The organism is Leucobacter weissii, assembly GCF_017565745.1.
Classification (GTDB): Bacteria; Actinomycetota; Actinomycetes; order Actinomycetales; family Microbacteriaceae; genus Leucobacter; species Leucobacter weissii.
The window spans coordinates 1-82730 of record NZ_JAGDYM010000017.1 but is presented as its reverse complement, the minus strand read 5'-3'; the positions used below and the strand labels follow the sequence as shown (position 1 = coordinate 82730).

General features: G+C 68.6%; 82 protein-coding genes, 1 tRNA gene and 1 pseudogene. 34 read left to right on the top strand and 50 right to left on the bottom strand.

Annotation, left to right across the window (positions count from 1 at the left end; translation table 11 throughout):
* Positions 1-85 precede the first annotated feature (85 nt).
* From J4H92_RS14550 to J4H92_RS14440, 23 genes are all read right to left on the bottom strand, one after another.
* Positions 86-1597 (bottom strand): ATP-binding protein, encoded by a 1512-nt coding sequence (locus J4H92_RS14550; protein ID WP_208098904.1) that lies wholly within the window; start codon positions 1595-1597, stop codon positions 86-88.
* Positions 1594-2091 (bottom strand): hypothetical protein, encoded by a 498-nt coding sequence (locus J4H92_RS14545; protein ID WP_208098903.1) that lies wholly within the window; start codon positions 2089-2091, stop codon positions 1594-1596. Before J4H92_RS14545 ends, J4H92_RS14550 begins: the two co-directional genes overlap by 4 nt.
* A 123-nt stretch (positions 2092-2214) precedes the next feature.
* Entirely contained in the window at positions 2215-3132 is a 918-nt protein-coding gene (locus tag J4H92_RS14540; RefSeq protein WP_208098902.1) for a hypothetical protein, read from the bottom strand.
* A 75-nt stretch (positions 3133-3207) separates the two neighbouring features.
* Positions 3208-4683 (bottom strand): SCO6880 family protein, encoded by a 1476-nt coding sequence (locus J4H92_RS14535; protein WP_208098901.1) that lies wholly within the window; start codon positions 4681-4683, stop codon positions 3208-3210.
* A gap of 5 nt (positions 4684-4688) precedes the next feature.
* Positions 4689-6104 carry a TrbL/VirB6 family protein gene (locus J4H92_RS14530; protein ID WP_208098900.1) on the bottom strand — a complete coding sequence of 472 codons (1416 nt, stop codon included), beginning with the start codon at positions 6102-6104 and terminating at the stop codon, positions 4689-4691.
* 37 nt (positions 6105-6141) lie between these two features.
* On the bottom strand, positions 6142-6411 hold the full coding sequence (locus tag J4H92_RS14525) for a DUF6112 family protein (protein WP_127363258.1): 270 nt from the start codon (positions 6409-6411) through the stop codon (positions 6142-6144).
* Between the two features lie 129 nt (positions 6412-6540).
* Complete coding sequence (locus tag J4H92_RS14520; RefSeq protein ID WP_127363259.1) at positions 6541-6807, bottom strand: DUF6112 family protein; 267 nt, start codon at positions 6805-6807, stop codon at positions 6541-6543.
* Entirely contained in the window at positions 6807-8480 is a 1674-nt protein-coding gene (locus tag J4H92_RS14515; protein ID WP_208098914.1) for a VldE C-terminal domain-containing protein, read from the bottom strand. Before J4H92_RS14515 ends, J4H92_RS14520 begins: the two co-directional genes overlap by 1 nt.
* Before the next feature lie 33 nt (positions 8481-8513).
* Entirely contained in the window at positions 8514-9191 is a 678-nt protein-coding gene (locus tag J4H92_RS14510) for a flagellar basal body-associated FliL family protein (RefSeq protein WP_208098899.1), read from the bottom strand.
* Between the two features lie 63 nt (positions 9192-9254).
* A complete protein-coding gene (locus tag J4H92_RS14505; protein WP_208098898.1) occupies positions 9255-10307 on the bottom strand; it encodes a ParB/RepB/Spo0J family partition protein in 1053 nt (350 codons plus the stop codon).
* Positions 10308-10355: 48 nt separating this feature from the next.
* A complete protein-coding gene (locus tag J4H92_RS14500) occupies positions 10356-11237 on the bottom strand; it encodes a hypothetical protein (protein ID WP_208098897.1) in 882 nt (293 codons plus the stop codon).
* A gap of 98 nt (positions 11238-11335) precedes the next feature.
* Positions 11336-11737: a hypothetical protein gene (locus J4H92_RS14495; RefSeq protein WP_208098896.1), complete on the bottom strand. Its 402-nt coding sequence runs from the start codon at positions 11735-11737 to the stop codon at positions 11336-11338.
* Positions 11718-12602 (bottom strand): DUF2637 domain-containing protein, encoded by an 885-nt coding sequence (locus tag J4H92_RS14490; protein WP_208098895.1) that lies wholly within the window; start codon positions 12600-12602, stop codon positions 11718-11720. Before J4H92_RS14490 ends, J4H92_RS14495 begins: the two co-directional genes overlap by 20 nt.
* A complete protein-coding gene (locus tag J4H92_RS14485) occupies positions 12599-13537 on the bottom strand; it encodes a bifunctional DNA primase/polymerase (protein WP_208098894.1) in 939 nt (312 codons plus the stop codon). Before J4H92_RS14485 ends, J4H92_RS14490 begins: the two co-directional genes overlap by 4 nt.
* Positions 13537-14652 carry an ArdC-like ssDNA-binding domain-containing protein gene (locus J4H92_RS14480; RefSeq protein WP_208098893.1) on the bottom strand — a complete coding sequence of 372 codons (1116 nt, stop codon included), beginning with the start codon at positions 14650-14652 and terminating at the stop codon, positions 13537-13539. Before J4H92_RS14480 ends, J4H92_RS14485 begins: the two co-directional genes overlap by 1 nt.
* A 217-nt stretch (positions 14653-14869) precedes the next feature.
* Positions 14870-15724 (bottom strand): helix-turn-helix domain-containing protein, encoded by an 855-nt coding sequence (locus J4H92_RS14475; RefSeq protein WP_341783124.1) that lies wholly within the window; start codon positions 15722-15724, stop codon positions 14870-14872.
* 279 nt (positions 15725-16003) lie between these two features.
* Positions 16004-16318: a metal-sensitive transcriptional regulator gene (locus J4H92_RS14470; RefSeq protein ID WP_208098891.1), complete on the bottom strand. Its 315-nt coding sequence runs from the start codon at positions 16316-16318 to the stop codon at positions 16004-16006.
* Between the two features lie 42 nt (positions 16319-16360).
* Positions 16361-18556: a heavy metal translocating P-type ATPase gene (locus J4H92_RS14465; protein ID WP_243752419.1), complete on the bottom strand. Its 2196-nt coding sequence runs from the start codon at positions 18554-18556 to the stop codon at positions 16361-16363.
* 105 nt (positions 18557-18661) lie between these two features.
* A complete protein-coding gene (locus tag J4H92_RS14460) occupies positions 18662-18931 on the bottom strand; it encodes a YHS domain-containing protein (protein ID WP_208098890.1) in 270 nt (89 codons plus the stop codon).
* Positions 18932-18967: 36 nt separating this feature from the next.
* Positions 18968-21292 (bottom strand): heavy metal translocating P-type ATPase, encoded by a 2325-nt coding sequence (locus tag J4H92_RS14455; RefSeq protein WP_208098889.1) that lies wholly within the window; start codon positions 21290-21292, stop codon positions 18968-18970.
* Complete coding sequence (locus J4H92_RS14450) at positions 21282-22292, bottom strand: heavy-metal-associated domain-containing protein (RefSeq protein ID WP_208098888.1); 1011 nt, start codon at positions 22290-22292, stop codon at positions 21282-21284. Before J4H92_RS14450 ends, J4H92_RS14455 begins: the two co-directional genes overlap by 11 nt.
* A 1-nt stretch (position 22293) precedes the next feature.
* Positions 22294-22506: a heavy-metal-associated domain-containing protein gene (locus J4H92_RS14445; protein WP_208098887.1), complete on the bottom strand. Its 213-nt coding sequence runs from the start codon at positions 22504-22506 to the stop codon at positions 22294-22296.
* Positions 22507-22565: 59 nt separating this feature from the next.
* A complete protein-coding gene (locus tag J4H92_RS14440) occupies positions 22566-24125 on the bottom strand; it encodes an MFS transporter (RefSeq protein WP_208098886.1) in 1560 nt (519 codons plus the stop codon).
* 160 nt (positions 24126-24285) lie between these two features.
* On the opposite strand from J4H92_RS14440, the gene J4H92_RS14435 reads away from it, so the two are divergent.
* Positions 24286-24933: a TetR/AcrR family transcriptional regulator gene (locus J4H92_RS14435; RefSeq protein WP_208098885.1), complete on the top strand. Its 648-nt coding sequence runs from the start codon at positions 24286-24288 to the stop codon at positions 24931-24933.
* The gene (locus J4H92_RS14430; RefSeq protein WP_208098884.1) at positions 24930-26099 is read left to right on the top strand and encodes an FAD-dependent oxidoreductase; all 1170 of its coding nucleotides are present in this window, start codon (positions 24930-24932) and stop codon (positions 26097-26099) included. The genes J4H92_RS14435 and J4H92_RS14430 overlap by 4 nt, the downstream gene beginning before the upstream one ends.
* Positions 26100-26181: 82 nt before the next feature.
* On the opposite strand, the gene J4H92_RS14425 is transcribed toward J4H92_RS14430, so the two are convergent.
* A complete protein-coding gene (locus J4H92_RS14425; protein WP_208098883.1) occupies positions 26182-27501 on the bottom strand; it encodes an MFS transporter in 1320 nt (439 codons plus the stop codon).
* A gap of 184 nt (positions 27502-27685) precedes the next feature.
* Between J4H92_RS14425 and J4H92_RS14420 the strand changes: the two genes are divergently transcribed.
* The 3 genes from J4H92_RS14420 to J4H92_RS14410 all read left to right on the top strand — a co-directional run bounded on the left by J4H92_RS14420 (position 27686) and on the right by J4H92_RS14410 (position 29534).
* Positions 27686-28141, top strand: coding sequence for a DUF6153 family protein (locus J4H92_RS14420; RefSeq protein ID WP_208098882.1), 456 nt, complete (start codon positions 27686-27688; stop codon positions 28139-28141).
* A gap of 104 nt (positions 28142-28245) precedes the next feature.
* Complete coding sequence (locus J4H92_RS14415; protein ID WP_208098881.1) at positions 28246-28836, top strand: DUF305 domain-containing protein; 591 nt, start codon at positions 28246-28248, stop codon at positions 28834-28836.
* Positions 28837-28910: 74 nt separating this feature from the next.
* Entirely contained in the window at positions 28911-29534 is a 624-nt protein-coding gene (locus tag J4H92_RS14410) for a CueP family metal-binding protein (RefSeq protein WP_208098880.1), read from the top strand.
* Here J4H92_RS14410 and J4H92_RS14405 read toward each other — a convergent pair.
* Positions 29512-30777 (bottom strand): DNA cytosine methyltransferase, encoded by a 1266-nt coding sequence (locus J4H92_RS14405; RefSeq protein WP_243752418.1) that lies wholly within the window; start codon positions 30775-30777, stop codon positions 29512-29514. The genes J4H92_RS14410 and J4H92_RS14405 overlap by 23 nt on opposite strands.
* A gap of 275 nt (positions 30778-31052) precedes the next feature.
* Here J4H92_RS14405 and J4H92_RS14400 point away from each other — a divergent pair, with 275 nt between their 5' ends.
* On the top strand, positions 31053-31502 hold the full coding sequence (locus J4H92_RS14400) for a MerR family transcriptional regulator (protein WP_208098879.1): 450 nt from the start codon (positions 31053-31055) through the stop codon (positions 31500-31502).
* A gap of 242 nt (positions 31503-31744) precedes the next feature.
* Complete coding sequence (gene mobF, locus J4H92_RS14395; RefSeq protein ID WP_208098878.1) at positions 31745-35305, top strand: MobF family relaxase; 3561 nt, start codon at positions 31745-31747, stop codon at positions 35303-35305.
* On the opposite strand, the gene J4H92_RS14390 is transcribed toward mobF, so the two are convergent.
* Positions 35302-36546 (bottom strand): AlbA family DNA-binding domain-containing protein, encoded by a 1245-nt coding sequence (locus J4H92_RS14390; protein WP_243752417.1) that lies wholly within the window; start codon positions 36544-36546, stop codon positions 35302-35304. The two genes, mobF and J4H92_RS14390, sit on opposite strands and share 4 nt — an antisense overlap.
* A 93-nt stretch (positions 36547-36639) precedes the next feature.
* On the bottom strand, positions 36640-37647 hold the full coding sequence (locus J4H92_RS14385; protein WP_208098877.1) for a DNA-processing protein DprA: 1008 nt from the start codon (positions 37645-37647) through the stop codon (positions 36640-36642).
* A gap of 205 nt (positions 37648-37852) precedes the next feature.
* Here J4H92_RS14385 and J4H92_RS14380 point away from each other — a divergent pair, with 205 nt between their 5' ends.
* Complete coding sequence (locus tag J4H92_RS14380) at positions 37853-38242, top strand: sulfate permease (RefSeq protein WP_208098876.1); 390 nt, start codon at positions 37853-37855, stop codon at positions 38240-38242.
* On the top strand, positions 38239-38649 hold the full coding sequence (locus J4H92_RS14375) for a recombinase family protein (RefSeq protein WP_208098875.1): 411 nt from the start codon (positions 38239-38241) through the stop codon (positions 38647-38649). Before J4H92_RS14380 ends, J4H92_RS14375 begins: the two co-directional genes overlap by 4 nt.
* Before the next feature lie 66 nt (positions 38650-38715).
* On the opposite strand, the gene J4H92_RS15520 is transcribed toward J4H92_RS14375, so the two are convergent.
* Complete coding sequence (locus J4H92_RS15520; RefSeq protein ID WP_243752416.1) at positions 38716-39402, bottom strand: helix-turn-helix domain-containing protein; 687 nt, start codon at positions 39400-39402, stop codon at positions 38716-38718.
* A 167-nt stretch (positions 39403-39569) separates the two neighbouring features.
* On the opposite strand from J4H92_RS15520, the gene J4H92_RS14365 reads away from it, so the two are divergent.
* Positions 39570-39956, top strand: a complete 387-nt coding sequence (locus J4H92_RS14365) for a hypothetical protein (protein ID WP_208098874.1) — start codon at positions 39570-39572, stop codon at positions 39954-39956.
* On the opposite strand, the gene J4H92_RS14360 is transcribed toward J4H92_RS14365, so the two are convergent.
* Positions 39862-41121, bottom strand: a complete 1260-nt coding sequence (locus tag J4H92_RS14360) for an MFS transporter (RefSeq protein WP_208098873.1) — start codon at positions 41119-41121, stop codon at positions 39862-39864. The two genes, J4H92_RS14365 and J4H92_RS14360, sit on opposite strands and share 95 nt — an antisense overlap.
* Before the next feature lie 56 nt (positions 41122-41177).
* Here J4H92_RS14360 and J4H92_RS14355 point away from each other — a divergent pair, with 56 nt between their 5' ends.
* Positions 41178-41486 (top strand): ArsR/SmtB family transcription factor, encoded by a 309-nt coding sequence (locus J4H92_RS14355; protein WP_243752415.1) that lies wholly within the window; start codon positions 41178-41180, stop codon positions 41484-41486.
* Positions 41483-41740: a hypothetical protein gene (locus J4H92_RS14350; protein ID WP_208098872.1), complete on the top strand. Its 258-nt coding sequence runs from the start codon at positions 41483-41485 to the stop codon at positions 41738-41740. The genes J4H92_RS14355 and J4H92_RS14350 overlap by 4 nt, the downstream gene beginning before the upstream one ends.
* A 31-nt stretch (positions 41741-41771) precedes the next feature.
* On the opposite strand, the gene J4H92_RS14345 is transcribed toward J4H92_RS14350, so the two are convergent.
* Positions 41772-42224 (bottom strand): tetratricopeptide repeat protein, encoded by a 453-nt coding sequence (locus J4H92_RS14345; RefSeq protein ID WP_208098871.1) that lies wholly within the window; start codon positions 42222-42224, stop codon positions 41772-41774.
* A gap of 132 nt (positions 42225-42356) precedes the next feature.
* On the opposite strand from J4H92_RS14345, the gene J4H92_RS14340 reads away from it, so the two are divergent.
* Together J4H92_RS14340 and J4H92_RS14335 are read left to right on the top strand one after the other, a co-directional pair.
* Positions 42357-42776 (top strand): hypothetical protein, encoded by a 420-nt coding sequence (locus tag J4H92_RS14340; protein ID WP_208098870.1) that lies wholly within the window; start codon positions 42357-42359, stop codon positions 42774-42776.
* Positions 42777-42898: 122 nt separating this feature from the next.
* Positions 42899-43654, top strand: coding sequence for a DUF3592 domain-containing protein (locus J4H92_RS14335; protein WP_208098869.1), 756 nt, complete (start codon positions 42899-42901; stop codon positions 43652-43654).
* Between the two features lie 318 nt (positions 43655-43972).
* Here the strand turns inward: J4H92_RS14335 and J4H92_RS15865 are convergent.
* A pseudogene (locus tag J4H92_RS15865) lies at positions 43973-44161 on the bottom strand (DDE-type integrase/transposase/recombinase); the annotation flags it as partial.
* 661 nt (positions 44162-44822) lie between these two features.
* Here J4H92_RS15865 and J4H92_RS14325 point away from each other — a divergent pair.
* Positions 44823-45011: a hypothetical protein gene (locus J4H92_RS14325; protein ID WP_208098867.1), complete on the top strand. Its 189-nt coding sequence runs from the start codon at positions 44823-44825 to the stop codon at positions 45009-45011.
* A 218-nt stretch (positions 45012-45229) separates the two neighbouring features.
* Positions 45230-46780: a cardiolipin synthase gene (cls, locus tag J4H92_RS14320; RefSeq protein ID WP_424960875.1), complete on the top strand. Its 1551-nt coding sequence runs from the start codon at positions 45230-45232 to the stop codon at positions 46778-46780.
* A gap of 26 nt (positions 46781-46806) precedes the next feature.
* Here the strand turns inward: cls and J4H92_RS14315 are convergent, their stop codons facing one another.
* From J4H92_RS14315 to J4H92_RS14300, 4 genes are all read right to left on the bottom strand, one after another.
* On the bottom strand, positions 46807-47388 hold the full coding sequence (locus J4H92_RS14315; RefSeq protein WP_208098866.1) for a histidine phosphatase family protein: 582 nt from the start codon (positions 47386-47388) through the stop codon (positions 46807-46809).
* A gap of 71 nt (positions 47389-47459) precedes the next feature.
* On the bottom strand, positions 47460-48320 hold the full coding sequence (locus J4H92_RS14310) for a DUF559 domain-containing protein (RefSeq protein ID WP_208098865.1): 861 nt from the start codon (positions 48318-48320) through the stop codon (positions 47460-47462).
* Between the two features lie 326 nt (positions 48321-48646).
* Positions 48647-48877, bottom strand: coding sequence for a helix-turn-helix domain-containing protein (locus tag J4H92_RS14305; protein WP_341783123.1), 231 nt, complete (start codon positions 48875-48877; stop codon positions 48647-48649).
* Entirely contained in the window at positions 48874-49563 is a 690-nt protein-coding gene (locus tag J4H92_RS14300; RefSeq protein ID WP_208098864.1) for a hypothetical protein, read from the bottom strand. The genes J4H92_RS14305 and J4H92_RS14300 overlap by 4 nt, the downstream gene beginning before the upstream one ends.
* A gap of 309 nt (positions 49564-49872) precedes the next feature.
* Between J4H92_RS14300 and J4H92_RS14295 the strand changes: the two genes are divergently transcribed.
* The 3 genes from J4H92_RS14295 to J4H92_RS14285 all read left to right on the top strand — a co-directional run bounded on the left by J4H92_RS14295 (position 49873) and on the right by J4H92_RS14285 (position 53772).
* On the top strand, positions 49873-52398 hold the full coding sequence (locus tag J4H92_RS14295; protein ID WP_208098863.1) for an ATP-dependent Clp protease ATP-binding subunit: 2526 nt from the start codon (positions 49873-49875) through the stop codon (positions 52396-52398).
* A 119-nt stretch (positions 52399-52517) separates the two neighbouring features.
* Positions 52518-53048, top strand: coding sequence for an amino-acid N-acetyltransferase (locus J4H92_RS14290; RefSeq protein ID WP_208098862.1), 531 nt, complete (start codon positions 52518-52520; stop codon positions 53046-53048).
* A 97-nt stretch (positions 53049-53145) separates the two neighbouring features.
* The gene (locus J4H92_RS14285; protein ID WP_208098861.1) at positions 53146-53772 is read left to right on the top strand and encodes a hypothetical protein; all 627 of its coding nucleotides are present in this window, start codon (positions 53146-53148) and stop codon (positions 53770-53772) included.
* A gap of 75 nt (positions 53773-53847) precedes the next feature.
* On the opposite strand, the gene J4H92_RS14280 is transcribed toward J4H92_RS14285, so the two are convergent.
* The 8 genes from J4H92_RS14280 to J4H92_RS14245 form a co-directional block, all read right to left on the bottom strand.
* The gene (locus tag J4H92_RS14280; protein WP_208098860.1) at positions 53848-54204 is read right to left on the bottom strand and encodes a hypothetical protein; all 357 of its coding nucleotides are present in this window, start codon (positions 54202-54204) and stop codon (positions 53848-53850) included.
* A gap of 170 nt (positions 54205-54374) precedes the next feature.
* On the bottom strand, positions 54375-55733 hold the full coding sequence (locus J4H92_RS14275) for an O-acetylhomoserine aminocarboxypropyltransferase/cysteine synthase family protein (protein ID WP_341783122.1): 1359 nt from the start codon (positions 55731-55733) through the stop codon (positions 54375-54377).
* On the bottom strand, positions 55730-56989 hold the full coding sequence (locus tag J4H92_RS14270; RefSeq protein WP_208098859.1) for an acyl-CoA dehydrogenase family protein: 1260 nt from the start codon (positions 56987-56989) through the stop codon (positions 55730-55732). The genes J4H92_RS14275 and J4H92_RS14270 overlap by 4 nt, the downstream gene beginning before the upstream one ends.
* Positions 56979-58043 carry an ABC transporter permease gene (locus J4H92_RS14265; RefSeq protein WP_208098858.1) on the bottom strand — a complete coding sequence of 355 codons (1065 nt, stop codon included), beginning with the start codon at positions 58041-58043 and terminating at the stop codon, positions 56979-56981. Before J4H92_RS14265 ends, J4H92_RS14270 begins: the two co-directional genes overlap by 11 nt.
* Positions 58044-58096: 53 nt before the next feature.
* The gene (locus tag J4H92_RS14260; RefSeq protein WP_208098857.1) at positions 58097-59659 is read right to left on the bottom strand and encodes a sugar ABC transporter ATP-binding protein; all 1563 of its coding nucleotides are present in this window, start codon (positions 59657-59659) and stop codon (positions 58097-58099) included.
* A gap of 73 nt (positions 59660-59732) precedes the next feature.
* Positions 59733-61019, bottom strand: coding sequence for a sugar ABC transporter substrate-binding protein (locus J4H92_RS14255; protein ID WP_208098856.1), 1287 nt, complete (start codon positions 61017-61019; stop codon positions 59733-59735).
* 74 nt (positions 61020-61093) lie between these two features.
* On the bottom strand, positions 61094-62329 hold the full coding sequence (locus J4H92_RS14250; protein ID WP_208098855.1) for an acyl-CoA dehydrogenase family protein: 1236 nt from the start codon (positions 62327-62329) through the stop codon (positions 61094-61096).
* Between the two features lie 26 nt (positions 62330-62355).
* Positions 62356-63750, bottom strand: a complete 1395-nt coding sequence (locus J4H92_RS14245; protein WP_208098854.1) for an NtaA/DmoA family FMN-dependent monooxygenase — start codon at positions 63748-63750, stop codon at positions 62356-62358.
* Positions 63751-63955: 205 nt separating this feature from the next.
* On the opposite strand from J4H92_RS14245, the gene J4H92_RS14240 reads away from it, so the two are divergent.
* The 7 genes from J4H92_RS14240 to J4H92_RS14210 all read left to right on the top strand — a co-directional run bounded on the left by J4H92_RS14240 (position 63956) and on the right by J4H92_RS14210 (position 69930).
* Complete coding sequence (locus tag J4H92_RS14240; protein WP_208098853.1) at positions 63956-64912, top strand: ATP-grasp domain-containing protein; 957 nt, start codon at positions 63956-63958, stop codon at positions 64910-64912.
* Between the two features lie 95 nt (positions 64913-65007).
* Complete coding sequence (locus J4H92_RS14235) at positions 65008-65688, top strand: CGNR zinc finger domain-containing protein (RefSeq protein ID WP_208098852.1); 681 nt, start codon at positions 65008-65010, stop codon at positions 65686-65688.
* A gap of 108 nt (positions 65689-65796) precedes the next feature.
* Positions 65797-66753 carry a pyridoxal-phosphate dependent enzyme gene (locus J4H92_RS14230; RefSeq protein WP_208098851.1) on the top strand — a complete coding sequence of 319 codons (957 nt, stop codon included), beginning with the start codon at positions 65797-65799 and terminating at the stop codon, positions 66751-66753.
* Positions 66754-66877: 124 nt separating this feature from the next.
* Positions 66878-68092, top strand: a complete 1215-nt coding sequence (locus J4H92_RS14225) for a cystathionine gamma-synthase (protein WP_208098850.1) — start codon at positions 66878-66880, stop codon at positions 68090-68092.
* On the top strand, positions 68089-69162 hold the full coding sequence (locus J4H92_RS14220; RefSeq protein WP_243752413.1) for an LLM class flavin-dependent oxidoreductase: 1074 nt from the start codon (positions 68089-68091) through the stop codon (positions 69160-69162). Before J4H92_RS14225 ends, J4H92_RS14220 begins: the two co-directional genes overlap by 4 nt.
* A 59-nt stretch (positions 69163-69221) precedes the next feature.
* Positions 69222-69569, top strand: coding sequence for a carboxymuconolactone decarboxylase family protein (locus tag J4H92_RS14215; RefSeq protein ID WP_208098849.1), 348 nt, complete (start codon positions 69222-69224; stop codon positions 69567-69569).
* 88 nt (positions 69570-69657) lie between these two features.
* On the top strand, positions 69658-69930 hold the full coding sequence (locus J4H92_RS14210) for a 2TM domain-containing protein (RefSeq protein ID WP_208098848.1): 273 nt from the start codon (positions 69658-69660) through the stop codon (positions 69928-69930).
* Here the strand turns inward: J4H92_RS14210 and J4H92_RS14205 are convergent.
* Positions 69914-70810, bottom strand: a complete 897-nt coding sequence (locus J4H92_RS14205; RefSeq protein ID WP_208098847.1) for a PucR family transcriptional regulator — start codon at positions 70808-70810, stop codon at positions 69914-69916. The two genes, J4H92_RS14210 and J4H92_RS14205, sit on opposite strands and share 17 nt — an antisense overlap.
* Positions 70811-70913: 103 nt before the next feature.
* Between J4H92_RS14205 and J4H92_RS14200 the strand changes: the two genes are divergently transcribed.
* Positions 70914-72338 (top strand): CaiB/BaiF CoA transferase family protein, encoded by a 1425-nt coding sequence (locus J4H92_RS14200; RefSeq protein ID WP_279550795.1) that lies wholly within the window; start codon positions 70914-70916, stop codon positions 72336-72338.
* Between the two features lie 196 nt (positions 72339-72534).
* Positions 72535-73695 carry an acyl-CoA dehydrogenase family protein gene (locus J4H92_RS14195; RefSeq protein ID WP_208098846.1) on the top strand — a complete coding sequence of 387 codons (1161 nt, stop codon included), beginning with the start codon at positions 72535-72537 and terminating at the stop codon, positions 73693-73695.
* Positions 73696-73901: 206 nt separating this feature from the next.
* Here the strand turns inward: J4H92_RS14195 and J4H92_RS14190 are convergent, their stop codons facing one another.
* Positions 73902-74903 carry a hypothetical protein gene (locus J4H92_RS14190; protein WP_208098845.1) on the bottom strand — a complete coding sequence of 334 codons (1002 nt, stop codon included), beginning with the start codon at positions 74901-74903 and terminating at the stop codon, positions 73902-73904.
* A 264-nt stretch (positions 74904-75167) separates the two neighbouring features.
* On the opposite strand from J4H92_RS14190, the gene J4H92_RS14185 reads away from it, so the two are divergent.
* Genes J4H92_RS14185 through J4H92_RS14175 form a run of 3 tightly spaced genes read left to right on the top strand, consistent with a single transcriptional unit; the run spans position 75168 to position 77781 of the window.
* The gene (locus tag J4H92_RS14185) at positions 75168-75545 is read left to right on the top strand and encodes a GntR family transcriptional regulator (protein WP_208098844.1); all 378 of its coding nucleotides are present in this window, start codon (positions 75168-75170) and stop codon (positions 75543-75545) included.
* A complete protein-coding gene (locus J4H92_RS14180) occupies positions 75542-76642 on the top strand; it encodes a DUF1648 domain-containing protein (RefSeq protein WP_208098843.1) in 1101 nt (366 codons plus the stop codon). The genes J4H92_RS14185 and J4H92_RS14180 overlap by 4 nt, the downstream gene beginning before the upstream one ends.
* A 38-nt stretch (positions 76643-76680) precedes the next feature.
* Positions 76681-77781: a CPBP family intramembrane glutamic endopeptidase gene (locus J4H92_RS14175; RefSeq protein ID WP_208098842.1), complete on the top strand. Its 1101-nt coding sequence runs from the start codon at positions 76681-76683 to the stop codon at positions 77779-77781.
* Here the strand turns inward: J4H92_RS14175 and J4H92_RS14170 are convergent.
* The 3 genes from J4H92_RS14170 to J4H92_RS14160 all read right to left on the bottom strand — a co-directional run bounded on the left by J4H92_RS14170 (position 77767) and on the right by J4H92_RS14160 (position 79015).
* Positions 77767-78060 (bottom strand): DUF1905 domain-containing protein, encoded by a 294-nt coding sequence (locus J4H92_RS14170; protein WP_208098841.1) that lies wholly within the window; start codon positions 78058-78060, stop codon positions 77767-77769. The two genes, J4H92_RS14175 and J4H92_RS14170, sit on opposite strands and share 15 nt — an antisense overlap.
* Positions 78061-78088: 28 nt before the next feature.
* Positions 78089-78580 (bottom strand): S-ribosylhomocysteine lyase, encoded by a 492-nt coding sequence (locus tag J4H92_RS14165; protein WP_208098840.1) that lies wholly within the window; start codon positions 78578-78580, stop codon positions 78089-78091.
* A gap of 135 nt (positions 78581-78715) precedes the next feature.
* On the bottom strand, positions 78716-79015 hold the full coding sequence (locus tag J4H92_RS14160; protein ID WP_208098839.1) for a hypothetical protein: 300 nt from the start codon (positions 79013-79015) through the stop codon (positions 78716-78718).
* A 334-nt stretch (positions 79016-79349) separates the two neighbouring features.
* Between J4H92_RS14160 and J4H92_RS14155 the strand changes: the two genes are divergently transcribed.
* A complete protein-coding gene (locus J4H92_RS14155; RefSeq protein WP_341783121.1) occupies positions 79350-79910 on the top strand; it encodes a phosphorylase family protein in 561 nt (186 codons plus the stop codon).
* 12 nt (positions 79911-79922) lie between these two features.
* Here the strand turns inward: J4H92_RS14155 and J4H92_RS14150 are convergent, their stop codons facing one another.
* Positions 79923-80093 carry a hypothetical protein gene (locus J4H92_RS14150; RefSeq protein WP_208098837.1) on the bottom strand — a complete coding sequence of 57 codons (171 nt, stop codon included), beginning with the start codon at positions 80091-80093 and terminating at the stop codon, positions 79923-79925.
* 209 nt (positions 80094-80302) lie between these two features.
* On the opposite strand from J4H92_RS14150, the gene J4H92_RS14145 reads away from it, so the two are divergent.
* Both J4H92_RS14145 and J4H92_RS14140 read left to right on the top strand, forming a co-directional pair.
* Positions 80303-80393: transfer RNA gene (locus tag J4H92_RS14145), tRNA-Ser, on the top strand.
* Positions 80394-80520: 127 nt separating this feature from the next.
* Positions 80521-81966 carry a tyrosine-type recombinase/integrase gene (locus J4H92_RS14140; RefSeq protein WP_208098836.1) on the top strand — a complete coding sequence of 482 codons (1446 nt, stop codon included), beginning with the start codon at positions 80521-80523 and terminating at the stop codon, positions 81964-81966.
* Positions 81967-82107: 141 nt separating this feature from the next.
* Here the strand turns inward: J4H92_RS14140 and J4H92_RS14135 are convergent, their stop codons facing one another.
* Positions 82108-82401, bottom strand: coding sequence for a hypothetical protein (locus J4H92_RS14135; protein ID WP_208098835.1), 294 nt, complete (start codon positions 82399-82401; stop codon positions 82108-82110).
* Between the last annotated feature and the right edge of the window lie 329 nt (positions 82402-82730).

Below are 82730 nucleotides of genomic sequence, written 5' to 3'. Positions count from 1 at the left end.
GCCGACGCCGACGAGCAGTGTGAGGGTGCATCTTCCACGAACATGCACTCTCACACCCCGCCCAGCGATACCTCAACCCGCATCTTCACGCTGAAGCGCCTTCAGAAATCTTGAACTTGCGGGGAATTCGGCCCATGCGGGCGGTGGTGTCGAAGAGCTCGTACTCGTCCGGGTGGAGCTGATGCTGGACGACGAAGGAGCGGTCCTTGATGCGCCACAGCCCCTGCCCGGTGCCGAGCGTCGGGAGGAGTTCGCGTTCGGTGCCGGTCAGCCCGAGCGTCTTGGCGGTGCTGCCGAGCTGGTCGGATTCTTGCCGGTAGATGATCCGCGATTCCGCGTTCGCCAGCAGGCTGTTCGCGAGCGAGCGCATCGCGGACCCTTGGTCGCCGACGTTCTCCAGGTCGGTCAGCTTGTGGAAGATGAGCATGTTGCTGATGCCGTAGGCGCGGGCGAGCCGCCAGTGCGCATCCATCCGTTTCAGCAGCGCCGGCTCCGACATCAGCCTCCAGGCCTCGTCGTAGATGACCCAGCGCTGTCCGCCGTTGGGGTCCAGCAGCGCCGACTCCATCCATGCCGACGAGCAGGTCATCAGCACCGACACCAGGGTGGCGTTCTCGGTCACCCGGGACAGGTCCAGCGACACCATCGGCAGCGTCGGATCGAACACTTCGGTGGACGGGCCGTCGAACAGGCCGGACAGGTCACCGGCGACGAGGCGGCGCAGCGCGTGCCCGACCATCCGCCCGTCCTCGGCGAGCCGGCCGTCGGGATCATCTGACGGGGTGAGGAGGTGGTCGACGATCATCGGCAGGATCGGTACCTCGTTCTCCCGGACCGTCTGCGCCAGCGCCGCGTCGATCGCGGTGTGCTCCAACGGCGACATCGGCCGGGTCAGCACCGTCTCGGTCAGCGCTCCGATCAGGTCACGACGCCGCGACGCGACCGTGCTCGCCCATTCGGCGTCGCTGAGCCCGCACGGCCGATACCCCTCATCGAGCGGGTTCAAGCGGGTGTGGAGGCCGTGGCCGAGCTGGATCGCCCGGCCCCCGACCGCGCGGGCGATCTCCGTATGCTCCCCTTTCGGGTCACCGGGCACGTAGACCCGGCGCCCGAACGGCAGCGACCGCGTGTACAGCGACTTCGCCAGCGACGACTTGCCGCTGCCGACGATCCCCGCCAGTACGACGTTCGGTGCGGTGATGATCCCGGCCTGGTACAGCACCCACGGGTCGTACACGAACGACGCCCCGGAGTAGAGGTCTTGGCCGACGAACACGCCTTGGGAGCCGAGGCCGCCTTCGGCGAGGAACGGGTACTGCGCCGCCAGCGTCGCCGAGGTGTCCTGGTGGCGCGGCAGCCGGAACCTGCCCGGCGACCGCAGCGCCGCCGGCCCGGGCTCGCCGGCGGCGGGCAGGTACTGAGTGGCCTTGCGCTCGGCACGCTCCGCGTCGGCCTTGGCCTTCGCGGCGGCGACTTCCTGCCGGCGCTGTTCGGCCTGCAGCCGGGCCGCAGCCTGGCGGCGCTGTTTGCGCAGCCGGCGCCGCTCCGCCGCCGGGGCGACGAGCACCGCGGTGTGCAGGCGTTCCTTCTCGCTCACAGTCCCCGCCCCCGCCCGCGATCGGCACCGGAACGGAGAGTGCGAGGGGCGAACCACGAGCGATCCGGCTCGGATGCTGTCGATCGCTGGGCTTGGTCCCGTCGGGAGCGGCGGGTCGGCCACTCGTGCCGCGTCGGCTCAGCCGCCTCGGTCGCGGCAGGCGCCGGCGCCGTCATCGCGGACCGATCTGGGGCCGCGGCCACCCTTGCGGCCTGTGCCGCCCGGGTCAGCCCGGTGGCGACCGCATCCAGGGCGGTGCCGGCCTGGTGGAGGTCATCGGCGGCGGCGAGAGCCGCGGGATCGCCGTGTCCCGCCCGTGCGGTGGCGAGCTGGTCGAGCACCTGCCGCATCGCCCTCGCCGCATCACGCAGCTCAGCGATGACCGGGGACGTTCCCACGCCGGTGGCGGGCAGGTTCCCGGATGCGGCGAGTGCGCGCAGATTCCGGGCGGCCTCGGCGGCGTAAGCGGCGGGATAGTAGGAGATCGTGGGCATGAGCAGCCTCCCAAGAAGCAGCAGCGAACAGGGGTGTCGCTCAGGTGCGCCCGCCCCGCCCCGGACACGCAGTGGTGCCGCCCGATCCCCGGGGCGGCGGCACCATGCAGAGACCCCCAGGGGTCAGCGGCCGAGTCCGCGGTCACGGCGGACGGCCGCGACACCGGGATGGGTGAACCAGGACCCGTCCGTCGCCGAGGCCGCCGAGCCGCGCTCGGACACCTTCCCGGTCTCCTTCCGCCCGCGGGCTGCGCTGCTTCCGGAGGCACGCGCCGACCGTGCCGCATCGGCGCCGTGGGTGGTCGGGATGACCGGGGCGGGCGTGGGGGTAGCGGCGTCGAGGCTGTCTTCGGGTGGGATCGAGTGCTGACGGTAGAGGCCGACGTGCCCCATCGCCGGGTTGGAGGTCAGCGTGTAGTCACCCGAGACCGTCTCGGTGTCCAGCATCCCGGTGGGCACGGTGTCGTAGACGTAGCCGTTCTCCATCGCCGCCGCGGTGGTCTCGTCCCCGTAATCCCAGTGAGCCAGGTGCTCGATCGCGGCGTCAGGGCCGTCGCGATCGATCAGTCGCAGCACCTCATCGGCCTCATCGCCTTGCAGGAAGACGATGTTGACCCACCGCGACTCCCGCGCCGCCTCGTCCCCAGCCGCGTCTGACTGGACGGCCTCTGCGACCACGCCGTTGGTGGTCGATGCGGGGTGCCAGGCGATACGTCCGGCGGCCTGCATAGCGGCGTTCAGCCGTTCCTCGACCGCATCGAGGGAGGCGGCCGCGCTGGCGAGCTGATCGGCCGTCACCTGGGCATCGCGGATACCGGCGGCCTGGTCACCGGCGTCATCGAAGGCGCGGCCCTCGTGACGGCGATGCCGCTGCGCGATCTGCTCGATGGACTGCTGCATGGAGCGCACCCCGGCGAGCAGGTCGCCGATCACCCCGTACGCGTCTTCGGGATGCTCGAAGCTGCGGCTGGCATGTGCCAGGCCACGGAGCGCCTGCGAGGCCTCTTCGGCGTCGGCGACGGGATCGTAGAACGTGGGCATGAGGAGCCTCCCAGACGATGGATGGATGATCGGTTGCTCCTCCGGTGCACCCCCACCCCGCAGAGAACAGCGGAGTCAGATGTGGCGGGCCAGGGGCAGTGCGGCCGCAGTGAAGGCCTGCGCTTGCTGCCCAACCAGGCGGCGGGTTTCGCAGGAGGCTTGGATCGCGGCCTGCTCGATCGCCGAGACCGCCGCATCCAGCTCCTCGCTGCTGGGTGCGGAAACGGCGATCAGCCCGGTCACGCGCAGCACCCCGTGCCCGGCGGTCAGGTCGGCCTCCTGCTGGAGCACGTCCTCGTACTCGGCGGTCTGGGCGGCGTCCTCGATCTGCCCGATCCGCCGCCGCTGCGCCGCATCCGAAATGTGCTCGACCTTCTTCTTGCGGATGTCGCGGGCGGCCTGGTCGGTGCGCAGCGGCGTATAGAGCAGCGACAACGCCCGCCCGATCCCGGAGGAGAGCACCAGCGGGGCGAGGAACCCCGGATACACCATCGACCGCGGCCACTCACTGATCCACAGCACCGCGTGGTGGGCGGAGTCGGTGCGCAGCCCCGCCCAGGTCTCGGTCACCGCGACCGGACCCGCCGTCGCCAGCGACTGGCCAAGCTCCCCGTGCCGCTCCAAGGTCGCCGCGACCGAGGGGTCATAGGCGCTGCGGAGGATCACCGCGAACTGCCCCGGGCTCAGCCACCCGGTCGGGGTGAGGTCGGCGGCACGCAGCGCCGCGGTCAGCGTGCTCATCTCCTGCCGCAGCACCGCGGCCGCCCCGCGCAGACCCCCGCCGGCGGTCCGGATCTGCCGGGCTGCGCCCTTCATATCCAGGCTGAGACTGATCGTGGTGGCGTGGCGTTCCCCGGCCGGACCGGCGCGGTCGATGAGCTCCTGGTAGGTGGTCGACGCCCAGGAGTCGTCCCGGGTGCCGTGGGCGGCCCACCACTCCGCGAGCCCGGTGCCGGAGTCCGGCAGGGTGCGCTCCAGCACCTGGAGGGTCGCGATCCGCCCGGACCGGCACACGGTCGCCAGCACCCGCCCCCAGGAAGTGACCCGGCGGTGCTGCTCGGCCGGATCGAGGAGCACGAACGCCGGGTGCCGGATCTCGCACACCACGGTGAGCGTGCCCTGGTGCGGATCGTGGATCATCCCGGCCCCGGTCTCAGGGTCGACGTGCTCACGCAGCCGCGCCATGTCCCCGGGCAAGGCGAGCGTGCCCGCCGGGCGGGGTGCGACGATCCGCCGCCGGTACAGCAGTTGCCCGCCGGTGGTGCGCCAGAGCCACCAGCCGGCCACGGGTATCCATTCCACGACCGGGCGGCCCGCGATGGGCATCCAGGTCAGCACCGCCGAGAGCACCCAAACGGGCGCGGTGTAGGCGATGAGCATCCCGCCGCCGGCGTAGAACGCGCCCACCAGCGCGAGCACCCCGATGCCGAGGGTCACGAGCTGTGAGGCGGACAGGCCGAGCAGGATGCCGCGGCGGGTCAGCCGGGAGAACTTCACCGGTACCAGCTCGGTCCCCGGGCCGGTGTCCTCGGTGCTGTGCTTCGTGCTCACGGGTCTCACTCCTTCCCGTCTGCCGGCGGCTTCGTGCCGCCGTCGCGGGCCGGGGGCGTCGGGCCGGACGGGGCGTTCGGCGGCGGGGTGCGATGCGGAGGCGCCTGCGACGCCGGCCCACTCCCACCGCTGCCATTGCTGTTGGTGTTGGCGGTGTTCTGGTTCGCGCCGTCGGCGGCGGCCTCGGCCTGCGAGCCTGCGGCCTTGCCGGCCTCCGGGCCGGCGGTGGCGGCCCTCTTCGCGACCTGCGCGCCGATCACCACGGCCGCAGCCGGACCCGCAGCAGCCCCCGCGCCCGCAGCACCTCCACCACCCGCACCAGCCCCGGCACCAGCGCCTCCGCCTCCACCGGGCGGGGGCGGAGGCGGATTCCCACCACCTCCGCCACCTCCGCCGCCAGGGAGTGGCGGCGGATTCCCACCGCCGCTGCCGTCCCCGCCGCCGCCTCCGTTGTCGTCGAGGACTTTCTTCGGGCTGTCACCGGAGGGTTTGGTCGGGACGGGGACGGGGCGGTTCATCGCGTTCTTGGCCTCTTGCTCGGCGCCCATGGTGTTGTAGAGGTCGAAGCCGAGGAACGCGATGACGCGGTAGACCATGTACGGGGCGAACGCGGCGATGGCGAGCATGACGATGCCGGTGATCGGCTCGGTGATCGCCGTCAGATCGGCCTCGATCGGGGTCGCCATCTGCGTGATCGCGATCAGGAACACGACGACCAGCACGAGCTTGCTGATGATGAGGGCGAGGACGAACGCCGCCCATTTCCCGATCCAGGAGCGGCTGGCATCCCACGCGGCCCCGGCGAACGCGAGCGGCGCCAGGACGATCGCGATCAGCAGCAGCGCTTTGCGGATCAACAGGCTGAACCAGACGATCGCGACGGCGGCGACCATGAGGCCGCCGAGGAAGATCGTGACGATCGCCCCGACACCGGGCGCGGTGACGTTGATGCCGGTCAGGCCGGCGGCGAGCAGGATGATCTTGTCGCCCATCGTCTCGGTGGTCTCGCCGGCGGCCTGGATGATCCCGATGGCGAGCTGGTCGGTGATCTCCAACGCGAGCGCGGCCAGGGTGATGACCACGAACGACCCGAGTACCGCTTTGCCGGCACCGAGGGCGGCACGGGACAAGGCGGTGGGGTCTCGGCGGATCAGGCCGAGGATGAGCTGGAAGCAGAAGAAGATCAGCACGATGAACACGCCGATCCCGAACAGCAGGTTGTAGACGGACACGTAGCCGTCTTGGGTGACATCGACCAGCGTCGTGGTGTCGAACACGGCCCACATCGCTTCCAGCAGCCAGCCGGCGGCGCCGCCGACGGCTTGGGCGAACCAGTCGAACGGGGCCGAGATCAGCGACGCGGCCGCTTCACCGGCGGAGTCGCAGACGTTGGAGATGACGGGCAGATCGCACAGCGCCATCACACACCTCCCTCACGGGTCACGGGATGGATGGCGGTCAGACGGCCTGGCCGACGTCCCAGAAGAAATTGATCAAGGTGACGCTGGCGCCGCAGATCACCGCGGCCCCGCAGGAGATGAGGACGCCGATCTTGCCGCGGCCGGAGAGGTGCGGGTTGGAGCTGTTGGAGCCGAAACCCCACACGATCGCGGAGACGATCAGGGCGAGCACGGACAGGATGAGGCCCACGGTCATCACGGCACCGACGATGTCGCGGAGCTGCTCGATGCCCGGAAGGCCGGAGCTGTTGGGGTCGATGTCGATCACGGCGGAACTCCTCTGGACGAGAATGGATACGGTTCTGCCACCAGGTGCACCACCACCCGCCAGCGCACGAGAAAGCGCCCGCCCCGGGGTGAACAGCCAGGACGGGCGCAGAAAGAGGGTGCGATGGGGTCAGAGTTGTTGGCCGATGCCGATGAGCCAGTTCATCCAGGCCACCCCGGAGCCTGCGAGGATCGCCGCACCGAGGGCGACGAGCACCCCGGTGCGGGCCTTGCCTGCCGCGTGGTAGTTGCCCGTCGAGGACGCGATCGCCCAGATGATGCCGGAGACGATGAGCATCAGCACGGCGATCACCAGCACGAACATCAACAGCGCGCCGATCACGCTCTCTAGGTCACCGATCCCGCCCAGGCCCTCGAAATCCGGGAACACTTCCATCACGCGCCCCCGACCGAATTGGCGACGGTCACATGAGAGTGATCGAAATGTCCTCCGGTGATGGAGCCGGGGTCGTGCATGCCGCCGCCGTTGTAGTCACGCCACCCCTCGTCGTCACGGGCGAGCGACCAGATCTTCCCGTCCCAGATGAGGTACTCCACCCCGAGGACTTCGGCGTGGGTCTTCAGCCAGTTCGTGACCTCCCACCCCTGCTCACGCTGAGCCGGGGTGGGCCGCTGGCCAATCGCGTTGCCGAAGGCGATGTCGCAGGCCCGCCCGAGTGGATGTTCCGAGACCGAGCCGGGGCGGGGTGAGTAGCAGGCCCAGGTCGTGTCGGGGAACGCCACGGAGGTCTGCTGATACAGGTGCAGGGTGCGGCGGGTGATCTGTCCATCGGTGGTCGGGTCGTCCGCCAGCTCGTCCGGATTGTCGCCGGTGAACGGGTCCGGCTCCCCACCCGGTGTACTGCCGGTCTCGGGGTCGCAGTCGCCACCGGGAGGTTCGGTCTCGGCCTCGGGCAGATCAGCGGCATTCTGGTCGTTCAGCCAGGCGGCGGGGTCGATGTACTCCCCGTCGGCGCTACCGTCGCGGACCTCGAAGTGCAGATGCGGGCCGGTGGACATCCCCGAGCTGCCGACATCGGCGATGTGCTGCCCCGCGGTCACCTGGTCTCCGGCGGTCACGTGGATACCGTCCTCCCAGGAGTGTGCGTACGCGGTCGCCACCGTGGCCCCGTCGATGGTGTGTTCGATGACGACCAGGCCGCCGTACCCGCCGGAGAACTCCGCCACCATCACTGTGCCGTCTGCGGCCGCGAGGATCGGCGTGCCGTCGGGGGCGGAGAAGTCCGATCCGGTGTGGAAGGACTCTTCCCCGGTGATCGGGTGGACGCGCGGCCCGAACGGGCTGGTGGCCGTCCAGGTGCCCTCCGGCAGCGGGAACACCACTCGCGAGGATTCCGCCGCCAGCGCCGGGACGATCGCCGGGCTGCTGTCTGGGGTCCCTGCGGTGGCAGTGCCGGTGGTCGGGCCGATCAGGGCGTCGAGGATCGCGACGGCGACCGGGCTGTAGTTCTCATACCGCTCCGGATGGGCTGAGACCTCGACGGCTTGGGCGGCCTCGCCTTTGCCCATGTCCTCCCAGCCGGGGATGTCCAACAGTCCGCGCGGCGAGCCGCCGTTGGGTCCGTCGGGTCCGCCGAAGAACGCCTCGGCCTGGTAGGTGGTGTCCATCAGCTCGGCGACGGTGCCCCACCCGGACTGCGGGCGCATCTGAAACAGCCCCAGCGAGTCGTTGTCGGAGCCGTCGCCGTCGTTGGGGTACTCCGCGGACTCCGGGTAGGCGCTGGTGTTGGCGAGCTGACGCAACATCGATTCGGTCAGTGCCGCCATCAGCGCGATCTGGAGCCCGTCGCGATTCACGCCGTCGATGCCGGAGCCGGTCTCGATGATCGTGGCCGCATGGGTGAGCTGTGTCTTGTTCAGCGTGAACTGTTCGCCGTCGCGGGTCTGCACGGCGAGCTCGTCGGGGACCTCGCCGACGGTGATGCTCCCGCCGGAGACCGTGCAGGCCCCGCTGAGGGCGGGGTTCATCAGCAGCCCGATCCCCACCATGGACAGCAATGGCGCCGCCAGCACCAGAGCGAGCAGGCCGATGGCGAGCTTCTTCAACACCACAGCACCTCCTGTTTCTCTCTCGTGGCCCGGTCAGCGCAGGGGGTTGTCGAGTTCGGACAGGCGCAGCAGGTGGCAGGTGTCGTAGGCGGGCTCGCAGATCACAAACACGGTGAACGCCACCTCGTGCGCGGCCTGGACGGGCTCGTCGTTCCAGACCCCTGCGCGGTGGCGGATGCCCTCGATCGTGATCGCCGTCGTCCCCGGCGTGAGTTGCCCCGGCCGCGCCTGCTCCTGCGCACTCGCCCAGTCGTCCGGCACGAACGCGTCGGTGATCTCCAGGTGCTGGGTGGTGGCGTACGGGCGCAACTCGAGCCACGCGTCGCGGGTGGGCAGGTAGGCGGCGATATCCGATGCGAGGCCCGCCTGCTCGGTGCCGGTGGGGTCGGCGACCTCCATCAACACCGCCGTGTAGTCCAGCGGCATGAACCCGGCCCCGGTATCCCACGCGAACACCGCGGTCGCGACGTTGCGAGCGAAGGTCTCCGGGTCGCTGCTGGGAACCACCGGCGCGATCCGGTCCGGGAGCGCCGGGCCGTCTTCCGACGGAGCGGTCGGTGCCGGAGAGTCGTCGTTGTCGGAGGGTGGGCCGGTGCGGGGGCCTTGGATCAGCCCGTAGATCCCGACCCCGGCGAGGATCAGGACGGTCAGACCCGCGGCGAGCAGGACGATCAGGCGCTTGCGGGAAGGGGTGTCAGCAGAGGTCTTCATGCCGCCCAGGTGCACGAGCCCGGCCCCACACGCACACGGCGGGGCCGGGCTCGCGATTCGTGGTTACAGGGCGCGCAGGTGCCGACGCGCCGTTCCCGTGTCGCCGTCGGCCGCGGGCTGTGCCGTCATCTCGCCGACGGCGGCATCATCGCCGGTCTCGTCGGGGTCGATGCCGAGGAGGGGGCGCAGGAGGTCGGCGAACGTGGCGGTACCCTCGGCGACGTTCAGGAAGATGGTGACCTGTTCGTCGGTGAGTTCCTCGGCGAGGTCGGCGGGGTCGTAGTGGGTCCACCAGTCGGTCAGCGAGGTCCAGGTCTGCACGAATGCCGTCACCGGCCACCGTCCCGGCACCTGCGCGGGCGCGGACTCGGCGGTTTTGTCCTTGCGCTTCTTGTTGCGGCTGGGTTCGGTGACGCGGGCGACGGCCTCCTCGGCCAGCGCGTGCAGCTCGGACTGCCGGGCCTGCTCGGCCTCGGCGACGGCGGCGCGCACGCGCTGGTAGGCCGGGTCGACCGGCCCGCCCGCCTCGATCCCTGCCAGCTCCGTTGCGGCCTGCTCACGCAACGACTCCGCGACGGTGGGGTCGTCGGCGACGCGCTGGACCTGGTTGATCTTCTCCAACGTCGTGTGCGAAGCGCCGCCGGGGATCATTGCTGCGGCTTGCTCGCGGGTCTTGCCGACCGGCCCGAGAGACGGGGGTGCAAATTTTGCACCCCCGTCGCTTCCGGGTTGATTCTCGCTGGAGAACCGGGTGGCGGCATCGCGTCGTTCGGCGTCCTCGGCCATGAGCTGTTTGAGTTCGCGGTAGAGGGCGGCGGCTTCGAGCTGGGTCAGCGGCTTGCGGTGGACGTTCTCGTCCTGCTCGGCCAGCAGATGCCCGAGTCGATCCGAGACACCCCGGCGGACCCAGACGCTGACCGTGCGCCAGCGCAGCAGCCTGATCGCCGCGAGTCGGCGCCGCCCGCACACCAGCACCCCGTCGGTGGTGACGGTGATCGGCTGCAACAGGCCGTGCTGGCGGATCGACTCGGCCAGCGCCTCGATATCGCCCAGATCGGTGCGGTGGCGGGTGCCGACCTGGATCGAATCGACCGTGCGCTCCAACTCGATCCCCATCACCACTCACCCCCTCTCGACCTGTCCACTCGACGTTGCGTGCCTGGACTATTTGCGGCCTCGGTCGGGCGCGGCCAGGCATACGGTGAGCACGAGGTCGTCATCGCGCAGCAGCACCGGGAGGGTCTCGCCGATCAGCAGCCGCAGCAGCACGCCCCGCCCGGCGCTGGTCGCCGCCAGGCCCGGGTGCGGGTTCCCGAGCAGTGCTTTCAGCAGGCCCGTCCAGGAGCGGGCCGGCAGATCGAGCAGCGCGCGGGCGTACTGGTCACGGCGCAGGTTCTCGTAGGCGGTATGCCGCGCCCCGGCCTTGGCCAAAGCGCCGCAGATATGCTCCACCGACGCCCGCGCGGTCGCCGGCTCCCAGCCGAGCATCGTCACCAGCGCGATCGCGTCCTCCATCGCCGAGGACGCCGACATCGACGCCTGCACCCCACCACCGCCGCCGCTTCCGTTGCCGGCGTCGCCGCCTGCGGCGTCGGTGTCGGGCTCGGGGTCGGTGACCTGGAACGCTGGGTGATACTCCGGCAGCGGCGTCTCACGGTCGGAGATCCGCTCCGCGTCGTGGAACGCGGAGATATGCGGGCGCCTGGCCTGGTGAGTCGAGCACAGTAGCCCTTGGGCGCGTTCCTCGGCGATGCAGGTGATCCGCACCGCGTGCGTGACCACGCCCCACGGATCGTGTGCGTCACGGGCGGAGCGGGTGCGCATCACATCGAACGCCGCGCTGGCCGCCTCCCACGGGTCCAGCCCGTGCTTGCGCGCCAGAGCGCCATACTTCTCAGCCGCGAAGCGCATCAGCTCCGCGGCGACCGGATCAGCTGCCCATGCCCGCTCGCCGGCCTCGTGCAGCCGCCGCAGCAGGGCACGCAGCCCGGCACTGGTCGTGAACTCCTCGTGCGGAGTGGTCGTCGTGGTGTTGGTTGTGGTCATGGTTCTGGCACCTCCTGGCAAGCAGGTGCGCGCAGTGGCTCCGGCGCCCGGAGCGCGGCGTTCGGTGTCGTCGTTGACGGTGGTCATGGCCGGTCACCTCAGCTCATCCCGACCGGGCCACGCCCGGCACCCTCATGGCTCGTGCCGCGTCCGAACGCCGACAGCGGCGGCAGCTCCCGCACCCGCTCACCCAGTCGCTGCGCCCCGCGGGCGAGCGGGTCATGCGCCTTCTGGGCCAGGTGGGCCTCGAAGTCGATCGCCAGACGGGAAGCGACCCCGCTGCCGCGGGCCAACAGGTCCGACGAGCGCACCCAATCCACCCCGCGGGCCCGCCGCTTCGGGTCAGCGCCCTCGGTGATCGGATTCCTGCGGTCGACGTCGGCGGCCTGGATCGCTTCCGGCGCTCCCGTCACCTCCACCGGGTCAGGGCGTGCCCCCGCGTTCGGTGTCTCGTGCCGGGCGGCCTGCTCCTGCTCGTGTTCATGCTCGTTGGGGTTCATGATCGGACTCCTTCTCCTTGTGTTCTTCTTTCATCTCGGTCTCTGACTCGCCGCTGCTGGTGCGGGGGAACCAGCGGCCCACCGTCGAGGCGTGCACCCCGAGCTCGCGAGCGATCGCCTTGTTCGACCACCCCGCCTCCCGCAGCGCCACGGCACGCTCACGCCGCCTCGGGCCGCCAGTCGACTCGGGCTCACGCCGCACAGGCTCCGACGGTGCGGGCTCGGTGGGATCGGGGCCGGACGACGGCTTCGGAGTTGGCTCGTCCTGGGGCTCGTTCTGCGGCTCGGGCAGCGCTGGCGGTCGTGTCTCTGGCTCGCCAGCGGCGACCAGCTCAGCATGCTCGGACAGCTCGGGCGGCTGAGCCGGATCGGCGTGCCCCGTCCGGCCCGTGCTCACGGTGCCGATCAGAGCCGGTCCAGTGACGGGCGGCTCAGTGGCGGGAGACTCGATGGTCGTGGTCTTGGTGGAGCGGGTGAGGACGACGGTCAGGTGCGTGGACGCCAACAGCACCAATGGCGGTACCGCGGCGACGATGGCGGCCAGCAGGGCCGGCACCGACGCGGTCGCGGCGACGATCGCGTGGGCGGCGTTCGCGGTCACCGACATTCCCGCGCCGGCGATCAGCAGCGCCCACGGATACCAGGCCGAGCGGTGCCCGTCGAGGGCGACGACCGCGACCGTGGCGACCACGATCAGCCCGTCCACCAGCAGCGGCCAGATCCATGCCTGCCCCGCGGCGATGCCCGAGCGCACCGCGAGATCGGCCAGCGCGGTGAAGCTCAGCCAGAACGCGCCGCCGCCGATCAGCACCGTGCCCGATGCCGCCGCGACCACCGCCCACCGGCGGCCCGATACGGCCGTCATGACAGCCCCCTGGCTGGTGCCGCCCGCACGACCGGGTGTGAGAGCCTGAACTGCGACCCGGCACCCCGGCCGGCTCCAGAGACAGCAGAGGTGGCAGAGGTGGTGGTGCCCACGGCGCGGTAGGCGGAGCGGACGGTCGTCGTGATCTCTCGTTCGGCCAGCCCGGCCTGCGAGGCTGCGGCGCCCAGTACCTCGAACGCGTCGTCTCGGGGCATGCCGTTCTCGGCGAGCTTGCACGCGGCCCAGAACAGTCCGGCGTTGCGCTCGCCCTCCTGCCGACGCGCCACCCACGCCGCCAACCGGCCCACCATCGCCTCCGAGTCCGCGGCCGCCGCGCTCGGGCGCGGGCGGGGCGGCGGCTTCGGATCGAGGAACTCACGCAGCCGGCCCGCGTCCAGGAGCCGGCCGTCCGCCGCAGCGAACCTGGTGGGGCGATAGAGCACGCCGTCGCCATCGACGAGGCGGCGCGACGGCGGCACGATGATGTAGCCGCGATCCCCGCGGAAGTCGATCCCGGCTTTGCCGGCCTGCCACGACGGCTGCTCACCGGTCCCTGCCGGATAGTAGATATGCAGGCCCCCGGTCGGTGAGCGCACCAGCGTCTCCCACCCGTTCACCAGCCCCGCCCGGCGCGCTCGGCCGAAGGCCTCGTAGCCGTTGACGCCATGCACATCTACGTCCACGACCACCACGCCGGAGGCGGCGCCGGTGGGCATTCCGATGTTCGCGGCCGGGAACCGCGACCACCACGCCCGCACCCGTGTCCGGTCTGTGGTTGCGTCGTGGAACCCGCGGCGGGTGATCGGCTGCTTACCGCCCGGCGCGCACGGAAACACCGGGACCCCAGCCGCCGCGAACGCCGCGGCGGCATCTGGCAGTGGCCAGAAGGCATCCATCCGCCGCACCGCTTCGGTGAACCGGCTCGGGCTGCTCATCACAGCCTCCGCCCCTCAGCCCCCACCTGCTCACGGCCACGCGCGGGCTCCGGCAGCGGCTCGACTCGCCGCCCCCGCGAGCGCTCCGGCGAACGGGCCGGCGCATCCTGCTCCGCCGTCTTTCGGGCGGGGCCGTCGCGGACCAGGCTCGGCGGGGTGCCGTCGGGCACCTGAGCGGTGTCGAGCAGGTCGAGAATCCCTGCCGCGGTCTTCCGTACCCGCTCACCGGTGGCTTGCACGACCTCGACCGGCTCTTTGCCGTTCACGTTTGCCGCCCATCCGGCCACGTACGGGATCGTGTAGCCGGTGGTGTCCATTCCGTGGGCGGCGCCGATCATCAGCGCGACGGACTCGGCTTCGACCTCGCCGATCCCGCGATGCTGGCGGGCATCCTCCTGGTCGGGGTCGTGCATCAGCACATGCGCGAGCTCGTGCGCCAACGTTTTGACCTGGGCGGTGGGGTCCATGTTCTCCCGCACCGCGACCGTCTTCGCGTCGAAATCCGTCAGACCATTCGAGCCATGGATCATCCCCTCATGCGGCACCCGCATCAGCTCGAACCCCGCCGCCTGTACCTGCTGCGCGAGCCCGTCCCAGAGCCCGTCGGGGGCTTCGCCCTCCAACAAGGTCGGCGACGGCGGTTCTGGGATCGGCTCGCCGGCGGTCTGCGAGACGTCCCAGACGTAGGCGGGGCGCACGCCGACCATCCGCGAGCGCACCACCTCGCCCGGCTTCGGCTTCTCACCGCGATTCAGGCGGTACCAGGAGGCCGGGTCTGAGGGGTTCGCGGACGCGAACCGGCCCGTGACCGGGGCGAGGATCTGATACCCGGGCTGGCCCTTCTCGACCTGCCGGCCGAGCTGCTGCCACTGCTTGTATCCGGCGACATAGGTGGGGAACGGCTCGGGCACCCGGCTCTGCTCGAACGCCGCTTGATGCTGCTCCCAGATCAGCAGGACGTTGTTGAACGAGCGAGACCGGAACCGGGCGGCGAAGCGGAGCGCATCGGTCCAGTCCTCGCCCGTGACGAGCTGCTCGACCGCACCGGTGAGCTTCTCGTGGAGCTCGTCGAGCTTCTCTTCCCGCTTCTGGCGGGCTTCCTCCCGCGTCGCCATTGGTCTGGCCTCCTCCCGGTAGACCAGCCACCCGGGGTGTGGGCGGCTGGTCTTGCACCTGCGAGGTGAGCCAGGTGTATCCGGAGAGTGTCGAGACGGTCAGCGAACAGTGGAACGGTAAGTTGGCCGGCAGGAACTCGGAGGCACCTGACGTTTGGACAGTCCGGACTACCAGCACCGCCAGCGCCGTGGCCGCGACGGCCTGGAATGGGGTCGTTTAGGTGGGCACCGACGTCCCGTTCGTGGGCACCCCGCCGCTCGTGGAGCGCATCGCCCGGTACCGGCTGGGCGTGATCCCGACGCACTCGTGGAACGCCGCCGACGCCCTGTTCCGGGACCGCCACCCGACCCGCCGTCCGGCCTGCTCGATCGTCAGGTCGGTCTCGCGCAGCAGGCGGGCCATCTCCTCGACTCGCAGCATCGTCAGATACGTCAACGGGGTCTTGCCGTAGGCATCCACGAACACGCGACTGAGTTGCTTCGTGGACAGATGCACCATGCCTGCCAGTTCCGATAGCTCCCAACCCCGAGCGATGTCACTGTGCAGAGCATCGCGAACCTGCCTGGCTTCGGCCCGCAGCGGCGTGAACCGGCGATCCCGGGGCAAGGCAGGTCGGACCCGTGCCCGCTGGTGCGGCGAAGTCCGGTACGGAGTGATGCGAATGAATGGAGCGACCTGGTCGATGACTGCGTGCCACAACGCCTGCATCCGATGGAACCGCTCCCGGTAGGCACCATCGACACTGAGCGCGACGAGCTCATCCAACCAGGGCATCAACATTCCCGAGCGGTCCTCCCCGAGGTGGAGGATCTGCGCTGGTTCGGTGTAGATCGTGTCAGCGAAGCCTTGCGCGTCGAGGCGGTCGCGGAGCACGTCGGCGTGCTGCCAGAACAGCTGATCTAGCAGGAAGTCGGTGTCGGCGTAGATCGTGGTGACCGTGACGTGTCCTTCCGGTTCCGACCTGCAGAGCACATTGGCCCCGAGCAGCACCACGTCACCGGGTCTGACTGGTCGTTCCCCGAACTCGCTGAACAGGATCGCCGACCCCGACCGGATCACGATGAGTTTCACGCAGTCGTAGGCAACGGGACCCATCGGGCGATGGATCGTACGTGTCCGAGCGAGCAAGGGGTCGTAAGGCGTCATGTCGGCCCCCAGCGCTTTTCGTGATGCCGGGAGTGATGCCGGGAACGGAATCAGGCCGACGTTATCGGCGACTGCTACGCGTCTTCGTCGATGCGGTGATGACCCATTTCACGGCGTCGCAGCAGCGACTTACCGAGACGCTGATTTCTCCTGTGTCGAGTGTGGATCGCAGCGCGCGGCCGATGATGCTCATGACGTTCCTCCTCAGGACTTGACGAGTCTGGCAATGGCGTCGGAGGCTTCCTTGAGTTTCACCTCGACCTCGGCGCCGTCGTGCTGGATGGCTCCGGCGACGCAGTGTTTGAGGTGGTCATCGAGCAGGCCGAGAGCGACGTTCTCCAGTGCTGAGGTGATCGCGCTGATCTGGGTGAGAATGTCGATGCAGTACGCATCCTCGCTGACCATTCGATGGATGCCGCGGGCCTGGCCCTCGATGCGTTTGAGCCTCGCGAGGTAGCGATCCTTCTCGGTGATGTAACCGTGAGCGACCTGAGCGGCCGTGTCAGTCAAGGTGTCCATGTCAGGTGTCCTCCTAACGGATAATTGCGGATAGATGACCCCTCACGCGGAGCGGTCGAGGATTCTGGACGTGCTGGCCTGCGGAGTGAGGTCGAGCCTGCGTAGCAGCTGGGCGTTGAGGGCGACGACCACGGTGGAGACGGACATGAGGATCGCGCCGATGCTCATCGGCAGGACGAACCCGATCGGTGCGAGGACGCCAGCGGCCAGCGGGACCGAGAGGAGGTTGTAGCCGGCGGCCCACCACAGGTTCTGCTTCATCTTCCGGAACGTCGCCCGGGAGAGCTCGATGACCGAGAGCACCGACCTGGGATCGGAGGATGCGAGGATGACGCCGGCCGATCCGATCGCCACGTCGGTGCCCGCTCCGATCGCGATGCCGACGTCGGCCTGGGCGAGCGCCGGGGCGTCGTTGACGCCGTCGCCGACCATGGCGACCTTGCGGCCCTCGCCCTGGAGTTCGGCGACCTTGGCGGCCTTGTCCTCCGGCCGCACCCCGGCGAAGACACGGTCGATGCCGAGATCCTTCGCGGCCGTGTCGGCGACGGCCTGGGCGTCGCCGGTGATCATCACGACCTGCACCCCGGCGGCGTGGAGTGCGTCGACGGCTTCGCGGGACTCGGGCCTGATCTCGTCGGCCAGTCGCAGGGCGCCGATGACCTCGCCGTCGGCGAGTACGTGCAGGATGATCGCGCCTTCCTCGCGCCAGGTGTCGGCGACGGGAAGTTCGTCCGCCTCGTGCTGATCGAGCAGGTACGGTCCGCCGACCTCGATGACGGTTCCATCTACGGTCGCCTTGACACCGACAGCCGGGGAAGAGGAGAAATCCGAGGCCGCGGGCACGTCGAGCTCCCGGGTGCGAGCGGCGCCGACGATGGCGCGGGCGAGCGGGTGCTCGCTGTCGGCCTCCGCGGCGGCGGCCAGCGCCAGCACCTCGTCCTCGGTCCGGGTGTCGGTGGGGTCGATGGCCGTGACGGTGGGCTCGCCCTTGGTGAGGGTGCCGGTCTTGTCGAACAGCACCGCGTCCACGGTGCGCATGGACTCCAGCGCGAGACGGTCCTTGATGAGCACTCCGCCTCGGGCGGCGCGTTCGGTCGCGATGGACACCACCAGCGGGATCGCCAGGCCGAGCGCGTGCGGGCAGGCGATGACCAGCACGGTGATCGTGCGGACCACGGCGGTATCGGGCAGGCCGACGAGCGACCAGATGGCGGCGGTGATCAGGCCAGCGCCCAGGGCGAACCAGAACAGCCACGCGGCCGCGGTGTCGGCGATCCGCTGCGCGCGGGAGGAGGACGCCTGAGCGTCGGAGACGAGCTTCTGAATGCCGGCGAGAGCGGTGTCGTCGCCGGTGGCGGTGACCTCGACGCGCAGTCCGGAATCGGTGGCCACGGTGCCGGCGACCACCTGATCGCCGGTCGCCCGCCGCACCGTCTTGGATTCGCCGGTGACCATCGACTCGTCCATCGATGCCGACCCGTCGACGATCTTTCCATCGGCGGGCACCGAGGAACCGGGACGGACGATCACCACGTCGCCGACGGCCAGATCAGCAGGAGCGACTTTCACCACGTCGTCGCCCTCGACCTTCTCTGCCTCGTCGGGCAACAGCGCGGCCAGTGAGTCCAGCGCGGAGGTGGTCTGGGCGAGCGAGCGCATCTCGATCCAGTGGCCCAGCAGCATGATGACCACCAGCAGCGCCAGTTCCCACCAGAAGTTCAACTCGTGGTGCAGGATGCGCAGGCTCGCGCCCCAGGACGCGAGGAACGCGACGGTGATCGCCAGGGCGATCAGCAGCATCATCCCCGGTTTGCGGGAGCGGATCTCCCTCAGCCCGCCCGTCAGGAAGGGCCAGCCGCCCCAGAAGTAGACGACGGTGCCCAGGATCGGCGACACCCACGAAACCCACGCGGCTTCGGGCAGGTGGTAGCCGATGAGATGGGCGAACATGTCGTTGAAACCCACGACCGGCACGGCGAGAACGAGCATGATCCAGAACAAGCGCCGGAACTGCCCGACGTGATCTCCGTGACCGGCATGTCCGTGATCATGTCCGCCGTGACCCTCGTGGTGCGCATGGGCGTCATGGCTGTCGTGGCGGCCGGAAGCCTCGCCGTGACCCTCGGGGTGGTCGTGAGAGTGGCGACCCGCGTGGGTGTTCGGCTCGTCGTGGTGCGCGTGCTGAACGTCCACGTGCTCAGGATGCGCGTGCGATCGTGTCGAGGGATCGTTGCTCATGGTCTCGTCTCCTTCGTTCGTCACCCCAGCCCAGATGCGAGACCGGGGCGAAGGTTCCGCGCTCCCGTGCACGTCTGCTCGACGGGAGCGCGGAACCAGATGCCGTCAGGCGGCGTTCGCGTAGCGGTCGGGATCAGCGTCGAACAGGGGTCCACAGGCGGCGCAGCAGAACCAGTACCGCTGGCCCTGGTAGTCGCGGTAGAGACCGGCTTCCTCCGCTTGCGCCTTGACGACCGGGGTGCCGGCCATCACCTTGCATTCGGTCATCTCCTCGGCCGGAGTCTGAGCGATGGCCTCCTCACTGGGTGTGTGTCCGCAGCAGCTCCCACCGCCGGAGGAGGTGTCGGTCAGGTTCAGGTTCTCGTGTGCAGTCATCGTGCTTCCTTTCGTGTTGTGTCGATGACGGATGGATCAGGCATTCACCGGCTCGCGAGCCGGCATCGATCCGGCGGGTGCCGGAGCGCTGGTGTCGTCCGCGCGGGCCTTGAAGGTCCGCAGCCGCAGACTGTTGCTCACGACGAACACGGACGACAGGGCCATGGCCGCGCCCGCGAGCATGGGATTGAGCAGCCCGAAGGCGGCGAGCGGGATCGCGGCGGTGTTGTAGGCGAAGGCCCAGAACAGGTTCGTCTTGATCGTTCGCAATGTGCGCCGAGCGAGCCGGATCGCGTCGGCCGCGGCGCGCAGGTCGCCGCGTACCAGGGTGATGTCGGCGGCCTCGATCGCCACATCAGTGCCGGTGCCCATCGCGAGCCCCAGATCGGCCTGCGCGAGCGCGGGAGCGTCGTTGACGCCATCGCCGACCATCGCCACGACCTTGCCCTCGCCCTGGAGGCGTGCGACGACATCGACCTTGTCCTTGGGCAGCACCTCGGCGATCACCTGGTCGATGCCGACCTCGGCGGCCACCTGCTCGGCCACGGCCTGGTTGTCACCGGTCAGCAGCACCGGGGTCAGGCCGAGCTCCTTGAACTGGGCGATCGCCTGCGCACTGGTGGGCTTGACCTGATCGGAGACCACGAACACGCCACGCGCCTGTCCGTCCCAGCCGACCGCGATCGCAGTCTTGCCCTCGGACTCTGCCGCCTGCTTCGCGGCCCGGAGGCGCTCATCGAGGTGGATCGACCAGTCCGCCAACAGGGACTCGCGCCCGGCAACGACGGCGTGGCCGCCGATGACGCCCTGCACGCCCTTGCCCTCGATATTCTCGAACGACTCGGGGGCGGGCAGGTCACCGACCTCGCTGGTGGCGCCGGCGGCGATGGCCTGCGCGATGGGGTGCTCGGAGTAGTCCTCCAGCCCGCCCGCGAGGCGCAGCAGCTCGGCCCGGTCCACGCCGTCCGCGGTGATCACGTCGGTCAGCGTCATCTTGCCGGTGGTGACCGTGCCGGTCTTGTCCAGCACGATCGTGTCGACCTTGCGGGTCGATTCCAGGGTCTCGGGGCCCTTGATGAGCACGCCCATCTGCGCACCCCGTCCAGTGCCCACCAGCAGCGCCGTCGGCGTCGCGAGCCCGAGCGCGCAGGGGCACGCGATGATCAGCACCGCGACGGCGGCCGTGAAGCCGGCCGAGAGCGGGAACCCGGCCCCGATCCACGCGCCGAGGGCGGCAACAGCAACCGCAATGGCGATGGGCACGAACACCCCGGAGACGCGGTCGGCGAGGCGCTGGATCTCTGCCTTGCCCGACTGGGCGTCCTCGACCATCTTCGCCATCTGTGCGAGCTGGGTATCCGAACCGACGCGGGTGGCCTTCACGACCAGGCGGCCGCCGGCGTTGACGGTCGCGCCGGTGACGGCATCGCCCTCACCGACTTCCACGGGCACGGATTCGCCGGTGAGCATGGAAGCGTCGATCGCGGAACTGCCCGAGGTGATCGTGCCGTCCGTGGCGATCTTCTCACCCGGCCGGACCACGAACTCATCGCCGACCGTCAGCTCGTCGATGGAGACCCGCTGCTCCTGCCCGTCGCGCAGGAGGGAGACTTCCTTCGCGCCGAGTTCGAGCAGGGCGCGCAGGGCGGCCCCGGCGCGGCGCTTGGAGCGCTTCTCGAAGTAGCGGCCGAGCAGGATGAAGGTGATCACCCCGGCGGCGACTTCGAGATAGATGTGTCCGAGCCCGTCGGAACGGGAGATGGTGAACTCGAACGGGTGGACGACTCCGCGGTCGCCGGCAGTGCCGAAGAACAGGGCGACGATCGACCAAATCATCGCGGCGGTCGTGCCGACCGAGATGAGCGTGTCCATCGTGGCCGCCCCGTGACGGAGGTTCATCCAGGCCGCCTTGTGGAACGGCCAGCCCGCCCACACCACCACGGGGGCGGCCAGCGCCAGGGACGCGAAGCCCCAGTAGTCGAACTGCAAGGCCGGGATCATCGCCATCGCGATGACGGGCACCGCCAGCACCGCGGAGCCGATCAGCCGCTGACGCAGGGTGCGCAGCTCGGCGTCCTCGGCGGATTCGCCCTCCTCGTCCGAGCCTTCGCCGGAGCCCTTCGCGGGCTTCGGGAGCGCGGCGGTGTAGCCGGTCTTCTCGACCTCGGCGATCAGGGCATCGGCGTCGAGGTCGGTGCCGGTAACGCTGGCCTTCTCAGTCGCGTAATTGACGCTCGCGGTCACGCCGTCGAGCTTGTTGAGCTTCTTCTCGATCCGGTTCGCGCACGAAGCGCAGGTCATGCCACCGATCTGCAACTCGATACGGGCGACACCGGTGCCAGTGGTCTGGTCAGTGGCCATGGCCTGCCCCTTCCTCATGCTCTTCCCCGGTGCCCGACTCGGTATCGGAGTGCTCGCCTCCGGGATGTCCGGCGCCGTTCTCGGCCGCACCGGTGGTCGTGTCGATCACCAGCGGCGCGGTGCGAACTCCGCCGTCGATCTGGAAGTCCAGGAACAGCAGGTACCGACCGGGCGTCGGCGCGGTGGCCTCGAACACGATCTCCGGCCCCGAGGTCTCGCCGGCCTCGGGCGCGTCGCCGTGCGGGTGGACGTGCAGGTAGGCGAGATCGCCATCGCGGAGGGCGACAAGGTGCCCGAACGCGCCCAGGTACGGCTCCAGTGCGGTGACCGGCTCGCCGTCACGGGTGACGGTGATCGTCAACTCCGACGCGGAGCCGGCGACAAGATCACCCTCCACAGCAACGTCGAAGCCGTCGACGGTGGTCTCGGTGACCGGCCCGGTCGCCGGTGCAGGCTCGTAGTCGCCGGCCACCTGCACCGAGGTCGAGAGCGTGATGCCCTCCCCGGTGTCGGCCGGGACGAAGTCCGCAAAGACTCGGTACGAGCCCGCGGCATCCCACTGCCAGGGGATCGTCCACCTGCCGTTGTCGTCCATCTCGGGGTGGACGTGTCGGAAGCGCTGCCCGTCAGCGCGGACGGCGATCAGGTGCAGCTCCTTCTCATGCTCCAGCTCGAAATCGGTAACCGGGTTGCCATCGGGTCCGGTGACCGTCAGCGCCAGCTCGCCCTCGGTTCCGGTGGCGGTCGGTGCGGTCACCGTGGTGAGCTGGTAGCCGTCCTGAGCGAGGCCCAGGCCCAGCGACGATGCGCCGGCATTGTGTCCTTCATGCTCGTCGCCGTTCATGGCGTCTCCTTCCTCGTGGTGCGTGGTGTCTGCGGTGTCTTCTGCCCAGCTCTGCACGGTCTCCTCGGGGACGACCGCGTTCGCCGTGAATCCAGCCACGGCGAACACGGCCACGAGGACCAGCCCGTACAGGCCCAGCCGTACAGGTGCCTTCATCTCAGCTCCTGACGGCTGCGTAGCCAGCCTCATCAACCGCCGCGATCACCGCGGCGTCGTCCACCGGCTGCTCGGCGGTCACGGCCAGGCGACCCGTCTGGGCGCTGACATCGATGCCGGTCACACCGGGGATCTCGGAGACCTCGCTGCGGATCGCGGTCTCGCAGTGCCCGCAGCTCATCCCGGTCACCTGGTACTCGGTCGTCGTGGTCATGATTCCAACTCCTTCACTCGGGTATGACTTCTCCAACACGATACCCCCTAGGGGTATTCCTAGTTGGTGTGAACTTCTTCGGTGGACTGCTGCGCTTCGCCGGTGGGGCGGATGTGGCGCAGACGGGTCGCGGCGATGATCGCGGCCACACCGGCGATGACGGCCGAGGCGACGGCGGCCATGTTCATCCCGCCCGCGAAGGCTGCCTGCGCGGCGCTCACCAGTTGCTCGCCCAGCGCACCCGGAAGATTGGCCGCGGCCGCGAGCGCGCCGTCGATGCTGTCCGAGGCGGCTGCCGTGGCCTCCGGGGAGAGGCCCTCGGGCAGGTTTCCGTCGATGCGGCCCCGGTAGGTGGCGATGCCGACGCTACCGATGACCGCGATGCCGAGCGAGATGCCCAGGTCATTTGCGGTGGTCGCGAGCCCCGAGGCGCCGCCCGTCTTCTCCGGTGGCACCGAGCTCACCACGAGGTCGGTCGTCAGTGCCATCGAGGGCGCGACGCCGGGGTAGGTGATGATGAAACTCGCGATCACCAGCGCGAGGCCGGTGCCTGCGTCGAGCTGGGTGAACAGGATGTAGCCGACGACCTGGGTGAGCAGGCCGATCGCGATCACGTTCCCCGGACGGAACTTCCGCGCGAGCACCGGGGAGAGGGTGGAGACGACGATCAGTACCGCCGCGGCGGGCAGGATCGCCAGCCCGGCCTGGAGCGGCGAGAGGCCCTGCACATGCTGGAGGTACTGGGTGAAAAGCGAGTACACGCCACCCAGTGCCGCCGCCGACAGCAGGAACACGGCCAACGCCCCGGAGACGGTGCGGTTGGCGAACAGGCGCACGTCCAGCAGGGGCTTCTCGGCTCGCAACTGCCGGATCACGAACCACAGTCCGATCAACGCGCCCACAGCGAGCAGGCCGATCGAGGGCAATGCGGGTTCCTGGGCTGCGAAGCGCTTGATGCCGTAGATGATTGCGAGCAGCCCGCCGACCAGCAGCAAGGCGCTGAACAGGTCGATCTTCGCCGACGGGTCGCGGTGCTCAGGAACCAGCAGCGGTGCACCGATTGCGACGATCGCCATGATCGGCACCGCTACCAGGAAGGTTGCCTGCCAGCCGAAGGTCTCCAAGAGCAGGCCACTGAGCAGCGGGCCGAGGGCCACGCCGGCTGAGATGCCACCGGCCCAGACGCCGATCGCGACGCCGCGCTGCTTCGCGTCGGCGAAGAGCACGAAGATCAGACCGATCGTCGCGGGCACCATCATCGCCGCTGCCAGTCCGAGGACGGCGCGCCAGACGATCATCAGCTCGGGGATCGTGGTCAGCGACGCGGCGACGGAGACCGCGGCGAACAGAATCGCACCGATGACCATCAGCAGCCGCTTGCCCACCCGGTCACCGAGCACGCCCATCGCGACCAGGAACCCGGCCATGACGAAGCCGTAGATGTCGAGAATCCACAGCAGCTGCGTGCTCGTCGGGTTCAAGTCCGCGGCGAGGTTCGGGGCGGCCAGGAACAGGATCGTCAGCATCATGAAGAGCAGCGTCGAGGGGATCACCAAGATCGCCAGACCCCACCACTGCTTCGCCCCTGCCTTGGGCGCAGGAGTGCTCGTGTTGCTCATGTCGCACCTCCCGTGGTCGTGCGTGTCGTGTTCATGGCCGTGTCGCCCCTCTCCTTCGCCCCGCCGCCGGTCGGGCGACGACACGTAACTCGGTCATCGGTGTACAGGTTGTAACAGCTACACTATCTCATACATTCCCGTACGAGTTGAGAGGTGGAGCATGCCGACGAAGAAGGCCAGTGCGACCGGTAGCGCTCGGCGCAGCCCGGCGACAGCGAACCGGGCGGCCAACCAACGCGCCGATGCACAGCGCAACCGGGCGAAGATTCTGGCCGCGACGGTCACGGCGATCCGCAAGAACCCCGACGCGTCGGTCGCCGATATCGCCGCCGAGGCGGGCGTGGGCCGGGTGACGCTCTACGGGCACTTCCAGACCCGCGCCGAACTCATCGAGGCTGCGCTGGTCGACAGCCTGGAACGCGGCGAAGACGTGCTGCGCGAAGTGCCCCTCGACGGCGATGCACGCGAAGCGTTCGGGCGGCTCGTCGCCTCTAGTTGGGTCCTGGTCGATCAATCCCGCGCATTGCTCGCCGCAGCGCAGAAAGAGCTCCCCGCCGCCCGCATCCGCGAGATGCACGAGAAGGCCGAGGCCCGGATGCGCGGTCTGCTGCTGCGGGGCCAGCGCGAAGGCGCCTTCCGCGCCGACCTGCCGGTGTCCTGGCTGCTGACCACCACGCACGTGGTGATGAACGGCGCCGCCGAGGAAGTGCGCACCGGCCGCATCGACCCCGATGATGCGCCCTGGTTTATCGACGCGATCCTGCTGCCGGCCTTCACCCAGACCGGCCCCGACGAAGGAACGCGATGAAGGTCGGGATCATCGGCGCTGGCGCGGCGGGAACATCCGCTGCGAAGACCTTGCAGGCCTCGCGGGTCGACATCGAAGTCGACCTGTTCACCCGCAGTGGTGAACAGCCGTACAACCGGACGCTCGTGAACAAAGGCGTGGCCATCGGTCTGCTTGAACCCGTGCAGACCGCCCTGCCAGCCGCCGGAGTGGAGACGATCGCTGATACGGTGCGCGGCATCGACCCCCGGAGTCGGGACGTACACCTTGACTCCGGGCAGTCACGCACCTACGACGCGCTCATTATTGCCAGCGGCAGTCGGCCATGGACCCTCGATGAGACGATCCTCGGCCGAGACCAAGCTCTCAGTGCCGGGCGGCTCACCGCCCTGCACTCGATCGCGGATGCCATCCGGGTCCGAGACCTGCTCGCGACCACGCACCCTGCCCGTGTGCTGATGCTCGGCGGAGGCCTCGTCGCATCGGAGACCGCCTCGCTCCTCACCGACGCCGGGCATGATGTCGCCCTGATCACCCGATCGCTGCTGCCTGGTGCCCGCGCCCTCGGAGAGGAGACCGCCAGAAGCCTCCTCAACCTGCATCTGCCGCAGCACGCCGCCTACCTCGGACGCACGCCGACCGCGATCCGCACCCACGCCGACCGCATCACCGTCGTCCTCGACGACGGCCCGCGAGCCGAAGGGGACCTGGCGATCGTCGCCCACGGCACCGTTCCCACCGCACCGGCACCCTGGAGCGGACCCGAGGGCATCGCCGTCGACAGCCGCATGCGGCTCATGGTCGCCCCGCGTCAGCGCATCTACGCCGCCGGCGGCGTCGCCGTGCACCACTATCCCCGCCACGGCTCGTACCGAGTTGATCACTGGGACGACTCGGTAGCCCAGGGCATCCACGCCGCCAGAACCCTATTGCACGACGTCGGCCAGGCCGACGACCCCGGCATATACCTACCGTCCTCAGCGTTCTCTGCACGCATCCATGGGCATACCCTCACCGGCGTCGGCCACCCCGCCCTGGGCACGAGCACGCGACTCGTCTCCACCGACCCGCTGCTCACGGCTCACTACCTCGGAGATATCCCCGTCGCACTCACCGGGATCGACGCCGCCAGCCTCGTCCGCGACTGGATACCTCGGCTGCACCAGCGGGCGCCGATTCGCTCCTGATCGACAGGCTGGATCGCCGGCGCCCCGGCGAGCACGACACGCCGGCGGGCGGAACCATTCGTTCCGCCCGCCGCCTGCGCGCTTATGCGGTGCGTGCGCAGGAGCACTGGGATGCCGCGAGGGTGCCTTCGGCGGCTTCGGTCTCATCACGGAGCGCCAGGTCGCCCGTCGCCGTTTCTGCGTCACTACCGGCGACGATGGCCTTCGTTCTCTTCTCGCGGGGCCAGAGCATCTGCGCCGTGATGGCGCCGGTGATGGCGAGAGCCGCAAGGATCGACCAGGCGAGAGTGAAGCCGGACGCTGTGCCGACCCATCCGGCAATCGGGTAGGTGACGAGCCAAGCCAGGTGCGACAGCGAGAACTGCGCCGCGAAGGCCGCCGGGAGCTCGCGCTTCGCGACCGAACCTCGAATGACACGTCCGGTGGGCGTGACGATCAAGGCCATTCCGCCGCCGATGACGACCCAGATCGGTGCCGTGATCATCCAGGAAGCCGCCTGGATGGCGGTCATTGCGACGGCCGCCAGCACACCGGCAAGTAGGACCGCGGCACCGGTCATCATCACGACCCGCTCGGCGATCCGATCGAGCACGCGCGGGAGGAACAGAGCGACCAACAGCGTGCCGCCGCCGGAAGCTGCGAGCATCCAGGCGACATCGGCCTGCGTGCCGCCCAGTTGATCTCGGACGTAGTTGACCGTATTGACCACCACGATCGATCCAGCTGCGGCGACCACCACGTTCAGTGCCATGACGCCACGCAGACGAGGAGCACTGAAGAAGACCTTCACGCCCGAGGTGACCCGGTTCCACGCACCCGCGTGCCCACTCGGTGCCGCATTCGGGATGCGAGTCGAGAGCACCAGGACGGCGGAGAGCACGAAGCCCACCGAGGTGCCCACGAACAGCCAATTGAACGTCATGAACGTCAGTGCCACCGCCGCCAGAACTGGGCTGAGCAGGCTCTCCATCGTGTAAGCCACCTGCGACGCGGACAGCGCCCGGGTGTAGTCGGACTCCTCGGCCACGATATCGGGGATCACTGCCTGGAACGTCGGCGTGAACGCCGCGGAGGCTGCTTGCAAGACACCGATGAGGACGTAGATCTGCCAGATCTCCGTGACGAACGGCAACGCGAGCACCACCATCGCGCGCACCACGTCGAGCACGGTCAGGAACATCCGTTTCGGGAGGCGGTCAGCATAGGCCGCCGCCAGCGGAGCGATCAAGACGTACATGACCATCTTGATCGTCAGCGCCGTCGCGAGAACGGCCCCCGCGCTGGGGCCGGCGAGCTCGTAGGCCAGCAGGCCGAGGGCAACGGTCGCCAACCCCGTCCCGAACAGAGCGATAATCTGCGCACTGAACAGGTGGCGGAAGTCGCGGATCGCGAACAAGCGCATCGAATTCTCCTGACCTTCGTGAACTCTTCCCCACCTCCAACAACATACCCCCCTGGGGTATTCCTCTCGGACGGAACCTGGCGGAACAGGGTCCGTTCAGCGCGCATACAGAGGCGGCCAGCCTCGGTCGCACCAACCACTCCGGCCGCCGACAGCGGCACGGTGAGCCCGTAAACTGAGGTGCATGGTGTCCGCAACAGCAACGCGATCCGGGAAGAGCCTCCGGGCCTTCTTCCGGTGTGTGCTGCTCGGAGGGTTGCTGGTCGCTGCGGTCATCGTCGGGCTGCTGGCCATGCACACGCTGAACCTGCACGGCACCCCGGCCGCCCACGCGCCCGCTATAACGGTCTCCGCCACCGGCACTGAGGGCGCTCATCACAGCGCGGGCGGCGTGCACGAGTCCGGTGGCTCGGCAGGTGACCTCGGTAGTGCATGCACGGATTGCGGGAGCGGTGACCATCTGGGCATGGCGATGGCGTGCGTGCTCGCGCTCCTGCTCATCCTGTTGATCCTGGTGCCGCCTCGGCTGCTGCGCGGATGGATGCGCACCCTGCCTCGGTCCTCCCTCGTGGCCCGCTTCATCGACAGGGTGCTGTCCAGGGCGCCGTCGTTGCACGTTCTCTGCATCAGTCGCACGTGATGGGGCGGTGAACCCGGCGCGCACCAGCGCCGACGGTTCCCACACACGCGGCGCCCTCCCGGGGGCCGCGCCACTGAAGCGACTGTTGATATTGGAGAACACTCATGAAGTTTCGTACCGCGGCGACCGCCGCACTCGCCCTCACCGCCGCTCTCGTCTTTGCCGGCTGCTCGGCCGAGAACGACGATGACTCGATGCCGGGCATGGACCACGGCTCGTCCGAGCAGGCAGCGGACGTCAACGACGCGGACGTGATGTTCGCCTCGATGATGATCGTCCACCACGAGCAGGCCATCGAGATGAGCGACATCGTCCTCGCCAAGGACGGCGTCGCCCCCGAGGTGGTCGAGCTGGCCGAGCAGATCAAGGCTGCCCAGGGGCCCGAGATCGAACAGCTCCAGGGCTGGCTGGGGGACTGGGGCGTCAATCCCGAGGAGCAGCAGATGGGCGGGATGGACCACGGCGACGGGATGATGACCGAGGACGACCTGGCCGCCCTCGAATCGGCCGACGGAGCCGAGGCGTCGCAACTGTTCCTGGAGCAGATGATCGTCCATCACGAGGGAGCGGTCGAGATGGCCCAGACGCAAGTCGATGACGGCAGCAACCCCGATGCCGTCGAGCTCGCGCAGACCATCATCGACGCGCAGACCGCCGAGATCCAGGAGATGCAAGACCTCCTGGCCACCCTCTGATCGACCGTCAGGGTCGGTGCCGTGGCGAGAGCGCCCGGCACCGACCCCGCCGAACACTTTCGAAGGAATACTCCATGCCCCATACCACCAAGCCGCGACGACTGAATATGATCGTCGCCGCCACCATCACGCTTGCCGCCGCCCTCGTGCTCACTGGATGCGCCACCACGTCCTCGACCGAACCCCCGTCGCCCTCGACCAGCAGTCAAGCGTCCGACACTGACTTCCTGGCGGCACACGACCTGGACGGCCTCGACGCCGCGCAGGTCATCGAACGGCTCGACACGATGCCCGTCGCCGACCGACCCGCCGATCTGATCGCGTCCGTGCAGCCGGATGCGCTCGTCCTCACCGATGACCAAGAACGCGAAACACAGCTGCCGATGCCCGATGACGAGGTATACATCTCGATCGCCCCCTACCGAGATCAAACCCATGACTGCTACTTCCACAGTCTGACCACCTGCCTCGGTGAGCTCGCAAACACCGAAGTTCAGGTCACCCTCACTGGCGAAGACGGTGACGTGCTCGTCGACGACGTGCGGCAGACCTACGACAACGGCTTCATCGGCATCTGGGTACCCCGCGGCACAACGGCGACCCTCACCGTGGAATACGACGGCCAGGCGGGAACGGCAGACATCTCCACGATGAACAGTGACGACCCGACCTGCATCACCACCCTGCAACTGACCTGACAACATGCCTGGCGAGTGCGCCGATTCGATGGGTGGAGGTCGTGGTGCGGTCGCCTAGCATCCGCAGGGATGCGATGGCGGCCGCGCGAGCACTGAGCTCGTGATTCTGACGGTACGGCTCATCACCGTGACTGCCCGGCGTCATGGCATTGCGTCCATGGCGAGGAATGCTTGGAGCGGGAGGACACCGTTGCCGAGGGCCGTGTTCTGTTGATTCGCTGTCAGCTCGTGAGTGGGATCGGTAACCCAGCCAGCGGGCAAGCCCATGAGCCATTCCACGAACTCCGGCGCAGGGCGCGGCCCCGCGGTCTTCGTTCAGAATCGCAGGGGCGGGCGCGTCTCGTCCGGTGATGTGCTCCCATCGGGCGATGGCGTCGGAGTATCGCCCCCAGCGATGAAGATGCCCTCGACCAGGGCGAACAGGGTCTCCGGCTCGTTCCACCTGGCCGGCGAGCCAGCCGGTCCGTGCAGAGCGAAGTCGATGATCTGATGACTCAGGGCGATCGTTCCCCGGCGCGCCCTCACCTGATCCAGCGTCTCGCCGCCACGTGAGGAGTCCGACGCCAGCGGCGTCCGGAAGAGTGCCTTCGGGGTGGGCTGTAATGAAGATGCGGAACCGGTGATGCGGTGCACCGACCAGTGATGCCAGTAGGCCGATCCAGTGCGCATTTCGCCCGAGGTCGGCCAGATCGCCCAGTACCGCTCCGAGTGCCCGAAGAGGTCGGGTTGCGTCGTCTCCCAGCATCCAAGGTTCGGGTTCCAGCTTGCGAACGGCGCTCGCTGTGTCGGGGGTTGCATCGTCGGGGTTGCGGTCGTCATCGGGTAGGCCTTTCGTCTCGGGTCGGGCTGCGGTTGCGGACAGCAGTCCGCGCACGTTCTCGACCAGCACGAGCTCGGGTTGCAGCGCCTCGATTGCGGTCGCCATGTACGACCAGAGCCCCGAGCGGGTGCCGGGTGCGAGCCCAGCGCCCTTGCCTACGGTTGAAACGTCTTGGCACGGGAAGCCGCCGCAAAGGATGTCCACCGGCGGCACCGTGGTCCAGTCGATGTTGGAGATGTCGCCGAGGTTCGGGGCATCGGGCCAGTGGTGGGCGAACACGCGAGCAACAGGGGTGTTGATCTCGGAGAACCAGATCGTCTCACCGCCGGTGGCGTGCTCGACGGCGAGATCGAGACCCCCGTATCCAGAGAACAGCGAGCCGATCCGAGGACGGCGAACCGAGGAAAGCGCAATGTCGTGCATGAGGGCTCCGGCAGGTCGGTGGAACCCCGGCACCAGACCCCGAGTGGAGCCCTATGCCAGGGAGAACACCTGTCAGGTGCACGGCCCGACGACCAGCGAACTCACCAGCCACAGAATCTCGCTTGGTAGCCGGACTCGCCGTCGTCCAGAGCCCCGAGACCGTCTCGCGCCAATGCTTCCATCTGCGCGCCCGAATCTCGCCACCTTCTGAGCGATCACACCTCTTGCAGATCGAGGTAGATAATTAGAGCGAACTCTAAGTTAAGGTAGTCACCATGGTAGACGACAACGCCGAGACTCCCGGAGCGGAGCCGCATGGACTGTCGGTCGCGGAGATGGCCGAGATCACCGGCGTCACCGCGCATACGCTGCGCTACTACGAACGCGCCGGCCTGATCCACCCCATCACCCGGACCGTCGGGAACCAACGCCGCTACCAGCCCGGCGACGTGGACTGGATGCGTTTCTTAGTGCGCCTCCGGGAAACCGGAATGCCGATCGCCCAGACGCGCGACTACGCCGCACTCCGTACCCAAGGAGACTCGACGCTTCCTGCGCGGGTGCACCTGCTGACCGAACATCACGAGGCTCTGCGCCAGAGGATCAAGCGGCTCCGCGACCACGAACGCGCCCTGGCCGCCACGATCAAGGGCCACCAGCAGATGACCGATCAAGCAGATGATGCGGGCGCTGGCAAGTCTTACGACGAGCCCCGCAAACGGTGATAGCTCATCGCCCGTAGGGTGTGGGGTTGCGTTGCGTTGATTTCGATTGCATGACGGGCCGCATGGCTTGACAGAGCGTCTGGTGTAGAACCCCTTCCAGGAGGCATGGTTGCGCCCCTTGCAGACAGTGATTAAGCGGAGGGCTCGCTCAACAGTTGGCGCAGCATCTCGCGGCGCTACATAGACCCCCTCTTGGTGTCAGTACCGCTCTGCACCGTGGCCGCATTGTTCACCTGGACAGCATGACGGTCTCGATGCGGGTGATGAGCGCGGGCGATGGGTACAAGTACCTGCTGCGCACGATCGCTGCTGCTGACGGTGACCGGTCGCTCTCGACGCCGTTGACGAGGTACTACAGCGAGGAGGGAACACCTCCGGGCAACTGGATGGGCTCGGCCCTGTCCGGCCTCGGTGACGGGCGGATCGGTGCCGGGGATGAGGTGTCCGAGGCGCAGTTGCAGTTGCTGATCGGGATGGGCCGCGACCCCATTACGGGCGAACCTCTGGGCCGAGCGTTCCCGCGGTACGTCTCGGCCACAGACCGCATCAGCAAGCGCGTGAAGGGTCTTGATCCGGGGTTGGGGATGGGTGAGCGTGCCGAGCAAGTCGCCCGGATCGAGGCCGAGGAGACCGAGCGCGAGAACCGGCGGGCGGTCGCGGGTTTCGATTACACGTTCTCGGTGCCGAAGTCGGTGTCGGTCCTGTGGGGCGTCGCTGATGCGGGTACGCAGTCCCTGATCGCGCAGGCCCATCGCGAGGCGGTGGCCGAGGTGGTGGACTTCATGGAGCGGGAGGTCGCCGCGACCCGCACCGGGTACACGGCCGCCGATGGCGCGGTCGCCCAGGTCGATGTCACCGGCTTGATCGCGACCGCGTTCGATCACTACGACTCCCGTTCCTCCGACCCTCAACTGCACACGCACGTGATCGTCAGCAACAAGGTGCAGACCGCGTTGGACGGGAAGTGGCGATCGCTGGACGGTCGTCCGATGCACGCCGCGGTGGTCGCCCTGTCGGAGCATTACAACGCGGTCTTGGCCGACCGGCTCACCGGGATGCTCGGCCTCGGGTGGGAGGCACGGGAGCGGGGCCGGGATCGGAACCCGGCGTGGGAGATCGTCGGGGTCGGCGAGGAACTGATCGAGGAGTTCTCCACCCGCTCCCACGACATCGACGCCGAAGCCGACCGACTCATCGCCGACTACGTCGCCGAGCATGGCCGCCGCCCCTCGGCGCGGACGATCGTGCGGCTACGTGCTCAGGCGACGCTGGCGACCCGGCCGGACAAGCAGGTGCAGTCGCTGGCCAACCTCACCGCCGGCTGGCGCGACCGCGCCGCCAAAGTGTTGGGTGAGGATGCGACCGGGTGGGCTCGCCGCATCACCCAGCCCCAGACGGCGCGGCCCTTGCGGGCCGATGACGTGCCGTTGGAGGTGATCGCCGAGCTCGGGCAGACCGTGGTGGCGGTGGTCGGTGAGAAGCGGTCGACGTGGCGGCCCTGGAACCTGCACGCCGAAGCTTCCCGGCAGTCGATGGGCTGGCGATTCGCCAGCGTGCCGGATCGGGAGGCTGTGGTCGGGATGATCGCCGATGCCGCCGAACAAGCCTCCCTCAGGTTGACGCCGCCGGAGCTGGCATCGAGCCCGGTCGCGTTCCGCCGTCCCGACGGGACATCGGTGTTTCGTCCGCGGCATTCGACAGTGTTCTCCTCGACCATGCTGCTGGAGGCCGAAGACCGCCTCCTCACCCTCGCCAGCACCCGCACCGCCCCCGTCGTGGACATCGAGACAGTCGAGCGGGTCGTCTCGAAGCCGGACCGGCACGGGCGGGTGCTCGGGCCGGACCAGTCCGACGCGCTGACACGGATCGCGGTCTCGGGGCGGGCGCTCGACGTGCTCGTCGGCCCCGCCGGTGCCGGGAAGACCACCGCCATGTCTGCGTTGCGGCGGGCGTGGGAGCAGCAGCACGGCTCCGGAAGCGTGGTCGGGCTGGCCCCGTCCGCCGTCGCCGCCCAAGTGCTCGGCGAGGATCTCGGGATCGACACGGAGAACACGGCGAAGTGGTGGCAGAACCACCTCACCCGCGGCACCACGTTCCAGGCCGGCCAGTTGGTCATCATCGATGAAGCGTCCCTGGCCGGCACCCTGTCGCTGGACCGCATCACCGCCCTGGCCGCTCAGGCGGAGGCGAAGGTGCTGCTGGTCGGCGACTACGGCCAGTTGCAGTCCGTCGATGCCGGTGGGGCGTTCGGGATGCTCGTTGCCGACCGCGACGACGGCGCGCCGGAGCTGAGCTTGGTGCACCGGTTCGAGCACGAGTGGGAGAAGACCGCTTCCCTGGATCTGCGACACTGCCGCACCCGCGTCATCGACACCTACCTCACCCACGACCGCATCACCGACGGCGATGGTGAGGACATGATCGACGCCGCGTACACGGCGTGGCGGGCCGACCAGGACGCCGGGCGGGTGTCGGTGCTGATCGCCGAAACAAGGGAGGACGTGACCGCGCTCAACGCCCGCGCCCGCGCCGACCTGATCCTCGAAGGCCGGATCACCCCGAACCGGGAAGTCGCGTTGACCGAGGGCACCCGGGCCGGGGTCGGGGACACGATCATCACCCGCCGCAACGACCGCCGGCTACGCAGCGGCACCGGCCGGGACTGGGTGCGCAACGGCGACACCTGGCAGATCACCGAGGTGCGAGACGACAGGTCGATCACGATCCGCAAGCCCGGGCGCCGGTCCGGGGCGATCGTGCTGCCGGCCGACTACGTGGCCGAGCACGTCGACCTCGGCTACGCCGTCACCGCACACCGGGCGCAGGGCATCACCGTCGACACCGCCCACGTCCTGGTCGAACCGACAACGACGCGGGAGAACTTCTACGTCGGCATGACCCGCGGCAGAACCTCCAACTGCGCGTACGTGATCCTCGACCGCCCCGACCCGACCCACCAGGCCCCGCACCCCTCAGACAACGACGAGGCGACCGGACGGGCAGTGTTGTTCGGGGTGTTGCAGCACTCCGGTGCCGAGGTCTCCGCGCACGAGACCATCACTATCGAGCAGGAGCAGTGGGGGTCGATCGCGCAGCTCGCCGCGGAGTACGAGACCATCGCCGCAGCCGCCCAGCACGACCGCTGGGCCACCCTCATCCGAGAATCCGGCCTCACCGATGACCAAGCCGACGCCGCGCTCACCTCGGAGGCGTTTGGGGCGCTGACGGCGGAACTGCGGCGGGCCGAGGCCAACCACCACGACCTCGATGCCCTGTTCCCTCGCCTGGCCGCTGCCCGCGGGTTCGAAGACGCCGAGGACATCGCCAAGGTCCTGCACTACCGTCTCGCCCGCGCCACCGCCCAGCCGGCCGGGTCCGGCCGTACCCGCAAGGCCCCGCGGCTGATCGTTGGGCTCATCCCGCACGCCACCGGGGCCATGAGCGGCGAGATGCGCCAAGCCCTCACCGAGCGGCGGGAGCTGATCGAGGCCCGGGCCGACGCGATCCTCGACTCCGCCCTCCACGACATCGAACCTTGGACGACCGACCTCGGTACGCCGCCGGTGGATCAGCGTGGGGCGGCCCGGTGGCGGCGCGATGCCCGCACCGTGGCCGCCTACCGCGACCGCTACAGCGTCACCGACGACACGGCGCTGGGTGCGGTGCCGGAATCCGCGGCCCAGAAGATCGACCACGCCCGCGCCACCGCCGCCCTCCACCGCCTCAACCCACGGCCGACCCCGGGGCCGGAGGAAGCGCGACGCTCGCCGGTCGGTGTCGATAGGCGCGGGCCCAAGCTCTAATCGTCCGCGGGTAGGGGGTTGATGGCGTGGAGGTATGTGACGCCGCCCTGGTTCACGCAGTCTTCCGCCAGCTCGTGGAGCTGGCGGTGGAAGTCGGAGCCAGTGGCCGATGCTGTCACGGTCGAACGCACCGATGTGAACGTCCTGAGCGGAGTCGAGACTCCGTCATACGTGTAGCCGGAGCCGTCGACGGTCAGGACGGTCAGAGGGCGTTCGCCGCCCCATTCGATGCCGATCCGTACATCGTATTCGTCGTGATGCAGTGCCCGGGCCGTCGCTTGGATAAGAGCCATGAAATCCGCGACGGCGCATTCGATGCCGCGCCCTTCGATCTCCCAGCCCTCGAAGTACCCGTCGGCACTCTTGCGGTGGCCGCCGACGGCTGCTGTCAAGGAGACGGACCCGTCGTGATGGACGCTGGCCCACGCCGACTTCCAGACTGATCGATCACCGGTCGCGGTGTTGGGTGCTACCCAGCGGCGCAATCCCGGCCGTGGGTTGAGATGCTCAACGTTCTCCAATGGATGCACGCCGACGTTCTTCGAGAACGAGAGAGTGATCGCCCGAGCGTCATCGAACACTGCGCGCGCCTCGTCACGGGTCAGACGGGTCAAGGCTCCTGGGATACGTGGATGCGCCACCGCGACCAGCCATGCACGGTCTGCCGCATCGCAGCCCTCGGCCGCTTCGACATACAGCGAATCCACGGCCTCCGTTGCTCGACGCCGCTCATCGAACCGCGCCCGATACATGGCCTCGATCTGGCGCTCCTTCATCCAGGCTGTATCGGCATCGTTGCGGACGGGGGCGCCGAAGAAATCGTTCTTGTAGATCAGGTGCGGCCCATCTACGCTCGCCGGGATGATCACGGCGACGGCCTGGCACTCCACACCGAGCCGATAAACCTCCAGCCCGAATACCGGCGGAGAGATCGCAGTGACCGCGACGCTGCGATAGGCGCGCTCATGACCCTCGGAGAACTCCCCGGTGTCACTCCGACCTGTCGCAGCCTTCCCCTTCTCCTCGACGCCATAGACAATCATCCCGCCGCCACTGTTCGCCATCGCCGCGATGTCTTTGGGCACGTCAGTTTGAGAGAGGCTCTTGGCAGGAGGGAGCTCCGACTTCCAGTCCAGGTCGTCGGTCTCCACCACGCCCGCCTCCACCGCAGAGTTGAGAACGTCGTCGGTCAACGGACTGGGAGGCAAGCCGAGTGCTCGGTGCAGCGGTGTGAAACTCATGGCTCAAGCGTAGACAGCGCCGCTGACACGACATCTGAGCGTCGGCCACGGCTCCGGCTCGACGAAGCGGGGCGACCGACGAGATGGTCAGGCCTATAAGTCCCGGCCTGATCGTTCTGGCCGGACCGACGGCGGTTCGCGACGCTGGCCGAGCCCTGCCTGACGAGAGGTCCCACGGGCGTTGTCCGGCAAGTCGAGCAGTGCGGCCACGTCCTGCGCGCTGGTGACTACTTCAGCGATGCCTCGTTTGAGGAGATCGTTCGGTCCGTTACTGGTCGCGCTGGTTATCGGCCCGGGCACTGCACCGACCGGACGACTCAGGCGGTGCGCCTCTGTTGCCACGCGCAGCGCCATCGATCGGCTCCCCGCCTCGGGAATCACAGTCGTGCCCGACAACGCCGCCAGCAGCCGAGTGCGGGCGACGAACCGGTGGCGCGACGGCGCCGCCCCCGGCGGAATCTCGCTGACCAACAGACCGAGATCGCCGACACGATCCAGTAGCTCGGCGTGCCCGGACGGGTACGGGCGATCCACCCCGCTTGCGAGCACCGCGACCGTGCTGCCCCCTGCGGCGAGAGTCGCTCGATGTGCGGCGCCTTCGATCCCGTACGAGCCGCCGGCGACGATCACCCGTTCCTGGTTCGCCAGCTCCGCCGCCAACTCCCCGGCGACCGTCGTGCCGTACGGCGATGCGGCCCTCGCGCCAACGATGGACACTCGATCCTCAACGGCACCACTGAGAAATGAGGTCGCCCCGCGAGTCCACAGCACGTACGGGGTGCGATCACGCAGCTCGTTCAGACCCGTCGGCCAGTGCGCATCCGCCGGAATCAGCGTGCCAATCCGTCCGCCCTGGAGTTGCGCCACCCGGCCCGGAAGGTCGGGCGTGATCGCGGCCGTCAACCGCTCGCGCCAAGCCATCCCGTCCGCACGATTCATCCCCGGCACCGTGGCCCGATCGTCTTCGATCAGCCGAAGCGTCTCCACACCGCCGACCTGCTTCAACACCCGGCCGGTCACAGGGTCGTCGGGTTCGGCGATCATCGACAGCACCATCCGCGCCTGCCGCTCACCCGGCACCTGCTCCACGAGCCTCGCCATGATCCTGATCCCTCCGCTCGGCCAACCGTCAGCGGCAAGGTGCGCGCTCCGAGCGCGGGGCGGAGGGGTTCCGTCTGTCGTAGGTCCGGCGTATCGTGGAAGGACAGAGGCAGGTTCTCAACACTGCGGGTCCTCGGGACAGCCCTTTCGGGCACTCACCACACGTACTGCCTCACCTGATGGTTACGTGTCTTGGAGGCCCGCCATGTTCCGACTCATCTGGATCGCCAGCATCCACATCCGCTACTTCATGCGCCGATGGATGCCCAGCAACATCCTGCTCGACAAGATCCGCACCCGTCGCGGACTGAAATACGGGGTGCCCGCGATGCTGCTCGCGATCCCGTACCTCTACCTCGCGAGCCTGCTCGCCGTCATCGTCCGGGACGGCGGCCCCGGCTGGCTCAACATCTTCGTGCTCATCACGCTGTGGTCGGCGTTGAAGATGCTCTGGATCGGCCCCGTCAGCCTGATCCTGCTCGCCCGCGTCCGCATCCACGAGCACGCCGAGCGTCGCGCCGCGCGCCGACAGCCCAAGGAGGAGCAGGCGCAGGTCTTTGCGCCAGTCCCGGTGATGGCAGGAGGTGCATCATGACCAAGGCCGTCATCTACCTCCGCAGCGCAACCGGGAATCAGGAGCAGTCGGACCGGCAGGAAGCCGACTGCCGCGCGTACCTCCGCGAGCGCGGGCTGAGCGCAACCCACACCTTCCGCGACGACGGCCATCCAGGTCCAGCGCTCGCGGAGCTGCTCGACGCAGCTTCCAAGGGCGAGGTCACCGACGTCGCCATCACCAGCCTGGATCGCCTCGGCCGCCGCTTCACCGAGAACCTCGACAACTTCACCTCTCTCGAACAAGCAGGCGTCACCATTCACACCGCCGAGGGCATCATCACCGGCCCCATCGGCGATGACTGCGTTCGCTCCTTCCTGTACAAGTTCGCACTGGCCGAAGCAGAACTGGTCACCGACGACACCGGAAACCCACGCCGCCGCCCATAGAACGAGAGCGCTGAACGTCACGGAGCCTGCCTCACAACGAGGCAGGCTCCGCATCTTGTCAGTCGTTCACGCGGGCACCTTGCGGCGTCGCCCGGATTGCCGGATCGTCACGCCCTCCACGACCAGAACACGACGGACCGTCTGCTCGCTCACCCCGAACCGCAACCCGACCTCCAGCAAGGTGGCACCACCCTCGTAGAGCTGTACGGCCTCGGCACGATCCGCCTCAGCCAGCCCCTTACCTCGAAGCGGAACCGAGCGACGCACCAGATGAGCGGCCGCCGTGCGCTTGTGAATCCCGAACCGTTCAGCGAGCTTCACCAACGTCCAACCCTGCTGATACAGCGCAACCAGCTCATCAACCTGCTCCGGCTTCAAAAAGGTTTGAGCCATCCCAACTGAGCGAACCAACCGGCCCCGGGAGTCGACCACCGGCGGCTCGACCGGTCGCTTAGACTTCTTGTAAGCACCCCGTGACCAGCGAGAAACCACGGTCTTCAAGGCCTGGCCGATGTTCTCAAACTCTCTACGGAGGCCCACCACCATGCTCTTACTCGAACCAATAACCTGAGCAAGAGCCTCGTCGAGAAGGTTGTCTAGGAATCCGTCGGTTGTGGCGGATTTTTTGATGTGTGCTGCGTGGGTGGCTGCGGTGGTGCGGATGGTGGTGTTGCCGAGGAACGCGAAGGCTTCGGTGTAGACGGGTTCTGGGTGGTGGTTGTTTTCGTATTCGTCGTAGTGGATGTCGCTCACGTAGCTGCCTGGGCCGGATGCGTGAGCAGGAGGGTGCGTGTCCGGTACGGGGATCCCAAGAAGCGAGCGATCGATGACCCTGCCCGCCGTTCTGCTTGCTGTGGGAGCCGTGCTGGTGCTCGTGGTGACCCCCGCGCTGGGAGTGTTTACCTGGGACGCCTGGTCCCGTGAGCGACGCGTGCCGCGCGCCCAGCTACCCGCCCGCGCGATCCACGAGCACGTCCCGGGTTTATCGCGTTTTCCAGGCGAACTTCTCCCCGCGCTACCACTATGAGCTCGAGGTCGAGTACCCGGGCGCTGCCGGCCAGCTGCTGATCGGCAAGGTGAAGATCGATAACGCGCCCGTGATCGCCCGGACCGAGCCGTTCGACGGCACCGTGTGGGTCTCGCAGCTGGACCCGCGCGACATCTCCGTCGAGCCGACCGGACGCAAGGTCCGCTCATTCCGGCTCGTGATCCTCACCGGCCTGTGTCTCGCCGCGGGCTTCGCCCTCCTGATCTACGACGGCATCGAGTACGTCTCGACGTGGTTCGAGCAGAACGTGGTGAGCTGAGCACCGGAGCTGCCTTCTCGCGCGCGATCACGACCCGCCAGAGGCTCGCGACCAGGAGCAGCCCGCTGCCAAGGAGCACGAATCGAGCATCGCTGAGAGCCTCCGTCTCGAGCGCGGCACCCCCGGCCCACGAGCCCAGGGCGATCCCGGTGTAGACGGCGGAAGCATTGAACGACAGCAGCACGGGTGCCTGCGTCGGTGCAAGGCTCACCAGCTGCTGCTGTTGTGGGGCGAGCACGGACCAGGACAGCCATCCGGCTGCCAGCAGTGCGACCAGGAGGACGCTGGGTGAGCCCTGAGCGACGGCGACGATCCCGTTCACGCCCGCCAGGGCTGCCGTGGCGGTCACGACTACCCGCCGGGCCGAGAAGCGGTCCGCGAGCATCCCGGACGTGAGTGCGCCGGCGACGGAGGTCACGCCGAACAGGAGCAGCACGGTGCCGGTCCCGCCCGGGACGGCGTCGATGAGGGGCCGGTATGCCTGGGTGACGTAGGTGTACGGGAGGAAGATCCCTGCGAACGCGATGACCGTCACGCCCAGGGTGCTCAGGACACCGCGAGTACGCAGTGCGCCGAACCTCTCCCAGAGCGACGCGGCGGGTGCTGCGGGTCTGCGCGGGAGCAGTCGGAGAGCCAACGCCATGCCCAGGCCCAGCGCGGCGACGATCGCCATCGTGATCCTCCAGCTCGCAGCCGAGCCCACGATCGCGCCGAGCGGGGAGCCGATCACGAGCGCCGTCGACGTTCCCGCCGTGACCAGGCCCAGGGCCTGTCCGCGATGTCGCGGCGGGGCGATGCCGGATGCCATGGCGGCCGCGATCGGGGTGAACATCGCAGCCCCCGCCCCGGCGACGGCTCGGCTGAGCAGCAGCGCCGGCAGTCCCCAGGCCAGAGCCGTCAGCGCGTTCCCGACCGCGAAGACGACCAGTCCGAGCGCGAGCCAGGTCCGCGGCGCGATCCGGCCTGACAGGATCGCCAGGCTCGGGGCGGCCAGGGCGTACGCGAGAGCGAAGACCGTCACGGACTGCCCGGCGTCGGCGACCGTGACCGCGAGATCTGCGGCCAACGGGGGAAGCAGACCTGCGATGACATACGCGTCTGTTCCGACGACGAACGTCCCCGTCGCCAGGACGAGCACGGGTCTGAACCAGCGATCGGGTGCCATACGCCAATACTACGACCATGATCGTAATAGTCGATCCGCATCGTATGATGGTCAGCATGGACGTGACGATGGGGACGCTCCCGCAGCCGGAGCTGTCCGAGGTGGACGTGGCGACGGTGCTGGCCGCGCTGGCAGACCCGGTGCGGCTGAGCATCGTGCGGGAGCTGCACCGGGTCGGGGAATCCACGTGTACCGCGCTCGATGTTCCGGTGAAGGCCTCCACCGTGTCGCACCACATGCACGCGCTGCGCGAAGCGGGCATCGTCACCACGCGGATCGCGGGCACCACCCGCCCCAGCCGGCTGCGGACGGCTGACCTCGAGAAGCGCTTCCCCGGACTGCTGAACATCGTCCTGGCCGGATGACGACGAGAGAGGACTCCCGCGCGATGAGCTCGCTCGACGATGAGACGACACGCCCCGATCACCTCGCGCCCAGGTGGGACACCGCAGCGCTGCTCCTGATCGACCTGCAGCGCGACTTCCGCACCGTGCTCGCGACCGACGCGGTCTCACAGACCACCCCTGAGCGCCTGTCAGACCTGGCGGCGATCGGGGTGCAGCTGATCGACGTCGCGGGGATCCGTGTTGCGCTGGGACCGTCCAGAGTGGCGCACTGAGCGGCGCGCGTGTCCGACGGCCGCGTCCCGGTCAGTCCAGTCGCGCTCCGGCGTCGCGGAGGATCTTCAGCATCCGCTCGCCCTCGTCTTCGTCGTTGTGGAAGAGGTCGTCGTCGAGCATGTAGGCGCGCATGAGCTCGTCGGCCGCACGGTCGGCGCGGTCTGCGCTGACGAGGGACTTGCCGAGCATGTAGTGGATCCACGGATTCTCGACGCCTCCCGGGCCGTTCAGGGCGTTGAAAAACGCTTCCGTCGCCCCCGCCGTGTCGTCGGTCAGGTAGCGGACATCCCCGATCGACGCCCACAGCCACGTGTAGGGCTCCCACTCGACTGCCGGCTCGGGCAGGAGAGTGAGCGCCCCGGCCCACACCGCCTCGGCCCTTTCATACTCGTCCTCGTCCGCGAGTTCGTTGCCCTGCTCGGACAACGCTATGATCCTGTCGTAGATGTCGTCGGGCAGTTCCGGGCCGATCTGAGTGCTCATGCCCCGATCGTCCCACCGTCCGCCGATCCGGTCCTCCCGTCCCTTCCGGCATTCACGAAGCGTTCACCGAGGCATGAGAGAAAGAACCGGTAATGGTTACCGTAGCAACCGGGAGCAGGAGGCGGATCCACCATGCGTGAGGCATCCGACGGCGTGCAGACGCTCCTGCAGCGCGACCGTCTGGAGGTCTCGGCGGATCTTCTCGTGCACGCGTTCTCGGATCTTCGCGATCAGCAGTTGCCCTCGATCCTGCTCACGGACCTCGTCGATGTGTTCGCGCGCCGCCACGGCCTGCCGGGAAAGCACCGGCGCGTCCTGGCCGGGCTTCCGCAACGTGATCCCGAGGCGATCGTGCTTCGGCTCGTGCTGGACGTGACCTCCTCGTGGCACGCCGCCGGCATCGCCGCACCGATCGGCTCGTCCGGCGACGACGGCAACACCCGGATCGTGCTGACCCTGCGCGGCAGCACGGCACTGCGTGGCGAGCACCCTCACACGCGGGTGCGGGGCCTGCTCGAACGCACGGGAGCGTCGCGCTCCTTCATCGACTGACACGGCACGAGAGACGCCTCGGAGCCTCGTCCCCTTCTTGAGAGAATGGAGCGCGGAGACAGCATCTCCGCCCCGCGAGTGTGGAGAACGCTTCCCCTGGGATGCAATCGAGGAGGCTGAACGTGAGCACGGTAGACCCGGATCTGCGCTGGTGGCGCAATGCCCTCGCCCTGCGCGTGATCTCGATCGCACTGTGGGTCGTGGTGTTCCTGACCGCGCTGGTGACCGGATGGTCGAACGCGCTGTACTTCGCCGGCGCCCGATGGGCGTCCTGGGCGGGAGCAGAATGGCTGATCGGCGTCGACGGCGTCGCCGAGCCGATCGTGCGGCTCGCCGAGAACACCACGACGGTCGCCATCTGGCCCGTGCTCATCGCGGGCCTGGTCGACGGCTATGCGCGGCATCGCAGCGGTGGTGGAGAGGCCTGGGCCGTCGTCCCCGCGTTCGGCTGGACGCTGCTGGGCCTCGGCCTGGGAGCTCTCGCGGCGACGTTCTCCGGACCTGTCGACGCGGGCCCGCCGATCCTGCTGACCGTGTCCGGCGCGCTGGTACTGCTGATCAAACCGGTCTCCGCCGGGCTGCTCGCCCGGCACCGCGACCGGCAGGCCTGGGCGCGCACGAACGGAGTCGTCGCGATCGCCACAGTGACGAAGGTTGACATCGAGACGATCAACAGCATCGACCGCTGGCGGGCTACCCTGAAGTTCGAGGACCAGGATGGCCGGGACCGATGGCACCGGGCCTCGATACCGACGTGGGACCGAGTGAAGCCCGGCGTCGGGGATCGGTACGAGCTCCGCTACGACCCGACCCGTCCAAGCCGGAGATCCTCGATCCACGTCGACCTGTCCCGACCGGTCAGCACACGACGACACTGAGCGCCGATAACGGGACTGATCTTCGGTGTTTCTGGGTCGGCCTGATCGAAAGGAACAGGCCGTGATGGACACGACCGAGACGATCGATCCTGTGACTGGAGAGCTCATCGAATCGGCCTGGCTTTCGTTGCTATCGGGAGCCTTGTCCGGCAGGTGCTGGACGGGCTGATTCGAGGTCAGCGTAGTACGCGGTTTCGATCTCGATAGGGGTGCGCACGTCGAGGTCGCCGTGGAGGTGGGAGCTGTTCCACCACCACGCCCGCTCGAGGGCTGCCAACTCGACCTGCTCGACGGTCCGCCAGGGATCGCGCTGACGGATCAGCCCATCGAGGCGTTCGCCGGCGCCCCCGTGGCCATGTCGAGTGCTTGGAGTGGGAGGATCTCGAATCGCAGCGTCGCCGCGATGCTCCATCCGACAATGCGTCTCGAGTAGACGTCGGTGACGAACGCGACGTAAGCGAACCGGCACCACGTCGCGACATAGGTCACGTCGCAGACCCAGAGCCGTCGCGGCGCCGACGGGGCGAAGCGGCGATGGGACCCGAAGCGTTGGCGAGGGCTACCGCCTACCGGTCTCGACTGTGGGTGTCCCGCATGGGGACGCCAGCCCGTCGCAGGTGCGTGCGCACGGTGCTCGCATCGAAACCTACCCGCGCGCCGACCGCCACCAAGGACTCGCCCTGCTCGTAGCGCCGGACCATCTCTAGCACCTGTGCCCCTGACGGCCTCTTTCCGCGAATTGAGACGCCGCGTTCACGCAGACGATCTGCGAGCCGCTGTCGGCTCACGCCGAGGTCATCCGCGATCCGGCTCAGTGTCTCTCTGGTCTTGTAGCGGTGCTCCGCCTCGTCCAGCCTTGCCTCCGTCAACCGAGGGACAGGCGACGGCAGGTGCTGAGCAAAGTCGGAAGAAGTCGTCGTTGGCGTGGGCCGACGACGGATCATCGGGTGCATCAAGACAACTCGCTGTAGCGACGGGGCAAGGTTCGAGCACTGTCGCGCCAGCTCCACCACCGGGCGGAGAGCGAGCTTGCTCGCCTAAACCAGGCGAGTGATGCCAGTCGAATGACGCGCGCATCGGAAGTACGGGTGCCCCGGCTCCGCAGGACGTGATCCAGGCTTCCCGGGTTCTCCCATTCGTCACCGTCGCCGAGGGATAGACTCGTCGCATGGACAACTGGTGGGTGAACGCGATCTGGTCGATCACGCCGACCGTGATCATCGGGATCTTCTTCGCCTTCGTCATTCGCACGATACTGCGCGCCGACCGCAATGAGCGCCGCATCTATCGCGAGATGGAGGCGGAGGAGCGCGAGCGATTGGGGCTTCCCGCCCGCGAGGACGGCGCGGCCTCCTGACCCCGCTCGCGGTCACGCTCCGCGGGGCTCCGGGATCCCGCACCGCGTTCGCTCCGTTCGGCTCGGAGCCGGGGCGGCTTCGGCGACTGCCGTGACGCGACGCGTCGCTCCGAGCGGCCCGGTCCGCGCGAAACGTGTACGCTACTAGGCGTGCGTCGCGATATCATGCGCCCGAACGGCTCAAGCGCCTCGAGCGCCGTCTTCGGTGCGGGTGAGCGGTGAGCGAGGCCGTGGCCATGTCGTCCTTCCTGCTCGCCGCGGGCGATCTGCTCGCCGCGCAGTCGGAAGACGCCGGGTTCTGGGACGGCATCAACTGGCCTTGGGCCTGGACCACGCTCGTCTGGGTGGTCGACAACGTCATCCGCATCGTCGCACTCTTCGTGGTGCCGCGCAACCGGCGCCCCACCGCCGGCATGGCCTGGCTCATGGCGATCTTCCTGCTGCCGGTACCCGGCCTGCTGCTCTTCCTGCTGATCGGCGGCAACCGCCTCCCGAAGAGGCGCCGTCGGCAGCAGGCCGAGGCGACCCGGATCATCGGCGATGTCGCCGACCGCGAGGAGGCGGTGCTCGGCACCTACCTGGAGTCGCTGCCCCCGGGCATCGGCAACGCCGTCGTGCTCGGGCGCTCGCTCGGCGCTCAACCCATGGTGCGCGGAAACGCGGCCGGCATCTGCATCGACTACGAGGAGTCGTTCGCGCAGATCGCCTCCGCGATCCGCGGCGCCCGGCGCTACGTGCACGTCGAGTTCTACATCCTCGTCCTCGACGCGAGCACCGAGGACGTGTTCGCGGCGATGGGCGAGGCGGTCTCCCGGGGGATCGAGGTCCGCGTGCTGCTCGACCACGTGTCGGCCGTCCGCAATCCGGGCACGAAGCGCACCCGGCGCAAGCTGGACGAGATCGGTGTGCACTGGGCCTACATGCTGCCGGTGCGCCCGTGGCGCGGGCAGTGGCAGCGACCAGACCTCCGCAACCACCGCAAGATCGTGGTGATCGACGGCGAGATCGGGTTCATGGGGTCGCAGAACCTCGTCGACTCCAGCTACAACAAGCCGTCGAATCAGCGGCGCGGCCTGCACTGGCGGGATCTGATGGTCCGCGTCGAGGGTCCGGCGGCGCTCGGCCTCGAGGCGGTGTTCCTGAGCGACTGGTACGTCGAGACCGGTCAGGGGCTGACGCATCTGCTGCACGACCGGCTCAGCGCCGCCACTCCCGGCGATCTCGACTGCCAGGTGCTGCCGAGCGGCCCGGGCTTCGGCACCGAGAACAACCTGCAGGTCTTCCTCTCCCTGCTCTACACGGCGAAGCACCGGATCAGCATCACCAGTCCGTACTTCGTGCCGGACGGCGCCATCATGCACGCGCTCCGCGCCGCCACCTCGCGCGGGGTCTACGTGGAGCTGTTCGTCTCAGAGATAGGCGACCAGGCCGTCGTCTACCATGCGCAGCGCTCCTATTACGAGGAGTTGCTGACCGCCGGGGTGCGGATCTTCATGTACCGGCCGCCCTACATCCTGCATTCCAAGCACTTCACGATCGACGACCGGGTGGCGGTGGTCGGCTCCTCGAACATGGATCAGCGCTCCTTCAGCCTGAACATGGAGGTGTCGATGGTCGTGCACGGCGAGAGCTTCGTGAGCGATCTCGACCGGGTGGTGGAGCACTACCACGCCAACTCCCGCGAGCTGACCCACGACGAATGGCGCAAGCAGCCGCTCCGCTCGCAGCTGCTCGACGGTCTCGCGCGCCTGACCTCGGCACTGCAGTAGCCCGGCCTCGCTGGAGCCCGGGTCCGTCACACGGCGGCGGGCTCGAGGCGAGCGAGCCGCGGCGCGGATCCGCCGTCCCGGCTCAGGATCCACACCTCGCAGTTCAGGATGCGCGGCAGCGGGGCGCCCCCGATCCTGGTCAGTCCGGAGCGGATCAGCGCGCCGTGCGCGACCACCACCGTTCCCGGGGCCTCCTCGAGGGTGCGCAGCAGGCCCGCCGCCGCGCGCTCGGCGAGCGCGTCGAGGGTCTCGGCGCCCGGGATGTCGAGGCCCGGCCAGCGGCGTTCGGCCTCCGCCACGAGCAGGCCCTCCGCCGGGCCGAAGTCCCGCTCCCACAGGGCGTGGTCGATATACGGATCGCCGAGGCCGAGGGCGCCGGAGAGGATCTCGGCCGTCTCGATGGCGCGCAGCATGGGGGACGAGCTCAGTCCGCTCCACCCCGGGCCGGCGGCGAGCAGCCGGGCCGCGGTTCGGGCCTGTTCGCGTCCCGTCGCGTTGAGCGGCACCTCCGTGCGGCCCTGGATCCGCCGGGCGAGATTCCAGTCGGTCTCGCCGTGCCGCACGATGGCGATGCTCCGGCGGCCGGAGAGGTGCTGGGAGAGCGTCACCCCTCTAGGTTAGGGCCTGGCTTCTCGTCGGGCTGATTCCGCAGCTCGGGCTGATTCTCTCCGTCAGAACCTCAGCCTGAACTGCGAACTCCTCCCGAAGCGCACGTGCGCCGCACGAGGTGGCGGCCCTGGGCGATGGCCGTCATGACCTCGTGCTGCACGGCGGGCCAATCATCGACGACTTGTTCGTAGCCGACGCGGATCACGTAGTAGCCGTTCAGTGCGAGTGACGAATCGTGCCGGTTGTCGCTGGTCCTCCTGCGGCCGACGTGATCGCGTCCGTCGATCTGGAGGATCAGGCGTTCGCCGATGAGAAAGTCGACGCGGTGGCCGTGCACCCAGGCCTGTGGAATCACCCTGACCCTGAGCCAGCGCAGCCGGGAGAGCACGAGCGTTTCCAATCCGGAGTCCGAGAATGGCGACGTCTCGAATGCGAGACGTCGCGCCCGTCCCCGGTACGGCAGGCTGCGCAGCCGATCCAGCGTGATCAGCCGCTTGTTGAGCGCGGACTCCCAGACGGCTCGCGCGGCCTCGTAGCTCAGGCAGGCGGCGGCGTATCCGAGTAGGTTCTCGAGCGGATCCTCCAGCGTCCAGGGGGCTCGCGGCACGGTGGGAGCACCCCAGTGGATCACGCACCCCTCTGCCTCAGCGCGGGACGTCGGCGTGCGTGCCGCGACGTGACGAAGCGGTTCTTCCAAGACCCAGAGCCCGAGGCGCCTGGCCTGGGTGACGCAGCTGAGCACGACCGAGTACCGAGCGGCTCCGATGAGCTCGGGGTCCGCCTCCGCCAGCGCCAGCCAGCCCCGCCTGGGGCGGATGACCGCCCCGGTGCGGAGCGCTCGCTCGATGTCGGCTCTCCGCACGCCCGTTTCGCTGAGTGCAGCGGAGCGAGCCACTCCGCCCGAGCGGTGCAGCGCCGTCGAGAGATCCATGCACGAAGCCTGCCTCAACTGTTCCGGTTCGAGGATCCCACGCGGAGAACTGTGGACAACTCGTCGTCATGCGGGTGTTTCTGGGGCGATGTGAGGGCCGAGCCGGGCGCGGTCGGCGGGAGGGCCCCGCACTTCGGGAAGATCCCGCAGGTCGGGAGGAGACTTCTGCGCAGAAGCATCAGCCTGAGCTGTAATCTCAGCCCGAGCTGACGGGCCAGGGTGCGTGGAGGTGCAAGAGCGCAGGGAAGTGCAGAGCGCAGGGAAGTGCAGAGCGCAGGGAGGCGCAAGAGCGCAGGGAAGCCGCAAGAGTGCCCGGAGGGAGCCGCTCAGTCCCGGAGCACCAGCAACTCGCCCACCGAGCAGTCGAGCGCTCGGCAGATCGCGGTCAGCGTCGAGAAGCGGATCGCCCTGGCGCGGTCGTTCTTGAGGACGGAGAGGTTGACGAGGCTCACGCCGACGAGCTCGCTCAACTGGGTGAGCGTCATCCCCCGCGCGGCGAGCATCTCGTCCAGCCGGCAGCGGACCGCGTGTCCGTCCTCGGGCTCGGCGGGGCTCACACCAGCCCCTCGCTGTCGCGCTGGAGCCGTTCGCCGTCGGAGACGAGGAATCCGATGAGGGCGACCGTGCCCCCCACGAGGAGCAGGATCAGCTCGAATCTGCCGACGACCCAGATCGGGTCCCAGAGGTTGAGCATGATCGAGTCCGGTGTCGCGGCGGTCAGCTCACCCGTGCTCACGTCCTGATAGATCGGGTAGCCGAGCTCCTTCGCGGCGACATCGACCGCGAGGGCGTCGAGCTGGGGGCCGACGGTGGCCAGCACCACGACCAGCAGGCCGAAGACGATGAGGCTCCAGCGCAGGTGGCGGGCGAAGGGCCTCCGCTGGAGCAGGCGTATCGCCAGCAGGATCGCGGCGAGACTGCCGGCGATGACCACCAGCAGGGTGAGGGCGGTGTGCCCGAGCTGCAGGATCCGCGGGAGCGTCAGCGGCTGCGCGCTCGAGAGCAGCACGCCCGAGTAGGTCGCCGTCGATGCCGGGTCGGGCGTGTCGGGGTCCTGGTCGAAGGGGAGACGGAAGGTGGAGATATCCCCGAATCCGTTCCACATGTCTGCGAAGTGGTTCAGGAGCATCGGGATCGCTGCGAGCAGCGAGGCGAGCAGCAGCATCGAACCGACGGCGAGCACGATGGCGGCGGCGAGAATCCGGCCGCCGCGCGGTCGGTCTCGGACGGATTCCGTGTTCATGGGGACCTCCGAGGACGTCGAGCAGTGATTATCGAATATCGATATTATTGTTTATCGATAAGTATGTGAGATCCGGCGACGACCGTCAAGCACGCGGCGCTCGAAAGGCTGAAGAAAGCAGGAGGAACCGCCGGAGAAGATGCCGTAGTCGCGTTTCGGCGCAGTCCGCCCGCCGATCACGTTCTCAGCGGACCATGCGCCGAAGGCCGTTACGCCGAGCACGAACACGCGACCGGAAACCGCCCGCGGTGCGTAGTCTGTTGGTATCGGTCGCGCGATACCCCCACGAGCGGCCTCAGGAGGAAGAAGATGTTCGAGAGATTCACGGATCGCGCCCGCCGGGTGGTCGTACTCGCCCAGGAAGAGGCGAAGATGCTCAACCACAACTACATCGGCACCGAGCACATCCTGCTCGGCCTCATCCACGAGGGCGAGGGCGTGGCCGCGAAGGCGCTCGAGCAGCTCGACATCTCGCTCGACGCCGTGCGCGAGCAGGTCACAGACATCATCGGCACGGGACAGCAGCCGCCGAGCGGGCACATCCCGTTCACCCCGCGCGCCAAGAAGGTGCTCGAACTGAGCCTCCGCGAGGCGCTGCAGCTCGGCCACAACTACATCGGCACCGAGCACATCCTGCTCGGCCTGCTGCGCGAGGGCGAGGGCGTCGCGGCGCAGGTGCTCGTCAAGCTCGGCGCCGACCTGAACCGCGTCCGCCAGACGGTCATCCAGCTGCTCAGTGGATACCAGGCGGGCAAGGAAGCGGTGAAGGTCGGAGGCAGCGAGGCCGCGGGCGGCGACGCCAAGGGCTCGCAGGTGCTCGATCAGTTCGGGCGCAACCTCACCCAGGCCGCCCGCGAGGGCAAGCTCGACCCGGTGATCGGCCGTGAGAAAGAGGTCGAGCGGGTGATGCAGATCCTCTCCCGCCGTTCGAAGAACAACCCCGTGCTGATCGGTGAGCCGGGCGTCGGCAAGACGGCGGTCGTCGAGGGCCTGGCCCAGGCGATCGTCAAGGGCGAGGTGCCCGAGACGCTGAAGGACAAGCAGGTCTACATCCTCGACCTCTCGTCGCTGATCGCGGGCAGCCGGTACCGCGGCGACTTCGAGGAGCGGCTGAAGAAGGTCACCAAGGAGATCCGCAACCGCGGCGACATCATCATCTTCATCGACGAGATCCACACGCTGGTCGGCGCCGGCGCGGCCGAGGGCGCGATCGACGCGGCGAACATCCTCAAGCCGATGCTCGCCCGCGGCGAGCTGCAGACGATCGGCGCGACCACGCTCGACGAGTTCCGCAAGCACTTCGAGAAGGACGCCGCGCTCGAGCGCCGCTTCCAGTCGGTGATGGTGAACGAGCCCTCGCTGCCGCACGCCATCAACATCCTCAAGGGCCTGCGCGACCGCTACGAGGCGCACCACAAGGTCTCGATCACCGACGGCGCCATCGTGGCGGCGGTCAACCTGGCCGACCGCTACGTGCAGGACCGCTTCCTGCCGGACAAGGCCATCGATCTGATCGACGAGGCCGGCGCCCGGCTGCGCCTCTCGATCCTCTCCAGCCCGCCCGAGCTGCGCGAGTTCGACGAGAAGATCGCCGTGGTCCGTGCCAGCAAGGAGCAGGCGATCGAGGATCAGGACTTCGAGAAGGCCGCGAGCCTGCGCGACGAGGAGAAGAAGCTGATCGCCGAGCGGCTGCGGCTCGAGAAGCAGTGGCGCAAGGGCGATGTGGCGACGAACGCCGAGGTCGACGAGGGGCTGATCGCCGAGGTGCTGGCACAGGCCACGGGCATCCCCGTCTTCAAGCTGACCGAGGAGGAGACCTCGCGCCTGCGCTTCATGGAGGAGGCCCTGCACCAGCGGGTCATCGGCCAGAACGAGGCGATCTCGGCCCTGGCCAAGACGATCCGCCGCCAGCGCGCCGGCCTGAAGGATCCCAAGCGCCCCTCCGGGTCGTTCATCTTCGCCGGCCCCACGGGCGTCGGCAAGACCGAGCTCGCGAAGGCGCTCGCCGAGTTCCTGTTCGACGACGAGGACGCCCTGATCTCGCTCGACATGAGCGAGTACGGCGAGAAGCACACGGTGTCGCGCCTCTTCGGCGCGCCCCCCGGCTTCGTCGGCTTCGAGGAGGGCGGTCAGCTCACCGAGAAGGTGCGCCGCCGGCCGTTCTCGGTCGTGCTGTTCGACGAGATCGAGAAGGCCCACCCCGACATCTTCAACTCGCTGCTGCAGATCCTCGAGGAGGGTCGCCTGACCGACGGCCAGGGGCGCGTGGTCGACTTCAAGAACACCGTCATCATCATGACCACGAACCTCGGTTCGAAGGGCATCGCGGGCGGTCCGGTCGGCTTCCAGGTGGAGGGCGACACGCAGGTCGGCTACGAGCTGATGAAGGGCAAGGTCAACGAGGAGCTGAAGAAGCACTTCAAGCCCGAGTTCCTCAACCGCGTCGACGACACGATCGTGTTCCCGCAGCTCAGCAAGCCGGAGCTGCTGCAGATCGTGGATCTCTTCCTCAAGGCGCTGCGCGAGCGGCTGCTCGACCGCGACATCCACATCGAGGTGTCTCAGGCCGCCAGGGAGCGGCTCTCGGAGATCGGCTACGAGCCGTCGCTCGGCGCCCGCCCGCTGCGCCGCGCGGTGCAGCACGAACTCGAGGATCGGCTCTCCGAGCGGATCCTCGGCGCGGAGCTGCTGGCCGGCGATACGGTCTCGGTCGACTTCGTCGACGGCGAGTTCACCTTCGAGACGGCGGGCCGGTCGAAGAACCACTCCGCGAGTTCGGCCTCGGCCGCCGCGGCCGTAGCCTCGACCGCGCCGACCACCGGCACCACCGAGTAGCGCCTCTCACAGCCGGGCCGAAGTCTCCCGCAGCGACCGCTGACGGACGGGAGACTTCGGCCCGGCCGCTGTTCGGCGCACCGCGCGGCTGCGAGCGGGCGCGCCACTAGACTCTCTCCATGACTGAAACCGAGGTCGGGGCCGTCCGCGTGCGGGCGGCGCGCACCCGCGATGTGACCGCGATGGTGGAGCTGATGGAGCCCCTGGTGGCGAGGCGGATCCTTCGCGGCATGGATCTGGTGGAGCTCTACGGCGCGGTGCCGGAGTTCCTGGTGGCCGTCGACCGCGAGGACCGGGTGATCGGCTACGGGGCGGTGCACGTGATGTGGGAACAGCTGGGCGAGGTGCGCACGCTCGGCGTCTCGGAGGGGTGGCTCGGGCGCGGCGTCGGCCATCGGCTGCTCGAAGCCCTCGAGCACCGCGCCGGGGAGCTCGGACTCGATCAGCTCTTCTGCCTGACCTTCGAGGTGGACTTCTTCGAACGGCACGGCTTCGAAGCGGTCGGGGAGGACGAGCGGCTCGTCGCCGCAGACGTGTACGCGGAGCTGCTGCGCTCCCACGACGAGGGTGTGGCAGAGTTCCTCGACCTCGCGAGGGTGAAGCCCAATACGCTCGGGAACACGCGAATGCTGAAGCGGCTGCGACCCTGAGCCGAGGCCGCGGGCGGCTTCGGCGCGCCGAGACGTATGTGCGGCTCGGTGCGCATGTTGAAGCGGATCCGATGCCTTCCGGGGTTACCCTGGGGGCATGTCGGGTTGGAAGGATCCAGTGGGGCCGAAGAGCCGCGGCGTCTACATCAGGCGCCGGATCCTGGTGCTGCTCGGTCTGCTCGCGGTCGTCGCGGCGATCGTCCTGATCATCGTCAAGCCGGGCTCGACCGGTGTTCCCGCGGCGGGCGAGGACGTCGCCGTGCCGGAGGATCTCGTCGCCTCCGAGCAGGCCGAGGACGCGGAGAAGAGCGGCGAGGAGCCGGCCGCGTGCATCTCCGGTCAGCTCAGGGTGACGCCGTCGACGGATCGGGAGAGCTACGCCGAGGGCGAGCTCCCCGAGCTCTCGCTGGCGGTCGAGAACACGGGCGAACGGGCGTGCTCCGCGGATCTCGGTACCGCGTCGATGACGTTCGAGATCACCAGCGGCTCCGACGAGGTCTGGCGTTCGACCGACTGCCAGAAGAACCCCGACCAGCGGATGGTGATCCTGGAAGCGGGCCAGAAGCTGACGACCGAGCCGATCTCCTGGGATCGTACCCGGTCCGGCTCCGAGACCTGCGACGTCGACCGCGACCCCGTCCCGGCGGACGGCGCCTCCTACCATCTGCGCGTGGCGATCGGCGACGTGGACGGCGATGGAACCGCCCAGTTCCTGCTGTATTAATGGTCGAGTCGCTGCCGTGGCGGGTCGGGTCCGCGCAACGGCGAGCCGAGGGTCGCGCCGAGCGGACGTCGGGCCTCAGTCGGTCCCGTCGAGCGAGATGAGATCCTCGTCCCTGCGATCCTCCTCCCTGCCGTCCTTGACTCTGCGCGCCTCCTCGCGGGTCTCGAGGATGTCGGCCGCCTCGTCCGGGTCGAGATCCGCGACCGATCCGACATCGGGATCCTCCGCGGCGTCGCTCTTCCCGGCCGCTCTCGGCGGATCGGCCTCATCGGGCCCGGAGGCTCCGGCGTGCTCGGCCTCGTCGTAGACGGACTCCTCGACCGAGGCGGGCGCCGTGCTCGTCGGCTCCCGCGGATCGCGTCCGGAGCGCGGAGGATCGTTCTCCTCCGGACGCGGCTGCTGCGGAACCTCGCGGGGTCGCTCCTGAACCATGACTCTCAGTCTCCTTCGCCGATTCGCGTGCTCGTCTTCCGACGATTGCGGCCGAGCCTATCCGGAGGGGCGCCGTCGGCGAGGGGGCTTGCGGCAGGGATCCGCATCCGTTAGGGAGAGCGGGTTCGGCGGCCGCGATCGCATCCGGGCGACGATGATCTTCGAGCGGCTCACCTGACGGGTCCGCGCGGGCGGATGCGCGCGGCGGCGGCGAGTGCGGCGTCGAGGTCGGCGATGAGATCGTCGACCGTCTCGATGCCCACGGAGAGACGGATGAGGCCGTCGTCGATCCCGAGCCGATCCCTCGTCTCCTGGTCGAAGGAGAGGTGCGTGGTGGTCGCGGGATGCAGAGCCATGGATCGCACGTCGCCGATGTTGGTCATGCGGCTGAACACGCGGAGGGAGTCGAAGAAGACCTCGGCCGCGCGCCGGCCGCCGCGCAGCGTGAAGGCGAACACCGAGCCGGGCGGGCCGTCGAGCACGCGCTGCGCGACCTGATGGAACGGATTCCCGGGGAGGGCGGCGTAGTCGACGCCGCGCACCGTCGGGTGCTCCGAGAGCCACTGCGCGATCCGTACGCTGTTCGAGAGGTGCCGTTCCAGGCGCAGCGAGAGCGTCTCGATCCCCTGCTGCAGCAGGAAGGCGTTGACGGGGGAGAGGGAGGGGCCCAGATCGTTGACCGGCGCCCACCGCAGGTGGTACTCGAGCGCGTGCGACCCCCGCGCCTCGAGGATCGACGGTGCTCCCGGGGCCGGGGCGTCGGTGATCGCCGGGTAGCGGCGCGGGGCGCCGGCCCAGTCGAAGTTGCCGCCGTCGACGATCACCCCGGAGAGCGCGGCGCCCTGACCGGTGAGGAACTTGGTCGCCGAGTGCACGACGACGTTCGCTCCGTGCTCGATGGGGCGCACGAGGAACGGCGTGGCGATGGTGTTGTCGACGATCAGCGGCAGGCCGTGGCGCTGCGCGATCCGGGCGACGAACGGAAGATCCACCACGTCGTTCTTCGGATTCGGGATGCTCTCGGTGAAGATCGCCTTCGTCTCTGGCCGGATCAGTCGATCCCATTCGGCCTCGTCGGTGCAGTCCCAGACGTAGTCCACGCCGACGCCGACGCCCCCGAGCGTGCGGTCGAAGAGCAGCCGGGTGCCGCTGTAGATGCTCGCCGTGGAGACGAACCGCTCGCCGGCCGCCACCAGGCCGATCATCGTCGACGCGATGGCCGCCTGCCCGGAGCCCACCGCGATCGCGCCGGCTCCGCCCTCGAGCGAGGCGATCCGTCGCTCCGCGACCGCCTGGGTCGGGCCCAGATTCCGGGTGTACAGCTGCCCGTCGTCGGCGCCCGCGAAACGATCCCAGCTCTGCTGGAAGGAGTCGAAGCGGTAGGCGGCCGTCAGGTAGATCGGCGGCACGCGCGAGCCGAAGTCCGACTCCTCGAACTCGCCGGCGTGCACCTGGCGGGTCTCGAAGCCGTAGCCGTCCCAGTCGTAGTTCGGGGGGACGGGGAGGTGGTCGGTGCCCTGCTCCGTCACGTCGTCTGCCCCGTCCTTCCCGTTCGCGCCGCTGTTTCCAGGAGATAGCCGCGGCCGGCGTTCAGCAGGGCGATGCGCGTCGGAAAATGCAGGGAATGCGTGCGCGCGTTCCTCCAGAAGCGGCTGAGATTCCGGGATCGATCGGTCGAGCTGGCTCCGCCGAACTCGAATATCTCGTCGGCTGCGCGCACCGCCGTCTCGCCGCTCAGACCCGAAGCGGCGAAGACGCGCCGCTCCGCCTCCGCATAGTGGTCGTCGAGGCCGGATCCGATGGCGCGGTCGAGGGCCTCGGCCGCGCTCAGGTACAGCGTCTCGACCGCGAGCACTCGGGCGTACAGGTCTCCCAGCTGTCGGAGAACGAGGGGATCCTCCGTGGCGCCGTTCCCCAGCCAGGTGCGGGGCTCGGTTCTCAGCACCGCTCGAGCTTCCGAGAGATTCGCGGCGGCCGCCCCCACGTTCACGGCCGTGTGCAGGAGGATGGCGACAAGAGAGGTTCGCCGCTCCTCCACCCATGGCGCGATGACGCGATACCCGGGCACCCTGACGCGGTCGAGGTGAACACTCCCGCTGTGCGTTCCCACCTGGCCGAATGAGTTCCAGTCGTCCGTGACCGTCAGTCCCGCCGTCTGGCGATCCACGAACGCCAGCAGCTTCGATCCCTCTGGAGACTCAGCGGTGACGGGGACGATGCCCGCCGTGAGTGCTCCGGTCGCGTAGTATTTGCGACCGGTGATCACGTAGTCCTCGCCGGACCTCGTCGCCCGCGTGGTCAGCTCGGTGCGCGGGTCGTTGGTCGCCCTCTTCTTCTCGCTGAACGCGTTGCCGAGCCGTCCGCCCTGCAGCAGATACTGTGCGAGCTCGTGCTGCAGGCGTTGGTTGCCCAGCACGAAGGCGTTCTCAGCGAGGTGGAAGTGGTTTTCGGGAAGCTGACCGAGTGAGGTGTCGGCGATCGAGATGCGCACCAGTGCTCGGGCCACGACCGAGAAGTCGTGCTCGGGGCCGGCGAGCCGCTTCGGGACGCGCGCGGCCAGGAGGCCGCTCTGCTCGAGCTGTCGAAGCTCACCGCCTGGAAACACCCGCTCGCGATCGCGCAGGGACGCCTCGATCGCGAAGGAGCTCGCGAGATCCTCGGCTGTCTCGAGAAGCGCGTCTGCGCTGCGCGGAACACTCGACTCTGACGGATGGCTCGCCGGGTCCGAGCGCGGAGATTCCTGCGCGTGTTCTCGGCCGAGGGCGAGCGGAGAGCTATTTGACAATGGCATCCTTCCGTCCTGCGATGGTGAGTGTTGCCGCGAACAGCACGACCGCGCCCTTGATCATGGTCTGGGTAAAGTCCGGCACGCCGAGCTGGTTCAAACCGCTCGCCAGAACCGTGAGGATGAGCACGCCGATGAACGTGCGCTCGACACCCCCGGAGCCGCCGGCGAGGGAGGTGCCGCCTACGGCGACCGCCGCGATCGCATCGAGCATGAAGGAGGTCCCGAGCGTAGGACCGCCGGCCTGCAGACCCGAGACGAGGAGCAGTCCGGAGATCGCCGCAAACACCGCGGAGATCACGAACAACCAGAACCGCACGGCTTTCGCATTCACTCCGGCGAGATTCGCGGCCTTCTCGTTGGCGCCGAGGGAGTAGATGTACAGGCCGAAGCGAGTCTTGCGAGTCACGAACCAGCTGATCGCAAAGAGGATCAGTCCGATCAGGAAGGTACCCGTGATGCCCGGAACCAGTTGGGTATTGACCAGCGCGAGGAGGCTCGGGGCCACGAAGGAGACGGACTGGCCTTTGAGCAGCGTCAGCCCGAGTCCTGTGAACAGCGAGAGCGTGCCCAGCGTGACGATGAAGGATGGTAGCCGTCCCACGACGGTCAGCGCCCCGTTGGCCGCTCCGATGAGCGCCCCGGTGACGAGCGTGAGGGCGAGCGCGACGAGGAGGTTGTCGCCGAGCGCCTTGGTGGCGATCGCTATGACCGCCGCGGTGAGAAGCACGGTCGCGCCGACGGAGATGTCGATGCTGCCGGCGAGGACGACGAGCGTCAGACCGAGCGCACCGGCGAGCAGGTATCCGGCCGTCGTGCCCATCGAGACGAAGTTCTGCACAGTGAAGAAGGTGTCGCGTGCGAGGCTGAAGTAGATGATGAGCCCGGCCAGCACGAGCGGCGGCAGCAGGCGGACCACGAGACTCCTGGGAAAGCGTCGTCTCCGGTTGGACGGGCCGTCGGCGCCGGGTATGCCGAGCTCCTCACTGCGCGTCCCCGGAGCCGGGAGGTCGGAGGCTTCAGCGGTATCCGGCGTGGAAGCGGTGGTGGTCATGTTGATTCTCTCCATCTTGCTTGTGTGCGATTCGGCTTGCGCGAGGCAGACCGCTAGAACATGTGGGCCACGACCTCGTCCTCCTGCGGCTTGGCCTGCGGAGGAGTACGGATATCGGCGACGACGCCCCTGTTCTTGATGACGAGCAAGCGGTCGCTGAGCCCAATCAGCTCGGAGAGATCGTCGCTGATGAGGATGACCGCCGCGCCGCGGCCTGCCGCGGCGCGAACGGCTTCGTAGATCGACTCCCGCGAGCCGGTGTCGACGCCCTGCGTCGGGGAATCGAGAATCACCAGTCTGGGTTCTCTGTGGAGCCACCGGGCGATGAGCACCTTCTGCTGGTTCCCGCCGGAGAGTTCGCTGATGGGCTGCTCGATCCCCACCGCCCGGACGCCGAAATCGCCGAGCAGTCTCCGTGAGCTCTGCTTGGCGAGGCGGCCTCGGAGGATCCCGGAGGGTCGAGAATAGCGGTCGTGGACCGAACCTATGATGAGGTTGAACTCGAGATCCTTCTCGGGGAACACGCCTGCCGAAGCACGATCCTGCGGAAGGTAGACGATCCCGGATTCGACGGCCGTGCGGACGGAGTCGTACCTGACGGTCTTCTCGTCGAGCGACAGTCGATGCCGCGACTTGACCACGCCGGCAAGGATCGACCCGATCTCGTTCTTCCCCGAGCCCTCCAGCCCGGCGAGGCCGAGCACTTCGCCGGGCGCTACGGAGAACTCGACCTCGGGCGCTCCCGGATCGATTCGCAGTCCGCTGACCGTCGCACCGGACCGCACCGGCTCCGCACCCGGAGTCCCGGGGTAGGCCGATTGCAGATCCTCGCGATAGTAGCGATCAGACCGTACTCGCCCGACCATCAGCCGATGGAGGTCGTCTTCTGTGAGCCCGGAGGTCTGCTCTTCGGCGACGAGTCGGCCGTCCTTGAGCACGAGCACCCGGCTGGTGATGTCGAGGATCTCCTCGAGCAGATGCGAGACGAACACGATACTCGCCGACTGGGTCTCCGCGAGTTCGCGCACGACGCGGAGAAAGGTTGCCTCGCCGTGTTTGTCGAGACTCGTCGTGGGCTCGTCGAGGAAGATCACGGGGTGCTCGACCTCGAGGAGGTCGATGGTGGCGAGCACTTTCGCGAAGCTCAAGGTCTGCTTGACGCTGATCGAGAGATCAGAGACGAGGCGTCCCGAGAGCGACTCGGGCAGTCCGAGGCGCGCGAGTGCGCGAACGCTGTATTCGCGGCGGCGACGCTGGTCGATCACGCCGAGTCTGCCGAGCCGTCGTTCCCAGCCCAGCAGGAGGTTCTCCTCGACCGTGCGCGACTCGACCAGCGCGACGTCCTGGTACACCCTGAAGAGCCCGAGCTCGTTGGCTGCGCGGTAGTTCGGTATGTCGACGAGCCTCCCGCCGACACGGATCCTGCCGTGGGACGGCGGGAAGACCCCGGAGAGGATGTTCAGCAGCGTGCTTTTGCCGGCCCCGTTCTCTCCGACGAGCCCCACGATCTCACCGGGGACGAGGGTGAGGGACACGTCGGCCAGCACCGAGAGTCCACCGAACTCCTTGCCGATGTCCTCCAGAACGATCAGTTCGGAGTGTGGATGGTTCGTCATTGCTTCTGGGTTCCTCTGCGTTTCAGGGGGTGGGATGCGGTCCGAGTGGGCGGAGCACCGCCCACTCGGGTCCTCACTCCTCCTCGGACGTGCCCGGGCTGGAGAAGTCGGGGTCGGGATCGAAGGGATCGATCAGATTGTGCGCATCGAGCGTCTGCTGCGCCTCATCGAGAGCGCCTGAGTCGCGCAGCTCCACGAACGTGGCGTTCTCCGCGTATCCCTCCGGCTCCTCCGAGACCGGCCACAGGTGCGGCAGCTCGGCGATCGGCGAATAGATCGCCTGGTAGTCCCAGTCGTCTCCGGAATAGACCTGAGAGATGAGACGCGCGCTGAGCTGCTCGGAGATCGGCCGGTCGTAGCGGGCGAGGTAGTCGTCGACGTTTTCCGCCGTGATCAGCGGCAGGGTGAGTTCCAGCTGCCGCAGGCCGTCATCGGGGAACTCTCCATTCAGCGCGTCGAACAGCAGGGCGGCCTGATGGTAGCCGGTCCAGGCGCCGGGCATGGCTGCTCCGGCCAGGACGAGCCCTTGCTGGATGTACTGGGGCACCACCGTTCCCGCGGCGTGCGCCGAGACGATCAGCACATCCTTTCCCGGCTCCTTGCCGATCGCGCGGATCGCCGCGACGGCGCCCTCGACGTCCGCCGCATCGGTAGCGAAGAAGGCGCCGGCGTTCGGATTGGCGGCGAGGAGATCCGCCACCTTCTGCTGCCCCGTCTCGGCGGTCCACTCGGTGTCGACGTTGCCGACGAGCTCGAGATTGGGATACTTCTCCAGTCCGTCCACCAGTCCGAGGTACGCCTGATTCGAGATGGTGTAGGGGCTTTGGTTGCCGGCCAGAGCTATGATCTCGGTCTGTTCTCCGTCGAGCGCATCGGCGAGGTAGTCGACCGCGTCGGTCGCCGACTGATAGTAGTTCGGGGAGACGTAGCTGACCTGCCGGTCCTCGTCCGCGTCCCATACGGTCTTCCAGTCCTCGTTCTGGAAGATGTTGGCGAAGTACGCGTCATTGGCCGCGAACTTCTTCGACAGCTCCGCGGTATTGGGCGCGGCCAGGTTCAGGCCGATGCCCTTGTACCCGGCATTGAGCAGTGAATCGATCTGCTCGCTCTGTTTCTGTGCGTCTCCGTTCGCGTTGAGGACACGCACATCCGTCGCGCCGAGCTGCTCGGCCGCAGCCTGGAATGACTCGCCGTACTCCGTGTTCCACGGATTCGAATTGGCGACGACGACGGCGAGCTTCACACTCGTGTCGCCCTGGGTTTCACCGATCTCCGCGGCGGCGTCCGAGGAGCATGCGGCGAGGAGCAGGCCGGCGCCGAGTATCAGGCCGAACGAGGCGACGGTTCTGGACTTCTTCATTGGGCTTCCTTTTCTGTGCATCGAGATGGAACGTTTCCGGACGGAGAACCCGGCGGTGTCGGGGCTGCTCGGCCTCATGCGGCGGTCCGCTTGCTCAGATCCGTTCCGCTGAACCAGGCGCGGAACGGCGACCGGCCATTGAGCTCGTAGTCTCCGAGTGCCGTGAGCCGGTAGGGGATCGGGTTATGGCTCGCCAGGGTGCGGGCATTGCGCCAGAAGCGATCCCAGCCCTGCGCTCCGGAGAGCGCGGAGGCCCCTCCGACATCGAACAGGCGGGTGGTGGCATCCAACACGGCCCGCACGACGAGATACTGCGCGCGATACACCTGCAATTCGATATGATCCTCGAGTTCGGGTGAAACGGTGCGGGTGATGATCGCGTCGAACAGGCCGTCGAGCTCCGCGCCGATCTGCTCCGTCAGAGTCTCGGCCAGGTAGGCCGCTGAGCTCGTCTCTCCGATGACCGCCTGCACCACCGGATCGTCCTTCGGAAGCTCACCGCGGCCCTGGGAGAAGTAACGGCGGCGTTCGCGCACGTATCCGGTCACCCGGCGGTGAGCGTCACGGGCGATGCCGGCGAGTGCGGCGAGATGGAACTGCTGAGCCCAGGATGTGGCGTAGCTGTCGAGGGCGATGGTCTCCGGAAGTTGCCAGTCCGACTCGATCTCGACATCGGTGAACCGGCTGGTTCCGCTCGCGGTCAGTCGTTGCCCGAATCCGTCCCAGTCGTCCAGGAGGTCGACGCCTTCGGCCCCGCTGCGCACGACGACGTGAACCACTTCTCCGCTCGACTCGTCTTCGGCGATGGTGGCCACCCAGTCGGCGTAGAGTGAACCGGTGCTGTAGAACTTCGTCCCGTTCAAGAGTCGCCGCCCGTCGGGTGCGGTGGTGACGCTGGTCGAGAAACGATCGCTGTTCGTCGCGCCTCGCTCCGTTGCCGCTCCTCCGAGCAGAGCGCCTTTGGCGACCTCTCCGATCCAGCGGTCCCGCTGCGCCGAGGCGGGAGCGGTCAGCAGCGCCTCCACATAGATGAAGTGTGAGCGGAACAACTGGACGTAGTTGGAGTCCGCCGTCCCGAGTCCTACCAGCACACGGCTGAACTCTGAGGGGCTGAGGCCTGCTCCGCCGAGCTCCTCGGGCAGCCGCAGGGCTCCGAACCCGCGCGCGGCGAGCTCGCGCACGTGCGCGTACGGCAGCTCTCGTCGGGCCTCCTGCGCGGCGGCGGCGTCGGAGATGGCGCCGAGGACATCCCGATACCGCTCGAGTGCGCGGGCGACGCGGTCGCTACCGGTGGGGGGTGTGGTGGTCACGTTCATCAGTCCTCTCGCGACGAATCTCAGACGCCTGCTGCTGGTCGAAGGCTCGGCTGGCGACCGTAGTGCGACTCGGGCAGACGATCCCCGGCGCCGAACAGCTTCTGACGCAGGGTGCCGGGCGCGTACTCCTCCTGCGCGAGACCGCGTGAACGCAGGACGGGGACGACGTGGTCGACCCATTCGTCCCACCAACCGAGTGTCGTGATCGGGACGACGTTGAATCCGTCGACGCCCGCGTCCACCCACTCCCGGACATGATCCGCGATCTGCTCCGGAGTGCCGGCGAATTTTCCCGGCAGCAGCGCGTGGTCGATCAGGTATTCGCGCCAGGTCAGATCCCTCCCCTCGCCGAGATCGGCGTCGACGATGGCGCGGAAGATCGATCGCACGTGGTCGCCGAGCGCTATACGGTCCTTGAGCTCGGAGAGCGGCGTCTCCGGATCGACGGAGGTGAAGTCGACACCGCTGCCGCCGCTGTAGAACCCCACGAGTCCGTCGAAGTCGATATTGTCCCGCAGATACTGCTGCTTGCGCAGGGCTTCCTCCTCGGTCGAGCCGATCACCGTGGAGAGCTGGACGATCGTCTTGACGGCTCCCGGTTCGCGTCCGAACTCGACGACCTGCTGATTCAGCGCGGCGATGTCGTTCCGTGCGGCGTCCGGGGTGAACGATGGGAGGAACGTGACCTCGGCATTGCGTGCGGCGAAGGCCCGTCCGGCCGTCGAGTTTCCGGCCTGGAAGAGCACTGGAGATCTTTGCGGAGACGGCTCGACGAGATGCGGTCCCTGGACGCGGTAGCGCTCGCCGACATGGTCGATCGTGCGGATCCGTTCCGGATCGAAGAGGACCCCGGTGCCGGGATCGTGCACGACGGCCTCGTCGTCCCAGGAGTGCTCCCAGAGCTTGTACGTGACGTCGAGGTATTCCTGCGCCCAGACGTATCTGTCGGCATGCGGTGCGATGGTGTCGTAGCCGAAGTTGCGGAAGCCGTTGCTCAGATACGAGGTGACGATGTTCCAGGCGATCCGGCCGTGCGTGTAGTGATCGAGCGTGGAGAGACGTCGGGCGAACGAGAACGGGTGGTCCTGGATGATATTGCTGGTGATCGCGATCCCGAGGTGCTCGGTCACGTATCCGAGGGCCGACACGATCGACGCGGGATCGTTCCCGGGGAACTGCGACCCCGCCCGAATGGTCGCGGTGCCGTCCCCGTACTCCAGATCGTAGACGCCCACGACGTCCGCGATGAACAGCGCGTCGAGCTTCCCGCGCTCGAGCGTCTTCACCACGTCGATGTAGGGCTGCAGATCCTTGTAGCCGTACTGCACCTGGCCTTCCGGGGTGCGCCAGTACCCGTGACTGTGATGGTTCGGGGTGAGGTGGAGGAAGCCGTTGTAGATGGGGGGCCTGGTCATTTCGGAGGAGCGCCTTTCGCGGGGGTTCGGTGAGGGGTCAGAGCGATCACCTCGATGGAGCTGCGATGAGGTTGATGAAACGAGTATGGGATAAACGCATGACGCCGAGGACGAATACGACCGAGTATTTCATCAAGTTACGCGCTATTAAGTGGCGTCGATAGTGCAGTAGCCCGGTGCGTGAGGTCCTGATAGCGTTATGCCTATGACTCATCACTTGCCGCTGTATGTGATCCATGAAAACCCGGAGTGGTTCGCTCCGGTGGCCGAGGCGTTCGAGCGCGAGGGCATCGAGGTGCGCGAGTGGGTGCTCGACGAGCGCGCGGCGGGCGAGATCGATCTCTCCTCGGAGCCGCCCCAGGGCGTCTTCTGGTCGCGCCTCAGCGCGTCCGCGCACACCCGGGGCAACGCGCACGCGAAGGAGTACGGCCGCTCCCTGCTCGCCTGGCTGGAGGATGCCGGCCGGCGGGTGGTCGGGGGGCGGGCCGTGCTCGACCTCGAGGTGAGCAAGGCGCATCAGCACCTGCTCCTGCAGCGCCACGGCTTCGACGTGCCCCGCACCACCGCCGTGTTCGGGCGGAGCGGGCTGACGTCCGCGGCCCGCACCTTCCCGGCGCCCTTCATCGTCAAGCACAACCAGGGCGGCAAGGGCTTCAGCGTGCGACGGCTCGACAGTCACGGGGAGCTCGAGTACTACGTGTCGACGCTCGACGACTTCGAGGAGCCGATCGACGGCATCACGCTCATCCAGGAGTATCTGCCGAGCGCGGCGCCCTTCGTGACCCGCGCCGAGTTCGTCGGCGGGGAGTTCCTCTACGCCGTGCGCGTCGACACGTCGGAGGGCAGCTTCGAGCTGTGCCCCGCGGTTCCCGGCGACGAGCAGGCACCCGAGAAGAGCAGGTTCTCGCTCCGCGAGGACATCGCCGAGCACCCGATCATCGCCCGCTACGAGGAGTTCCTCGCCGATGCCGGTATCGAGATCGCGGGCATCGAGTTCATCGAGACCGTCGACGGGCGGCTCGTCACCTACGACATCAACACCAACACCAATTACAACCCGGGCGTCGAGGTCCAGGCGGAACGGCCCGGCACCCGGGCCCTCGTGGAGTTCTTCTCCGGGCTGACCGTCGGCCGCGAGGCCTCGGCCCTGGTCGGCGCCTGAGGCATGAGCGCCCGAAGCCGATCGAGAGCACGGATGCGGATGGACAGTAGGATCGTGGGAAAGACGCCGTCGGGCGCCGGGACGAACGAGAAGCCATGACCACAGCAGCGAACCCTCAGGCTCTCGACGATACCGCCGACACGAACGCCCGCGGGCTTCCGGAGCCGAACGGCGCCGTGCCGACGGCGAAGGACCTGAAGCTGCAGCTGCGCAGCGGCCGGCTCAGCCTGGACTTCATCGCGACGCTGGGGGAGTGGGAGGGCCGGCGGATCGAGCGCATCGTCGATTCCGCCCAGTGGCTGTGCTGGCTCGGCAAGGCCCGGGTGGTGTGCCCGCCCGCGGCCACCGAGGGCGATCTGCGCGAGATGCAGGAACTCCGCGAGCACGCCTACCGCGTCATCCGCGCGAAGGTGGAAGAGACGACGCCTCCCCTCGACTCCCTCGCCGTGATCAACCGTTTCGCGTTGACCCCGCCCCCGCCCCCGCAGATCGACGACGACGGGCGCACCCTCAAACGCGCCCTCATGCAGCGGCCGGACGAGGTGCTCTCCGTGATCGCGCGCGATCTGATCGACCTGCTCTCGGGCCCGCTGCAGAACCGTATCCGCAAGTGCGAGGAGGAGAGCTGCGAGTTCTACTTCGCCGACAACTCGCGGCCGGGCCGCCGACGCTGGTGTACCAGCTGCGGCGCCGCAGCGGCGTCGGCACGCTACCGCAACCGGCGGAACCGGGAGCTGGCCAAGCAGCAGCGCGACGCTGCGCGCGCCTCGAGCTAGCGCATCGTCGCACTCCCCATCGCACCGCCGCAGCGCGGCACTCCCCGCCGGTGCCGCTGCCGGGCGCATCGCCCGGGCCGCTCCCATCCGCTTCCCGTGAAGGAAACCATGCGCTACGCATCGAGCATCGTCGATACGATCGGCGGCACCCCGCTCATCCGCCTCGGCCGCATCGCCTCGGGCGTCGAGGCCACCGTGCTCGCCAAGGTCGAGTACTTCAACCCCGGCGAGTCCGCGAAGGATCGCATCGCCGTCGGCCTCATCGACGCGGCCGAGCGGGAGGGACTCCTGCGGCCCGGCGGAACCATCGTCGAACCCACCAGCGGAAACACGGGCGTGGGTCTGGCGCTCGTCGCGCAGCAGCGCGGCTACCGCTGCGTGTTCGTGGTGCCCGACAAGGTCGCCGAGGACAAGCGCGCCGTGCTCCGCGCCTACGGGGCCGAGGTCGTGGTCACCCCGACCGACGTGACGCCGGAGGATCCGCGATCCTATTACCGCGTCTCCGACCGGCTGGTCGATGAGATCCCCGGCGCGTACAAGCCGAACCAGTACGAGAACCCGAATGGACCGCGCAGCCACTACGAGAGCACCGGCCCGGAGATCTGGGCCGACACCGAGGGCAGGATCACCCACTTCGTCGCGGGCATCGGCACCGGCGGCACGATCAGCGGCACCGGGCGCTACCTCAAGGAGGCCTCCGAGGGGGGCGTGCGGATCGTCGGCGTGGATCCCGTCGGCTCGATCTACTCCGGCGGGCCCGTGCACGGCTACCTGCTGGAGGGAGTGGGCGAGGACTTCTGGCCCGGGGCCTACGATCCGAGCGTCGTCGACGAACTGCAGCGCGTGGGCGACGCCGAGGCGTTCGCGATCACCCGGCGCCTCGCCAGGGAGGAGGGGCTGCTCGTGGGCGGATCCAGCGGCATGGCGGTCGCCGGCGCGCTGCGCGCCGCCCGCTCGCTGCCCGCGGAAGCCGTGGTGGTGGTGCTGCTGCCGGACGGCGGGCGCGGCTACCTCTCCAAGGTCTTCGACGACGCCTGGCTCGCCGAGCACGGCTTCGACACCTGACCGAGCGGACCGGGAGGCCGGCGCACGACCCCTGGAGCGCGGCGCGCCCGCGGCGCCGCAGACGACCGGACACCGAGAGCGCGGAACACAGAGAACTGCAGAGCACAGAGAGCAAAGGAACACCATGACCCACTCAGCGCACGATGAGCCGTCCGGCCCGGCCGGTTTCGACAGCCTCGCCATCCATGCGGGCCAGGCCTTCGACCCCACCACGGGCGCGGTGATCCCGCCCGTCTACCTCTCCTCCACCTTCGTCCAGCGCAGCATCGGCGATCTCCGCGGCGGCTACGAATACAGTCGCAGCGCCAACCCGACGCGCACGGCGCTCGAGCAGCAGCTCGCCGGTATCGAACGCGGGGCGCACGGCCTCTCGTTCCCCTCCGGTCTCGCCGCGGAGGACGCGCTCCTGCGCACCGTGCTCCGCCCCGGCGACGAGGTGCTCACCGGCAACGACCTCTACGGCGGCACCTACCGTCTGCTCGCCCGGGTGCTCGAGCCCTGGGGGATCGCGGTGCGGGTGGTCGACACGACCGACCTCGACGCGGTGCGCGCCGAGCTGTCGGCCTCCCCGGCGAAGGTGCTCTGGATCGAGACGCCCAGCAACCCGCTGCTGCGCGTCAGCGACATCGCGGCGCTCTCGTCCCTCGCCCACGAGTTCGGCGCCCTCGCGGTCGTCGACAACACCTTCGCCACTCCCGCGCTGCAGCAGCCGCTCGCCCTCGGCGCGGACGCGGTCGTGCACTCCGCGACCAAGTACCTCGGCGGGCACTCGGACGTGATCGGCGGCGCGATCGTGCTGAACGACGACGAGCTGGCCGAGCGCCTGCGCTTCGTGCAGAACTCCACCGGATCCGTCTCGGGTCCCCTCGACGCCTGGCTGACGAGCCGCGGAATCAAGACCCTCGGGGTGCGCGTGCAGCGGCACAGCGAGAACGCCCTCGCCGTCGCGCGGTTCCTCGAGGCGTCGGGTCGGGTCGCGGCCGTCCACTACCCGGGGCTCGCCTCCCATCCGGATCACGAACTCGCCAGGCGTCAGCTCGCGGCCGGTTTCGGGGGGATCGTCTCCGTCTCCCTCGGCAGCTCGGACGCCGCTCGGCGCTTCACCGAGTCGGCCGGGCTCTTCCAGCTCGCCGAGTCGCTCGGCGGCGTCGAGTCGCTCGCCAACTATCCGCACGCGATGACCCACGCCTCCCTTCAGGGCACCGAGCTCGCGGTGCCCGACGATCTCGTGCGGCTCTCCGTCGGCATCGAGAGCGTCGACGATCTGCTCCGGGACCTCGGGCGCGCCCTCGACGCCGCGGACGGTGCCGTCTCCGCCCGTGCGGAGGACGCCCGATGACCAGCCGGCCGGGTCCGTCGCGCATCCGGTTCGGCTACTGGACGCCGATCTTCGGCGGCTGGCTGCGCAACGTCGAGGATGAGGCGACGCCGTCGAGCTTCTCCCACCTCGCCGAGATCGCGCGCGCCGCGGAGGACGGCGGCTTCGACCTCACCCTCGTGCCCGAGCTGAACCTGAACGACATCAAGGGGCCGAACGCGCCGGCGCTCGATGCCTGGAGCGTGGTCGCGGCGCTCGCGGCGGTCACGCGCAGTCTCGAGCTGCTGGTCGCGATCCGCCCCGGCTTCCACAACCCCGCGCTGACGGCGAAGCAGGCCAGCACGATCGACGAGATCAGCGGCGGACGCCTCACGCTCAACGTCGTCTCGGCCTGGTGGGAGGAGGAGGCCCGCCAGTACGGCGGCGTCTTCACCGCACACGACGACCGTTACGCCCGGTCGATCGAGTTCGTCGACGTGCTGCGCGGGCTCTGGACGGAGACGCCCTTCAGCTACTCGGGCGCGCACTACACGCTCGACGGCACCGTCCTCGAACCGAAGCCGAGCGTCGTCCCCCGTGTCTACGCGGGTGGCGAGAGCGAAGCCGGCCGCGACGCGATCGCTCGCTTCGCCGACGCCTATCTCACCCACGGCGGCACGGTCGAGGAATTGCAGCGCAAGGTGCAGGATCTGCGGGATCGGCGCGAGCGGGCGGGAAACCCGGCGTTCGCGGCCTTCGGCATGGCCGGCTACGCGATCGTGCGCGGCACCGAGGCGGAGGCCGAGGAGGAGCTCGCGCGGATCACGGATGTGCGGGGCAGTGCGGAGGGCTACGCCTCGTACCAGGATTTCGTGAGCAAGTCGCAGCTCGACACCGAGGTCGACCTGCGCGACTACTCGGTCTCGAACCGCGGCCTGCGGCCCGGCTTCGTCGGCACCCCGGATCAGGTCGCCGAGCGCTTCATCCGCTTCGCCGACGCGGGAGTATCGACCTTCCTCCTGCAGTTCTCCCCGCATCTCCCCGAACTCGCCCGCTTCGCCGAGGAGGTGATCCCGCGCGTGCGCCGACTGGAGGACGCGCGGAGCGGATGACGTCCGCGGCACGACAGCGCAACACGACACCGCAGCACCCCGGAACCGAGAGGAACGACATGACCCACTTCTTCGACCGCGAGCAGGACCGCGCTTACACCCGCGTCTACACGCAGCGCACCCCCGACATCCAGAAGGCCTTCGGCGCCTTCAACGCGGCCGTCTTCGCCGAGGACGGCCGGGAGATCCCGCTGAAGTACCGCGAGCTGATCGCGCTCGCCGTGGGCATCACGACGCAGTGCGCGTACTGCATCGACGCCCACACCGCGAGCGCGGTCCGCGCCGGGGCGAGCGAGGGGGAGCTCGCCGAGGCCGCCTGGGTGGCGACGGCGATCCGGGCGGGCGGCGGGTACGCGCACGGGCGGCTCGCGTTCAAGCTCGCCGACGAGCACCGGCACGACGGCTGAGCCCGCATGGTCGCATCCGGGATCCCGGTCCCGGGACCATGAGTGAGGATCCCGTGCGGATTCCGGTGCGGCGCGTTAGAGTGGCATCGTGAACGATGATCTGAGAGAGGCCGCGCGGAAGCGCATCGAGGGCAAGCGCGCGTTCTGGCGACTCCTGTTCGTGTTCGTGATCATCGCGATCATCCTGAACGTGGTCTGGCTGGCGAGCGGCTACCGCGAGTACTACTGGCCGGTCTGGCCGATGCTGGGCTTCGCCATCGCTCTTCTTTTCACCGCGCTGAACGCCTTCGGTCCCGGAAGCAAGCCGATCTCCGACGAAGCGATCGACCGGGAGGTCCGCCGGATCAACGGCGAGGGCTAGCCGCCCGGGCCGACTCCCCGGCGGCCGGCTCCGGATCCGCCGGACGGGGATCCGCGTCGGTGACCAGCCGCAGCGCCATCCAGAGTTCTGCACGGTCGTCTGCGCTGGAGAGCGAGCACTCGGTGAGCGCCTCGATCCGCTCCAGCCGATGCCGCAGCGTGTTGCGGTGGATGCCGAGTTCGCGGACGGTCGGGTTCGCCCGCCCGCCGGTCGCCAGATAGGCGCGCAGCGTGCGCCGCAGGGTGAGCGCCTCCTCGCCGCGCTCGCTGAGCGGACCGAGGATCTGATCGCCGATCGCCCGTCCGCCCGCGGCGAGCATCTCGATCATCGGGTTGCCGTGGTCGGCCCAGAGGGTGAGCGTGGCGCGCTTCATGCCGCGCCCCAGCGCGTCGCCGAGCAGCGGCTCGCCCAGCGCAACGGCCCGCGCCCGGGCAGAGGCCAGACTGTTGGGTGCCTGCTCGGTTCCGGTCACCCGCCCGATGGCCAGATCCAGCATGTGCGAGCCTGCGAGTTCGACGACCGTCTCGAGTCCGTCCTCGACGCCCGCGTTCCCGGCGTCGACCGAGAGCAGGAGCACGAGTTCCGCGAGGCCCGGTCGGTGCGGGATGCCGAGATCGGCCGCGGGGATCGCGAAGTGCGGCGATGGAGTGCTCCGGAACTCCTCGAGGAAGGCCGTGATCCGTTCCGGCGCGCCGCGGGCCAGCGCCGCGCGGAGCTGGCGGGGGAGGGTCTGCTCCGGCCAGCACACCCCGAGCGCGGCTGAGGCGTCGTCGTATCTGCCGCGCGCGATGAGCGCGCCGATCCTGGATCTGCGGAGGTGTTCGCTGGGGTGGTCCCACCGTCGCGCCCCGTCCTCGTCGCGTCCCGTCTCGGAGTTCATCGCGGCTCCCCATCCTATGATCTCGATCTGCACAATATATGCCACTAGATTGTGCAATTCGTACCTTACCCGATGCGGCATCCGGGTCGTAGCCTGAGTCGTGATGACCACCGGAGGACCAGTGACGCAACCAGAACAGCCGAGCACGCCTGCAGCTCACGGAGGATCGGCCGCGCCGAGCGGAACGGCTCCCTCGCCGCAGGCCGCCGAACCGCCGCGCAGTGCTGGTCACGAGCGGACCTTAGGTCCGCTCGACGACGATGCCGTCGAGGCGCCGCGCAGTGCTGGTCACGAGCGGACCATAGGTCCGCTCGACGGAATCCGGGTCGCCGACTTCTCCCGTGTGCTGGCCGGGCCGTACGCCACGATGATCCTCGCCGACCTCGGCGCCGACGTCATCAAGATCGAGAGCCCGGACGGCGACGGCACGCGGCAGTGGTCGCCGCCCGTCAACGCCGTCGGCCAGAGCACCTACTTCGCCGGAGTGAACCGGGGCAAGCGCTCGGTGGTGTGCGATCTGCGCTCGGAGGCCGGCATCGCCCGTGCCCGCGAGCTGGCGACGAGCGCCGACGTGGTGATCGAGAACTTCAAACCGGGCACGATGGAGAGGTTCGGGCTCGGCTACGAAGCCGTCTCCGCCGCGAACCCCGGCGTGGTCTACTGCTCGATCTCCGGCTTCGGCGACACCGCCGGAAAGGATCTGCCCGGCTACGATCTGCTCGTGCAGGCCGTCGGCGGCCTCATGAGCATCACCGGGCAGCCCGACGACGAGGGCGGGCAGCCGACCAAGGTCGGCGTCGCGCTCGTCGACATCTTGACCGGTCTCAACGCCGTGATCGGCATCCAGGCCGCGCTCCGTGCCAGGGATCGCGCGTCCGGCCACGGCCCGCACGGCGGTGCTGATGGCACGTCTGGCCGAGGCCAGCACGGCAGCGTCGATGGCACGGTCGGCCGCGGCCAACACGTGCGTGTGACGCTGCTCGGCTCGTTGCTCTCGGCGCTCGCCAATCAGGCCTCCTCGACGCTCGAGACCGGTGTCTCGCCGGGACGGATGGGCAACGCGCACCCCTCGATCTCGCCCTACGAGACGTTCCGCGCCGAGGATCAGCCGCTCGCGCTCGCCGTCGGCACCGACGGGCAGTTCGCGCGCATGTGCCGGGTGATCGGGCGCCCCGAGCTGGCCGAGGATCCCCGCTTCGCCGACAATCCGTCGCGGGTCGCGCACCGGGCGGCACTGCGCGAGCTGTTGGAGGAGCGTCTGCTCACGCGTCCGGCGGCCGAGTGGATCGCCGAGTTCACCGCCGAGCAGATCCCCGCCGGCCGGGTGAACACCATCGCGCAGGCGATCGAGCTCGCCGAATCGCTCGACCTCGGGATCGTGGCCGAGACGCCCGCGCAGGGCGCCGACGGCGACACCCGCGCGCTGCGCTCCATCGCGACCCCCATCTCGCTCTCCGCGACGCCCGCGAGCTACGGCACCCCGCCGCCCGCCCTCGGCGAGCACGACGGCGCGACGTGGCTGAGGTGAGAGCGGTGGGTGCGGCTATCCGGATTTCTTCGCGGAGCGGGAACCCCCGTCGTGTCATACGAAGATGCGCAGGGTCGCACATCTTCATACGACACGCGAGCCCGATGCTCACGAATCCGGATAGCCGCACCCACCGCGGCCCCGACCCTGCACGAACGACTGCTGAAACAACGGAACCGCAAGCCAAGGAGCACCCATGACCACCATCGACCAGCTCTTCGACATCGCCGACCACGTCTCCGCCGAGGAGCGCGAGTGGCAGCTGAAGGCGCGCGAGTTCGCGCAGACCCGCATCGCGCCGATCATCGACCAGGCGTTCGAGGATCGGCGCCTGCCCGTCGAGCTGCTGCCCGAGGTCGGCGAGTTCGGCGCCTTCGGCATGTACCTGCACGGCTACGGGCTGCGGGGCGCGTCGTCGGTGGCCTACGGGCTCGTCGCGCTGGAGTTCGAGGCCGTCGACTCGGGCTTCCGCACCGCGCTGTCGGTGCAGGGGTCGCTCGCGATGGGCGCCATCTACAAGTTCGGCAGCGAGGAGCAGAAGCAGCGCTGGCTGCCCGCGATGGGCCGCGGCGAGGCCGTCGGCTTCTTCGGTCTGACCGAGCCGCAGGGCGGATCCGACCCCTCCACCATGCTGACGACGGCGCGCCGCGAGGGCGACGCCTGGGTGCTCAACGGCAAGAAGCGCTGGATCGGGCTCGCCACGATCGCGCAGGTCGGCGTGATCTGGGCGAAGGACGAGGAGGGCGTGGTGCGCGGCTTCGTCGTGCCGACCGACACGCCGGGCTTCCAGGCCACCGCGATCGAGAACAAGCTCTCGATGCGCGCCTCGCTGCAGACCGAGATCGAGCTGACGGACGTGCGCCTGCCGCTCGACGCGATCCTGCCCGAGGCGAAGGGGCTCTCGGCACCGTTCAAGTGCCTCAACGAGGCCCGCTACGGGATCGCCTGGGGCGTCATGGGCGCGGCGCGTTCCTGCCTGGAGGCGGCGGTCGCCCGCTCGCAGTCCCGCGAGTCGTTCGGCTCGCCGATCGGCGGCAAGCAGATCATCCAGGCGCAGCTCGCCGACATGTTCCTCGAATACCAGAAGGGGCTGCTGCTCGCGCTGCACCTCGGACGGCTGAAGGACGCCGGCAAGCTCACGTACGGGCAGATCTCCGTCGGCAAGCTCAACAACGTGCGCGAGGCCATCGGGATCGCCTCGAACGCCCGCTCGATCCTGGGCGGCGACGGCATCACGAGCGACTTCCCGGTGATGCGCCACATGGCGAACCTCGAGTCGGTGCGCACCTACGAGGGCACCGACGAGGTGCACCAGCTCGTGATCGGCCGGGAGCTCACCGGCCTCGCCGCCTTCTGAGCCCCGCGTGCCGGCCGGCTCCGCCGCCCGCCTCGCCGTCCCCCGCCCCCACCGGCACCACACCGCCGCCCCACTGCTGCCACACCGCCGCTCCACCTCCGCGAATGCGGATCCGCTTCGTGGGTGCGGGTGGTTTCTGCCGCACAACTCGTCCGCGCCTGTGTAACACGTCCGCATCCGAGCGGTTCCGAGCGCCGTCGGAGGGCTCAGTGCAGGTCGAGGATCGTGCGCGTCCGCGGATCGACCGGTGGCGCGATACCGAAGGCGCGCAGGTGCGCGGCGGTGGCGTGCGGGGTGAGCGCCTCGCTCCAGCCGCCGCGCAGCACGCGGTAGTCGGTGGTGCCCCGCACCCAGTCCTCCCGTTTCTTCTCCGCGAGGAGCACCCCGTCCGGGCTCTTGCCATTGCGGTATTCGGCCTCGGTGTACTTCGCTCGGCCGTCGGCCTCGAAGAAGGTGCGGTATCCGACGAGCTCGAAGTCCATCCGATACACACCTCCTGACGGCGAGCGGACCGGCGCCTGCGTCCGCACCTCGAAGCCGAGCCGCGCGAACTGCAGTCGGTACAGGCTTTCGAGCGGGGAGTCGGCGGCACTGTCCAGGAACCGCAGCACGCGGTTCGCCCGCCGGTGCCCCCGCGTGCCGGGAAGCGCGGCGAGTTGCCGGATCAGTGCGGTGCGGTGCGTCTCCTGCGAGTGGCGACTCGCCCCGGCCAGGCGGCGCAAGACGGCATCGCCGACCACGATCCCCTGCTCGAACGCGGAGGTACGCGCGACGTCGATGAGCGTGCGCTCTGGACTCGTGTGTAGGAGGCCGCCGGATCGATGCACGTCGCGCTCGTCAAAATCCTGACGGTGTCGGAGAACGTCGGCGGAACTGTCGTTCCTCCCGTCGCGCGGTTGCAGGGTGTGCACTTTCGCGGCGTCGAAACGAAGCAGCGGCAGACCGAGGATCGCCGCCCCGGTCTCATGCGAGAAGATCGGAGCGCGCGTCGCTCGGAAGTGTGCGCAGAGAGCCCGCAGCAGATGCTGCTCGACGAGGGTGCGTTCCGTCCAATCGCGCATGGTGAGAAACCAGCCGGGAGAGAGACGGAGCACTTCGCCGCGGCGCACGGCGGTCTGGATCGCTCGGTCGCTCATCCCGGACGCGCGCAGCGATCCGCGTGTGTGCAGCATTGCGAGCAGACCATCGAGATCGGGGAGGGTGTCCATGCGCATCAGTCTTGCCCGTTCTCGACGCCGTCGTGGCTGGCCGGACCTCATCTGTGGATAAGGTTCGGCTTCCCGTTCTTGTGGACGACGAACTGTCGTCGGTGGTGGTGGTGGCTTTGCTATGCGGATCCGCTTCGCGAGTGCGGATCCGATGTGCGGGGCATCCCATCCGCTCCCGCGAAATGGATCCGCGCCCGCATTGCCAGACAAGTCCAAGTGTCTATAAGTTATAGTGAAAGTAGAACTAACGAAGGGAGTGCGTTCATGCTGCTGTCGATCGATGCCGCGAGCGAGCGGCCGATCTACGCGCAGCTCGCGGACGCCGTGCGCCGTGCTGTCGCGAGGGGAGAACTGCGCGTGGGCGAGAAGCTGCCGCCGGCCGGCGAGGTCGCGATCGGCTTGGGCGTGAACAAGCACACCGTGCTGCGGGCCTATCAGGAGCTGCGCGACGAAGGCCTCGTCGATCTGCGGCGCGGCCGCGGCGCGGTGATCACCTCGCTCGCCGACGAGATCGCCCTGCTGCGCCGCGACGCCGCACGGATCGCCGAGCGGGCGCGAGGGCTGGGAGTGTCGCCCCGGACGCTGGCCGCGCTGCTGCAGATCCCGAGCCCGACGCGCAGCGACGAGGGGAGAACCGCATGAACCGGCACGACGACGGATACGACGAAGACGACGGATACGATGAGCGCGCCGCAGCCGGCCCGGACGGAGACGGCCACCCCCTCTCGCCGGCCCAGCGGCTCGAGCTCGCTCAGGCGCGCCGCGCCGCGCGCTGGATCGGGCTGATCCTGCCGCTCGCGCTGACCGCGGCGGCAACCGTCATCACGGCCGTTTGGATCCCGCGCCTGCCGGACCCGATGGCGATGCGCTGGGGCGCGGACCTCGAGCCCAGCGGCTTCGGTCCGCCATGGACGAATGCGGCGCTCGCGCTCGGCATCGGCCTGCTGCTCGCCGCGCTCTCCCTGCTGCAGGGAGCGTCGCTCGGTCGCCGCACCGTGGTCTGGTCGTCGATGAACCGGTTCCTTCCGGCGCTGGTGCTCGGATCGACGGTGCTGGTCCAGACGCTCGCCGTCGGCACCGCGCTGGTGCAGCTCGACGTGGCCGACGCCCGCGCGGCCGGGTCGGTCGGACCCGTGCTGGCGCTCGCCTTCGGCTTCGTGCTGCTCGCTGGGATCGTCGGATTTCTCATGCAGCCGCGCCTCCGGATCGCCGGACCCGATGACGCCCGTGCCGATCCGCTGCCGCTCGGGCCGGGGGAGCGCGCCGTGTGGCTGGGTGAGACACGCCTCGGCAATCCGTTTCTCGCTCTGGTGACCGCCCTCGCCGCACTGCCGCTCGTCGTGCTGGTCGTCGCCCTCGCGGTGGGCAGCCCGGTCTGGTGGGCCGTGCCGCTGCCGTTTCTCGTCTTCACCCTCGCCTGGGCGGTGGCCTCGCGGTACCGCGTGCGCATCGACGGCGGCGGCATCGAAGCCCGCGCGGTGCTCGGCCGGCCCGTCTTCCGGGTGCCCGCGAGCGACATCGTCTCGGTGCGCGCGGCCGAGATCGCTCCGTTCGCCGAATTCGGCGGCTGGGGGATCCGCTGGGCGCCCGGCAGGTTCGGCGTGGTCCTGCGCACCGGTCCCGGTATCGTGGTGACCCGCGGCGACGGTCGGACCTGGACGGTGACCGTCGACCGACCCGAGCGGGGCGCCGCGCTCCTCGCCGCGGTGGCGGAGCGCGCGCGGGGCGCAGCGGGATGAACCCGGAGCGCGGCGGAATGCAGGCTGAGAGGAGCGGAATGAACGCGGAAAGCACCGAAGCGACCGAGACGGCCGGGGCGACCGGCGCGGCCGAGGGGGCCGAGGCCGGTGCGGCTCCGGCGCGCGCGGATCGGCCGGATCGGGTGCCGTGGCGCGCGGTGGCGCTGTTCGTCGGACTCGCCCTCGGCCTCGCCTGGCTCGTGGCGCTGCCGCTGTGGCTCATGGGCCCGGGGGATCCGATGTTCACGACGCTGTTCGGGCTGATCGCCGCGGCGATGATGCTCACGCCCGCCCTCGCGACCGTCGCGGTGGTGTTCGCGGCCCGAACGCCGCGCCGTGAGCGCCTGCGCTTTCTCGGCATGTGGCCGCTGCGCCCGGCGAAGCGGGTGGTGTGGTTCTCGGTCGCGGCGCTCTTCGCGCCGCTCGTGATCGCGCTGCTCGCGGTCGTGGTCGCCGGGGTCCTCGGCTGGGTGCGGCTCGATCCGGTGGGGCTCTCCGGCTTCACCGAGCTGAACGAGGCGGCGCTGCCGGAGGGGATGGATCCGGCGGTCCTGCCGCCCGCGGGCGCGCTCATCGCGATCCAGCTCGCACTGTTCCCGATCGTCGCCATCGTCCCCAATGCGCTGCTCGGCTTCGGCGAGGAGCTCGGCTGGCGCGGGTGGCTGCTGCCCGCGCTGCGACCGCTCGGCACCTGGCCCGCGCTCCTGGTCAGCGGAGTGATCTGGGGGCTCTGGCACGCGCCGCTGACGCTGCTCGGCCACAACTACGGGCTCTTCGACTGGCGCGGCGTGGCGCTGATGACCGTCAACTGCGTCGTCTGGGGAGTGCTCTTCGGCTGGCTGCGCCTGCGCACCGGCTCGGTCTGGCCCGCGGCCATCGCGCACGGGGCGCTCAACGGCACCGGTGGGATGGTCCTGTGGTTCATCGCCGCGGGCGAGACCGTCGATCCGGTGCTCGCCACCGTCGCGGGGGCGTCCGGCTGGATCGTGGTGGCTCTCGTCATCGCGGTGCTGGCGCTGAGCGGCCGGTTCCGATCGCAGCCGCAACTCGCCCCGAGGCGGGCGCGGATCGGGCCTCCGGGGGTGGAGCCGGCGGCGGGCTCGCGCGATCCGGAGCCCTCGCGCTCAGAGGTCGAGTAGCTCGATCCGCACGGTCGTCTCCCGGCCGACCTCGACGCCTTCGGCCTCGCGCACCGCGCGCTTCAGCGGCAGGATGAAGCGCTCCGGCGAGGCCTGGAAGATCGACGTCCGCCAGACGGTGAGGCCGATCCGCGCCTCGACGCGCATCGAGTCGAAGTCGCGGCGCGGGCGGGGGATCTCGGCGAGGTCCGCCGAGAGATCCTCGGGCAGATCGACGAAGACCCACTCGTCCCTGCGCGCCTCCCAGCGGTAGGGGACGGCCGAGAACTCGACGAACACACCGGCACCTGGAACGGGGCGGCGGGGATCAGGCCAGTTTCGAGCGGTCGAAGGGGTCGAGGCTGATGCCCCGCTCGAGCACGAGTCGGCTCCACTCCCGAGCGGAGTGGAGCGAGTGGTCGCGGTAGTTGCCGCAGCTGATCGCGTCGGTGCCGGGCACGTCGTCCCAGGAGACGCGCTCGGCGATGTCGGCGAGGGAGGTCTTGATCGCGGCGGCGACCTCCGCGGGATCCGGCTCGCCCCACACGATCAGGTGGAAGCCGGTGCGGCAGCCGAAGGGCGAGATGTCGATCACTCCCGCGAGTCTCGTGCGCAGCAGGCCGGCGATCGTGTGCTCGATCGTGTGCAGGCCGGCGGTCGGGATCTCGCCCTCGTTGGGCTGGACCAGGCGGATGTCGTAGTTGGTGATGGCGTCGCCCTTCGGCCCCAGCTCGACCGCGATCTTGCGCACGTAGGGCGCGCGCACCTTCGTGTGGTCGAGTTGAAAGCTCTCGACTTCGGCCAGTTCGACGTCGCTCATGATGCTCCTTGCCTGCGGTTCCGAGGGGCGGTGCGCGTCGCGCGCCCCTCCGACAACGCTACGCGATCCCCGGGCCTTTCGTCTCGGTCCGGGGATCGCGTTACGCCGTCTTGCCCGGTGCCCGGGCCCCGCGCGCTACGCGGCCGCCCGGCTGAGGGTGATGCTGGCCGCGGGGCCTTCGCGATCCACCCGGATCTCCCAGCCGCGTCCGGCGAGCGCGGCGAGGTCGTCCCGAGCCGCGTCGAACCGGTCGGTTCCGACCTGGTAGAGGGTGCGACCGGCGGCCCGGTAGACGGAGCGGTGCTGCGCCCAGCCCGGGATGCGAGGGGCGCCGGCTTCGCCGAACTCGTGGTACGGCGTGCGCGCACGGCCGAGGCCGGCGGTGCCGGCGGTGGCGCCGGCGTCGATATCGATGTTGCTGTGTTCGATGGTCATGATGAGTCCTTTCTGCGCGCGCTGCGCGGTGCATACGCGCTGCGTCGAGGCCGAGTCGACAGGATTCCCGTGTGGAAGAAGGCTCGGGGTCGAACTGGTCGACCGGCCCGCGGACGAACCCTGAAGGACTGCGCTGCGACGCAAGATGAGCGGGTGCTGCGCCGAGTTGCGGATCGTCGCCTCATCAGGCGGAGACCGGCGCTCGCACGCTCAAGTTACTCATGATACACGGTGGGAGACCTCTGGTCAAGGGTCGGGATCCGAGCGCCCCGCCGGGCGTCCGGATCCCGCGGTAAGCTGGAGCGATCGTCCGAACACACCCAGGAGGTCCGCCGTGCCCGGTGACACGCTGCTCGTCTTCGCGCACGGGGACGAGGCCGCCGCCTTCGTCTCCGCCGGGGTGCCGCACCTACTCACCGGGGTGGGGAAGGTCAACGCCGCGCTCGAGCTGACCCGAGGGGTCCTCGACGGCTCGCCGCCCGACCGGGTCGTGGTGCTCGGCACCGCGGGCGCGGTGAGCGACGACGCCCGGCTCGACACGGTCTACCAGATCTCCGCCGGCGTGCAGCACGATTTCTCGCTGCCCTCGCCCCGGCTCGAACTGGCCGATCCGATCATCGACGAGACGGCGGTGATCGCCACCGGCGACGTGTTCGTGCAGGACGACGCGCAGCGCGCCGTGCTCGCCGCGCTCGGCGCAACGCTGGTCGACATGGAGACCTACGCCTATGCGAGCGTCTGCGCTCGCCTGGGCATCCCGCTGCAGGTGTTCAAGACGCCGTCCGACTTCGCCGACAGTTCGACCACTCAGGACGAGTGGGACGGCATCGCGGGCGCGAAGAGCCGGCAGCTCTTCGCGTTCGTCGAGGAGCGCCTCCCCGAGCTGTTGGGCTGAGCCGGGAAGGGGTCAGCCGTAGGGGTTGACGGTCTTCTTGTGGGTCTCGGTGTCGCGGATCAGTGCGGGATCGCTGTCCCCCTTGCGCGGGTCGACGTCATCGTCGGAGTGGTCGGTGGCGCCGTCGAGCACCGGGGTGTCGATCGTCTCGGCGGATTCTTCTGGGGTCTTCTTCTCGCTCATACCGCTCAACATACCGGGTCTTCCTGCGCCGGACCAGGGCGGTGGAGGCCGACCCCCGAGCGTCTTGCTGCAGGGCTGATCCGGCAGTAGCCGGGCGGTTCACCTTTCCTGGCGCCCCATTACTGCCGGATCGAGCAGCAGTGAGGATCGCCGTCGCATCACCGGAGGCCGATTCGCGCGACCGGGTCGTTTCGCGTAAACTCTTCCGCGGTGACGTGTCCGAGCGGCCGAAGGTGCGACTCTCGAAAAGTCGTGTAGGGTAACCCCCTACCGTGGGTTCAAATCCCACCGTCACCGCCACGTGAAGCGCATGATCTCAATGGAAAGTCAAATCGTTGAGATCATGCGCTTCTCTCGTCGGTCGACATGGTTGCGTGAGTTGACCTGGTGAGTTGACTTCTCTGATCTAGCGGTGCAGCGTTGAATCGTGATCGAGTTCGACCGGGAGGATCAGGAGCGGCTTTTGCGCTCCGGTCTGAAGAAACATGGACCCAAAGGCCAGCGCCGACCCAAGAAGCGTGCTGATGGCGAGGGTTCCGTGTTCACGGTGGAGCGAACTCGGAAGGATGGCACGACCGTCACCTACTTCTGGGCAGCCAAGACCGTTGAGCTGGGCAGCGAGCGGAAGAAGTTCACCGCACAGGCTCGTACCGAACGGGAAGCCATCGAAAAGCGGGATCTCAAGATCCTCAGGGCGCGGGTGGAATACGGACTCGAGTCCCCGGATAGCATCCCGCCAGATCCTAGGATCGCCAAGCTCACCGTGGCTGACTGCCTCCTCGACTGGCTCAAGGAGCGCAGGCGGGAAGATCTGGCGCCTGCCACGATCCACATGTATGACGCTCGCATCCGTAACCACTTACTGCCTGCCTTCGGGAGCCGCCCAGTTCGGGGACTTACCTACGAAGAACTGAAGGTCTACTTCACCGAGACGCTACCCGACAAGGGTTTGGGTGTGGACTCGATTCGGCAGACGTTCATCTGCTTCAAGAGCGCATTGGACTACTACGTGAGAGACGGCATTCTCTACCGGCACCCGATGGTGGGGCTCAAAGCTCCAGCGAAGAAAGCCAAAACTGCCGAGGACACGCTCGCCATCAGGAAGGCGGCAGATAAGCTCGGCCACCTCATCATCCAGGAAGCGCGCAATGAAGGCCAAGAACTGCGCTGGGTCTTCGGGCTCCTGGGACTCCGACAGGCCGAGGTGCTGGGCCTCACTGATGACTGCTTCGTGGAGCGGGACGGGCTCTTCCGGCTCCTGGTAAAGCAGCAGCTTCAGCGGGAAGGTGCTCGGCATGGGTGCGAGCTCGACGGCGATACCGGCAAGTGGAGCTGCGGTGAGCAGACCACCCGGTGCCCGCAGCGGATCGGGGAGAACCGCTGGGTGCTCACGGACACGAAGACAACGAGCGGGAGGCGAGAGATCGCGCTCACTGCCCAGGCCTGGCTCATGATCTACGAGCACATCCAAACGGTGAAGCAGCGGAGGGCAGAACCGGACTTCAAGCCCGAGAAGGGTGCAGGACTCGATCGGCTCATCTTCACCCGGAAGGACGGGAAGCCGATCTATGGTCAGCGCGACAGGAAGGAACTGAGCAGGCTCCTAGAACAGATCGAGTATAGGTACGGGCTGCCGGAGGGCATGACCGTCCACACGCTTCGACACATGGCGACCACCAAGCTCATCGACGGCGGAGCTGATCGGGATCACCTCATCGCCACGATGGGATGGAGCCCGAAGAATGCTGATGCGCAGATCGCTACTTACAGCAGCGCGGACTATGCGAAGCAAGCAGCGCCTACCCTGGCGGCGTACCTCGATGACTACCTCAGTGAGAAGCGGCCCGACTTCACCGGCTGGGAAGAGCTCTGAGGGGCAGCAGAACGCGGGTCTAGGGAAAGTCCTAGCAGTCGGTCTAGCGTCGCTCTCGTACTGCTAGACAGCAGAAGCCCCCGGTGTCCTCGGGGTAGTCGAGGAGCCGGGGGCTTCGGCGATTTGCGTCTTGGCAGGGGTTCATATCAGGTAGGGGTAGTCGCCATCTGTTGCCGTGACCTCTTCGACGAGCGTGACCTCGCTCTCGGGGAAGCTGAAGCTGAATGCCTTGAAGTCAGCCAGCATCTCGTTGGCCTCATCTGCGCCGTAGCTGCGCTGCGCCCAGAGGTAGGCCTGGCCTTCCGTGCAGTGGAGTGCGCCACCCACTTCCCCGAGGAGGTGGCGCTGCTGAAGCTCGGCCCGTAGCTGGGCCAGCGGAACAGTGAAGTAGTCAGCCAAGGCCTCAACGGGAATCCAGCGGGTAGCGGTGCTCATGCTGCCTTCTTCTGGTCGAGGAAGCCCGGCGAGACCTTCTTCAGCTCTGTCGCTGCGTAGCTTCGGAAGAAATCCCCGAGGAAGCGTCCGCTTTCGAAGGGCTCCTGCTCGAAGCGCTTGAAGTTAGCCCGCAGGAAATCCGCAGCCTCATCGATGCTCTCGAAGTGATGCGGCTCGCGACAGCCCTTTCGGGTGCAGCGGCCTAGGTGTAGTTCCCCGGGACGTTGTGAACGTCTGAGCTGAGATGAAGACCTCCGGCAGGATGTGGGTTACCACACTCACCATCCACCGGAGGTCTTCATGCCCCACGCTAACGCACCCCTTACCCC

Excerpts from the sequence above, each read along its gene's own strand:
- J4H92_RS14545 (WP_208098903.1), bottom strand. The coding sequence starts at position 2,091 with ATGCCCACGATCTCCTACTATCCCGCCGCTTACGCCGCCGAGGCCGCC.
- J4H92_RS14540 (WP_208098902.1), bottom strand. The coding sequence starts at position 3,132 with ATGCCCACGTTCTACGATCCCGTCGCCGACGCCGAAGAGGCCTCGCAG.
- J4H92_RS14530 (WP_208098900.1), bottom strand. The coding sequence starts at position 6,104 with ATGGCGCTGTGCGATCTGCCCGTCATCTCCAACGTCTGCGACTCCGCC.
- J4H92_RS14520 (WP_127363259.1), bottom strand. The coding sequence starts at position 6,807 with ATGGAAGTGTTCCCGGATTTCGAGGGCCTGGGCGGGATCGGTGACCTA.
- J4H92_RS14510 (WP_208098899.1), bottom strand. The coding sequence starts at position 9,191 with ATGAAGACCTCTGCTGACACCCCTTCCCGCAAGCGCCTGATCGTCCTG.
- J4H92_RS14505 (WP_208098898.1), bottom strand. The coding sequence starts at position 10,307 with ATGGGGATCGAGTTGGAGCGCACGGTCGATTCGATCCAGGTCGGCACC.
- J4H92_RS14500 (WP_208098897.1), bottom strand. The coding sequence starts at position 11,237 with ATGACCACAACCAACACCACGACGACCACTCCGCACGAGGAGTTCACG.
- J4H92_RS14495 (WP_208098896.1), bottom strand. The coding sequence starts at position 11,737 with ATGAACCCCAACGAGCATGAACACGAGCAGGAGCAGGCCGCCCGGCAC.
- J4H92_RS14490 (WP_208098895.1), bottom strand. The coding sequence starts at position 12,602 with ATGACGGCCGTATCGGGCCGCCGGTGGGCGGTGGTCGCGGCGGCATCG.
- J4H92_RS14485 (WP_208098894.1), bottom strand. The coding sequence starts at position 13,537 with ATGAGCAGCCCGAGCCGGTTCACCGAAGCGGTGCGGCGGATGGATGCC.
- J4H92_RS14480 (WP_208098893.1), bottom strand. The coding sequence starts at position 14,652 with ATGGCGACGCGGGAGGAAGCCCGCCAGAAGCGGGAAGAGAAGCTCGAC.
- J4H92_RS14470 (WP_208098891.1), bottom strand. The coding sequence starts at position 16,318 with ATGGACACCTTGACTGACACGGCCGCTCAGGTCGCTCACGGTTACATC.
- J4H92_RS14465 (WP_243752419.1), bottom strand. The coding sequence starts at position 18,556 with ATGAGCAACGATCCCTCGACACGATCGCACGCGCATCCTGAGCACGTG.
- J4H92_RS14460 (WP_208098890.1), bottom strand. The coding sequence starts at position 18,931 with ATGACTGCACACGAGAACCTGAACCTGACCGACACCTCCTCCGGCGGT.
- J4H92_RS14455 (WP_208098889.1), bottom strand. The coding sequence starts at position 21,292 with ATGGCCACTGACCAGACCACTGGCACCGGTGTCGCCCGTATCGAGTTG.
- J4H92_RS14450 (WP_208098888.1), bottom strand. The coding sequence starts at position 22,292 with ATGAAGGCACCTGTACGGCTGGGCCTGTACGGGCTGGTCCTCGTGGCC.
- J4H92_RS14445 (WP_208098887.1), bottom strand. The coding sequence starts at position 22,506 with ATGACCACGACGACCGAGTACCAGGTGACCGGGATGAGCTGCGGGCAC.
- J4H92_RS14440 (WP_208098886.1), bottom strand. The coding sequence starts at position 24,125 with ATGAGCAACACGAGCACTCCTGCGCCCAAGGCAGGGGCGAAGCAGTGG.
- J4H92_RS14435 (WP_208098885.1), top strand. The coding sequence starts at position 24,286 with ATGCCGACGAAGAAGGCCAGTGCGACCGGTAGCGCTCGGCGCAGCCCG.
- J4H92_RS14430 (WP_208098884.1), top strand. The coding sequence starts at position 24,930 with ATGAAGGTCGGGATCATCGGCGCTGGCGCGGCGGGAACATCCGCTGCG.
- J4H92_RS14425 (WP_208098883.1), bottom strand. The coding sequence starts at position 27,501 with ATGCGCTTGTTCGCGATCCGCGACTTCCGCCACCTGTTCAGTGCGCAG.
- J4H92_RS14420 (WP_208098882.1), top strand. The coding sequence starts at position 27,686 with ATGGTGTCCGCAACAGCAACGCGATCCGGGAAGAGCCTCCGGGCCTTC.
- J4H92_RS14415 (WP_208098881.1), top strand. The coding sequence starts at position 28,246 with ATGAAGTTTCGTACCGCGGCGACCGCCGCACTCGCCCTCACCGCCGCT.
- J4H92_RS14410 (WP_208098880.1), top strand. The coding sequence starts at position 28,911 with ATGCCCCATACCACCAAGCCGCGACGACTGAATATGATCGTCGCCGCC.
- J4H92_RS14405 (WP_243752418.1), bottom strand. The coding sequence starts at position 30,777 with ATGCACGACATTGCGCTTTCCTCGGTTCGCCGTCCTCGGATCGGCTCG.
- J4H92_RS14400 (WP_208098879.1), top strand. The coding sequence starts at position 31,053 with ATGGTAGACGACAACGCCGAGACTCCCGGAGCGGAGCCGCATGGACTG.
- mobF (WP_208098878.1), top strand. The coding sequence starts at position 31,745 with ATGACGGTCTCGATGCGGGTGATGAGCGCGGGCGATGGGTACAAGTAC.
- J4H92_RS14390 (WP_243752417.1), bottom strand. The coding sequence starts at position 36,546 with ATGAGTTTCACACCGCTGCACCGAGCACTCGGCTTGCCTCCCAGTCCG.
- J4H92_RS14385 (WP_208098877.1), bottom strand. The coding sequence starts at position 37,647 with ATGGCGAGGCTCGTGGAGCAGGTGCCGGGTGAGCGGCAGGCGCGGATG.
- J4H92_RS14380 (WP_208098876.1), top strand. The coding sequence starts at position 37,853 with ATGTTCCGACTCATCTGGATCGCCAGCATCCACATCCGCTACTTCATG.
- J4H92_RS14375 (WP_208098875.1), top strand. The coding sequence starts at position 38,239 with ATGACCAAGGCCGTCATCTACCTCCGCAGCGCAACCGGGAATCAGGAG.
- J4H92_RS14360 (WP_208098873.1), bottom strand. The coding sequence starts at position 41,121 with ATGGCACCCGATCGCTGGTTCAGACCCGTGCTCGTCCTGGCGACGGGG.
- J4H92_RS14355 (WP_243752415.1), top strand. The coding sequence starts at position 41,178 with ATGGACGTGACGATGGGGACGCTCCCGCAGCCGGAGCTGTCCGAGGTG.
- J4H92_RS14350 (WP_208098872.1), top strand. The coding sequence starts at position 41,483 with ATGACGACGAGAGAGGACTCCCGCGCGATGAGCTCGCTCGACGATGAG.
- J4H92_RS14345 (WP_208098871.1), bottom strand. The coding sequence starts at position 42,224 with ATGAGCACTCAGATCGGCCCGGAACTGCCCGACGACATCTACGACAGG.
- J4H92_RS14340 (WP_208098870.1), top strand. The coding sequence starts at position 42,357 with ATGCGTGAGGCATCCGACGGCGTGCAGACGCTCCTGCAGCGCGACCGT.
- J4H92_RS14325 (WP_208098867.1), top strand. The coding sequence starts at position 44,823 with ATGGACAACTGGTGGGTGAACGCGATCTGGTCGATCACGCCGACCGTG.
- J4H92_RS14310 (WP_208098865.1), bottom strand. The coding sequence starts at position 48,320 with ATGGATCTCTCGACGGCGCTGCACCGCTCGGGCGGAGTGGCTCGCTCC.
- J4H92_RS14300 (WP_208098864.1), bottom strand. The coding sequence starts at position 49,563 with ATGAACACGGAATCCGTCCGAGACCGACCGCGCGGCGGCCGGATTCTC.
- J4H92_RS14295 (WP_208098863.1), top strand. The coding sequence starts at position 49,873 with ATGTTCGAGAGATTCACGGATCGCGCCCGCCGGGTGGTCGTACTCGCC.
- J4H92_RS14290 (WP_208098862.1), top strand. The coding sequence starts at position 52,518 with ATGACTGAAACCGAGGTCGGGGCCGTCCGCGTGCGGGCGGCGCGCACC.
- J4H92_RS14285 (WP_208098861.1), top strand. The coding sequence starts at position 53,146 with ATGTCGGGTTGGAAGGATCCAGTGGGGCCGAAGAGCCGCGGCGTCTAC.
- J4H92_RS14280 (WP_208098860.1), bottom strand. The coding sequence starts at position 54,204 with ATGGTTCAGGAGCGACCCCGCGAGGTTCCGCAGCAGCCGCGTCCGGAG.
- J4H92_RS14265 (WP_208098858.1), bottom strand. The coding sequence starts at position 58,043 with ATGACCACCACCGCTTCCACGCCGGATACCGCTGAAGCCTCCGACCTC.
- J4H92_RS14260 (WP_208098857.1), bottom strand. The coding sequence starts at position 59,659 with ATGACGAACCATCCACACTCCGAACTGATCGTTCTGGAGGACATCGGC.
- J4H92_RS14255 (WP_208098856.1), bottom strand. The coding sequence starts at position 61,019 with ATGAAGAAGTCCAGAACCGTCGCCTCGTTCGGCCTGATACTCGGCGCC.
- J4H92_RS14245 (WP_208098854.1), bottom strand. The coding sequence starts at position 63,750 with ATGACCAGGCCCCCCATCTACAACGGCTTCCTCCACCTCACCCCGAAC.
- J4H92_RS14240 (WP_208098853.1), top strand. The coding sequence starts at position 63,956 with ATGACTCATCACTTGCCGCTGTATGTGATCCATGAAAACCCGGAGTGG.
- J4H92_RS14235 (WP_208098852.1), top strand. The coding sequence starts at position 65,008 with ATGACCACAGCAGCGAACCCTCAGGCTCTCGACGATACCGCCGACACG.
- J4H92_RS14230 (WP_208098851.1), top strand. The coding sequence starts at position 65,797 with ATGCGCTACGCATCGAGCATCGTCGATACGATCGGCGGCACCCCGCTC.
- J4H92_RS14225 (WP_208098850.1), top strand. The coding sequence starts at position 66,878 with ATGACCCACTCAGCGCACGATGAGCCGTCCGGCCCGGCCGGTTTCGAC.
- J4H92_RS14220 (WP_243752413.1), top strand. The coding sequence starts at position 68,089 with ATGACCAGCCGGCCGGGTCCGTCGCGCATCCGGTTCGGCTACTGGACG.
- J4H92_RS14215 (WP_208098849.1), top strand. The coding sequence starts at position 69,222 with ATGACCCACTTCTTCGACCGCGAGCAGGACCGCGCTTACACCCGCGTC.
- J4H92_RS14205 (WP_208098847.1), bottom strand. The coding sequence starts at position 70,810 with ATGAACTCCGAGACGGGACGCGACGAGGACGGGGCGCGACGGTGGGAC.
- J4H92_RS14200 (WP_279550795.1), top strand. The coding sequence starts at position 70,914 with ATGACCACCGGAGGACCAGTGACGCAACCAGAACAGCCGAGCACGCCT.
- J4H92_RS14195 (WP_208098846.1), top strand. The coding sequence starts at position 72,535 with ATGACCACCATCGACCAGCTCTTCGACATCGCCGACCACGTCTCCGCC.
- J4H92_RS14190 (WP_208098845.1), bottom strand. The coding sequence starts at position 74,903 with ATGGACACCCTCCCCGATCTCGATGGTCTGCTCGCAATGCTGCACACA.
- J4H92_RS14185 (WP_208098844.1), top strand. The coding sequence starts at position 75,168 with ATGCTGCTGTCGATCGATGCCGCGAGCGAGCGGCCGATCTACGCGCAG.
- J4H92_RS14180 (WP_208098843.1), top strand. The coding sequence starts at position 75,542 with ATGAACCGGCACGACGACGGATACGACGAAGACGACGGATACGATGAG.
- J4H92_RS14175 (WP_208098842.1), top strand. The coding sequence starts at position 76,681 with ATGAACGCGGAAAGCACCGAAGCGACCGAGACGGCCGGGGCGACCGGC.
- J4H92_RS14165 (WP_208098840.1), bottom strand. The coding sequence starts at position 78,580 with ATGAGCGACGTCGAACTGGCCGAAGTCGAGAGCTTTCAACTCGACCAC.
- J4H92_RS14160 (WP_208098839.1), bottom strand. The coding sequence starts at position 79,015 with ATGACCATCGAACACAGCAACATCGATATCGACGCCGGCGCCACCGCC.
- J4H92_RS14150 (WP_208098837.1), bottom strand. The coding sequence starts at position 80,093 with ATGAGCGAGAAGAAGACCCCAGAAGAATCCGCCGAGACGATCGACACC.
- J4H92_RS14135 (WP_208098835.1), bottom strand. The coding sequence starts at position 82,401 with ATGAGCACCGCTACCCGCTGGATTCCCGTTGAGGCCTTGGCTGACTAC.